This window comes from Marinobacter salicampi (genome assembly GCF_011074795.1).
Classification (GTDB): Bacteria; Pseudomonadota; Gammaproteobacteria; order Pseudomonadales; family Oleiphilaceae; genus Marinobacter; species Marinobacter salicampi.
In genome coordinates, this window is sequence record NZ_JAAMPF010000014.1 from 1 (window position 1) to 115343 (window position 115343).

Below are 115343 nucleotides of genomic sequence, written 5' to 3' on the forward strand. Positions count from 1 at the left end.
TGGATTCGAACCATCGACCAATTGGTTAAAAGCCAACTGCTCTACCAACTGAGCTAACGACCCAAACGAGGCGCACATAATACGGATTTTTCGCCGCCATTCAACCCTTTCGACGGATTATTTCCGTCCCAGGCGCCCGCCAGTTACTTAAGATAGCTCTGCGCCAGCTCTGCTGCTTTGGTGCCCGGGTATTCCGCGATCACGCTTCGCATCTGCTCCCGCGCTTTGTCTTTCTCGCCGAGGCGGTCCTGGGCTATGCCCAGCTTGTAGGCGGCATCAGACGCCTTGCGATGGTCCGGAAAGCGTGATTCAACGATTGAGAAGGCCTGTTTGGCCTGCTCAAGCTGGGGCTTGACCAGATAAACCTCACCAAGCCAGTAATAGGCGTTGACGGTCAGATCCCCTTCCGGATATTTAGCGATGAACTCGTACAGGCCGTCAATGGCTGCGTCGTAGTTCTTGTCCTCATGGATCAGCTTCTGGATCGCCTGGTAAGCCTGCTGCTCCTCCTGAGTCGGCACCCTGTAGGCCCTGGACTCCCGCTTCTGCTGCTGCCCTTGAGCATTGTCAGAACCGCGCCCTGCGGGCGAGGCAGAACCGGTATCGGCCGGCTGCTCGTCCAACTGCTTGCGGACATCCAGAACCCGCTGGTCGAGGTCGATGTAACGCTCACGGGACTGTTCCGACAGCCGGTCGAGCTTGTAACGCTGCTCCTCCAGCTCGCCCTGCAGCTTGCGAACCTCATGCTGCAGTCGTTCGATCATGTAGAACAGCTCGGCATTAGCCTGGTTGCCGCCGGCCTTACGCTGAGCTTCGGACTGATTGTTCTGGAAGGCCGGAGCCGACTGCTGCGCCAGCGCACTACCGCAGAACGATAGTGCGACTGCCGCCATGAGGAGTTTTCTCATGGTGATTCCTGTTGGTTGCGATAGCCGAGTGTTACTCGAAGATCATTTCAACTCGACGGTTCTGGGACCAAACGCTCTCTCCTGAGCCCATGACCGCTGGCTTTTCTTCGCCGTAGCTGACCGTTTCAATCTGGTCGCGGGACACCCCGTTGATTACCAGAAAACGCTGAACGGCATTGGCACGACGCTCGCCAAGGGCAAGGTTATATTCCTTGCTGCCGCGCTCGTCGGCGTGACCTTCAAGACGGACATCCTGGTTCGGATTGTTGGAGAGGTATTCGGCATGGGCTACCAGCACATCCCTGGACTCCGACTTGATCTCCGCGGTATCAAAATCGAAGTAGAACGTGGTGATTTTACGCATGGCTGCTTCTTCGCCCTGCTCCGCCTCCTCTCTGGCACGACGGCGCTCTTCCTCGGTCATCTGCTCGGATGAGATGCCGCTGCCGTCATCACCGCCATAAACTGTGCTGCCACCTTCCTGATCCACTGTCGAAGAATCTGAATCATAGGTGCCATCCTCGGGCATTTCACCCGTTGAACTACAACCTGCTACCAAGCCGAGCGCCAGAACCATGGCAAATGCTTTGCTCTGCATAGAAACCATCATTAATCTTTCCTTTTTATGTAAGTTGAGTATTCACGCTTGTATTCATATTAGCGAACGATCGGCGACCACGCCGGGTCGCGAACATCGCCGGTTGCTGCTGGCAAGGTGTAGTTGGCGCCTCCGTCAGCTGAGATCACCGTAAGCACACTCTGACCGCCTTGTTGAGTTGCGTAAATAAGCATTCTCCCGTTGGGGGCAACGCTGGGCGACTCGTCCAGTTTTGAGCGGGTAAGGATGGTTTCCTCGCCCGATTCAAGATCCATTTTTGCGATATGGAAATCGCTGCCACGCTGATGCACGTAGAAAATCGTGTCTCCATCATTGTCGTAACGGGGCCGCGCATTGTAACGACTGCCGAAGGTCAGTCTGCGGGCATCTGCTCCTTCAGATGTCTTTTGATAGATCTGGGGGCCACCGGAGCGGTCAGAGGTGAACACGAAGCCCTTGCCACTCGGATGCCAGCTGGGCTCGGTATCGATTCCCCAGTGATTGGTCAGTCTTTTCAGCTCCCGGCTAGCGATATCCATGCGGTAGATTTCGGCGTTGCCATCCTTGGACAGTGTAAGGAGCAGGGACCGGCCATCCGGGGACCAGTCTGGGGCCGAGTTAAGACCCGGGAACGAAGCCAGACGGGTGCGTTTGCCACTGCTGAGCTCATGGGTGTAGATCGCAGGCCGCCCCGTTTCAAATGACACATAAGCCAGGCTCTTGGCATCCGGCGACCAGGTGGGGGACATGATTGGCTCGTCGCTCTCCAGCCTCACCGTGGCCCGCTTGCCATCCACATCACTGACCTGAAGCTTGTACAGCCGTTTGTCGTTCTGCATTTCTAGGGTGACATAGGCAAGCCGGGTCGAAAACGCGCCCGGAACACCGGTAATGGCCTCGTAGACCTTGTCGCTGATGTAATGGCTCAACTGGCGCAACCCATTGGCAGATGCCGAGGCAGTCTCACCGAGAATTCGCTCCTCTCGATTGACATCGAACAGCTCATAGCGAACCTTGACCTGCTCACCTTCGCGGGATGCCTCCCCAACCAGAAGATAGCGCTGGCCCAGCATTCCCCAATCACGATAGAACACATCATCGCGGCGGGAAGGCAGACTCAGCATTCGCTCGGGAGACAGGGTTTTGAATTCACCGCTCATGGCCAGGTCGTCACGTACCACCTGGCTGATGTCGGTATTGCCGGGAATATCACCGGATTTGGCAAAGGGCACCACCGCGATTGGCACGGCAGAATCCGCCCCTTCAGTAATCCGGATCAGCAGCTCCGCCCTGGCGGGCACTGCAAGGGTCATGACCAGTGCAAACGGCACCAGACAGCGGACCAGCCAGAAGCGTGCTGCAAGAGAAGCTTTCGTGACGGCGATCGCCGTCTGTGCTTGGAACATCAGTCTCATCTGCCTGCTCGTTTTCATTTGTTCATGCGTTGCGGGTTAAACTCGGTCGTGAACTGTCGGAAGTAGCGCTCAAAGGTATCGCGACTTTCTGGCACCGGAAAGCGCCTGACACTTCTGACAGCGCTCAATGCGGAGTTGTCGAACGCCGTATTGCCACTGCTCTTGACCAGTGTGACAGAAACCAGTTCCCCCGTCGGCAGCAAGTTTATCTGCAACTGGGCAGACATCTCATCGGTGGCGGAAGGTGGCGGATACCAGGCCTGGGAAAGCCTTTCCTTGATGAGCCCCTGGTAGCGTTCACTCTCTGATGCCATCTCTGCCTGACGCGCCTGGGCCGCAGCCTGTTCAGCCCGCCGGCGTTCCTGCGCCTGCTGCTCTTCACGGGCGGATTGGGCCAGCGACTCCAATTGCTGTTCGCGCTTGCGCCGCTCTGCCTCGCGACGTTGCACTTCGGCCTCCTGACGCTCCTGCTCCAGCCTTGCGGCTTCTTCCTTACGTTTACGCTCCGCCTCGGCCTGCTGGCGCTCGGCCTCTTTGCGCCGCTCTTCTTCAGCCTTGCGCTCAACTTCCTGGCGCCGTTTTTCCTCTTCTGCCTTACGCTGGGCAAGAGCTTCGGCCTCTGCTTCAGCTTTACGCCGGGCGGCTTCCTCCGCCTTCTTGCGTGCGGCTTCCGCTTCTCGCTTGCGTGCCTGCTCCTGCTCTGCCTTCTTCTTTTCTGTCTCAGCCTGCTGTTTTTCTTCTGCCTCCCGCTTCTGCTGCTGCATGGCAGCCTGCCTTGCCTTCTCTTCTTCGGCCGCCTGACGTTCAGCCTCCTGCCGTTGACGTTCGGCTTCCTGCTGCTGTCTACGCTCTTCTTCAGGATCTGGTTCTGGCTCAGGATCCGGCTGGGGCTGGGCCGGCGCAGGTTCAGGCTCCGGTTGTGGCGCCTGCTGGGTAATCAGGGTGGCGGCGATGCTCCTGGGCGCAGGTTCGGGCTCCGGTGAGCTCCAGCTCCAGCCGCTGAGGGCCACAACCACTATGAGTCCATGTAAAAACAAGGACAAAGCCACAGGCGACTTCCAGGCAGGCTTGCCTGTACTGGTGTAATCCCGTTCGTGCTCAGTCACCGACCATCAGCCCCTACTCAACCTGGGTGTCCTCGGTAATCAGGCCTACCCTGGAGGCACCCGCACTCTGCAGAACCGCCATCAACCTGACCACCACACCGTAATCGACATACTCATCGCCACGCACAAGTACTTCGCCGTTCTCCCGTCCCGCGAGAATCTTACCCACCTGTTCTCGAATATCAGGCAAGGACATGGGGTCACTACCCTCTTCACCCACTTCCAGGAAGTAGGCCCCATTGGAATCCACAGATACAATAATCGACGCTACGTCCTTATCTGACTGTATCGGGTCAGAGGTGGTATCCGGCAAGTCCACCTTGACGCCCTGGGTCAGCATGGGCGCCGTCACCATGAAAATGACCAGCAACACCAGCATGACGTCTAGGTACGGCACCACGTTTATTTCCGACATCGGCTTGCGCCGGGTATGGGGCATCATTCCCATTCCTTTCATGCTCGCACTCTCCCACTTGCCCGAAAACGGTCAGCCATCAGGCCGACGTGGATTTATCGCCGTTGTGTACCCGGCGGTGCAGGATGCTGGAGAACTCTTCAGCAAAAGTCTCGTAGTTCTTCAGCAGGGTGTCTGACATGGTCGCAAACCGGTTATAGGCGATTACTGCGGGGATAGCCGCAAACAGACCCATGGCGGTGGCAATCAGAGCTTCCGAAATACCCGGGGCAACGGTCGCCAGGGTCGCTTGCTGGGCCTGGGCCAGGCCACGGAAGGAATTCATGATGCCCCAGACCGTACCAAACAGACCGATGTAAGGACTGGTGGAGCCAACTGTAGCCAGAAACGGCAGGTGAGTTTCAAGCCGTTCCTGTTCCCGGGAGAACGCCACCCGCATGGCCCGCTGCGCACCATCCATGACAGCTTCGGCATCGCGACTTTGCTGACGAAGCCGGGAAAATTCCTTGAAACCGGCCCGAAACACGGCCTCCATGCCTGAGAATGGCGTTGGGTTGGCATTCACATCCCGATACAGCTGGCCCAGGTCCATGCCGGACCAGAATCGCTCTTCAAAGGCCAGGCGTGCACTGCTGGCCTTGCGGAAAACCTGGTAGCGCTGGAAGATCAGCGCCCATGAAACCACAGAAGCCAGCGCCAGCAACAGCATGACAAACTGTACCAGCAAGCCTGCATCGGCGATAAGAGACCAAACTGAGAGTTCTGAATCCACCTTTCACTCCTGGCTTATTCTGATTGATTGGACGAATGGGTTTTTGGAGCCAGCGCGAGGATGGACTCCGGTAATTTACGCGGGCGCCCGGTGTCGAGCGCAACACAGGCAATCTTGACGGTCGCTTCGGTGATCAATGCGCCATCGGTAACCCGCATAACCTTCTGGTTAAATTCCATCCACACCTTACCGCAGCGGACCAGCACAGCGGTTACCCGGAGCTCGTCATCCAGACGGGCGGCAGCGGCATAGTGTATAGACAACCGCTGAACCACATAACTGATGTTCTCGGACAGCCCGGCCCGAAGCCCAACGCCACGGCTGCGTACCCACTCGGTGCGGGCGCGCTCCATATAGTGAAGGTACTTGGCGTGGAAGACGATACCACCGGCATCGGTGTCTTCGATATAGACACGGATCGGCAATTCAAACGAGGCGCCGGTCAGAGTGCTATTGGTCAAGGAGATCCTCCTGGGAACCGGACACTATCGAACCTGCAGGCTCAATACCGAAGTGCAGATAAGCGTGGGAAGTCACCATGCGCCCTCGTGGGGTGCGCAACATAAAGCCCTGCTGAATGAGAAAAGGCTCGATCACATCTTCAATGGTTCCGCGCTCTTCGCTGATGGCCGCGGCAAGACTTTCAACACCCACCGGGCCGCCGTCGAACTTTTCTATCATGGCGAGCAGCAGACGACGGTCCATGTGGTCAAAGCCCAGACTGTCCACTTTCAGCATATTCAGCGCCTGATCGGCAATGGTTTCGCTGATCACACCATCCGCCCGCACCTCGGCAAAGTCACGGACCCGGCGTAGCAGACGATTGGCAATCCGGGGCGTACCGCGGGACCGCCGGGCGATCTCATAAGCTCCCGCCTCGACTATGCTGACGCCGGACAATTTGGCTGAGCGCAGGATGATGTGCGTCAGATCCCTGGTGTTATAGAACTCCAGCCGCTGCACAATGCCGAACCGATCCCTTAACGGGGAGGTCAACAGGCCGGCCCGGGTGGTTGCTCCCACCAGAGTAAAGGGCGGCAAATCCAGCTTGATGGAGCGGGCTGCCGGCCCCTCGCCGATCATGATATCGAGCTGATAGTCTTCCATCGCCGGGTACAGAACTTCCTCGACTGCAGCGCTCAGTCGATGGATTTCGTCGATGAACAGTACATCCCCGGACTCGAGGTTGGTCAGCATCGCGGCCAGGTCGCCGGCTTTTTCCAACACCGGGCCAGAGGTGGTTTTGATCGCCACGCCCATTTCGTTGGCAATGATATTGGCAAGCGTGGTTTTACCCAGGCCAGGCGGCCCAAAAATGAGCACGTGGTCCAGTGCCTCCTGCCGGCCACGGGCGGCGGAGATGAAGATGTCCATCTGTTCGCGAACCGCCGGCTGCCCCACATACTCGTTCAGCAGCGTGGGCCGGATGGCCCGGTCCTGAACCTCTTCATAATGGCCCGTCTGGGCGGAAATCAGCCGATCGGATTCAATCATTCAAATGCTCGTTACAGGAGTACAACAGGGAGCCCAGCCGATTAACGCCGTGGCTCGGTGCCCCGAATTCGCCCGTCCATGAATCGTGAAACATTGTACAAGGCGCACATTGCCTGTCACGTTACGCTCCCGACAGATTAACCTCCAGCTTTTCTGTTCGCGGAACAGGCTCAAGTGGTCGGAATCATGTTTTTCAGGGCCAGCCTGATCAGTTCTTCCCGGGTCATGCCCTCCTGCGCTACCCGACTGACTGCGCGCGTGGCCTCCTGAGGCTTATAACCCAGGGCAATCAACGCAGCCTCGGCTTCATCCACCGGCTCGTGGGAAGACGTTGACTTGACCGGCTGGGCTTCACCAGAGCCCAAACCTGCCACGAACTGCCCCTCAAGTTGGCCAATGCGATCAGCCATTTCTATCAGCAGACGCTCTGCGGTCTTCTTGCCGACACCCGGCAGCTTCACCAGGGCGCTGGTATCACGACCCTCCACGCAGCGGATAAACTGTGCGGCGTCCAGCCCCGACAGGATCCCGACGGCAAGCTTTGGCCCCACCCCGTTGACCTTGATCAACAACCGAAACAGGTCACGATCCAGCCGCGCCGCAAACCCATAGAGACTCTGGGCATCCTCACGCACTGAAAAATGGGTGTGCAGGATCAGTTCCTGGCCCTGCTCAGGCAGATGAAAGAAGGTGGTGTAGGGAATATCGATCTCATAGCCGATACCGCCAACCTCCAGCAAGACATGGCCCGGCGACTTCTCGATGAGCAATCCACGAATACGGCCTATCAACTGATACTCCTCGTCCCCGGGACAATCCAGTGGTGGTTAAAGTAGTGGTGGTAAAAGTTATGATGGGGCACCCTTGCCTAGCCAGGCCGGATACGGCCTCCCCGTACCCGGCCCCCCGCTGCAATTCTGGTGATGCTCTGGTTCATGTGAGCATGGCATAGGGCAATGGCAAGAGCATCCGCGGCATCGGCCTGGGGCTTACGGGAGAGCGCCAGTATGGTCTGCACCATATGCTGGACCTGGGCTTTGTCCGCCCCGCCACTGCCTACAACCGCCTGCTTGACCTGACGGGCCGAGTATTCGTGAACCGCCAGCCCACTGTTTGCCGCACTCACGATCGCTGCGCCCCGAGCCTGACCAAGTTTCAGGGCCGAGTCAGGGTTTCGGGCCATAAAGACCTGCTCAATGGCAAAGTCATCCGGACGGTACTCACCAATCAGGGTCGCGAGACTGTGAAAAATCATCTGCAGACGTTCCGCCATGGGTTTGTCGCCTAGCCGGATACAGCCACTGTCCAGGTATTCGGTCAGCCTGCCTTCACACCGTATGATGCCATAACCGGTGATACGCGAACCGGGGTCAACGCCGAGTATGATCGCCACTGCTGCTCCTCATTGGGTGCTGAAGGCGTCCATGACCTCATCAGGGATATCTGCATTCGAGTAGACATTCTGGACATCGTCCAGATCTTCAAGCATATCCAGAAGCTTGAGCACGCTGAGCGCGACATCCCCCTCTACTGCCGCATAGGTCGCAGGCACCTGGGTCACCTCAGCACTGTCCGGCGGCAGGCCTGCTGCTATTAGCGAACCCCTGACATCAAGAAACTGCTCAGGCGTGGTAATAATCTCATAGGAACCATCGCTCTGCTCAGCAATGTCCTCTGCCCCTGCCTCCAGAGCGGCCTCCATCAACGCCTCCTCATCGACCTCAGGGCCGTAGGCGATGACGCCCTGCTTGGTGAAAAGGTAGGCCACGGACCCGTCAGTCCCGAGGTTGCCGCCCTGCTTGTTGAAAGCGTGGCGGACATCGGCCACCGTCCGGTTACGGTTGTCGGTCATCACTTCCGCAAAAATAGCGACGCCGCCGGGGCCATAGCCTTCGTAGGACAGTTCTTCGTAATTGGTGTCGTCAGACCCCCCGGTGCCGCGCTCGATGGCGCGCTCGATGGTATCTTTCTTCATATTGGCGGTCAGGGCCTTATCCATGACAGCCCGGAGCCGCGGGTTATCTGCCGGGTTGCCGCCGCCCTGGCGGGCGGCAACCGTGAGCTCCCGGATCATCTTGGTAAAGACCTTGCCCTTTTTCGCGTCCTGGGCAGCCTTGCGGTGCTTGATATTTGCCCATTTGCTATGACCCGCCATGGACCTCTCCGTCCCCTGTTTTGGTTATGAACCAGGCTTGGTCAAGTCGTCCTGCTCCGATACAGGTGCAGCAGACGCCGGAGCTGGCTTGCGCAAGCGAATGTGAAGCTCTCGCAGCTGTTTTTCATCCACTGTGCCCGGCGCCTGAGTCATCAGGCAGGTCGCACTCTGGGTTTTCGGGAAGGCGATCACGTCCCGGATAGACGACGCGCCTGTCATCAGCATGACCAGTCGATCGAGACCAAAGGCCAGGCCACCGTGGGGCGGACAACCGAATTTCAGGGCATCCAGCAGAAAGCCAAACTTGGCGCGCGCTTCGTCGGTGCCAATCCCAAGGATGCGGAAAACCGTCTGCTGCATGGACTCGTCGTGGATACGGATGGAGCCACCACCCAGTTCGGTACCATTGAGGACCATATCATAAGCCCGGGACAGCGCTGTTTCAGGGGACGCAGCGAGCTCCTCCGGCGTACAGGAGGGCGCCGTGAAAGGATGGTGAATAGCATGAAGCCCACCCTCGGAGGTTTCCTCGAACATCGGGAAGTCCACCACCCAAAGCGGCGCCCATTCCGCCGTCAGCATGTTGAGGTCATGGCCAACCTTGATGCGAAGCGCGCCCAGAGCCTCGTTTACAACGGTGGTCTTGTCGGCACCGAAGAAGACCAGATCACCGTCCTCCGCTGCGACCCGCTCAATGATCGCCAACGCAACCTCGTCACCGAGAAACTTGATGATGGGCGACTGCAAGCCTTCAACACCCTTGCTCAGGTCATTCACCTTGATGTAGGCGAGTCCCTTGGCACCATAAATACCCACAAACTTGGTGTAATCGTCGATCTGCTTACGGCTGAGCTCGCCACCCTTGGGGACCCTCAAGGCTGCAACCCGGCCTTTAGGGTCCTTGGCGGGCCCCGCAAATACCTTGAAATCCACCGCTGCGACCAGATCTGCCACATCAATCAATTCAAGGCAAATGCGCAGGTCCGGCTTGTCACTGCCGTAGCGCTGCATGGCTTCGGAATAAGGCATCTTGGGGAAGGCCGGCAGTGCCACTTTCAGCACGTCCTGGAAAAGCTCCCGAATCATGGATTCGGTGAGGTCCATCAGGGTGCCCTCATCCACAAACGAGGCTTCGATATCGATCTGGGTAAACTCCGGCTGACGATCAGCCCGAAGATCCTCATCCCGGAAACACTTGGCAATCTGGTAGTAGCGATCGATGCCGGACACCATCAGCAGCTGCTTGAACAGCTGGGGCGACTGGGGCAAGGCAAAGAAAGAGCCTTCCTGAGTCCGGCTTGGCACCAGATAATCCCGCGCCCCTTCAGGGGTAGCGCGGGTAAGAATCGGGGTTTCCACGTCCATGAACTCGTTGCGGTCCAGGAAGTTACGGATATAGCTGGTGACCCGGGAACGGAACCGCAGCCTGTTGAGCATCTCAGGGCGGCGCAGATCGATAAAGCGGTATTTGAGCCGGACGTCCTCGCCCACGTCAACATGCTCGTCGAGCGGGAACGGGGGCGTTGCGGCGGCGTTCAGAATGGTCATTGCGGTGCCCAGCACTTCCACCTGGCCGGTGGGCATGTTGGCATTCTCGGTGCCTGCCGGACGGCGGCGCACGCGACCGGTTATCTGGATCACGAACTCGCTGCGGACTTTTTCCGCCAGTCCAAAACTCTCCGGGGTGTCTGGATCAAACACCACCTGGGACATGCCGTCCCGATCGCGCAGATCGAGGAAGATGACCCCACCATGGTCCCGGCGACGATGCACCCAGCCACAGAGTGTGACGTCCTGGTCGATGTGAGATTCGTTGATACCACCGCAATAATGACTGCGCATACCCATCCCGTTGTTTCTGTTGGTAAAGTGTATTGTCAGCTTGGTGCTGATTCTGAAGGCTTCGATGAGCCGCCCTTGTCGACCAGGTTCTTTTTGGTGCCCGTCTTGAAATCGGTCTCATACCAGCCTGTTCCGGCCAGCCGGAAACCACTGGCGGAAATTCGCTTACGGTAAGAGGTAGCCTCACAGGATGGGCACGCAGTTAAAGGCGCGTCGCTCATTTTCTGCAGAACATCTTTCTCGAACCCACAGGCGTCACAAACGTATTCGTAGATCGGCATTTCTCATACCCCATAACATAACCAACACCAACTGCTTCCGGCGGAAGCCAGCCTTGCCTATATCATCGGATACCGCCGGAAGTGCCCCCTGCCACAGCAACGGGCAAGACATTCTGGACCCAGACGCTCAGGTTCTGGCGGACCCTTTAAAAAGCGCACCATTATAAACACAATCCAGCGTAAAATCAGGGTCTCTGGTATATTCGTGACGGGCCGCCCAGCGAAGGCTAGAATAAGCAGCCCCAAACAGTCACCGCCGCCGGAGAATCCATTGTCAGCCCGAGCCGAGCAGAAACTGAAAACCCGCCGCGCGCTGATGGATGCCGCCCTGGACCAGCTCAGCGCTGATCGCGGCTTCAGCAGCCTGAGCTTGCGGGAAGTAGCTCGTGGGGCGGGCATTGCGCCAACGTCCTTCTATCGCCATTTCGCCGAGCTTGATGAGCTCGGCCTTGCCCTGGTTGATGAAAGCGGCCTCGCCCTACGCCAGCTCATGCGGCAGGCGCGCAAGCGAATAAAACGCAACGGCAGCGCTATCAATACCTCTGTTGACACATTCATGGAATATCTGGGCAACAACGCCAACCTGTTTCGCCTTTTGCTGCGTGAGCGCACCGGGGTTTCCAAGACCTTTCGCACAGCGGTCCAGGCGGAGATAGATCACTTCGTGACTGAGCTGACAGAAGACCTGAAACGGTTTGCGGAGGAGCAGCACAAGCCGCTGTACGATGCCCGGCTGGTCGCAGAGGCAATGGTGACCCTGGTATTCAACCATGGCGCCGAAGCGTTGGACGCTACAGCCAAGGAGAAAGCCGTTCTAAAGACCAAGCTCAAGGTGGAGCTGCGGATGATACTCGTAGGGGCACAGACCCTGGCACGCTACGCCTCTATGCAGGACCGGACCCAAAAGCTCAGCTCAGATCCAGCACCTTCCTCAGCACAGGTTCCAGGGTGGCCCTGACCGCCTCAAGGGTGGTACCGGAATAAGGCACGGGCGCTTGCTTTCCCCAAACCGGTCCCGGCCAGGCCGGGTCCCCTTCAAAGCGGACAATATGATGGAGGTGGAGCTGCGGTACCAGGTTGCCCAGGGCCGCGACATTAAGCTTATCGCCGCCGAACACCTGCATCATGCCCTGGCCCAGGGCCGAGGATTCCCGAAGGAGTTGCCACTGATCTGCTTCTGACAACTCGTGAATCTCACGGATCTGCTCCCGTCGAGGCACCAGAATCACCCAGCGCCAAGTCGATTCGTTCATGAGGCGAACCTCACAGAGCACCGACTGACCCAGGCTGATGGTATCTTCGGCAAGCCGTTCGTGGAGTTGAAAGGGCATTACCGGACCTCAGAAGGCCTGGAATTGGTTGCGGCCACGGCCTATGGCGTAATACACCAGGCCATAACGCGCCAGCATCTCAGGCTCATACAGGTTACGACCGTCAAAAATGACAGGCTCGCTCAGGGCTGTCTTGATGGCTCCGAAGTCCGGCGACCGGAATTCTTTCCATTCCGTGCAGATCACCAGGGCATCGGCGCCTTTCAGGGCCTGCTCTTTGGTACCGCACAGATGAAGATTGTCTTCGTCCGGGTACAAACGCTGGGTTTCCGCCATCGCTTCGGGATCGAACGCCTGCACCTTGGCACCGGCTTTCCACAGGTTTTCCATCAGCACCCGCGCAGAAGCTTCCCGCATGTCGTCGGTATTGGGCTTGAAGGCCAGGCCCCACAAAGCGATGGTTTTGCCCTTGAGATTGCCGCCAAAGTAGTGGCTTACCTTATCGAACAGGACATATTTCTGTGCGGCATTCACTGCCTCTACCGCGTTAAGCAGCTTGGCTTCGTAGTCGCAATCTCGGGCCGTGCGTGACAGCGCGGTTACATCCTTGGGAAAACACGAACCGCCATAGCCACAACCGGGATAAATGAAGTGGTAGCCAATGCGTGGGTCCGAACCTATACCCCGCCGCACCGCTTCAATGTCGGCACCGAGCCGCTCGGCCAGATTTGCCACTTCATTCATAAAACTGATTTTGGTGGCGAGCATGGCATTGGCCGCGTACTTGGTAAGTTCCGCAGACCGGCGGTCCATGTAGATCATGCGATCGTGATTACGGTTGAACGGGTAGTAGACCTCCCGCAACACTTCCTGGGCCCGCTCGCTATCGCTTCCGATGATGATACGGTCAGGCTTCATGAAATCGTTGACCGCTGCCCCCTCCTTGAGGAATTCCGGGTTGGACACAACGTCGAATTCCAGTTCAAGGCCACGCTTGTCCAGCGAAGCTCTTGCCGCTGCCACGACCTTGTCACCGGTTCCAACAGGTACCGTGGATTTATCCACGATAACCGTATAGTCGGTCATGTATTCGCCAATCGACTTGGCGACAGCGGTCACATACTGAAGGTCTGCAGAGCCGTCCTCATCTGGCGGCGTGCCCACGGCGATAAACTGAAGCAGGCCGTGCTCGACAGCCGCTTTGGTGTCGGTGCTGAACTGCAGGCGACCGGCTTCCACATTATGACTGACGATCGACTCCAGACCGGGTTCATAAATGGGTATCTGGCCATTCTTCAGCTTGGCGATTTTCTGCTCGTCGACATCCATGCACATGACATCGTGCCCTACGTCTGCAAGGCAGGCGCCCGTTACCAGGCCCACATATCCCGTTCCAAAAATGGTTATTTTCATCCCTTGATTCCCAATCTCCGGTTATGACTATCATACGTAAATTCGTATCATTACCCGGGCACATGGCATCCATGACCCGCCATACAAGCTCAGAGCTGACTAATCAACCTGTCTGCCGCGCTTTTCCTGCCAGGCTTTTTCCCAGGCAAGGGCAGTGCCGACAATGGTGTCGAGATCGTCGTAATCCGGTTTCCAGCCGAGCACGTCCACCACCTTGCTGTTATCGGCCATTAGAGCTGCAGGATCCCCGGCCCTGCGACCGGTTTCCTGGACCGGAAAGTCAACACCGGAAAGCCGCTTGACCACTTCGATAACTTCACGAACGGTGAAACCGCGGCCATAACCGCAATTCAGAACCCGGGACTCACCGCCATTGGCCATATACTCAAGAGCCATGACATGGGCCTTTGCCAGATCCTCAACATGAATATAATCCCGGACACAGGTACCGTCGCGGGTGTCATAATCGGTGCCGAACACGCTCATGCCCTCCCGTGCACCGGTAGCACATTCGCACGCGACCTTGATCAGATGAGTCGCCTCGGGGGTAGCCTGCCCCAGCAAACCTTCGGGATTGGCTCCGGCAACGTTGAAGTAACGCAGGATGACATAGTTAAGGGATGAGGCGGCGGCAAGATCCATGATCATGCGCTCGCTCATCATCTTCGAGGCGCCGTAGGGGTTGATCGGTTCCAGAGGCAGCTCTTCTGTAAGAACTGTTTCAGGTGGCATGCCATAAACCGCTGCCGTCGACGAAAACACCATGTAAGGCACCTTATGCTTCTCAATGGCCGCCAGTAAATTCATGGTGTTGCGTGTGTTATTTCGATAGTACTTGAGGGGATTCTCGACCGACTCAGGAACGACAATGTTGGCTGCGAAGTGAATAACCGCGTCGAAGTTATGGGCCGCCAGGACTGAATCCAGAGCCGCTTCGTCGGCGAGATCACCAACCACCAGTTCGCCGCAGGTGACGGCCCAGCGATAACCGGTCGAGAGATTGTCGTAAACGATGATGTCGTGGCCTGCCGCTCCCAGCTGACGAACAACGTGACTTCCGATATAGCCGGCGCCGCCGGTAACAAGTACTTTCATGAAGACTCCTCATCTTTCCCTGATTGAACCCTGCGCCGCTGTCGTATCTGTTCCCGGCGCCGGGCAAAAAATTCCGAAAGCAGCTGGCTGCATGACGGCGCCAGTATGCCTTCGGTTACTGCAACCCGCCAATTCATGGCACCTTCTTCCAGAAGGCGTCGGGTAGACACGATGGCACCGGCTTTTGGTTCCGTTGCGCCAAAGACCAGTCGGGAAATCCGACTGTGCACCAGAGCACCGGCGCACATGGTGCAGGGCTCGAGTGTGACGTAAAGCGTTGCACCGGCCAAACGGTAGTTACCTTCGCGCCGAGCTGCGTCCCGCAACGCCCTGATCTCGGCATGGGCTGTCGGGTCGCAGTGGCTGATGGGGGCATTAAAGCCCGCGCCGATCTCGCGACCATCACGGACGACAATGGCACCCACCGGCACCTCGCCGCCCTGCCCGGCTGTCTCAGCCAGCGACAGGGCGCGGGCCATCCAGTACTCGTCGTCCATGACCTCCAGCCTCCCTATCGCTACCGGCTCTTACTCCCACTCAATAGTGGCGGGTGGCTTGGATGAGATGTCGTAGGTTACCCGCGACACACCGGAAATTTCGTTGATGATCCGGTTCGAGACAGTTTCGAGCAGGTCATAGGGTAGCCGTGCCCAGCGGGCGGTCATGAAATCAACGGTCTCCACGGCACGAACCGCAATAACGTACTCGTAGCGCCTGGCGTCGCCCACGACTCCGACCGATTTCACCGGCAGAAACACGGCAAAAGCCTGGCTGGTCTTGTGATACAGATCGGCCCTGTGCAACTCCTCCAGGAAGATGGCGTCAGCACGGCGCAGGATTTCGGCGTACTCCTTCCTGACCTCACCCAGAATCCGTACACCCAGGCCAGGGCCGGGAAACGGGTGCCGATAGACCATGTCATACGGCAGCCCAAGCTCCAGACCAATACGACGAACCTCGTCCTTGAACAGTTCCCTGAGAGGCTCTACCAGTTTCATTTTCATGGTTTCCGGCAGGCCGCCCACATTGTGATGGGACTTTATGACATGGGCCTTACCGGTTTTCGAAGCAGCAGACTCGATCACATCGGGGTAGATGGTGCCCTGGGCAAGCCAGTTCACGTCCCGGATCTTGGTTGCTTCCGCGTCGAACACTTCAATAAAGGTATTGCCGATGATCTTCCGCTTCTTTTCCGGATCGGAGACACCTTCAAGACGTGAGAGGAAGAGGTCTTCGGAATCGGACCGGATAACCTTCACACCCATGTTGCGGGCGAACATGTCCATGACCTGATCGCCTTCGTGCAGGCGCAGCAGGCCGTTATCAACGAATACACAGGTAAGCTGATCGCCGATGGCCTTGTGAAGGAGTGCCGCAGTAACCGATGAGTCGACACCTCCGGACAGACCCAGCAGCACTTTCTCGCCGCCCACCTGCTCCTGGATCTGACGCACCGCATCGTCGACAATCTTCGCTGGCGTCCAGAGGACCTCGCAGCCGCAGATATCCAGCACAAAGTGCTCCAGCATGCGCTGGCCCTGGAGGGTGTGAGTCACTTCCGGATGGAACTGGACACCGAACAGGTTCCGGCTCAGGTCCTGCATTGCCGCAATCGGAGCAGATTCGGTGGAGGCCAGCAGTTCAAAACCTTCCGGCAGGGCCACGACCTTGTCCCCGTGGCTCATCCAGACGTCAAGGATGGAGTCGCCCTGAGGGCTCAGATGATCCTTGATGTCCCTGAGCAGTGGTCCTTCACAACGTACCTTGACCTGGGCATAGCCGAACTCGCGCTTCTCGGAACTGGCCACCTTGCCGCCGAGCTCCTCAGCCATGGTCTGCATGCCGTAACAGATACCGAGCACGGGAATGCCGCGCTCAAAGAGCCCTTCAGGTGAGCGCGGACCGCCAAGCTGGGTCACCGACTCAGGCCCGCCCGCAAGCACGATCCCCTTAGGGTTGAAATCGTTCAGCTCCTGCTCGGTGATATCAAATGCCTTGATCTCACAGTAAACCCCGATCTCACGCACTCGCCGGGCTATGAGCTGGGTGTACTGGGAGCCGAAATCAAGAATCAGGATGCGGTGGTCATGGATGTTCTGAGCCATGTGTTCCTCAAAAGTTAAATGCTGAGCTGCATGACCGGGGTGGCCGACCATGCAGCGTGCAGAGCTGAAGGCGTTATCAGCCGACGCGGTAGTTGGGTGCTTCTTTGGTAATGGTCACATCGTGCACATGACTTTCACGCATGCCTGCGTTGGTTATGCGGGCAAACTGGGGCTTGGTCCGCATCTCTTGCATATCGGCGCTGCCGGTATAGCCCATGGAGGCCCGCAGCCCGCCCATCAACTGATGGACGATATTGCGCATGGGTCCCTTGCAGGCAACGCGGCCTTCAATACCCTCCGGAACCAGCTTGTCGACGCCCTTGCTGGCATCCTGGAAGTAACGGTCACTCGACCCCTGCCCCATGGCGCCCAGGGAACCCATGCCCCGGTAGGCCTTATAGCTACGCCCCTGAAACAGCTCAACTTCGCCCGGGGCTTCATCGGTACCAGCCAGCAGGCCACCTACCATAACGCAGTAGGCACCGGCGGCTATGGCTTTGGAAATATCGCCGGAGAAGCGCACACCACCGTCGGCAATCAGCGGTATACCCCGGGACTTGAGCGCCTCGGCAACGTTCGAGACCGCCGTTATCTGCGGCATACCAATACCAGCAACAATGCGCGTGGTACATATGGAGCCCGGGCCAATGCCGACCTTGACCGCATCGGCACCGGCCTCCGCCAGGGCGATGGCCGCCTCTGCGGTTGCTATGTTGCCGCCAATCACCTGCACGTCCGGGTAGCTGGACTTGACCCAGCTAACCCTGTCGATAACGCCGCGGGAGTGGCCATGGGCGGTATCGATCACGATAACGTCTACGCCGGCCTCAACCAGGGCGGCAACCCGTGCCTCGGTGTCGCCACCGGTGCCGACAGCGGCGCCGACACGAAGACGCCCTTGCTCGTCTTTACAGGCCAGGGGGTAATCCTTGGCTTTCTGGATGTCCTTGACGGTAATGAGGCCCTTGAGTTCGAAGTTGTCGTTGACTACCAGAACCTTTTCAATGCGGTGCCTGTGCAGCAGGTTCTTGACCTCTTCCAGATCAGCGCCCTCAGGTGCGGTTACCAGTTTGTCCTTGGGCGTCATGATGTCCGAAACCCGGGTATCGAGACGGCTTTCGAAGCGGATGTCCCGACCCGTAACGATTCCGACCAGATCGCGCCCGTCGACCACCGGAAGACCGGAGATATTGTTGGCGCTGGTGATGTCCAGCAGTTCACGCACGGTGTTATGGGGTGATACCGTAATGGGGTCCTTGACCACGCCGCTTTCGTACTTCTTGACCTTGCGGACGGCGGCGGCCTGTTGCTCAACACTCATGTTTTTGTGCATGATGCCAATACCGCCTTCCTGGGCCATGGCAATGGCGAGCTCGGCCTCGGTGACGGTGTCCATTGCCGCCGATACCAGCGGTATGTTCAGGGTAATGCCTTTGGTCAGCTGCGTCTTTAGACTGACTTGGTGGGGCAGGACTTCGGAGTATCCCGGGATAAGCAGGACATCATCAAACGTGAGGGCTTCTTCGGCAATTCGCAGCATTGGGACCCGCCTTGTGGACGTACTGAGTTGAGGAGCGCCCGAGCTTCGTTGGAATGCTGAATCCGGCACTGAAACGACAAAAAACACGGACGACTTCCTTAATCGATCTATTATAAAACCGCGGCCGGCCACAGTAAACCACAGGCGCGATGCACCTATGTTGCATCTTTTTGAATTTTCGCTATTTTTGGCTCACACTTTTTCGGAAACTCCTTATGAATCCGCTCAATATGCCCAACATTCCCACCCGCCCACGGGCATTGAGCGTCAGTGAACTGAATCATCAGGTACGGCATTTGCTTGAGGCCAGCTTCATGCAAGCCTGGGTCGAAGGCGAGCTTTCCAGCTTTTCGCGGCCCGGTTCGGGCCACTGGTACTTCACACTGAAAGACAGCAAGTGTCAGGTGCGCTGTGCCATGTTCAAGGGTTTCAATCAGCGTATCCGGCCTGTGCCGAAGGAGGGTGACCAGGTCCGGATCCGGGGCAAGGTCAGCCTTTACGAAAATCGCGGTGACTACCAGATTATCGCTGAGCATATCGAGCCCGCGGGTCTAGGTGCCCTGCAACAGGCATTTGAGGAACTGAAGCTCAAACTGCAGCACGAGGGATTGTTTGAACAGGCCAGGAAAAAGCCCATCCCGACTCTGCCGCGCCATATTGGTGTCATCACGTCCCCTACCGGCGCGGCGATTCACGACATCCTGTCGGTACTGGCCCGACGTTTTCCTGCCATTGGCGTCACCGTCTACCCTGCGGTGGTTCAGGGTCAGGCAGGCTCGGGAGAAATCATTTCCGCCATTCGGGCGGCCGAACGCCACGGCAAGGCCGACGTTCTGATTATCGGTCGGGGCGGCGGCTCCCTTGAAGATTTGTGGTGCTTCAACGATGAGCAGGTAGTCCGGGCCATCGCAGGCTGCGCGCTACCGACCGTGAGTGCCGTGGGCCACGAAGTGGATTTCACCATCGCGGATTTCGTAGCGGATACCCGGGCACCCACCCCCTCTGCCGCGGCTGAGACCCTGTCACCGGACCAGCTTGACTGGCTGCGGCTACTGGCTCAGCACGAAAAGCGTCTGATGGGCGGATTCCAGGCTGTATGGAGCCGCCTTGCGACCCGGCTTGAACACCTGAGCACCCGCTTGCGGGACCCCCGCCGGGAACTGCTGGAAAAGGCCCAGCGCCTTGATGAGCTCGACCTACGGTTGCAGGCGGTCATGGGCGGCCGGCTCACCCGGGAAGTAACCCGTGTGGAAAACGCCCGTAGTCGGCTCCTGGCCCAGACACCAGCCCGTCAACTGATCCGTAGCCAGAGTCAGCTGGAACAATTGTCTGCAAGACTTCACCAGAGCATCCAGCGCCTGCTGGTCCAGCGCCGTGAACGGCTTACCTACACCGGTCAGTCCCTTCATGTTGTCAGTCCGCTGGCAACCCTGGGGCGAGGCTATGCCATTGTAGGCGCAGACCAGGTTCCGGTTGTGCGGAGCGCATCGGAACTGAAACCGGGAGATGCAATAACGGCTCGCCTTGCCGAGGGAAGCATCGACGCCACCGTTACAGCCACCCACCGTGAAGCTGAGTAGCACGCCCCTAAACCTGCTTAGGCCCTAATCCCGAGCCCGGTACTTCCCCGATTACTTCCGGAATTTCGCTGACATACATCAAATCCAGCAGGGTTTATGCCTTAGCCTATGGTCTAGTAGCTCTGTGGCGCAGAGTCCCTAAAGTCAGGGGTACCCAACAACAATAAATAAACAGTCCCAGACCATGAGGTAGCCCGATGAGTTATCACACCGAGTTCCGCCGTTCCCTTGATCACCCTGAAACTTTCTGGCGAGAGCAGGCGGCGAACATCGCGTGGATGAAACCCCCCAATACCGTCTGGCAAGCCAAGCCAAATGGGCACGGGGAATGGTTTTCTGACGGTGAGATGAATACCTGCGACATTGCCCTGGACGCCAATGTCAGAGCCGGACGTGGCGATCAGAAAGCCCTGATCTACGACTCACCGGTCACCGGGCAGACCGGCTCCTTCACCTATTCTCAGCTTACCGACCTGGCCGCCCGGTTTGCAGGCGCACTGGCCAACCAGGGGATAGGCAAAGGCGACCGGGTCATCATCTATATGCCGATGATTCCTGAGGCTGTCATTGCGATGCTGGGCTGCGCACGGATCGGCGCTATCCACAGTGTGGTCTTCGGCGGCTTTGCCGCTCATGAGCTTGCAGTACGTATCGACGATGCCACGCCCAAGGCCATTATTACCGCGTCGTGCGGCATCGAAGTAAAGAAAGTCATCCCCTACAAACCTCTGGTGGACAGTGCCATTGAGCAGGCGAGCCACAAGCCAGAGACCTGCATTGTATTCCAGCGGCCGCAGGTAAGCGCCGAGCTGCAGCCGGGGCGGGATCTGGATTGGACGGAAGCCATGGCAGGCGCCCAGGCCGTGGACCCGGTGCCCGTCAAAGCCACGGATCCCCTTTATATCCTCTATACCTCCGGCACCACCGGTAAGCCCAAAGGAGTCGTCCGTGATAACGGCGGCCATGCGGTCGCCCTCCGGTACAGCATGACGCTGGTCTACGACGCCCGCCCTGGCGACGTCTTCTGGGCCGCATCGGATGTGGGCTGGGTGGTTGGACACAGCTATATTGTATACGCGCCATTATTTGCAGGCTGCACCACGGTTCTTTATGAAGGAAAGCCGGTTAAGACGCCGGACGCAGGCTCATTCTGGCGGGTTTGTCAGGACCATAAAGTCAACCTGCTGTTCACTGCCCCCACGGCATTCCGGGCTGTGCGAAAAGAAGACCCGGAGGCAGACGAGCTCAAACGCTACGACCTCAGCTCTCTTAGGCGCATTTTTCTGGCCGGCGAGCGGCTGGATCCGCCTACCTATGAGTGGCTCAGGGAGAAAACCGGCTTGCCTGTGATGGACCACTGGTGGCAGACCGAGACCGGCTGGGCCATCTGCTGCAACCCCGTCGGCATCGAAGCGATGCCGTCAAAGCCCGGCTCAGCAACCATGCCTTCACCCGGCTATGATGTCCGGATCGTGGACCCTGCCGGGAGACAGGTTCGCTACGGAGAACAGGGCGAGGTTGTGGTCAAGCTACCGTTGCCGCCAGGATGCCTGACAACTGTCTGGGGTGACGACGAGCGTTTTGTAGACACCTACCTTAAACCTGTACCGGGGTATTATTTCTCCGGAGATGGCGGCTACGTGGACGAGGACGGCTACGTCTTCATTATGGGACGAACCGACGACGTCATTAATGTTGCCGGCCATCGTCTGTCCACAGGAGAAATGGAAGAGGTCATCGCTGCCCATCCGGCGGTTGCCGAATGCTGTGTCGTCGGTGCCAGAGACGAACTGAAGGGCCAGATCCCGATCGGCCTGGTGCTGGTCAAGGACGGCGCCACGATCACGCCGGACGAACTGGAAGACGAGCTGGTGGACATGGTGCGCGAGCGCATTGGCGCCATTGCCTGCCTCCGCCAGGCGATCGTCGTCGATCGCCTGCCCAAAACTCGCTCCGGCAAGATATTACGGCGGGTCATCCGGCAGATTGCCGACCGGGAGTCCTATGCCGTTCCCTCGACAATTGATGACCCGGCTATTCTGGAGGAAATCAGCAGGCACTTCCCAAAATAGTGAATGCGTAAGAAAAAAGTGATAATAAACAGTAAGTTAAGGATCTAAAAAAACCGTTGACGGGTATCACATACGGTCTATACTAAAATTGCTGTGAAAATACAGTGCTATCGGTGAAAGCGTTACAACGTCCTGCTTTGTGCTCTTCGTTGCTCCTTCCTCAGTACGCGGATTTTCTCAGCAGAGGTTCCCTGGCCCGGCCAGAGAACCGATGGTCCCGTGAGGGCAAAAATTTCGGAAATACAGGAAAGATCAATGTCTGACACAAAAACCGGCCACGTGAAGTGGTTTAATGAATCCAAAGGTTTTGGTTTCATTGCCCAGGACGAGGGCACCGACGTGTTCGTTCATTATAGCGCCATTAACGCCAGTGGCTTCCGTACCCTGACCGAAGGTCAGCAGGTACAGTTCACCGTAACCCAGGGCCCAAAAGGCCCTCAGGCGGAGAACGTCACCCCGGTCTGAGGTGATGCTCCGGACCTCTGCCCCTCACGGGCATTGGACAGAGAAAAGCCGGCCCCCGGGCCGGCTTTTTATTGCCTGGACAGATGCCAGGCAAAGATTGATGGCCTGTTGGTCAGGCATCCACGGAGGGTGCCAGCTCTTCCGCATAGGCCCGGCTGCCATTCTGGATTACGCTGTGTCCAACCGCCGAGAGCAGGGCCTGGAGTGTGGCAGAGGTGGTGTCTTCCGCAAGCGCTGCGGCACTGCGCGGCTCGCCGTTCACCTGAAGCCTGATACAGGCCAGGGCGTTTGCATCGGTTCCTTCACCCAGGGCGAATTCGTCATAGGCTTCAACAGCAATGCGAATACCACGGGTTTGTTCAAGAGCCGCCGAAACGGCCTCTACTGCCCCCAGGCCACGACCTTCCAATTGCTCCAGCCGACCCTCTTCACCGTAACTGAGCTGGGCGTGTACCCCTGCCTCATCCCGATGAAGGTCGTAGGACTTCAGTTCCCAGGCGGGATTGACCTTGAGATAGCGCCTTTCGAAGAGGCGGTGAATGGTCAGTGAGTCGATTTCACCGCCGCCGGTCTCCGCTTCCCGCTGGACCACTTTGCTGAATTCGATCTGCAGCCAGCGTGGCAGGCTTATGTTGTAGTCGCGCTCAAGTATGTAAGCGACGCCACCTTTGCCGGACTGGCTGTTGATCCTTACGACCTCTTCATAACGACGCCCCAGGTCACGGGGATCTATCGGCAGGTAGGCGACCTGCCAGGGGTCGTCGTCCTGTTTGCGAAGAGCAAGGCATTTGCGGATGGCATCCTGATGGCTACCTGAAAACGCCGTGAAGACCAGCTCGCCGGCATAAGGATGACGGGGATGGGTCGCGATTTCAGTGCAGGCTTCCACCACATCGGAGATTTCGGCCATACCCGACAGGTCCAGCAGCGGGTCCACACCCTGGGAATACAGGTTCATGGCCATGGTGACCAGGTCCATGTTACCCGTACGCTCGCCATTGCCCATCAGTGTACCTTCCACCCGGTCGGCACCGGCCATCACTGCCAGCTCGGCCGCAGCAACCGCACAGCCCCGGTCGTTATGGGTATGCACGCTGATACTGATGTGCTCACGGTACTTGACCCGGTCGCAGATCCATTCAATCTGGTCAGCAAACACGTTCGGTGTTGCCATCTCAACGGTCGCCGGAAGATTGATAACGACCGGTTGGCCCTGGTCCGGGCGCCATACGTCATTGACGGCATCAATTACCTCAGCAGCGAAATCAAGCTCGGTCCCGGTAAAACTTTCAGGGCTATACTGGAATGTCCACTCGGTGTCCGGCCGCTCACTGGCGTGGGCTTTCACCACCTCGGCACCCTTTACCGCGATATCCCGGATACCGGCCCGGTCAAGCCCGAATACCTGCTCGCGCTGCACGGTGGAGGTGGAGTTGTAAACATGGACGATCGCTTTTTTCGCGCCTTCCAGTGCCTCATAGGTACGGGCAATCAGCTCCGGACGGGCCTGGGTAAGAACCTGGATCTTCACATCGTCCGGAATCCGGTGCTCTTCAATCAGCTTGCGACAGAAGTCAAAGTCCGGCTGGCTTGCTGCCGGGAAGCCGATTTCGATTTCCTTGAAACCCAGTTTGACCAGCAACTCAAAGAGCCTCTGCTTCTGGGCAACCGTCATGGGTTTGACCAGAGCCTGATTACCATCCCGGAGGTCGACGGCACACCATTGTGGCGTCCGCTCTATAACACGGTCAGGCCAACGCCTGTTGGTTTTGCGTACGGGCTCAAAGGCGATGTATTTGCGGTGGTCAAAGGCCATGATTTAATCCCTTACTGTTAAAGCTGGTGCTAGATGATGCCTACTATACTACGCCTGCAAAGCTAGATAATGATTGCGTTTTATGAACCTTTTTCTAAAATTGCTGGAATTTACTTCCAACAAACCGTACGGATGTGACATAAAATGCCAGCCAACAGCAAAACTCTGGTCACTCTTGATCGTATCGATCGCAGCATTCTCGATTTATTGCAACACAACGGTGCCCTGACCAACCAGGAACTGGCCGATAAGGTGGGCTTGTCGCCCTCGCCCTGCCTTCGCAGGGTAAGAGCGATGGAGGAGGCTGGCATCATTCTCGGCCGGGTCGTTCTGCTGGACCACAAGAAACTGGGGCTGGCGCTGACCGCAGTCATCCTGATCGGCATGGATCGGCATACACCTGAACGTTTCGCCGCTTTTGAGGCCCAGGTGGGGGAGTATCCGGAAATTCAGGAGTGTTACCTGATCACAGGCCAGGACGCTGACTACATGCTAAAGGTCGTGGTTCCGGACATGGACCACTACCACCATTTTCTGCTGAACCACATCACCCGGATACCCGGGGTCAGCGGCGTCCATTCAAGCTTTGTGCTCAGGAGGGTGATCGACAGTACCTCCCTGCCCCTGAGCTACCTCGGTCAATAAAAGCCCGGCGCCGCGCCGTCAGGATGCCTTTTCCCGGACTGATGGCAGGGCATAACTGCCGGTAACGTGGGCCACCATCTGTTCGTCCTCGCCTTCACCGGACAGCAGGCGGACTTCACAGAACGCCAGGCGCCTGCCCATCCTGAGCACGACTGCTTCTGCCACAAGGTCTGCGGGCGCAGGCTTGTGGAGAAAATTGATGGAGAGATTGCTTGTCACTGCCATGGCCCCCTTGTCCAGAGACGCAAGAATGGCTGCATACATGGCAGCGTCGGCGAGCGCCATCTGCAAAGGTCCGGAGAGAGTCCCCCCAGGCCTGATATTCCTGGCGTTGAAAGGCACCCGGGTCCTGGCAAAGCCGGGGCGCACACTCTCCACCTGAAATCCAATGTCGTCCGCCATCGGCAGACCCGAACTGATCAGAGCCTGGACTTCCACTGCACTCAAACTCATCGCTGTAACCTCTCGATCTGTACCTTATCCGGCTGGCTCCGTACAATAACGGCCGGACTCATACAAATAAACCCTGTTCAACCGCTACGGAACCCGAGATGCGAGCCAGCCGCTACCTGATTGCCACCCAGAAAGAGACGCCTTCTGACGCCGAGATCATAAGTCACCAGCTTATGCTTCGCGCCGGGCTGATTCGCAAGCTTGCGGCTGGGCTCTATACATGGCTGCCCATGGGCCTCAGGGTTCTGCGCAAGGTGGAACGTATCGTTCGTGAAGAAATGGACCGGAGCGGCGCGCAGGAACTGCTGATGCCTGCCGTGCAGCCGGCGGAACTCTGGCAGGAGTCTGGCCGGTGGGAACTTTACGGGGGCGAGCTGTTGCGCATGCAGGACCGGCATGGCCGGGATTTCTGTTTCGGCCCTACCCATGAAGAAGTGATCACTGACATGGTTCGTAACGAGCTCAAAAGCTACAAGGAGCTGCCGGCCAACTTCTACCAGATCCAGACCAAGTTCCGGGACGAACGCCGGCCCCGTTTCGGCGTTATGCGGTCCCGTGAGTTCATCATGAAGGATGCTTACTCCTTTCACCTGAACGCCGCTTCCCTGGACGAAACCTATCAGGCCATGCACCAGGCCTACTGTCGCATCTTTGATCGTGTTGGGCTGGATTACCGGCCGGTGCAGGCGGACTCCGGCGCTATCGGCGGCAGCGCCTCCCATGAATTCCACGTGCTGGCGTCATCGGGCGAGGATGCCATCGTGTTCAGCACCGACAGTGACTATGCAGCCAATATTGAAAAGGCCGAGGCCGTCGCTCCGGCCGGCGGGCGGTTGCCAGCCTCGGAAACCATGGCCCAGGTGGCCACCCCAGGCCAAACCACCATTGACGATATCGCCCGCTACCTGGACGTCGACCCTACCCGTACAGTAAAAACCCTGCTGGTCCATGGTGAAGCTACGGACCCGGAGGCGCGGCGCTCGGGCCTGGTGGCCCTGATACTCCGGGGCGACCATAGCCTCAACGAGATCAAGGCGGAAAATCTTGCCGGCGTTGCCGAACCCCTGACCATGGCCTCCGATGAAGAGATCGAGTCGGCGGTGGGCTGCAAGGCGGGCTCCATAGGCCCCGTCGACCTGCCCCTGCCGATCATCGTTGACCGCAGCGCGGCCCACCTGGCGGACTTTGTCTGCGGAGCCAACCTGGAAGGCTATCACCTGACCGGTGTGAACTGGGAGAGGGACCTGCCCCTGGGGCGGGTCGAAGATCTTCGCGATGTGGTCGAAGGCGACCCCAGCCCGGACGGCAAGGGTACCCTGGAAATCCGACGCGGTATCGAAGTGGGCCATATTTTCAAGCTTGGCAACAAGTACAGTCAGGCTCTAAACGCCACGGTGCTGGATGAAAATGGCAAAAGCGCCATGCTTGAAATGGGCTGCTATGGCATCGGTGTATCGCGCATTGTTGCGGCGGCCATTGAGCAGAATCATGACGACCGCGGCATTCTTTGGCCCGATGCCATAGCACCTTTCGAGGTGGCCATTGTGACCCTAAACGCGCACAAGTCACCCGAAGTGATGGCAGCAGGTGAGACGCTGTACGAAGACCTGCGCCAGGCCGGTTTTGATGTTCTTCTGGACGATCGCAACGAGCGTCCCGGCGTGAAATTCGCCGACATGGAACTGATGGGCATCCCCCATCGCCTGGTGGTGTCAGAGCGCGGGCTGGCCGCCGGCACCTTGGAATACAAAGGCAGACGGGACGCCGACAAACAGGATCTTGCAGTGGACAGTGTTCTGGCTCACCTGACCACCGCATCTGGCCGCAATCCAGTCTAGAGCTGAGCGCTGGTCAGCCCCTGCGCCCGGAGACTGCTCCGGGCGTTCAGGTCACGATCCGCGGCTCTATTTCCAGTGCTACCCCGTAAGTTCTCAATACGTCATTCTGGATCCGGCGGGCAAGCGCCAGGATATCCTCGCCGGAACCGCCAGAGTGGTTGATAAGCACCAGGGCCTGACGGTTATGCACCCCTACCCTGTCGTTCCGGTAGCCTTTCCAGCCGCACTGGTCGATCAGCCACGCTGCAGCAAGCTTTACCACGCCTTTACCCGGATAACCGACTATGCCGGGGTGCCTGCTGCTGAGCTCTTCCCAGAGCGTCATGGAGACTACCGGGTTTTTGAAAAAGCTGCCGGCATTGGGTAACTGCCCGGGATCCGGCAATTTACGCCGCCGAATGGCCATGACGCCCTCTGCCACCTCCAATGGTGTCAGTTCGCCGGGGTGGGGATGATCCGAGAAATACTCTGCAAGCTCACCGTAACCCAGTGACAGTGGCCGGGTCCGGGACAAGGCGAGGCGTACTTCCAGAATGATATAGCGGCCCAGCTGGTGCTTGAAAATACTGTCACGGTATGCGAACTGACAGTCATCTGACGACAGGATGACAACCTTGTCCTTGACACAGTCCAGTGCCGTTACCGAAACCAGAGTGTCCTTCAGCTCGACCCCGTAAGCGCCGATATTCTGCATGGGCGCGGCACCCGTGGTCCCGGGAATCAGGGCCAAATTCTCGATGCCCCGATAGCCGGCCCCGGCACCATACAGAACCGCGGAATGCCAGTTCTCGCCAGCGCCCAGTGCCAGTGTTGCACCGCTGGCAGAGACATCCTCCCATTGGCGCCCGGCGAATGCTGAGCGGATCACCAACCCATCGAAGTCCCGGGTGAATACCAGATTGCTGCCGCCACCCAGCAACAGTCTTTTCAGCTTGTGTTCCTGGGCCCAGGACAGGGCCGCCCTTAACTGGTCGACAGAGGCAACGTCGACAAAATATCGGGCCCGGGCCGCTATACCCAGGCTGTTCAAAGCAGTCAGGTCAACCTGTTCCTTAATGACCGGCTGGTGATTCAAAGGTGCCGCTCCCGGATATGCCGAAGCAGGCCCTGGCTGGCCTCGTCGATCAGGTCCAGTACTTTCTCGAACCCCTGATCCCCGCCGTAATATGGATCCGGAACTTCCTCCACATCGTTTTTGGCGGCATAACTCAAGAAGAGTTCCGGTTGTGTGCCGCCGGCAAGGTGCCATGCCTCTTTGACGAACAGGAGGTTCTGCGTGTCCATGGCGAGCACATAATCGAATGACTTCAGGTCGCCGACGTCGAACTCCCGCGCCCGCAGCCCACCAATAGTGATATTGCGCCTGGCGGCAGCCGACACTGCCCGTGGGTCAGGCGACGATCCGGAATGGAAGCCCGTGGTTCCACAGGAGTCCACCTGGATCTGGTCGCACAGACCCGCATCCGCTACCACTTTCTCAAAGACACCCTGAGCTGACGGTGAGCGGCAGATGTTGCCCAGGCACACAAACAGTACGTTGATTGGCTTGGTCAAGTTCAGACCCCCTCTTACCTGCTTGTCGAATTCGCTGACCTGGCAGCGCCGTTACTATAGCGGCGGTATGACGCCCCGGGACCGGGCTTCGATAATCTGGCGCACCCGGAGAAGATCTTCCTCGGTGTCAACGCCGCCCGGTGGCGCTTCGCAGGCAACTTCCACATGGATACGCTCCCCATTATGCAGAGCCCTAAGCTGCTCAAGGGACTCAGCCTTCTCCAGGGGCGCCGGCGGCCAGGTGACAAAATCCCGCAAGAGCCTGACCCTGTAGCCGTAGATTCCTATGTGCCGGTAATAAGGTATGGCATCGGGCAGCTTGGCGCTCAGACCAGCCTCTGAAACAGGCCTTTGGCCCCAGGCATCCCTGGCCCATGGAATGGGCGCCCGGCTAAAATAATGGGCGATGCCCCGCTGGTCGAAAACGACTTTGACCACGTTGGGGTTGAACAGCGCGGAAACCTCGCTAACCGGCTCACACAGAGTGGCTATGGCAACATCCGGATGGACATCGAGGTTAGCCGCTACCTGATTGATAAGCACAGCCGGTATCAGAGGCTCATCCCCCTGGACGTTAACCACCCTGGCGTCTGAATCCAGCTCCAGGGCTCGCGTGACCTCTTCGAGGCGGTCGGTACCACTGACATGACTGTCCGATGTCATGACAACCTCGGCACCGAAACCGGCACAGGCAAGCCGTATCCGTTCGTCATCAGTGGCGATGACAACCCTGTCGGCACGACTGTCACAGGCCCGCTCATACACATGCTGAATCATGGGTTTACCCGCTATGTCAGCCAGTGGCTTGCCAGGCAAACGGCTGGAGGCGTAGCGGGCGGGTATGACCACGGTAAAAGACATAAGAAAGGTCCTGCGAGACTCCGGGAAAAATCGACTCAGCGTTTATCCAGACGCTCGTCAGTAGTGAGGGTGCGGGCCTCTACCGCAAGCATAACGGGTATGCCTTCGCGTATAGGGAACGCCATGGCGTCGGCGCGACACACCAGTTCCTTTTGGTCCTGATTCAGTATCAGGTCGCCTTTACATACGGGGCATGCCAGTAAAGCCACCAGTTTCTTGTCCATGGTCGGGTCTCTTCCTTCCGATGATATGCATTTATGTTGAGAGTCTGAAGACCGCAGTCTGGCTCAGGTACGCGATTGTATCTCCGTGACGCGGGCCATAAATACCTCGCGAAAACGACCAGGAAGGCAGGCCGTCACGTCCAGAACCCAGCAGTGGTCATGGGCGATACCCTGGCACTTGACTGCATCCTTTGCCGTCATCACCAGTTGCTCACCAGGCTGAACCGCAAGATCTCCGGCACCAAACCGATGATGGTCCGGCAGCGCCAAGGGTCTGACCCGGGCGCCAAGGCCGCGGAGGGTCTGGAAAAAGCGCTCGGGATTACCAATACCCGCCACGGCGCGCACATGCCGGTCCAGCAGCCAGTCCACCGGCCGGGTCTCGCCGCTCTTTACGTGCCTTAAAACGGTCGGGCTCAACACCATGGTGTACTGCTCAGCGTGCTGTATCCCGGCTACCCATCGGCCATTGCCCACCACAAAGTCTACATCATCAAGACGCTCGGGTGGCTCCCGCAGCGGTCCGACCGGAATCGGTGCGCCATTGCCAAGACCGCGCTGGCCATCAAAAACGGCGATCTCGAGATCCCGCGCCAGTGCGTAGTGTTGGAGCCCGTCGTCACAGACGAGGATATCACCCAAGTCCTGGGCAAGAGCCCACCGGGCTGAGCGGGACCGCCTGGGATCAACAACCACGGGGCAGCTGCTCTGGCGTGCCAGCATCAGTGGCTCGTCACCACTCGTACTGACCGGTGTGTCAGGCTTTACCAGCAGAGGATAGGTGCTTGATCTACCGCCATAGCCGCGCGTAAGGATAACCGGGCGCCAGCCCTCTGACTTAAGTTCCGCGACGATCCAGGCGGTAAGAGGAGATTTTCCGGTACCACCGGCAGTGATATTGCCGACCACAATCACCGGTGCGGCGAGCGGGCTAAGCGCACCCCGAGCTGAAATAGCGGTGTCACGGCGGCGCCTGGCCACCCAACGATAGATCCAGGCCAGCGGCCAAAGTGGCCAAAGCGGTCGGGCCGAGCCATACCAAAGATGGTCAAGCCAGCCCGTCATGGGGTTTCACTGAACTGCATCTGATGGAGTTGGGCGTATGCGCCGCCGGCCTCAAGCAACTCGTGATGTGATCCGGACTCTACAATGCGCCCGGATTCCATGACAAGAATGAGGTCGGCATTTTCAATGGTGGAGAGTCGGTGGGCGATAACCAGCGTGGTCCGGCCTTCCATAACCGCATCCAGGGCATATTGAATGCTGCGCTCAGATTCCGTATCCAGCGCTGAGGTGGCTTCGTCCAGAATCAGGATAGGGGCATCCTTTAGCAGCGCCCGGGCAATGGCCAGCCGTTGTCTCTGACCACCGGAAAGCATCACGCCATTGTCACCAATCATGGTGTCGAGTCCATCCGGCATCCGGTCGATGAACTCCAGCGCATGGGCCTTGTCAGCAGCGCTGCGGATTTCCTCAAGACTGCAATGCCGCAGTGCCCCGTAGGCAATGTTGGCGGCGATGGTGTCATTGAACAGAACCACGTTCTGGGTCACCAGTGCGATCTGGGCCCTAAGGGCTTCAAGGCGGAATTCTTCCAGCGGGTGCCCGTCGATGAGAATGCTACCTCCGGTCAACTCATAGAAACGGGGCAGCAGGCTGACCAGAGTCGACTTGCCGCTCCCTGAGCGTCCCACCAGGGCGACACTCTGCCCCGCCGGGATGCTGAGATTGATATCCTTGAGGACATCGTCCAGCTCGTTGCGGTAGCGGAATGACACATTCTCGAACTCGATCTCACCCTTAACCCGCTCCGGTGAATAGGTCCCCTGGTCCTGCTCTGGCTCCTGGTCAATGGTGCCGAATACGTCATGGGCGGCAGCCACTCCTTTCTGGATGCGGGCATGGACAGAGGTAACCTGTCGGATCGGTTTGGCCATGGTGGTAGCAGCTGTAATAAAGGCTACCAGTTCGCCGGTACTCATGGAGCCGCGAATTTCGGGCGCCAGCATGGTCCAGACCAGCGCTGCAATTGCGATGGCAACCAATACCTGTATGACCGGCACACTGATGGCCTGGGCCGATGCCAGCTTGAGGCTCTGGCGCAGGTTCCGGTGGCTTACGTCGGCGAATCGCTTACGCTCATAGCCTTCACCCCCAAAGGTGCGGACAACCCGATACCCGGAAATACTCTCCGAAGCGACGTGGGTAATATCGCCCATTGAGCCCTGGATGCGTCGACTGATCTTGCGGAAGCGTTTGCTGGCATAGCTCACCACAAACCCGATCAAAGGCCCGACCGCCAGGAACACCAGCGTAAGCTTCCAGTTGGTGTAAATCATGAAACCGAGCAGACCAATGATGGTCAGGCCTTCCCGCAATGTGATGGTGACGGCATTGGTGGTTGCGTCCGCCACCTGCTCAACATTGAAGGTCAGTTTGGACACCAGGCGTCCGGACGCGTTCTCGTCAAAGAAGCGGGAAGGCAGGGTCAGCAGGCGATCGAACACCTGGGTCCGCAGAGCGTTTACGACCTGGCGCCCGACATAACTGATGAAATACTGACTCATGAATGTACCCACCCCGCGAAAGGCAAATACGCCAACAATAAGACTCGTCAGCATTACCCGGTTTTCGTGAGTGGGGTTTTCAAGGGCGGTAATGACCACTTCCATGGCCGCCGCCATGCCCGTGGACGCGGCGGCATAGATGACATTACCAACAATGGCCAGCGTAAAGGCGATCCAGAACGGTTTAACGTAGGCCAGCAGCCTCCGGTAGGTTGCCCAGTTGGAAGCCTCCGGAGCGGTGTCAACGGCTTCGGCTTCGGTTTCAGCCTTCATCGCCATCCCGTTCGGTGGTTATGCTGAGTTTCGAGAATCCGAGGCGACCCGCCACATCCATGGCCCTCACCACATACTGGTGAGGGGTGCTTGCATCTGCGGTGATGATGAACGGCAAGCTGGTGTCGTCGCCGGTCAGTTCGCTGACTGCCCGCTGCAGCGTCTCACGCTGGTTGTTGATGAGCGCCTTGTCGTTGACGTAGTACTGCCCCTCGGCGTTGACCACAACGTCGACCTGTCGGACCTCGGATTCAGCCGGGTTGCCGCTGGCCTCTGGCAGATCCACCTTGAGATGGCTCTCGCGAGTGAATGTGGTCGAGACCATGAAAAATATCAGCAACAGGAAGACCACATCGATCAGTGGTGTCAGGTCAACCCCGACTTCCTGGCTTCTCTGGCGCTTGAACTTCACGGCCGTCAGGCTCCTTCCACGTCGATTTCACGGTCGCCGTGAACAACTTCAACCAGCTTGATGGCTTCCTGCTCCATGCTCACCACCAGTTCCTCGACACGACGCAAAAAATACCGGTGGCAGATCAGCGCGGGAATGGCAACGCTCAGGCCGGCCGCGGTGGTCATCAGGGCTTCGGAGATACCGCCAGCCAGGTTTCCCGCATCGCCAACGCCAGCCAGCTGGATCTCGGCAAATACCTTGATCATGCCGATAACGGTACCCAGAAGGCCAAGCAGCGGTGTAATGGTCGCCACCGTGCCAAGAGGGTTCAGGAACCGCTCAAGCTCATGAATGACCTGACTGGCCTCATGTTCGATGCTTTCTTTCATGATCTCGCGACCATGCTTGGCATTCATCAGGCCACTGGCAAGTACCCGGCCGAGGGGAGAAGACGCTTGCAGCGCCTTGAGCTTGCGTCCGTTCAGCTCCTTTTTCTTAATCCATCGCCAGAGTTCATTGATCGTTGTCTGTGGCGCCACGCGAGACGCTCGGAGCGTCCAAAACCTTTCCAAAATGATGGCCAGGGCAAGAATGGAACAGGCTACTATCGGCACCATGATGATGCCACCCGCTTTCAAGAGCTCGAACACGCTTGGTCTCCTATTTATGACAAGCCGCGCTACTTTAGCATAGCCACCGGCTCAGGCCACACCTTCAATCAGTGCCTGGCGGGGGCCGGGCCATTATGTGTCCGGGTTCACTGTTTCTGCCGGGCGAATCCAGAAGGGCGCGTCCTGTCGCCACTGCCGAATCGCCGGCCCGGAGGCCCGAAAAACCCAATTGATCGCACCCGAATAGGCGGTGTTGAAGGCCCGGGCGCCCACATCCTGGAAGCGCGAGACCACCCTGGGATGGGGATGGCCGTAGCGATGACGATAGCCTGCAGTGTAAACCACAACATCGGGCCTCAGTTTATTTACCCAGGAACGTCCCGACGAAGTATTGCTGCCATGATGGGATGCCACCAGGATGCGATAGGCCACCGGGTGCAACGAGTGGGTAGCGAGCATACGGGCCTCGGCTCTGCGAGAAATATCGCCGGGCAGAATCACCTCAACCGCTTCACTGCCTGACCCGAAGCGGAGAATGGCAACACAGGAGGCGTCATTTCCTGAGGGTATAAACTCTGGTGACGTCGGCAGCTGCCAGAACTCCACAACGCCCGTGCCCAGGGTGATCTCCTGCCCGGCGTTACAGGCCCCAATTCGCGGAGCAGGCCCCTGCGCCCCACGTTGCTCAGCTGCAACGTCTGGTTCGAGCCGGTCGAGGATGCGCCCGGGCTCCCCCGAAATCACCTGCCCAACCGCCAGGGATTCAACTAGCAAGGCAAGGCCGCCCACATGGTCGGCATCGCCATGACTGAGTATCAGCGTGTCGATGCGCGTGATACCCAGGGACTTCAGGGTTGGCAGCAAAACACTCTCGACACCACTGTAGCCGGATGGCGCTTCAGGGCCGGTGTCATAGAGCAGAACCTGGTCCTTATGCCGTGCCAGTACTGACAGGCCCTGCCCCACGTCAAAGACCCAGAGCTCGGGGTCGGGCGCATAAGTATTCGTTGGCGCGTTCCCGTGCTTTGCCACCAGCACCGGCGCAAACCACAACACCAGCAGGCTACATGCCAATGCCCTGGCTTTGGGGATGGGCACCATGATCAGACACAGAACCAGTAAGGCTATCACAATGGCGACGGCAGGGTTGACGTTCAGTTCCGGCACCGGCCAGGCCGCTAGCAGGGCCAGCCACTTCCAAAGGAGACCCAGCACAGCATCGTAGGCGCTGCCAACCAGGGCCCCGCTGGCAGGCGCCAACCCCAGTAATACACCCCCCAGTATCAATACCGGCATGACCACGAAGGATAACCAGGGAATGGCCACCAGATTGGCAAGCCAGCCTACTGCCGCGGGGGCCTGATCCATGAAAGTCAGCATCGGCCAGAGCCCGGCAAAAATGGCACATTGCGCCAGAACCAGGGTAGTTGTCGCGGGTGGCTGGCGGAGTCGCCCTGAAAAGACCAGCAGCAGCACGGCTACGGCGCCAAAGGACAGCCAGAACCCCCTGTCCAAAGGTGAGAAAGGATCCAGCAGGAGCACCAGCCCGAGAGCCACCAGCCAGCCAGTACCGGAACCGACGCGCCCTGCCCTGAACCACAGCCAGCTGGCCAGCACGACCATGACCCATGCTCTGCGGGTCGGCACCGTAAATCCTGCAGCCAGGGCATAGGCAAGGCTCCCGAGGATCACCACCAGCAGCACAAGGGCCCGGCGCCGGGAGGGAGCCAGCCTGTGCTGGGGCAGCCAACGCAGAAGCAGCCCGACAAGTCCGCCCAGCCCCATGGCAACCAGTCCGATGTGCAGTCCTGAAATGGCCACCAGATGCACGGTGCCGGTGGCCTGGAATACCCGCCAGTGCTCGGGCCCCATGCTGCCCCTTTCACCGATCAGCAAGGCTTCAGCCAAGGCCCGATGCTCGATGTCCGCAAGCCTGACTGCCAGGCCCTGGGCCAGGTTCTTTCGCCAATGGTGAAAGCGGCAACCCGAACCGCAGGCCCCCTGTTCCCAGGCCGACACGGACTGCACCGTGCCGGTCGCGCCATAGTTATTGCGAAACAGCCAGGACTCGTAGCGGAAACCGGCTGGGTTCACCGACCCATGGGGCCGTTTGAGTCGCACCTCGACACGCATCAGCTGCGGTAGATCAAGTTGGGCATCTTTGCCGTACCAGGCAAGCTTCAAACGCTTCGGGAGTTGATGACCAACGGTATTGGCCGGGGCCGATTCCCAGTGCTGGACGCAAAGACTGAAACGGACACTACCGTAGGAACCCCGTGAGGGCACCTCACAGAGATGACCCAGCACCACCAGGTCCCTGCCCTCCAAGGGTGATGGCAAAACGCCCTGCAGACGCTCACCTGCGTGCCAGCCGACCCAGGCCAGCCCGACCAGAAGCCACGCCAGGGCCCATGCGAGGGTGGACCTTCGGCCGGAACCGGGTAACAAAAAACAAAGCAATGCCACGACTATAAGCAAGAGGAGACCTAATGGTGGTAGAAGGACTCCGCTGCAATACAGTAAGATGGCTCCGCAAGAAAAGGACGCAATCCCTGTGCGCACATGTACTCCCTGGACAATCCCTGTCCGCTCGCGGTTTTAAAAAGGACGTCGGTCACCTTTGTTCAAGTGCTTGGTATAAGTATGAGACCGGGGCCCCGGAGCCCTTAATTAACGTCCAGCTGATACATTCTTAACGGGCAGCATGTCGACATGCCGAAGAAGTTCATGAAACGCTACCTGCCTACGCCGGATAAAATACGGGGAATCCGTTCCCTGCATTTTCTCGGCGATATTCTTCATGAACCCAATCTCTGGCACATCAACCGTCATGGCGTATCCCGTGCCTTTATGGTCGGCATTTTCTGGTGCTTTATTCCCATGCCCTTCCAGATGGTGGCTGCAGCATTCTTTGCCCTGTGGCTCAATGCCAACCTGCCGTTATCGGTCGCCCTGGTGTGGATCAGTAACCCCCTAACCATGCCAGCCATTTTTTACTTCAACTACAAGCTGGGTGCCTGGCTGCTGGGGCGGCCCGTGCTGGCTTTTGAATTCCAGCTTTCCTGGGAATGGCTGAGCAGCAGGATCATGGATATAGGCATACCACTTTATTTCGGCTCCCTCGTCACCGCCACCTTTGCCGGCTGCATCAGTTACCTGTTGCTGCAACTCCTGTGGCGCCGCAAAGTCAGGTCCGACTGGGCCAGAAGAAATGAGCACAGGTTCGACTAGTCCAGAGGATGCTGAACTGCCAGCTGCCCGTGCTCAAGCCGCAGAACCCGACCCAGGCTTTTTGCCATGGCCATGTCATGGGTGACCACCACAAAAGCGATACCCAACTGATCCCTCAATGATTCGATAAGATGATGGACACTTTCACCCGTGCTGTCATCAAGATTACCCGTGGGCTCGTCCATCAGAACACACTCAGGCTCATTAACCAGTGCGCGGGCAATGGCGACACGCTGGCGCTCGCCCCCTGACAGCTCACCGGGCTTGTGGGCCAAACGCGGGCTCAGCCCGACTTCCGACAGCATGGCCTCGGCCCGACGTTTTGCCTCCCGGGTGGAGAGACCACCAAGCACACACGGCATCATGACGTTTTCCCGGGCTGTAAACTCGGGCAACAGATGGTGGAACTGATAGACAAAACCCAGGTACCGGTTACGGAAGCGGGCCCTCGCCGCTTCGCCCAGCCGGTGCATATCCTGGCCACAGATTGCAATCGAGCCGGACGTTGGCTTGTCGAGGCCCCCCAGAAGGTTCAGCAAGCTGGTTTTGCCCGCACCACTGGTGCCGACAATGGCAACGGTTTCACCGGCACTTACCTGAAGCGATATATCGGAGAAAATGGTCAGTTTGCCCGGGCCCTCATTGTAGCTGCGGGTGACCTTGGCACACTCGATAACTCTTGTGGGCTGATCTGAAGCGTGCTGGGTATTATTCATAGCGCAGGGCCTCCGCCGGATCGACGCGGGACGCGCGCCATGCCGGATAGATCGTTGCCAGCAGGCTCATCGCCAAGCCGGCACCGCTTATGATGTAGACATCCCGCCACTGGAGTTGGGACGGCAGGTAACTGATAAAATAGACATCGGCATTCAGGAACTGGTGCCCCAGCACAACCTCGAGCCAGCTGATGAACGCACTTATGTTATTCGCCCCGAGCACACCCAGAACAGTCCCGATCAGCGTGCCAACGATCCCGATCACGGCCCCCTGAACAATGAATATGCGCAGGATGCGGCCAGGTGTCGCGCCCATGGTCCGCAGGATCGCAATGTCCGCTTTCTTGTCAGTCACCACCATCACCAGGGTGGAGACAATGTTGAATGCCGCCACAGCCACGATGAACATCAGCAATAGGCCGATCATGGTTTTTTCCATGCGTATGGCCTGGAACAGATTGCCGTGGGTTCGGGTCCAGTCCGACACGAAGAAGCGCCCATCCATACTCTCGGCTACCTCACGGGCAACCGCAGGGGCCTTGAAAAGATCGTCGACCAGAATCCTGACGCCCTGGGCCTTGCCCCCGGTCCGCATCAGCTTGGAGGCATCGTCCATGTGCACCAGAGTATAGTTGCCATCCAGCTCCGCCCCGACGCTGAAAATCCCCTTGACGGTAAATCGCTTGAGCCTCGGCAATACGCCAGCGGGTGTCACGGTAGCCTCGGGCATCACCACGGTGACCCGATCGCCCACCTGAAGTCTCAGGCTCGAGGCCATCAGCTTGCCAACGATGATGCCGAATTCACCGGACCTCAGGTCATCCAGCTTGCCGTCAATCATATGATTCTCGATGATGGAGACGGTACGCTCTTCCTCGGGCAGAACGCCGTTCAGCATGATCCCGCGCACATTGCCGCTGCCTGTCACCATGCCCTGGCCCTGAACAAAAGGCGCAGCCGCAATAACAGAGGGGTGCTCGGTGGCTATGCTGTCAACCCGCTGCCAGTCCTCCAGCACATCATCACCCTGGATAACCGCATGGGGCACCATCCCGAGAATGCGCTGTTTGAGTTCCCGGTCGAAGCCGTTCATCACCGACAACACGATGATCAGCACGGCAACGCCGAGCATCAGACCGATCATTGAGGTAAGGGAGATAAAGGAAATAAAATGGTTGCGCCGTTTGGCCGCGGTATATCGCAAGCCGATGTACAGTGATAAAGGTTTGAACATGGGTTGGGACCTACCGCCTCCCGGATTTCATCGGATCTTCCCGGCCAAGGTACAAGCCCATGGGAAGCTGTTAAACTTGTATTCCAGAACTACTATCCTCGTGCCGGTGGCGTTTGACACCGGTTGTACCAATTCAGGGCCTTCAACTGAAGCGTCCGGAAAAGCCCTTGAGAGGCCCCAATGGGTGCAGATTTATCGACCGACCGCCGGGATTACTTTCGCATTCAGGACTGTATTGGCCTTGAATACATCAAGCTTCCCAACGATCAGGATGATGCCACCATACCGTTTGGAGAAGACCGCCTGGCTGGCCTCCGTGACGAGCTGAAAAGAATTGACCTGGATGTCCGCAATCAGCTGGCCAGCCTTGCCGACAAGGATCGCCTGCTTAGCAATCTGCTCAAGTCACTCAACCACAAGGTCGACGCGTTGGCGCGCATTATGGCCTTTGAGCAAAATCCGTTGCAACAGCAAGACTGGCAACGGGTGACCCTGAGCGAGGGCGGTGTCGCCTTTGACGTCTCCGCTGGCGCCCTCGCGGTCGGTGATCTGGTTGCCCTGAGAATGACATTGCCCCCTGAACTTTACCGGCCCGAGGCGGTTGCCCAAGTAGTCGACGTGGCTCCTGAAGATACAGGAACCACGAGGGTTCACACTGAGTTTACCCGCCTTTATGACAGCGACCGTCAACAGATAGCAAAGCACATCATGCGCTGGCAAATCCGGGCCCGACAACAAAATGAAACCGAGTAAAGCCACTTGAACGTGGAGCCGGGACGCTACTTTCTCTAAGATTGAATGCTGAAATTAAGCTTTATACACGTCTGCCCGGGTCACTGGCGCCTCTGTCGGTTTCCAGGACGGTTTATTGTGAAGATGTCAGGAGTTCTTCCAGATGAGATCATTGATCAGAATTAGCCTGAAAACAGCCTCGCTCATCGTATTGTTGGGGCCGGCCATGCCGGCGATCACACTGGCTGACCAGACAGTTATTCCGGTCATGAGCCAGGCTGGTGAGAGAGACAGTCGCCAATTGCCCAATCATGGTCAGAGCCAGGACACGGTCCGCCAGAGTTTCGGCGCGCCTGAGGCTAAAGAAGGACCGGTGGGGGAACCCCCGATCAGCCAGTGGATCTATCCCGACTTTGTCGTGTACTTTGAGGCCAACAAAGTCATTCATGCGGTTTTGAACCCGACCGATAAGGGCCCCGGGCTTGCCCTGGCTCCGAACACCTGATGGCCATTCTGGAAAGGTAACTGCAATTTGAGCACAACACGTCTTATGCCGGCTGAATGGGCGCCCCAGAGCGCCGTCATGCTGACCTGGCCGCACCGTGGCACTGACTGGAGTGAGGTCCTCGCTGAGGTGGAGCCGGTCTTCATGGCCATCGCCCAGGCCGTTTTGCGCTTTGAGCATGTGCTGATCAGCTGCGAGGATCCGCAACGCGTCCTGCAGCTGCAGACCACCCTTGACCAGTACTCTGCCGATCATTCCCTGCCCGGACGGGCACGGGTGGTAGCTGCGCCTGCCGATGACACCTGGGCTCGCGATCATGGCCCCCTTGCCGTTCTCAGCGACCAGGGTCAGGAGCTGCTGGATTTCCGCTTCAATGCCTGGGGCGGCAAGTTTCCCCATGAAAAAGATGATGTACTGAACCGGCTGCTTTCCGAGCAGGGCTGTTTCGGTGACACTCCTTTTGTGCCGGTAGAGTTCGTGCTTGAGGGAGGCTCGGTAGAGTCGGATGGCGCAGGCACCCTGCTTGTTACCAGCGAATGCTTGCTTACCCCTAGCCGGAACCCTAATTTCGACCGTGCCGGAATTGAACAATTGTTGTCCGAAACCCTGGGTGTGGACCGGGTACTATGGCTGAACCATGGTTACCTGGCCGGCGATGATACCGATAGCCATATTGATACCCTGGCCCGCTTCTGTGCCCGGGACCACATCTGCTATGTCCGCTGTGATGATCCTGAAGACGAGCATTACGGCGCTCTCTCTGCGATGGAGGATGAGCTGGGCCAGTTCCGCCGGGCTGATGGGTCGCCCTACCGGCTGACCCCGCTGCCCTGGCCCGAGCCAGTCTTTAACAGTGAAGGCGAACGGCTGCCGGCCACTTACGCCAATTTCCTGATCATCAACAATGCCGTACTGTTACCGGTTTACGATGTCCCTCAGGATGAGGCTGCGGTGGCTGCCCTGGCCAGAATCTTTCCGGAACGGGAAATCGTGCCCATACCCTGCCGGGCCTTGGTCGCCCAGCACGGCAGCCTTCACTGCGTCACCATGCAGCTTCCCGCAGGAGTCGTTCAGCTATGACCCAGGCCACGATGCCCCAGACGTCGAGAACCCCCGATCTCAGAATCGCTGCCATCCAGCAGGCATGCAGCAGCGACAAGCAGACCAGTCTTGCCACCACCGAGCGTCTGGTGCGTTTTGCGGCCTCTGACGGTGCCGAGCTGGTGGTTCTGCAGGAGCTGCACGCAACCCTGTACTTCTGCCAGACCGAAGACGTTGATATTTTTGAACTGGCAGAGCCTATCCCCGGCCCTACCAGTGACCGCCTGGGTGCCCTGGCTGCGGAACTCGGCATTGTGTTGGTGGGCTCTATTTTCGAGCGCCGCATGAATGGCGTCTACCACAATACCGCCGTGGTATTTGAGAGGGACGGAAGCATCGCAGGCACCTACCGCAAGATGCATATCCCCGACGACCCAGGCTTTTATGAAAAATTCTATTTTACCCCTGGCGATGCGGTACGAAATGATGGCCGGAGTGGCTTCACGCCTATCGATACGTCGGTCGGACGCCTGGGTGTTCTGGTGTGCTGGGACCAGTGGTATCCTGAAGCCGCACGATTAATGGCCCTGGCCGGCGCCGAGGTGCTGATCTATCCCACTGCCATTGGCTGGGATGTCACGGATGACCCGGCCGAGCGCGAACGGCAGCTCGAGGCCTGGGTGACCGTCCAGCGAGGTCATGCCGTCGCTAACAACCTCCCGGTAGTCGCCCCCAATCGCATCGGCACCGAACCCGATCCGACAGGTCAGGGTGATGGCATTCTTTTCTGGGGTAACAGCTTTATCTGCGGACCTCAGGGCGAGTTTCTTGCAAGAGCCGACGATCACAGTGAATCTGTTCTGAGCGCCACCCTGGACCGTGCCAGAAGCGAAGCCATACGGAGAATCTGGCCCCACTTCAGGGACCGCCGCATTGACGCGTTCGGAGATCTTGTCCGACGGGTGCGGGACTAGGCAGGACCTATCGCAGTATGAAAAAACTGACCGACGCGACCGTCGCGCAACTGAACGGCATACTTCTCGGTAAAGACCAGCAGGTGAGGCTTTCTCTGTGCAGCTTACTCGCACAGGGCCATCTTCTGATCGAAGACATACCGGGAATGGGCAAGACCACCCTTTGTCATGCCCTTGCCAGGACACTGGGTCTTAGCTACCAGAGAATCCAGTTTACCAATGACCTGCTGCCAGCGGATGTGTTGGGCTTCTCCCTGTATGACAAGCAGGCCGGCCAACTGATCTTTCACCAGGGGCCGATCTTCGCGCAGATCGTGCTTGCCGACGAGATCAACCGGGCCTCGCCCCGGACCCAGAGCGCGCTGCTCGAAGCTATGGAGGAGCGCCAGGTTTCCATTGAGGGCCAGACCCGGCCGCTGCCCCATCCATTTTTTGTCATTGCGACCCAGAACCCGCTGGAACAGGGCGGCACCTATCCCTTGCCCGAGTCCCAGCTTGACCGGTTCCTGATGCGCCTGCGTCTGGGCTACCCTGATCCAAAAGCAGAGCGAGCGCTGCTGGAGGGCGAAGACCGCCGACAGCTGACCGAGCAGATGCAGCCGACCCTGAGTCATGAGGAGCTGCTGGCGCTTCAGGATGGCGCCAGGCAGGTATCGACCAGTCCCGCACTGCTTGATTATGTCCAGAGGTTGCTGGAGCAAAGCCGACGCATGCCAGGGCTGGTCTATGGCCTGTCGCCCAGGGCCGGGCTGGGTCTTGTTCGTGCGGCACGGGCCTGGGCACTGATGGCGGGTCGGCAGCACGTACTACCCGATGACGTGCAGGCTGTCTTTCCCTCGGTGGCCGAACATCGCCTGGAACAGGGCGAGCCGGGCAAAAGCGCGGAAAGAATTCGCCAGTTGCTGGCATCCGTTCCGGTTATCCAGTAGCCCTGTTATTCAATAAATAGGGCTTTTTAATAGATACTATTAGCCCAAATGAATGGTAACCGTCAGCGGCCATGTTAGGCTTCGCTGCCACATCAGCGGACACGAAGATTACTGCGCCCTGGCGCATCCCGTATCGACCAGATCGTATACCCATCAAGCCCGTTCAGCCCGTTAAGCCCGTTAAGAGAGAACGACATGACCCAGACCAAGCATTCACCCCTCATCATCCTCGGCTCTGGCCCTGCCGGTTATACTGCAGCGGTTTATGCAGCGCGGGCGAATCTCAAACCGACACTGATCACCGGTATCGAAGTGGGCGGCCAGCTTACCACAACCACAGACGTGGATAACTGGCCCGGCGATGACAACGGCGTCCAGGGTCCTGAACTGATGCAGCGCATGCTCCGGCACGCGGAGCGGTTTGAGACCAGCATTGTCTACGACACCATCAATGAAGCTGACCTGAACGACCGGCCCTACCGATTGAAGGGCGACAGCGGCGAATATACCTGCGATGCCTTGATCATCGCCACGGGCGCCTCGGCCATGTACCTGGGACTGGAATCAGAGGAGAAATTCAAGGGCCAGGGTGTTTCCGCCTGCGCGACCTGCGATGGGTTCTTCTACAAAAAGCAGAAGGTTGCCGTCATCGGCGGTGGTAATACAGCAGTTGAGGAAGCACTTTATCTTTCTAACATAGCCGATGAGGTTACCCTGGTGCATCGCCGGGATACCCTGCGGGCAGAGAAGATTCTCCAGGACAAGCTGTTCGAAAAAGCAGAGCACGGCAATGTGAACCTGGTGTGGGACCATACCCTCGATGAAGTCCTCGGAGATGGCACCGGCGTCACCGGCATCCGTATCCGCAGCACCAAAGACGACACTACCCGGGATCTCCAACTAGCAGGGGTCTTCATCGCGATTGGACATCGGCCCAACACCGAGCTTTTCCAGGGCCAACTGGACATGGAGAACGGCTACCTGAAAATCCGTGCCGGCCTTGAAGGCATGGCAACGCAAACCAGTGTGCCGGGGGTATTCGCCGCTGGTGACGTGGCGGACCACGTCTACCGGCAGGCAGTCACATCCGCGGGTTTTGGTTGCATGGCGGCCCTGGATGCCGAGAAGTTTCTCGATCAGTATAGCTAAACCAGGCAGACTGGTCCCATGACCTCCTTGCCCTGGCTAGACCCGTACGAGCTCTGGTTCCCGCCGCCGGAGCAATCGCTTGACGAACCGGACGGGCTTCTGGCGCTAGGGGGAGACCTCTCCCCCGACCGGCTACTGCTGGCTTATCGAAGTGGCATATTCCCGTGGTTTACTGACGATCAGCCCATACTCTGGTGGTCTCCCGACCCCCGCTGCGTGCTGTTCCCGCAGGACATCCACATTTCCAGGAGCCTCAGGCGGACACTGAACAAATACCCCTTCACTGTGTCAGCGGACCAGGATTTTTCCGGGGTGATTAACCGTTGCGCTGACCTGCGATCGGAGGGCACCTGGATCACCCGGGACATGAAAGACGCCTACACCCGATTGCATGAACTGGGGTTTGCCCATTCTTTTGAAGCGCGTAATCGCGCTGGAGAACTGGTGGGGGGACTTTATGGTGTTGCGCTGGGTCGATGTTTCTTTGGCGAATCCATGTTTTCTGTGGAAACCGACGCCTCGAAGGTTCTGATGGTCTATCTTGCCAACCAGTTGGAGGCGTGGGGTTTCCATATGATGGATTGTCAGGTTGAAAGCCGGCACCTGCTGACAATGGGCGCCCGTACCATTCCCCGCGCTGAGTTTTTATCTATAATTGAAAAACAGGTGACCGAAAAACCCATCCAAGCGTCGTGGAATTTCCGCTGGCAGTGGCCTGGTGACAGATCTTGAGCGGAACTTCCCGGTTCCTGAGCCTGGATATATGCCCACCCTCCATAGCAATGCGAGGCATGGTCGATGAGTAGCCTTAAAACGCTCGTTTTCTTCGCAACTCCTGCCCATGAGTGCAGCTATCTGGACGACCGGGAGGCTACCACCATGTTTGTGGACCCCCGGGCCAACGTCGATAAAAAACTCTACAGTCAACTGACCGCACTCGGTTTTCGAAGAAGCGGATCACATTACTACCGGCCTCACTGTGAACAGTGCAATGCCTGTGTCCCGGTAAGGCTGGACGCCCGTGAATTTCGGCCTGACCGGTCCCAGAAGCGGGTAATCAAGCGCAACGCAGACCTGTCGTTTAACCTGGTGCCCGCCCGGTTTTCCGAGGGCTACTATGCCCTTTACGCCCGATATATTGAGGAACGTCACTTCGATGGTGACATGTACCCGCCCACGCGGGAACAGTTTGCGTCGTTTCTGGTAGACGGTGCCACAGAGAGCTATTTCCTAGAAATGCGAAAAGGAGAGCTGTTGGTAGGTCTGGCTGTTATAGACGCCCTGGACGATGGCTTATCCGCCATCTATACGATTTTCGAACCCGAAGAAAACAGCCGCAGCCTCGGCACCCTGGCGGTACTTTGGCAGATAGAAGAGGCCGTGCGACGGAACCTTCCCTATGTCTATCTGGGTTACTGGATAAAGGAATGCCGAAAGATGAGTTACAAGACCCGGTTTCGTCCTATTGAGGCCCTGCTGGATGGGCGCTGGCAGAGCCTGCCGGATGACGGGGCCGAGCCCGCATAAGCACATCCCACTGGTCATTGGCGCCTATCAGTTTTGCCAAACGGGCGTTATTCAGGCAGAATTGCGCATTTATTATAATGTATCCTTTTCACAGCCGCACAACACGATCACAAACGAGGTTTTTACTGAATGGCGAAATCAGATGCTATAGAAATGGAGGGTGTCATTCTTGATACTCTGCCAAACACCATGTTCCGGGTCGAGCTGAGCAATGGCCACGTGGTGACTGCACACATTTCTGGCAAGATGCGCAAAAACTACATCCGAATTCTGACCGGAGACAAGGTCAAAGTAGAGCTGACCCCCTACGATTTGTCAAAAGGTCGCATTGTCTACCGCGCCCGTTAAACGTCGGGTTCTACGGAACAAAAAAACCACGACCGAAGTCGTGGTTTTTTAATGGTTTCTATCCGAAGCTTAAGGCATCAGACCGCTTCTGCAGCTTCGCTCTCATATTCGAAAGTCAGCTCATCTCCTTCCAGCCCGATATAAACGTCACCACCCTTCTCAGCCAGGGAACCAAACAGGATCTGCTCGGCCAGGGGCCGCTTGATCTTGTCCTGGATCAGGCGAGCCATGGGGCGGGCACCCATGGTGACGTCATAACCCTTCTCTGCAAGCCATAGCTTCGCGGCTTCGTCCACATGCAGTGCAACATGCTTCTCATCAAGCTGCGCCTGCAACTCGGTGAGGAACTTGTCCACCACATAGGTGATGGTTTCTTTCTGCAAGTCGGCAAACTGGATGATGCCATCCAGACGGTTCCTGAATTCCGGCGTGAAGGTCTTGGTAATGACTTCCATACCGTCCGTGCTGTGGTCCTGCTTGCTGAACCCGATGGAACGACGGGCCATGTTTTCGGCACCGGCGTTTGTGGTCATGACCAGAATAACGTGGCGGAAATCGGCCTTACGGCCATTATTATCCGTCAGGGTGCCATGATCCATCACTTGCAACAGCAGGTTGAAGACCTCCGGGTGGGCCTTTTCGATCTCGTCGAGCAGCAACACACAGTGGGGATTCTTGTTGACGGATTCCGTCAACAGACCACCCTGATCGAAGCCCACGTAGCCTGGGGGTGCACCGATCAGTCGTGAAACCGTATGGCGCTCCATATACTCAGACATGTCAAACCTCAGCAGCTCGATGCCCAGAACCTTGGCCAGCTGACGGGTAACCTCGGTCTTGCCCACCCCGGTGGGGCCGGCAAACAGGAAGGCACCTTCTGGTTTCTCCGGCGCCTTCAAGCCGGCGCGGGCCAGTTTGATCGACGTGGACAGCGACTCAATGGCGCGATCCTGGCCGAATACAACCATCTTCAGGTCACGCTCCAGGTTGCGCAGAAGATCCTTGTCGCTGCTGGACACATTCTTCGGCGGAATCCGCGCGATGGTGGCAACCACATCCTCAATGGCCGAAACACCGACCACTTTTTTACGCTTGGCAGCCGGCATCAGCCGCTGCCGGGCGCCGGCTTCATCGATAACGTCAATGGCCTTGTCAGGCAGATGCCGGTCGGTGATGTACCGGGCCGCCAACTCAGCCGCTACCCTGAGCGCCTTGTCGGTGTACTTGAGATCGTGATGTTTCTCGAAGTGCGGCTTCAGCCCTTTGAGGATCTGATACGTATCCTCGACACTGGGCTCGTTCACGTCAATCTTCTGGAAACGACGGGCCAGGGCCGCATCCTTTTCAAAGATGCCCCGGAACTCAGAGAAAGTGGTGGAGCCGATACACCGGATCTCACCGGAACTCAACATGGGCTTGAGAAGGTTGGAGGCATCCATTACGCCGCCGGATGCGGAACCCGCGCCGATAATGGTGTGAATTTCGTCGATGAACAGGATGGCGTGCTTCTCTTTTTTAAGATCCGCCAGCAGCCCCTTCAGACGTTTTTCAAAGTCACCCCTGTATTTGGTCCCAGCCAGCAACGCCCCCAGGTCCAGTGAATACACCACCGCATCGGCGATAATCTCCGGAACCTGCTGGTCGACGATGCGTTTGGCCAGGCCCTCGGCGATAGCCGTCTTGCCTACACCGGCCTCACCGACGAGCAACGGATTGTTCTTGCGACGGCGTACGAGAATCTGCACGACCCGTTCAACTTCATGTTCGCGACCGATCAACGGGTCGATGCGACCCTGCCGGGCCTGCTCGTTCAGGTTGCTCGCGTAATTTTCCAGTGGTTTGGTGGCGCCATTTTCTTCACCGGCTTCCTCATGGGATGCCTGGTCCGGTCCTTCCTGGTCCTCGGCGCCCTGCACCCGGGAAATGCCATGAGAAACAAAGTTCACCACATCAATACGGGCAATGTTCTGCTTTTTCAGCACATAAACCGCCTGGCTTTCCTGCTCGCTGAAAATCGCAACCAGAACATTGGCGCCGGTGACTTCTTTCTTGCCCGACGACTGAACATGGAAAACAGCCCTCTGCAGCACGCGCTGAAAACCGAGTGTCGGCTGTGTCTCACGCTCACTGTCGCTGCTTGGGATCAGCGGGGTTGTGGAATCCACGAATTCAACAAGCTCTTCCTGCAACCGCTGCAGGTCGGCGCCACAGGCTTTCAATACGCCCAGAGCGGAGTCATTGTCCAGCAATGCCAGCAAAAGATGCTCCACGGTCATAAACTCATGACGTTTGTCGCGGGCATTTTTAAAGGCGGTGTTCAGGGTAATTTCAAGATCTTTGCTAAGCATGTGCCACCCCAAGGTTTATCAGTCCGCACGTTCAATCTCGCAAAGCAGCGGGTGATCACACTCCGAAGAGTATTGGTTCACCTGTGCCGCCTTCGTTTCCGCGATGTCGCGGGTATACACCCCACATACGGCTTTTCCCTGCGTATGGACGAGCAGCATTACCTGCGTCGCCTTCTCTTCATTCATTCCGAAAAAGGTCATCAGGACTTCGACCACGAAGTCCATCGGTGTGTAATCGTCATTCAGCAGCATGACTCTGAACCGCGCGGGACGCTTCAGGGCCGGCTTTGCAGGAGCAACCGAAAGATCATCCCGGCGCCCTGGCTCTTCACTGCCCCCATGATTTAATACTAGTAGAGAATCCTGGATAGTCCGCATCATTCTTGCCGAATTTCGGTGCCTGTTAATAAGATGGTTGCGGGCGTGCCCGATTTCAAGGACACCCGTTTGTTGACCTACATCATAACGATTCCAGGTCAGGCCAGACTAGCGTCAATAGAGGCTTGACTCCGGTTGAATATTGGTCAAAAGTAGTAACTGCAATGTGAAATTTTGTAAATTTGTGTGTTGTGATGGATTTTTGCTTCCATATGTGCATATGGAGCATAGCGCAGTCATCAGCCGGAAACGTTGAACTCTCAGATTCTGGAATGAGGGTCTACTATCTCCGGTCAAGACAGGTACCGATTTACGTCTTTCACCAATAATAAAACCAAAACTTAGGTAATGACTTGGACAAGGAGTTCAATATGCCAAACGGCAAGGTAAAGTGGTTCAACAATGCCAAGGGTTACGGCTTCATTATCGAAGAAGGATGCAGCGACGACCTGTTCGCACACTTTTCATCGATACAGATGGATGGCTACAAAACGTTAAAGGCGGGCCAGGCGGTCACCTTTGACAAGAAGCCCAGCGACAAGGGTGTTCACGCAGTCAACATCGCCCCGGCCGATCAGCCCGCTAAAAAGCAGGAGGCCCAGCCCTCTGAACAGCAGCGAGCCGAAGTAGCAGACTATACGCTCCACAAGCGTGCTGCAAACGGTTAACAATTCTTGCGCACGACCAGTCGCGTATGAACTGAAAGGTTGTGAGCTGCGGAGTCTATCCAGCAACGCTGGGAGGGCGCCGCAGCCACTAACTCTATCTGGTTTTGCAGTGCACCCGCCCGCCTATGTTCCCATCTTATTGATTACTGCGTCCCCGAACTCGGAGCACTTCAATAATTTGGCGTCCGGCATCAGACGTTCGAAATCGTAGGTTACAATTTTTGCTGCGATGGCACCCTCCATTCCACTGATCACCAGATCTGCCGCCTCGGTCCAGCCAATGTGGCGCAACATCATGTCTGCAGAAAGAATCAGTGATCCCGGATTGACCTTATCCTGGCCTGCGTACTTCGGCGCTGTCCCGTGGGTGGCCTCAAAGTTGGCAACGCATCCGCCCATGTTCGCCCCTGGCGCAATGCCGATGCCCCCTACTTCCGCTGCAAGGGCGTCGGAAATATAATCGCCATTCAGGTTCAGAGTGGCAACGACACTGTATTCGTCAGGCCGCATCAGAATCTGCTGGAGAAACGCATCGGCAATCACATCTTTAATGATTATGTCACGGCCCGTGCGCGGATTTTTCATGACCTGCCAGGGCCCGCCCTCAAAAGGCTCGGCACCATATCGCTCTATTGCCAGTTCATAGCCCCAGTTCTTGAACGCGCCTTCGGTGAATTTCATGATATTGCCCTTGTGGACCAGAGTGACCGAGGGTTTGTCGTTCTCGATGGCGTATTCGATGGCTTTGCGAACCAGGCGCTGGCTCCCCTCTTTCGAGACGGGCTTGATTCCGATACCGCAGACATCCGGGAAACGGATATTGGTGACACCCATTTCCTCCCTGAGGAACCGGATCAGCTTGCGAGACTCCTCTGAATCTGCCTGCCACTCTATGCCGGCATAGATGTCTTCGGAATTCTCCCGGAAAATCACCATATTGGTGAGCTCCGGGTGACTTACCGGGCTGGGAACGCCTTTGAAATAACGGACCGGTCGGATACAGGCATAAAGATCCAGGCGCTGCCGCAAGGATACATTCAGGGAGCGAAAACCTTCTCCAACCGGTGTTGTCAGGGGACCTTTTATACTGACGGGGAATTCACGCATGGCTTCCAGGGTCTCTTCCGGCAGCCAGACATCAGGTCCGTAAATGCGTGTAGCTTTTTCACCGCAATAAACTTCCATCCAGGAAATCGAACGCTTGGAACCGTAAGCCTTGAGCACGGCGGCATTTACCACCTTCTGCATGACAGGCGTAATGTCGGCGCCAATGCCATCACCCTCGATAAAAGGAATAATGGGATGGTTGGGTACATTCAGGGAGAGGTCTGCGTTAACAGTAATTCTGTCCCCATCGGTGGGCACCAGTATTTTATCGAATCCCATACCTGTCTCCGTCCTGGTTGACTGTCTGCGAATTCTCCAATGTCAGGGTTGATTACTATCGATTACTACGGGTCAGCCACACCCTGAGGATGCCGGTTCTGGCGTATTCGGGGGCAGCGGTTCGGACCGAACTGGCCTTCCAATGCCCCCTGGAAGTGATCTTCAGTATAGTGAAGGAGCGGTATTTTTTGTAGCATAACCGCCTGATTCTCCGACGTTGGACTTTGCTAATGGCCAGACTGCTTCTTTTCAACAAGCCGTTCAACGTGCTGTGCCAGTTTACCGACCCCAAGGGTCGGGCCACTCTTGCGGATTTCATTTCCGCGCCCGGAATCTATCCCGCCGGCAGGCTCGACTTTGACTCCGAGGGCCTGTTGCTGCTGACCGATGACGGTCAACTTCAGCAGACAATCGCGTCGCCAAAACACAAGATGCCCAAGACCTACTGGGTCCAGGTTGAAGGAGAGCTGACCGGAGCCGCCTTGCAGCTGCTCAGTGCCGGTATCGAGCTGAAGGACGGCCGAACACGACCGGCGATCGCCAAGGCCATGGCGGCGCCTGATGTTTGGCCTCGGCAGCCTCCGATCCGGGAGCGCAAGGCCATACCTACCAGCTGGCTCAGTCTCACCATCACCGAAGGCAGAAACAGACAGGTTCGCAGGATGACCGCTGCAGCCGGTTTTCCTACCCTGCGGCTCATCCGTTACAGTGTGGGCAACTGGACCCTTGACGAACTGGCACCGGGGACTACTCGGACCCTTGCCATTCATATGCCCAACAGAACCAGGGCTCCAACACGAGGAAAAAGACCATGACCTGGACCCCGCACGCGACCGTTGCCGTTGTAGTTGAAGATGACCAGGGTCGTTTTCTAATGGTGGAAGAAATCAGCGGCGGGAAGATCGTATTCAATCAACCTGCAGGTCACGTGGAAAAAGACGAGCCCATTCTTGCGGCAGCCCGTAGAGAAGCTCTGGAGGAAACCGGCTGGCAGGTCGAGCCGGAGTATTTTCTCGGGCTCTACACCTTCACAGCGCCTGCCAACGGCGTTACCTATTATCGGCTCTGTTTCGCGGCCCGGGCGCTGGCCAGACAGTCGAGCGAGCTTGATTCCGACATTATTCGGGCCCACTGGCTCAGTCTTGAGGAGGTCCGTGAACGCGGCCCCAGCCTCCGCAGCCCCCTGGTTCTGAAATGTATAGAGGACTACCTGGAGGGGCGGCGGTACCCGCTGGATGTGATCGTCGAGGCGTGACCGGCGCACGCAAAGACGCACGGTCCCGGAAGGTGCTAGAATGCCACCTTTGACGTCGCCGGTTTGGATTCGTCAGGTTGGCAGGCGTTAGGACTCAGACCATCTCACTCAGGCATCCGCGATTCGGTTTTAATGATGACTAAACCCCACTCCCAGACCCGCGTTATTGTCGGCATGTCCGGCGGCGTCGATTCGTCCGTGGCAGCCTGGCTGCTGAAGTCCCAGGGCTATGCCGTTGAGGGCCTGTTTATGAAAAACTGGGATGAGGACGACGGCACGGAATACTGCACGGCCATGACGGATCTGGCGGACGCCCAGGCTGTTGCCGACCAGATGGGCATTACCCTGCACACCGCAAGCTTCGCAGCAGAGTACTGGGACCGCGTATTCGAGCACTTTCTTGCTGAATACCAGGCCGGGCGAACCCCAAACCCCGATATTCTCTGCAACAAGGAGGTCAAATTCCGGGCTTTCCTGGACTACGCGGTGACCCTTGGCGCTGACTTCATAGCAACCGGTCACTATGCCCGGCAGCGGCTGTGTGATGACGGCTCCGGCCGGGCGGAATTACTGAAAGGCCTGGATGCCAACAAGGATCAGAGCTACTTCCTCCACGCCGTGTCCGGCGATCGTATCGCCCGCACCCTCTTCCCGGTGGGTGAAATCGAGAAACCCGTGGTACGCCAGATTGCTGCCGAGCAGGGCTTTGTCACCCATGACAAGAAAGATTCCACGGGCATCTGTTTTATCGGCGAGCGCAAGTTTACCGATTTCCTGAAACAATACCTGCCAGCTCAGCCCGGCCCAATCGAAACCCCTGACGGGCAGCAGATTGGCCGCCATCAGGGCCTCATGTATCACACCATCGGTCAACGCCAGGGCCTGGGTATCGGAGGACTTAGCAGCTTTGGTGATGAGCCCTGGTACGTGGCAGAGAAAGATCTGTCGAGAAACGTGCTGATCGCTGTCCAGGGAAAACAGCACCCCTTGCTGTTCTCCCGGGGCCTGGTGACCGGGCCGGTGGATTGGGTGGCAGGGAGCGCCCCTGCAGAGAGTTTCCGTTGCATGGCCAAGACCCGTTATCGCCAACCAGACCAGCCCTGCACAGTGACCCTGCGCGAAAGCGGCGTCAAAGTGGTGTTCGATGACGCTCAGCGCGCGGTGACGCCGGGACAGTCTCTGGTCCTGTATTCAGGGGACGTCTGCCTCGGCGGCGGGGTGATTGAGAAGACCTGGCGCGATGGCGAGCACGAGCCAGCCAGAGACGCCACTGGCGCGGGACCATCGCTCCACTCCCCTTCCGCTCACACAGGCAGTTTCTCTTGAGTAAATCATTGCACGACCAGACCCTCGCCCTGGCCGGGGTTTTCCAGGCCGCGGCCCTTGTCCAGCAAGTGGCTCACCAGGGCCAGTGCGCAGAAGGCTCGCTGGAGGCAAGCCTCCGCTCCCTGTTCGCCACCGCTCCGGAATCGACGCTGGATGTTTACGGGGAGCTCAAGGATCTTCGTGAAGGCCTCTCTGCCCTGGTTAGCGTACTCACTGAGCAGAGCCACCGGCAGGATGTTGATATATTGCGTTATGGGCTGAACCTGATTCAGCTGGAAGCTAGGCTCAACAAAAGAAGGGACATGCTCGAGGTGTTGTCAGACCGGATCGAGCAGGCCCGGCACACGGCCCGTCATTTCGGGTATACCCATCACAACCTGGTGGCGAACCTGGCGTCCATTTACACCGATACCATCAGTACCTTCAGATTACGGATTCAGGTTACCGGGGATCCGAAGCAGCTTCAGGTAGAGGACAATGCCGCCCGGGTACGGGCGCTATTGCTGGCGGGGATTCGCTCAGCTGTTCTCTGGCGCCAGACCGGCGGACGGCGCTGGCATCTGGTGTTTTACCGCAGCCGGATAATAGCCAAGGCCCGTGAACTGGCGGAACAGGCAAACCGCTCCGTTTACGACGGACCAACGGACTGAAACCGGCGCCCAGCTTGTGTATCATACCGACCCCACCCGTTTATGATTTGAGAGGTTTTCGATGGAACTCACTGCACTGACCGCCATTTCCCCGGTCGACGGTCGTTATGGCGATAAGGTCCGCGTATTTCGCGAGATATTCAGTGAATATGGGTTGATCAGGAACCGGGTGACGGTGGAAGTACGCTGGCTTCAGAAGCTCGCCAGCCACCCGGGTATTGCCGAAGTGCCGGCATTTTCCGACCAGGCTAACGGGGCTCTTGATAAGGTGGTATCGGAGTTCAGTCTGGCAGACGCCGAAAGCATCAAAACCATCGAGCGGACCACTAATCACGATGTCAAGGCGGTCGAGTACTTTCTCAAAGACCGCATAGCCGATGTGCCTGAGCTTCATGCTGTTACCGAGTTTGTTCACTTTGCCTGCACATCGGAAGACATCAACAACCTCTCCCACGCTCTGATGCTGCGCGAAGGCCTCGACCACGGCCTGCTGCCGGCGATGGAAAAGGTTGTTGAGCAATTGACACACTTGGCCCATACCCATGCCGATCAGCCCATGCTTTCCCGTACCCATGGCCAGACGGCGTCTCCAACCACCGTGGGCAAGGAAATGGCCAATGTGGTCCACCGTCTGCGCCGTCAGCTTCACCAAATCCGCCAGGTTGAGCTGCTGGGCAAGATCAACGGTGCTGTGGGTAACTACAATGCTCATATCTCGGCCTACAGCAACGTTGACTGGGCAGTTAACGCCAGGGAGTTTGTGGAAGGACTTGGCCTTAGCTGGAACCCTTACACCACTCAAATTGAGCCCCACGATTATATTGCGGAGCTTTACGACGCCATCGCCCGTTTCAATACCATCCTGATCGACCTGGATCGCGACATCTGGGGCTACATATCACTGGGATACTTCAAGCAGAAGACCGTAGAGGGTGAAGTCGGCTCGTCGACCATGCCCCACAAGGTTAACCCCATCGACTTCGAGAATTCAGAAGGCAACCTGGGCATCGCCAATGCCCTGTTCAGCCATCTGTCCGCCAAACTGCCAATCTCCCGGTGGCAGCGAGACTTGACGGATTCCACCGTGCTGCGAAACCTTGGGGTTGGCTTTGCCCACAGCCTGATCGCCTATGAAGCGACACTCAAGGGTCTGGGCAAGCTCGAATTGAACGCTGCCCGCCTGGATGCGGACCTGGACCAGGCCTGGGAAGTTCTCGCCGAGCCCATCCAGACTGTCATGCGTCGCTATAACATTGAAAAGCCCTATGAAAAACTGAAAGAACTTACCCGGGGCAAGGCCATGACGCCGGAGCTTATCCGCTCCTTCGTAAATTCTCTCGAGATTCCGGAATCAGCCAAGGCCGAGCTTATGAATCTCACTCCGGGCCGCTATATCGGTGATGCAGCGGACCAGGCCCGGGCGATCTAAGTCATGAGACTTCCTGGCGGTTTCCCGGCTGATGAATTCCTGGCGCACTACTGGCAGAAAAAGCCCCTTGTCATCCGTCAGGCCTTTCCGGGGTTCCAGAGCCCGGTCAGTGCCGACGAACTGGCGGGGCTCGCCTGCGAGGACACTGTCGAGTCACGCATCGTCATTGAAAACGATAATGGCAGCCCATGGCAGCTGAAGAATGGCCCCTTTCCAGCCGAACAGTTCGAGCAACTGCCAGAAACACACTGGACCCTGCTGGTACAGGGCCTGGACCATTGGGTGCCTGCCGCCGCCGATCTGCTTGAACATTTCCGGTTTATTCCCAACTGGCGGCTTGATGATGTTATGGCCAGCTATGCGCCCCCCGGAGGCAGCGTCGGCCCCCACTATGATCAGTATGATGTGTTCCTGCTGCAGGCCGAAGGGCACCGGCAGTGGTCATTTGGCGGCCAGTGCGATGAAGCGTCTGCCCGTGTTGAAGGCACGCCGCTGCGCATACTGAAAGGCTGGCAAGGGTCACAAACCGTGACCCTTGCTCCCGGGGACATGCTTTACCTGCCTCCGTCCATCGGCCACCACGGCGTTGCGCTGGATGACTGCATTACGTTATCCGTGGGCTTCAGAGCCCCAACGGTCGATGACGTACTGACCGGGTTCTCGGATTTCCTGTGCCTGCAACCGGGTGCCAATGCTCACCTGGGGGACCCGGATCTCAAACTCCCTGATAATCCCGGCGCCATTCCGCCAGACGCCATTGCCCGGCTGCAGGAAGTCATTACCAGTCGGCTCGGTGATACTCGCCAACTCACCCTATGGTTCGGTCAGTTTGCCACTGCGCCCAAGAACACTGATGTCATCGTGCCAGCCGATACCCAGGTCACACCCACTGGCCTGATGCAGCTTATGGGAGAAGGAGGCGATCTGCGCTGGAACGAGGGTTCGCGCTTCGCTTATCATGAGTTTGATGACAGTACAGCGCTGTTCGTGGATGGTGAGCAATTCATCCTGAGAGGAGATGCCCGCGCCCTGGCGCCGGTACTGTGCCGGTCCAATGTGTTGTCCGGTCCGGATATTGCCCGTCTGGCAGAGGACGCCGCGCTGGCGGAACTGCTCTGCAAGCTGGTCAATCTCGGTCATCTCTACTTTGAATGACCCGAGCCCCAGGCGCACCGGAACCGGACCACTGAAGGAATGAAACCCCATGAGCCTTCGATTTCGCAAGTACAGCTGGCAACTGGCACCCCAGGCTATCAAGGAGATCCGGGCCGCCGTTTTTATTGATGAGCAGCGGGTTCCGCCGGACCTTGAGTGGGATGACACTGATGAGATTGCGGATCATTTTCTGGCTCTGGACGCCAACAATACGCCGGTAGCGGTGGCACGGCTTTATCCGTCGGTCACCGATACCATCCGGATTGGCCGTATGGCGGTCCTGAAGCCATACCGGGGCCTGGGCTACGGCCAAGAGCTACTTCGGCATCTGATAGCTGAGGCTTCCGCTGACTTCGATGAGATATGCCTGTCTGCCCAGGTTGCGGCTATCCCCTTCTACCAGCGTGCGGGCTTCCATGTCTGCTCTGCCCCTTACGACGATGCTGGCATAGAGCATGTGGATATGCGGTGTCTTGGTCCCGGACTGCTGGTCAACCAGTGGGACAGCGACCGGACACGACCCCTCCTGTTAGGCGAGGATGATCAGGCCTGGCTGTTCGAGCACGAAGACAACTTGCGGATGCTGATCGATTCGCTTGCAGGCCAGGCCCAGCAGCGTTTATGGATTTATGACCGGCACCTCGATCACGAGCTATACGGCCAGATCAGGCTCAGGGAGATGATTTCTGCGCTGGCACGCCGGCATCGGCTCAGCGAAGTCCGCATCCTCATACACGACGACAAGCCCCTAGTAAAGAAGCGCCATCTGCTGGTGGAACTGATGCGGCGGCTGCCCAGCAAGATTGAGCTAAGACTGGTTCACAGCGATTATCCCGCCGAGGAACACCCGTTTATGCTGGCGGACCGGGAGGGCCTGATTTACCGACACCGATTCGACAAACCTGAAGGCCTGGCCAAATTTGCCGACCGGGGCCACGTCAAGCGCCTCAATGATGTCTTCCAGCGCATGTGGGATACCGCCCGCCCGTCCCGGGAACTACGGGATTTACCGCTCTGAACTGCTGAGAACCTGCGCCTCGGAAGCTTCGAACTGTGCCCCGAAAGGCGCAAACTCTGTGTCTACTTCCTCTGCTACTTCCACAATCAGGCGCCGCAGCCACTGATGATCCGAGTTGTGCTGCAAAAGCGGGCTCCAGGCCATCTTGAGTTCGAATGGCGGAATGTCAAAAGGTGGCACCTTAACCACCAGCCCGGGGTTGTCCTTCTGGAGCCAGGCTGCCCGGCTGGGCAGGGTGGCGATCAGGTCATGCTGCTCCGCCAACAGCATGGCGACCTGGTAATGCCTCGTGAAGACGGATATCTGACGCTTGCGGCCCATTCTGGACAGAGCTTCGTCAACCCACCCCAGCCGCTGCACATCTTTAGGATTTACCCCCACCCCTACCCCGAATCCTGTCTTGCTGACCCATATATGACTGGCGTCCAGGTAGGTATCCAGGGTGAAGGGCTGCCGCAATATGGGATTGCGTGCATTCATCAGGCAGGCGAAGTACTCGGTCCACAGAGTCTTCTGGTGGAACGACTGGGGTATCTTGTCGAAGCGGTTGATGGCCATATCAAGGCGGCCCTGCTCGACGTCCAGAAAACTCACATCGCTGGGCGTCAGCACATCCAGGGTGACGTGGGGCGCTTCCTGTCGAATACGCCTGAGTACACGGGGCATAAGGCAGGACTCTGCATAGTCACTGGCCATAATGCGGAACACCCGCTGACTCTCAAACGCTGAGAAAGGGGTCTTTTCCTGAACCGCCTGCTCAATACTCGAAAGAATACTGCGTACCAGTGGCTGTAATTCCGACGCCCGCTCGGTCGGCGTCATCCCCTCGCTGGTGCGGACCAGGAGCGGGTCGCCAAAGAGGTTCCTGAGCCGTCGCAGGCCGTTACTCATAGCAGGCTGGGTAATACCCAGGTGAGTGGCGGCCTTGGTTACGTTCTTTTCCCGCAAGAGAACGTCGAGATAGACCAGCAGATTGAGGTCAACCCGGGAAATATCCATTCGCTTCTACCTGATTGTCGACGGGCTCGCGATTGACCAATCGTTCTGGCGCGCACCCGATATTCATGTAATCAATGGAACTCACTTTAGCAATTTTCCGTGCTTATAAAAATGGCATTCAGTCGCTTGAATAAAGACGCTCAAATACGCTGTTTCTGTTGCAATCCTTAACACTCCAAACCGGATAAGATGCAGGTTTTCTGCTAATCTTTCGAGTAGTTGCCACAACAATTCCAGTCTCCGGGATGGGACACCAAGCCGAGGTAGCATCAGACCGAATGGATACCACAACGGTAGTCATCTTTTTCGCGGGCATTGTTTTTATCTCGATCGCGGCAATTGTCGTCAGTCAGATGCGTGAACGTGCGAAAATCGAAAGAGCCCGCCGCGTCACGGCTCTGCAGGACGCCTATAACCGGACCCATCGACTGTTAACCGATATTCCCGGACAGTACCTGACCCGGGAGCTGAAAATGCTGCTGGTCAATCGCATTGAAGAGATCTGCCGGGATCTGGGCGGCCTCAAGTCGGATCTTCCGGTAGCCCAGTGGCGGTCTGAGGCGCAGACTTTAAAACAGCAGGTCACCGAAAACACCGACGAGCGGGCGCCGACCAAGATCGATTCCCCTGAAAAGTCGGCTTATGTGAAGGAACTGTTGCAAAGCCTGTTCAAAATGATCGAGGCCCTGCATAAGAGCGGTCGCATTGACACGCCGACAGCCAAGAAGAACCTCAAGCATGTGCTTTTTCTGATCCACAAGACCCATGCCGACATGCATGTATTCCAGGCTCGCGACTACATCCGTCAAAATGAGCTTCGCAAGGCGATCCACGCCTATCATCTGGCCAGCACCGAAATGGGCAAATCGCCGGACAATCCCCTGGCGGCGAAAGCGGTCAAGAGTTTCCGCACCCGCATCAAGGAGCTCGAAGCTTCCCTGGCCAACGGTGGTACAACTGAACCGGCGGAAAAACAGCATCGTATCGACAAGGAATGGGACAGCTTCCTTCACGAAGATGAATGGAAAAAGAAAGCGGATTACGACGACTAACCTCGACCGTTCTGGCCACGAACGTCTTCGCACTGCCCACAAGGATGTAACAGGCCGTGAATTCACCTTTTCAGAAACGGCTTTCCTTCAGGCTTACCCGCAACACCGTGTTGCTGGCCATGGTCCTCGGTCTGCTTCTGAATATTATTCAGGTCAGCCTCGACTTTTTCCATGCCAGCGAGGCCATGGACCAAGACATCCAGGCACTGATGGAAATCAGCCACAGCCCTGCGTCGCAGATCGCCTACAATATTGATGCCCGACTGGCTGAAGAACTACTGACAGGGTTACTGAAACATCCCGCCATCGTGGACGCACGGATTGTCGACCCGGAAGATCGAACTCTTGCCGCCGCCAGTCGCTCCCATAACGAATCCAGGTATCGCTGGCTCAGTGACCTGCTGTTCGGATCGGAGCGTTTCTATTCCCAGGATCTGCGCGTGCCGCAACTGGTCGAGATCCCTTTGGGCGAGCTGGCTGTCAACATAGACACCTACCACTACGGCACCGACTTTCTCAATCGAGCCGCGTACACTATCGTTAGCGGCATCATCAAGAGTTTGGTGCTATCGGCCCTGCTGCTGTTCGCGTTCTATTTCGTTCTGACCAAGCCTATGCTCAGGGTGATTGAGGGCCTGCGCGAGGTATCCCCGAATGAGCCTGAAAAGGCTCGCCTGCCTGTGCCGGCGACTCATGATGAAGATGAGATCGGCCTGATGGTGAGGATCATTAACCAGCACCTGGATACCATTGATGCCAGTTTGGACAAACTGCGGGTAGCGGAAGGCGAGCTGAAGAACTACTCGGTCAAACTGGAGCGTGAAGTAGAGGACCGCACCCGTGAGATCTCAGACAAGAACCTCGCCCTGCAGCGGGGTAACCGTGCCCTCATCCGTGCCAAGGAGGACGCGGTTCGCCGCGCCCGCTCCCGGGCCAACTTCCTTGCCAGTATGAGCCATGAAATCCGGACACCGCTGAACGGCGTTCTGGGTATGCTGGGTCTGACTTTGGAGGGCGACCTCGACCCCGCTCAGCGAAACCGTCTGGAAATCGCCCTGAACGCCGGTCAGAGCCTTCTCGGCCTGCTTAACGACATCCTTGACATCTCGAAGGTCGAGGCCGGCAAGCTGAACCTTGAAGCCATTCCGTTCGACATGCGCAGCCTGGTGGAAGAGTGCACGACCCTGCATGCGCAGAAGGCCCGCCGTGAAAATATTGAGGTGGTTGCCGATATCGAGCCTACCCTGCCCGAGAAGTTTATTGGCGACCCCACCCGTGCCCGGCAGATCATTAATAACCTGATAGGCAATGCCATCAAGTTCACCGACCAGGGTGAAGTCCGCGTTAGCGTTCGCCAAGTGGGTTCGGACCTGCGACTGGACGTTACCGATACAGGCATTGGCATGTCGCCCCAGAGCCTTGGCAAGATCTTTTCACCTTTCGCCCAGGCCGACACCGATACTACCCGCCGTTATGGCGGCACCGGTCTCGGGCTTACACTTTGCCGGCAACTGGTAGAAAGGATGCACGGCCAGATTTCCGTAGAGTCGGAGGAGCACCGTGGTACCCGCTTCACTGTCACGCTGCCGTTGCCCAAAGCACAGCACGAGTCACAGAGCGGCGAGCGGCCATCCCCTTCCCTGGCTGCCCGTGGTGTCAGGCTTCTGGTTCCCCACAACCATCCTCACCGGCATTCCGTTGAACGTCAGCTCAAAGCCTGGGGCTTCTTTGTAGAAGAGGGTTATGACCTTCCCGCCGGCGAGGCCTCAGAAACGCCGCTGCTCATTATTGACCCCAATGATCCAGAGGCCCTGTCGGTTGCGCAGACCTGGCCTTCGGACCAGGTCATTGTATTCGACACCCATGTGTCCACAGACTTCAACCCCCTGTGGCAGCGACTGGCGCTGCCAGTGCGAAGGTACCAACTCTATCGCTGTCTGAACAAAGCGGCGGGCGCCAGCGAAGACCAGCTTCAACTGCAACCAGTGATGACGCCCGCAAGGCTCGGGCGTCCTGCCCAGCGTTTGCTGCTGGTGGAAGACAATCGGGTTAACCAGATTGTGGCCGGTGGTCTGCTGAGGAAGCTGGGGTACGAAGTAGATCTGGCGGAAAACGGAGAACGTGCGCTCAACGCGCTCAACAAGAACCACTATGCAGCGGTCCTGATGGACTGCCAGATGCCGGTTATGGATGGTTATGAGGCAACGCGCCGCATCCGCTCCAATCCTGCCTGGCAGCATCTGCCTGTTATTGCCGTAACTGCCAATGTGATGCAGGGGGACAAGGACGCCTGCCTGGCTGCGGGAATGAGCGATTATATTACCAAACCCTACGACCGCCAGGACCTGAAGAATGTTATCGAACGCTGGACCCTCAGGCGTCCTCAAGACGGCTGAGAAGAGCCCGGAGCTCATCCCGCAAGGCGGCAATTTTCTCAGGCTCGACACCGCTGTCGCAAAGAAGCCTAGCGGGTATCTGCCGGGCCTGGTTCTGAAGCGTTTGGCCTTTTTCGGTGAGTGTGACAATCACGGAACGCTCATCCTCGGTGCTGCGTCTGCGCTCAACCAGACCACCCTGCTCCAATCGCTTGAGCAAGGGCGTAAGCGTACCTGAATCCAGCCTCAGGCGTTCCCCGATATCCGTTACCCGAACCTGGCCGCCGTCGGCACCTTCCCAGAGTACGAGCATCACCAAGTACTGCGGATAGGTCAGTCCCAGTTCCGCCAGAAGTGGCCGATAGCGTGCCGTCACCGCACGATTGGCGGCGTAAAGGGCAAAACAGACCTGGTTGTCCAGGGCCAGGACATCTGAACTTTCCACGATCTAGAGCAGCTTCTCGATATCCGCACGGATGGACTCCGGCTTCGCCGTGGGCGGGTAGCGCCGAACTACCTGGCCATCACGATTGACCAGGAACTTGGTAAAGTTCCATTTGATTTTTTCCGAACCCATAAGGCCTTTGGCCTCGGCTTTCAGGAAACCGTAAAGGGGGTGGGTGTGGGGTCCGTTCACCTCGATTTTGGCAAACATGGGGAAGTCGACACCGTAGTTCAGACTGCAGAACTGACTGATTTTCTCGTTATCACCAGGGTCCTGATTCATAAACTGGTTACAGGGAAACCCAAGGACCTCAAAGCCTCTGTCTTTCAGACTGGAATACAGTGCCTGCAGACCTTCAAACTGGGGTGTAAACCCGCATTTGCTTGCCGTGTTGACGATCAGGAGAATCTTGCCCTGATAGTCGCCCAGACTCTGGTTCTCACCGTTGATGCTCGTGACGTCGATATCATAAAGCATGGCAGCAGACATGAACCTCTCCTTATTTGATTTTTACCAATTATATTGTGCACAACTTATTATCACAAATTTTCACGCCTGGCATCCTAAATTCCCGATTCCGTGCCATTTTTCATCACAATTCATCGCAATTGGGCTGTTGCCCCCGCCTGCCGCTCCGCTAGAATGGCGGTTTGGTCCCTTGATTCAGGAAGTCGCTGTTTATGCAGAACTACAAGAAGTCCGCCAAGCTGGATAATGTGTGTTATGAAATCCGCGGCGTGGTTCTGCGGGAGGCGAGAAGACTGGAGGAGGAAGGCCACCGCGTACTCAAGCTCAACATAGGCAACCCTGCAGCATTTGAACTGGACGTTCCAGAGGAAATCCAGCAGGACGTCATATACAACATGCCGTCGGCACAGGGTTACGTGGAATCCAAGGGGCTGTTCTCGGCGCGCAAGGCAGTCATGCATTACTGTCAGCAGCGCGGTATAGACAAGGTCGACATCGACGACATCTACCTCGGCAACGGCGTCAGTGAAATGATCGTCATGTCGATGCAGGCCCTCCTGAATACCGGCGACGAAGTCCTCATTCCCGCGCCCGACTACCCGCTATGGACGGCGGCGGTAACCCTGTCCAGCGGCAAGCCGGTGCACTACCGCTGTGATGAGCAGCAGGAGTGGTATCCGGACATCGATGACATGAAAAGCAAGATCACCTCCCGTACCCGGGCGGTCGTCCTGATCAATCCCAACAACCCGACAGGGGCGGTCTACCCGAAGGAGCTGCTGGAACAGGTCATTGAGCTGGCCCGGCAGCACAACCTGATCATTCTGTCCGACGAAATCTACGACAAGATTCTCTATGATGGCGTCGAACATGTCTCCACCGCTTCCCTTGCCGATGATGTACTGTTCTTTACCTTCAACGGGCTGTCGAAAAATTATCGGGCTGCCGGCTACCGGTCAGGCTGGATGATCATCAGTGGCGCCAAACACAAGGCCCGGGATCTTATTGAAGGCATCGACATGCTTGCCTCCATGCGGCTGTGCGCCAACGTACCAGCGCAACTGGCTATCCAGACCGCACTAGGGGGTTACCAGTCCATCAAGGATCTGGTAGCCCCCGGGGGGCGCCTGTACGAACAAAGGGAAACCGCCTGGTCGCTATTGAACGACATCCCGGGCGTTTCCTGTGTAAAGCCCAAGGGCGCCCTCTACCTCTTTCCGAAACTTGACCCCAAGCGGTTTCCCATCCATAACGATGAGCGGCTGGTGCTGGACCTTCTGGTGCAGGAGAAAATTCTCCTGGTTCAGGGGTCGGCCTTCAATATCGACGACAAACAACATCTTCGGGTCGTGTTCCTACCACGGGAAGACGTTCTGGAGGACGCGATAAAACGTCTGGCCCATTTTCTCTCCGCCTATCAGCAGTAGGGAGTCCACTGTGGCAGACATTCACATTGAAGAGTTCTATAAAGACGCGGCAGTGGCCCTGGTCCAACTTTATTCAGCCTTCCCCAGGCGCATAAATCTGTTTGTCGAGGACATCGCCGGCCCAGACGAGACTGATGAATTCGGTCTCCACAGCCGAAGGCATATGGCCTGTTTCGGCGCTCTTCTGTGGTTAGCGGAGGAGGGCCTCATTCGTTATATTGACACCATCCGACAAGATGCGATGGATCAGGCAGTACTGACCCAGGCAGCTTTCGTGCGCCTGAGTGCTCCGGCCAGCGATGCCGTTGTCAAGGCGGCGTCTCCCCAAGCGCTGGAGGCGGCCGCCCAGGCCCCACCAACCATCCGAGAGGAATTTTCCAGCCACATCTATCTGTTTCGCGAGGCTATTCGCAGCCGGAGCTCAGCGCGTATCAGCCAGGTGGTACGATCAACCTTCTTCAGTGAGTGATGTCAGCCCATCCTGTATCCCTGCCTCTGAATTAATTTGACGTAAGCCGCTTGAAGCCTCTGGCGGAAAACCCAATAAAGCCATTAAATGAAAGCGCCCAAGCCGGGCTGGTCTCAAGAAGGGTTTCGTCCATGCGTATTCTGTTGTTCCTGGCCACAAACATCGCGGTTATCCTGGTAGCGGGCATTACGTTGCAGCTGCTGGGGGTCGACAGCTATCTGGCCCAAAATGGCATTCAGTACCAGTCACTGCTGATCTTCGCCGCTGTCTTCGGCTTTGCCGGAGCGTTCGTTTCCCTGCTCATATCGAAGCCGATGGCAAAATGGAGCACCAAAGCCAAGGTAATCAAGCAGCCACGTACGGCCTCCGAGCAATGGCTTGTGGATACCGTCAGGGAACTTGCCAAGAAAGCCGGAGTCGGCATGCCGGAAGTGGCGGTATTTCCCGCCACACAGGCGAACGCGTTCGCTACGGGCTGGAACCGAAATGATTCGCTGGTTGCGGTAAGTGAGGGCATGCTGCAACGATTCGACAAGGAAGAGATTCGGGCCGTCCTGGGTCACGAGATTGGTCACGTGGCCAATGGTGATATGGTTACCCTTGCTCTCATACAGGGAGTCATTAACACCTTTGTCATTTTCGCCTCGCGAATTATTGGCTCCGTGGTGGACAGGGCCGTTTTCAAGAACGAGGGCGGCCACGGACCCGGCTTTTTTGTGGTCAGCATCGTAGCTCAGATTATTCTTGGCATACTTGCCAGCACAATTGTGGCCTGGTTCTCCCGCAAACGTGAATTTCGCGCCGACATTGCCGGTGCCGAGCTGGCCAGTCGGGGCGCAATGGTCAGCGCCCTGATGCGCCTGAAAAAAGAAACCGAGATTCCGAACCAGATGCCCGACAACCTGGAAGCCTTCGGCATCAACCGTGGCAGCCGTACCGGCCTGTCGGCCCTGTTCATGACTCACCCTCCCCTTGATCGCCGCATTGCCGCACTGGAAGCATCGTCCATCGCCTGAGAGAGCCTGAGACAACCTTCCGGGCGATCAAAGCGCCCGGAAGAGTCGAAGCAGGACCGCACGTGGCAGAGTGGGAAGAAAACCACAGACTTGGCGTCATATTTCAGACACAATTGTTCTGTAGCCTTGGGAAGCATCAAGGAATAGCAAATTTTTGACTTGAACAGCTTCGACTAAGAAAACGTTAGTAGAGAAAGATTGCAGAAAGCTGACAGAGAGAGTCACCCATGACGAAGGACCAGAACATGCTACAACAGACACAGAGTTCCGAGCCGTGGATGAATGGAGCAGCGGTGGTGTTATCAGACGGCCGCGAAGTGCCCATTACAGACACAATGGTTCAGCAATCCCTGGAGGCGCTCGCTTCCAATTCCAATGATGCGGCAAAGCCGGCCCGGCGCGCATCCTGACCCGCTCCGTTTAGGCAAGCCTGGTGCGTGACGACCCTGGCGCTCCAGCGGCCAGCTTAAGCCACCCCGCCTCTGGCGGGGTCAAATTCTAGAGCTTGAGTTTGAACCCCAACACTCTGAACTGATCCTGTAGGGAGCGACTGGTTCCCTTGAGCTGGATTTTGACACTGGAAAACTCTCGGCGCACCGGATAGTCACGCCTTAGCCGATCAAACGCCGCGCCCCGCTCCTCGGCTGGAAGTCGGAGCGTGCGGCGCAAACGCGCGTCATCGCGACGGGGATCATAGCAAGCTCGAATAGCGGTATCGGCGGCGTCACGGGCCTGGGCCGAACGGGTGAACGCAAGCTTGCTCAATGGCGGCTCCGGAAGAAACTGGCCACTCTGTTTTCGGGCTGGCAAACCGAGAAACCGGCTCAACGCCTGGTAGATTACTTCCGTGCCCTGGACCTTGCCTTCCAGGCTATAACCCGCGATGTGCGGGGTCGCCAGCCAGACACCCTGAGCAAGCCGGGGGTTGATTTCCGGCTCATGCTCCCAGACGTCCAGCACCACAGTTGGTGCATGGCTTGCCTGGAGCCTATCTAGCAGAGCATCGCAATCAATCACCTCGCCGCGGCTGGTATTGATCAATAGCTGATTTTCATTCATACCCGCCAGACGCTGACGATCAAGCATGTGGTAGGTAGGATGGCCACCGGTATGGGTCAAGGGCGTGTGAAGGGAAACCACATCGCAGCCAAGAGCCTGGTCAAGCGAGCCGAAGTCATCACTGTCTTCCTCGGACTCCCGGAACGGATCACACACCCGCACGGTAATGCCCAAACGGGAAAGCGTTCGCCACAGGGCACCGCCAACGTTGCCGGCACCGACGATCCCGACACTCAGGTCGGTCCAGTCTTTGATATCAAGACGTTCAGCATGAAGCGAAAGTACACTGAGCACGTATTCAACTACGCTGTTGGCGTTGCAGCCAGGGGCGCAGGCAAACCTGATACCCTGCTCTTGCAGCCAGCGCTGGTCCACATGATCCGTGCCGATGGTGGCCGTGCCCACGAACTTGACCCGACTGCCTCTCAGCAGGGCTTCGTCAACCTGGGTAACCGACCTGACCAGCAGGACGTCAGCGTCCCTGACCTCTGCGGCGGTAAGCTCCCGCCCGGACACCCGGCGTATCGCACCAATTTCGTCAAAAAACGAATCCAGCAGCGGGATATTCTCATCAGCCACGATAACCATAGGAAGCAACTCGCTGCTCAGTTTCTGCGCGGGCGCTGGCCACGCCCGGCTGGGGGTCTTCGGGTCGTGCGCCGGCGGGTAATCGGTGGCTTGGCCAGGGGTGTCATGAGTTCTTCCTCCGGCACCGACGAAGTGAGCTTCTGGCCGATATAGGACTCGATAGCCGGCAGCGAGAATGCGTCGTCCTCACTGGCGAAACTCACCGACACCCCCTCCTGGCCTGCCCGCCCGGTCCGTCCGATACGGTGGACATAATCTTCGGCACTGTCAGGCAGGTTATAGTTGAACACGTGGCTTACCCCATCCACATGAATACCGCGGCCGGCAACATCTGTAGCCACCAGCACCTGTATATCGCCCCGCTTGAACTGGTCCAGTGTCTTGATTCGCCTGTTCTGGGCGATCTCCCCCGACATCAGGGCGACCTTGATGCCCTGATTGCGGAGGTCTTCATCAAGGTCCCGGCACTGGTCACGGCGGTTGGCAAACACGAGGGCCTTGTCGACGTTCCTGCGCTGGAGATAATTCACCAATACCGTGAGTTTCTCGTCGCCCCCCACGAAATAGACCGTCTGTTTGACCCGTTCTGCGGTTTTCTGCTCCGGCTCAACTTCAACGAATTCAGCGCCCTGGGTCCACATGGATGCCAGGTTAAGCACATCCTGGTTGAACGTGGCACTGAACAGCAGGGTCTGCCGGTCTTCCTTGGGCGTGCACTTGCGGATAATGCGCTTGACGTCCGGAATGAAGCCCATGTCCAGCATGCGGTCGGCTTCGTCGAGAATCAGCAGATCCAACTGATCCAGGAATACATCCTGGGAGCCCAGAAAATCGATCAGGCGGCCGGGCGTTGCGACCAGGATATCAACCACCTCGTTCTGCAACTGGTCCCGTTGCTTGTCATAGTTCATGCCGCCCACAACCGTGACCACATTATGGCCGGTATAGCCGCACAGCTGTTCTGCGTCCTTGGCAATCTGCATCGCCAGTTCACGGGTGGGCGCAAGGGCAAGTACCCTTGGCTCTGAGGCAAACCGGTCCTCAGCGGGGATGGGATGCTCAAGCATGCGCTGTATGGCATTTATCAGGAAGGCGGCGGTTTTGCCGGTTCCGGTCTGGGCCTGACCAATAAGATCCTTTCCAGCAAGGGTGAAAGGCAGGGTTTCGCCCTGGATCGGCGTGCAGTACTCAAACCCGATATCAGCAATAGCACTCTCGAGCCGCGAGTCGAGTCCCAGATCAACAAACCTTATTTTACCCTGCACTACCGGCAGCTCCTCGGAGCGTTCGCCGTGTGTCTGGTCCGAATCAAGCGTTTGGTCCACTGCCCGGGCATCCCCTGACGATTCTGGCGCCGATGGTTGCTCATGGGATTTGGCTTGCATACGTGTACTCTCTGTCTCAGAATTTTCCGCGGACATTTCAGCATCTGATGCTGTGTCCGAACTGATATCAACATTCATAGTTTGGGCCGGGGTTAAGGTCATTGAAACGTTGTTCAGAAGACCATGCCTCTGCAACAAGCGCCTGCCTCTCATAAAAGGCTAAAAGTGTGCGGTAGAACCTGTCCGCCCTGTCGGGAAGCCCATTTTTGAGGTAAACCTGAGTCTGGGCCCACACTTTGTTCCGGAAATTCTCTTCATCACTGCCGCTACCGGTTAGATTGTCCACGCTGACATGAAAGCCCGAACCTGCGGCTACAGAAAAAAGCCACTCCAGTGCCTGCGGCTTTACTTCGACCTTTTCGAACGCCATCTGTTGCTCAGCATTGCGTCCATCAGGACAATACCAGTAGCCATAGTCATTGAGCTTTCGACGCTGGGCTCCGGCTATACACCAGTGGCTTATTTCGTGAAGGGCACTGGCGTAGTAGTCATGGGCGAACACGACCTGCGCCAGCCCGTCCGGTGTCCGGGCAGGGATATACTCAGGCTCTTCGCCGCCACTGACCAACAGGGTTCGGTCGGTTTCCCGAAACAGGTCATTAAACAGCATGATAAGATCGTTCGCGTGGTGTTTCATGCGACCGCTATTGTGCGACTTTAGCGCTTGCAATGCCAGCAGGAACTTTTCCGTGCCAGGGTTGTCGATGTGTTCACGCCAGAGCGGAAACCAGAGGCAATAAGAATACCTGACAGCGCCATCCCGGGCTTTGTGCCCAGGTTGTGAAACTCCCTTACAAGATGGAACCATGCCATTGATTAGCCAGCCTTATCCGGTATTTTCGGCGGCCTTTATCGCAACTGTCGTAGGCGTACTGTTACAGACTCTCACGGTTGTCGGGTTGTTGGCGCCAGGGGCGGTCTTTGCCCAGAGTTCTTTTTTTGGCAGCAATGACACTGAGTTTTTGCCCGTAGATGAAGCCCTCCCTTTCAGCTACACCACGACCGCATCCGGGGTCGAACTTTTCTGGAATGTGGCGCCGGACCACTACCTTTATAAAGGCAGGGTCAGCGTTGAAGCAAAGCATGCCGACGTTACCGTGGGCCAGCCGGCGTTCTCCAGCCCGGGCACAGCCACCGAGGACGAGTTCTTTGGTGAGGTCACGGTATTCTATGACCCGGTAACAGCGACAGTGCCCGTTGAGCTCCCGGCGGGAATGCAGGAGGCGGAACTGACCGTCACTTACCAGGGCTGCGCCAACGCCGGCCTTTGCTACCCGCCTCAAACCCGGGAAGTACTTTTCTACCCTGGCAATAATGATGGAGGTACCGGTTCATTAGCCAATGGCACCTCTGCTCCCTCCCTCTCCAGTGCAGGGGCTGGTGCAGACACAAGCTCGGCAACAGGGCTTGCGGGCTTTCTTTCCGAGCAGTCACTGTGGCTGGTCGCGCTGGTGTTCGTGGCCCTCGGTCTTGGCCTAACATTTACGCCCTGCGTGTTACCGATGATCCCGATCATCTCGTCCCTTGTGTCAAGCCGCAACACACGCAGTAGCGGCCATGCCCTACTCCTGGCCAGCAGCTATGTGCTGGGCATGGCCCTGACCTATGCCGCAGCCGGAGTGATCACAGGTCTTTTGGGTGCAAGTTTCAACCTTCAGGCCCATCTCCAGTCACCCTGGGTGCTGGGAACCTTCGCTGCCCTGTTCGTGGCATTCGCTCTGGCGATGTTCAATGTGTATGACCTCCAGATGCCAGCTTTCTTGCGAGACCGCATCAGTAACGCCAGCCAGACCCTGACTGGTGGCCGGCTGGTGAGTGTATTCCTGATTGGTGCGCTGTCAGCGCTGATCGTATCGCCCTGTGTCACGGCGCCCCTGGCCGGCAGTCTGTTGTATATTTCCACCACCCAGGACGCTCTCGTGGGGGGCGTTGCGCTGTTCGCCCTGGGCCTTGGCATGGGTATTCCGCTCATTGCGGTTGCCGTGGCGGGCCGAAGGGTATTGCCCACATCCGGAGCCTGGATGAACATTGTAAAGGCATTTTATGGCGTCATGCTGCTCGCGGTTGCGATCTGGCTGATTGAGCGTCTGGTTCCTCCCTGGGTGGCCATGACGTTATGGGCAACCCTGGTTGGCATCACTGGCGTGCAGCTGGGTGCTTTCGACTCTGCCCGGCCCGGCTGGCCCAGGACCTGGAAAGGGCTTGGTCTGATATTTTCTGCCTATGCCCTGGCCCTTCTGGTTGGCGCGCTAGCCGGGGCAACCGATCCCTTGCGCCCGCTCGACCCGTTGGTCCGGTCTACTGACCGGACCGGAGCGGCAGCTCAGACCCATGCCGAATTTCAGCGTTTTAAGGAGCCCGACGCGATCCGCAGGGCGCTGGCAGAGGCCCGATCTCAGGGCCAGCCGGTCATGCTGGATTTCTATGCCGACTGGTGTATCAGCTGCAAGGTCATGGAGCGGCAGGTGTTCAGCAAGCCGGATGTTATCGAAGCGCTTGAGCCCTTACGGCTTCTGCAGATTGATCTGACCGACAACACTCCGGCACAGCAGGCCTTCCTGGATGATCTGGGGCTTTTCGGCCCGCCGGCCATTCTGTTCTATGACGCGGCCGGCGCCGAAGACGGCGCCTTTCGGGTGCTTGGCGAGATGGACAGGGCCCAGTTTCTCGCCCACCTGACGGAAACCCGAGCGGCCTTGGGCTACTGACCCGCAAGCCCTCGGATACCTTCCTTGATCTACGCTAACCGCCGCGACGGATGTAGTATACGTACTCCGTTTCGGTGTGTTGCTGGGCAACCAGCTCATGGCCGAGGAAGTCGCAGAACCGCAGGATATCTCTGGTGGTGGAAGGATCCGTCGCCGATACCCGCAACACCCTGCCTTCAGGCACCTCAGTTATACGGTTGTGTAGCATCATGACCGGCTCCGGGCAGAAAAGCCCCCGGGCATCCAGTTCCAGGTCGTAAGGCTGACTCATAACTGACTCCTGTGGCGGCCTAAGCCGTTGGTCTGGCGCAATTATGGCAGACTCAGACGCCTGTCGAAACTTGCAGGGCCATGCTAAATTATCGGAAACAGAATAAGCCAGCCATCGTAAAGAGGTGATCCGTGATTCGAGTTTTAATTGAGCGCCACATTGCAGAAACACTTGAGAAAGCCTATGAGGAACGCTCCCGGAGTGTTCTCCGGCAGGCCATTGGCGCCTCAGGGTTTGTGTCAGGTGAAACCCTGGTGAATGCCGACGATCCAAATCACCGCCTGACCCTGTGTAACTGGCGTTCTGTAGCCGACTGGGAGCGCTGGTATCAATCGCCTGTGCGCAGACAATTGCTGAACGAACTGAAGCCCATGATGGACCAAGACGAGCGTATAACGGTCATGATGCAGAGCTGATCAGTCCAGGCGTTCCAGAAAACAGGTAATCTCCTCGCGGTCGTGATAGAGGTGCCGCGCCTTCAAGTGGTACCGGATCCCGGCGCTCTCAAGCGCCTGTTCAATCAGGGCTTTGCAGCTTAGCCACTCATCGTAGCGCTTCTTCATGGGCAGCTTGAGGTTGAAAATACTGTACCGGCACAGCCGGTCAGCGAACCAGCCTGCGATCAGGGTTGACGTCTTGGCGGGCTGGTCAATGATATCGCAGACCAGCCAGTCCACGGCCCGGCGGGGACGCCACCGGAAGCCATCGGCCTCCACATGCTCAACATGCCCGCTGGCCATCAACTCCGGATCCATGGGGCCGTTGTCGACGGCAATGACCAGCATCCCCTGGCGCACCAGTTGGGATGTCCAGCCTCCTGGAGCGGCACCAAGGTCAACCGCCCGCTTGCCCCCGCCCAGCACCTCCAGCCTGCGCTCAGGCGGCAGGAACACTTTCCACGCCTCCGCCAGCTTGAGAGCTGAACGGCTCGGCGCATCTGCCGGCAGTTTCAGTCTCGGTATACCGCCTTCAAAGGGCGAGCGGTTGTCCTTCCGGCTTACGCCCAGAACGGCCGTGCTGAAGTCCGGCAGCAGGATTTCGAGGCGGTTCTGATCTGCTGAAGAATCACCGGCTGACAGCAGACCGGTTTCCCGCAGGGCACGGGACAGGGGCGCGACCCACTTCCGACTGAAGTTGCCAAGGTCGTGGTCATTATTCGCTTCCGGTATACGGACTTCGACCCGGCTGCATGCCGGAAGCCGGGGTCCCGCCTGCTTCAGAACTGCAAGCACTGCTCCGACCCGATCCGATGGGGGCAGTTCCAGGTCGGCAAGCCATGCAAACCAGTCCCGTGCAAAGACCAGCTCGTCCAGTTGAAGCTTCGCCATCAGGTCGAAAGCGGAGTCGGGTCCAGACAGTACAAACCGTATGTAGCCGGCCGCGGGAGAGGCCTGGAAATAGCCATAGACCCCTTTTTGAGCCGCCCTGTCTGTAACCTCACGACCACATTCGGTTTCAAATCCCGAACGGCAAAACACGACCAGTTGGTTCATTATCTACCTTCGCTATATTTATAACTGTTTAACAGCCCCGAGTGAGCGCTTCGGCTACACTTGCGGGCTTCGCACCGAACGGACGCTTTTTCATGCGGTTGTATGCACGTTGCATCGCTCTAGTTCTCCTGTATTTTCTGGCGACCGGAACAAGTCATGGGGTTCTGTCCGAGTCAGCAGCTGACTACGTGCCCTGCATGCCAGGTGAAAGCAGTCGTTCGGGACCCAGCCTGCCTGTTAACGACCCCCAAGCCCGGGAACGGCTGATCAACTATATCTGCTTTGCAGTCGCGCCTGACGGTTCAGAGGCTGCTATTGCAGAAACACCATCTGAGCTGAATGACCAGGTGCTATGGCGGTCCACCTCGGGCAAGGAACTCGTGTTCGCCAACTCCCCGTCCACCTTCTGGTTCAGCCTTTCGGTCCATAACCCGTCCCGGCGAGCCGGACTATGGTACCTGGAACTCAGCTATGCTCCCGTTGACCACCTGGCAATCTGGATCAGTGGCGATAGCAGTCAGAGCCTGATAGAAACCGGCGACAGGACCGAATTTTCGACCCGCGCGGTAGATTACCGTCACTTCCTCGCCCCAGTCGCCCTGGAGGCCGGGGAAAGCAAGACCATTACTCTGCGTATCGAAAGCTCCGGGGCGATCAATGTACCGCTGTTTTTAAAGGAACCTGGCGAATTGATCAGCCAGAGCAACCACAACACGCTGACCAACGGCTTTTTCTATGGCTCCTTATTGATCTTTTCCGTATTCAATCTGCTGTTATTCCTCAGTTCCGGCCGCAGCTACTACTTCTACAACAGCTTTTATATGATTTCGACGGGGCTGTTCCTCTTTGCCATGGGAGGCTTTGCGTTCCAGTATCTTTGGCCTACCAGCCCCTGGCTCGCAAATGCGGCAATACCCATGTCAGAGGCACTGGCAGCCCTCTCAATGGTGCTTTTCGGCCGCTCCTTCCTTGAAATCGACACGAACCAGCGCCGAGTTTCGCTGATTTTGAAAGTATTCGCCATCAGCAGCGTGCTGTTGTTCGGGTTGGCTGTGGTGTTGCCCTATGCCGATGCCATTGTTCTCAACACGCTTTTCGGCCTGATCGTTATAACCAGCCTGCTGATGATCGGTATTGTGCGTTGGCGCCAGGGCTATTCTCCGGCCAAGTGGTATGTTCTGTCCTGGACTCTGGTGCTGGTCGGTACCGGCCTATACGCAATGGCTGCATTCGGACATCTGGGAGACTTCATGGCCCACGAAGTCCTGATGCAGGGCGCCTTTGCTGGCCAGGTCCTGCTGCTCAACTATGCCATGGTGCAGCGCTGGCGCATGCTCAACGACAGACTGCTTGCGGCGGAGCATGATGCCAAGCATGAGCTTGAACTGAAAGTCCACGAACGCACCTCCCAACTGCGGGACACCATGCGGGAACTGGAGCGGGCCAATCGTCAGCTGGCGGAAATCAGTACCCACGACAGCCTGACCGGCCTTCACAACCGACGCTACCTGGACACCACGCTTTCTGATATGTGCGCAGAATCCCGCCGCACCGGACAACCCCTGGCCATGATACTGCTTGATGCGGACCACTTTAAGGTCGTCAATGATACCTGGGGCCACGGTTTTGGCGACCAGTGCCTGCAAAAAATAGCCGAAGTTCTGACACGGCATGTGCGGCGCCCCAGGGACACAGCCACCCGTTTTGGCGGCGAGGAGTTTGCCCTGATTCTGCCGAATACGGACGTAACAGGGGCCGAACGGGTAGCCCAGCGCATCCTGGCGGATATGGCGAGCCTGCCCTTGGCCACACCTGATGGGCAGATTACTCGTATATCACTTAGTGCCGGTGTCGCTGTGCTTGAGGCGGGCGAAAACGAGAACTCGTTATTCGCCAGAGCCGATGATGCGCTCTACCAGGCCAAGGCACTGGGTCGCAACAGGGTCGAGGTGGCGGTTGAAGCAATTGAGCAAGATGATTGATCTACCTCAAATTGCGTTGTGAAAACTCCGCAGCAAGCCGGGCCGCGTCCCTGATCAGGTCCCGTTGAGCCAGCCCCTGTGATTTCAGAGGTTGGAAATCATGGTTACCACCCTCAATCCAGTTCAGTTCAACCTTTGGGCCCAGCGGGGGCTGCTGCCTGACTTCCGCCGGCTTTCCGAAGGGGTCTCTGGTGCCCTGCAGGATGCAGACCGGGATTCTGGCTGCAGCGAGGTGGCCGGTCCGCCAGCGGTCGGGTTTGGCAGGCGGGTGAAAAGGGTAACCAAAACAGATCGCTGCCGCGGCCAGCCGGTCGGCATCGGCTTCAGCCGCGAGCAGGCTTGCAACCCTTCCGCCCATGGATTTGCCTGCCACCAGCAACCGGCAGCCTGGGCCAACACGTTCGTTAGCCGCCAACACCTGATCCCGCAACTCTGCCAGTAATCGCTCCATTCTGGGCGGCGGCTGGCGGCGACCTGTTTCCCTGCGTCGCCTCATGTAGTCAAACTCGAATCGCCAGACGCTTAGCTCCTGGCTAACCAGAGCCCCGGAAAGCTCATTCATGAAACCTGAATCTGCCGGCGCGCCGGCCCCATGAGCCAGCAAAATCACAGTGTTAGCTGAGCCCTCTATCCAGTAATCCGAATCACCCAAGGGTAACCTCCGAAAGGCCGTTTATAAGCGTCAGTTGTAAGCAATTTCTTGGTCGGTCAAAAGCACGATAAGAGCGGCTTTCCCGGTCACTCATAGATGCTTGAAACACGGCCATGTCACTGATTTGAGCGGCATCCTGACTTGACCTGCGTCATTGCAAATGACCCATCATTTCTCCATACTTGCGGCCGCTTCCTCTCCAACTCAGAATCCATCGGTAAGGCATATGAGCACAGTAAATCCAAGTATTACGTACAACTACAAGGTGGTAAGACAATTTGCCATCATGACGGTCGTATGGGGTATCGTGGGAATGTCTCTGGGCGTTCTCATCGCAGCGCAGCTGGTCTGGCCCGCACTCAATTTCGACCTGCCCTTTACCCACTTTGGCAGACTCCGCCCCCTGCACACCAATGCCGTGATTTTCGGTTTTGGCGGCAGCGCCCTGTTTGCCACCTCCTATTATGTTGTCCAGCGTACCTGCCAGGCGCGTCTGTTCTCCGATGGCCTGGCTTCGCTGACCTTCTGGGGCTGGCAATTGGTGTTGGTAGCAGCGGTCATTACCCTGCCCCAGGGCTTTACTTCGACCAAGGAATACGCCGAGCTGGAGTGGCCGATTGATATCCTGATAACCCTGGTCTGGGTAACCTACGCTGTGGTGTTCTTTGGCACCATCATGAAGCGCAAGACGCCGCACATCTATGTAGCGAACTGGTTCTACGGCGCCTTCATTATTACCGTGGCGGTTCTCCATATCGGCAACAACCTTGCGATTCCGGTCGCAGCTTTCAAGTCCTATTCCGTATATAGCGGGGTGACCGACGCCATGATGCAGTGGTGGTACGGCCATAACGCCGTAGGCTTCTTCCTGACTGCCGGCTTCCTCGGCATGATGTACTACTTCGTGCCGAAACAGGCTGATCGCCCGGTTTACTCCTATCGGCTGTCCATCGTCCATTTCTGGGCTCTGATTGCCACCTACGTCTGGGCGGGCGGACACCACCTCCACTACAGCGCACTGCCGGACTGGGCCCAGACAGCAGGCATGGTCATGTCCCTGATCCTACTGGCGCCAAGCTGGGGCGGCATGATCAACGGGATGATGACGCTGTCCGGTGCTTGGCACAAGCTTCGTACCGATCCGATTCTCCGATTCCTGGTGGTATCCCTGTCGTTCTATGGCATGTCCACCTTCGAAGGACCGATGATGGCCATCAAGACCGTCAATGCCCTATCCCACAACACCGACTGGACCATCGGTCATGTCCACTCAGGAGCTCTCGGCTGGGTCGCCATGATCACTATCGGTGCCATTTATCACTTGATCCCCAAGCTGTGGGGCGTTCAGGCCATGTACAGCACAGCCATGATTAACCTGCACTTCTGGCTGGCCACTATCGGCACCGTGCTCTATATCGTTGCCATGTGGGTTAACGGCATCATGCAGGGCCTCATGTGGCGCGCTGTAAATGACGACGGCACCCTGACTTACAGCTTTGTCGAGTCCATGGAGGCTTCAGCGCCGGGGTACCTGGTTCGCATGATTGGCGGTCTGATCTTCCTTTCCGGCATGTTGGTGATGGCTTACAACGTCCGTATGACCATTCGTCAGAAAGAAGCGGTTGCGCTTGACGACGGCGCGGTCCAGGCGGCCTGACAGGGGAAAATGATATGAAACATGAAGTTATCGAAAAAAATATTGGCGTGATGATCGTACTGATCCTCCTGGTTATCAGTGGCGGTTTTCTGGCCGAAGTTGTTCCCCTGTTCTTTCAGAAATCCGTGAATGAACCAGTTTCTGGAATGGAGCCGCTTACAGCCCTGGAGTTTGAAGGCCGTGATATCTACATCCGGGAAGGCTGTCACGTCTGCCATACCCAGATGATACGGCCGTTCCGTGCCGAGACCGAGCGTTACGGTCATTACTCAGTGGCGGGGGAATCGGTTTACGAGCATCCCTTCCTCTGGGGCTCCAAGCGCACCGGTCCGGACCTGGCAAGGGTGGGCGGCCGCTATTCAGATGCCTGGCAACGGATGCATCTCTATGATCCGCGCAGTGTCGTGCCTGAGTCCATCATGCCAGCCTATCCCTGGCTGTTTGACGAAAAAGTCGATCACACACAGACCGCGACCAAGCTCAAGGCGTTCCAGCAATTGGGTGTACCCTACTCGGACGAACAGATTGAGAGCGCTGCCAACGAAGTCGAGGGCAAGTTTGAAATCGAGGCTCTGGTTGCCTACCTGCAACAGCTCGGCACAGTGCTCCCAACCAAGCGGTGATCGAGATGGATATTAACGATTTTCGGGGCATTCACACGCTTCTGGTCATGATCGTTTTTCTGGGTATTTGCTGGTGGGCCTACAGTTCCCACCGCAAGAAACCCAACGACGAGGCAGCCAACCTGCCCTTCGATGACGACGAGATTGATCAGCGCACCCGCGAACAGGACAAGACGGAGAAGAAGCAATGAGTACGTTTTGGAGCATCTGGATCAGTGTGCTCGTGCTCGGTACCATTTTCGGATGCTGGTGGCTATTGTCGGCCACCCGTAAGGGCCAGACCTCGGACAGTGAAACCGAGCGGACAACCGGCCACTCCTTCGATGGCATTGAGGAATACGACAACCCGCTGCCTAAGTGGTGGTACTACCTGTTTATCGGAACATGCGTATTCAGCCTGGGCTACCTGGCGCTGTATCCCGGCCTTGGCAATTTCCAGGGACTGCTGGGCTGGTCCCAGGAAGGCCAGTGGGAAGAAGAGGTTCAGTTGGCCGATGCCCGCTATGGTGAGCTTTACGCTCGCTACGGGGAGGTGCCGATCCCTGAGCTGGCCGAAGTGGAAGACGCCATGCAGATGGGCCAGCGCCTGTTTGCCAACAACTGCGCGGTCTGCCATGGTTCTGCTGCCCGGGGTGCCATCGGCTTCCCCAACCTCACCGACGACGCCTGGCTTTACGGAGGCGAGCCGGAAAACATTGTTGAGACCCTCACCAACGGGCGCCAGGGCAATATGCCGGCAAAAGGCTTCATGCCTGACATGACCTCGACTCAGGTAGACCAGGTCGTCAACTATGTCCTGAGCTTTAGTGGCCGGGAGCGGGACGAAGCCGCCGCCGAGGCAGGTGAAGCTGTGTTTGCCCAAGGTTGTGCCGGCTGTCACGGTGCTGATGCCACAGGTAACCAGTCCATGGGCGCCCCCAACCTGACTGACGACGCCTGGCTCTTCGGTAGCACCTATGAATGGATCGAGGAAACAGTGGTCAACGGCAGGCAGAACCGTATGCCAGCGCAATCCGACCGGCTGAGCGAGGACCAGATACATATCCTTGCCGCCTATGTGTACAGCCTGTCGAACTGACAGGGCCGGGGCCGGCTTGATAGGCCGGCCCCAGTCTCCTGAACCCTTGTCCAGCGTGGCCAGGCTCTAGGAGGCCAGTCTACCGGGAGGTTACAATGACCAGTCAAATACCGGTCAAACAGATAGACCCCGCCAATGATACCTCCAACAATAACAAATCCAGAACCGTTGACCTTTACGCAAGTCGTAAAAAAATATACGTAAAAGAGGTCAAGGGTATTTTTCAGCGTATACGTACCGTCAGCCTCTGGGCATTGATGGGCATGTATTTCCTGTTTTGCTGGGTTACCTTCGATGGTCAGCCGCTGATATATTTTGACTTGCCCGGACGGGAATTCCACCTGTTTGGCGGCACCTTCTATCCGAAAGATTTTATTCTGCTGTCGGGCATGCTCATTATTTCCGCGTTCGGCCTGTTTTTTATCACAACCCTGTTTGGCCGCGTATGGTGCGGTTACACCTGCCCTCAGACCGTCTGGACCTTCATCTTCATGTGGGTGGAGGAGCGCATAGAGGGCAGCCGCAACAAGCGGATGAAGCTGGATAAATCCCCGAACTCAGCCGAGAAAGTCGCCAAAAAGTCAGCAAAACATGCCGTCTGGCTATTGATCGCCTTCGCAACCGGGCTGACATTCGTCGGTTATTTCTACCCGGTTCGGGAACTTAGCGTTGACTTGTTTACCTTACAGGCCAACGGTTGGGCGTATTTCTGGGTGGGCTTCTTTACCGTGGCCACTTATATGAATGCAGGCTGGATGAGAGAGCAGGTATGCCTCTACATGTGCCCCTATGCCCGCTTTCAGTCGGTCATGCTGGACGAGGATACCCGGGTAGTGTCCTACGACCCGCATCGTGGCGAACCACGAGGGCACCGCAAGAAGTCGGTTACGCCGGAAGAAGCGGGTCTTGGGGATTGCATCGACTGCGGCATGTGCGTTCAGGTCTGCCCGACCGGCATTGATATCCGCGACGGCCTGCAGTACGAGTGCATTGGCTGTGCCCTGTGTATCGATGCCTGCGATGAAGTGATGGAAAAGATGGATTACCCGAAAGGGTTGATCCGCTACGCGACAGAGCATGAACTTGAGGGCAAGCCGTCAAAACTGTTGCGGCCCAGAACGTTCGGGTACGGCGTGGTGCTGCTGTTAATGATAGCAGCCATGGTATTTACGCTCCTGACACGGGTCCCGGCACAGCTTGATGTCCTGCGGGACAGGGGTGCCTTGTACCGAATGAATGGCCAGGGACTGATCGAAAACTCCTATACCGTCAAACTGGTAAACATGACCGAAGTGCCCCAGACATTTGAGCTTTCGGTATCGGGCCTGGAGACGCTCACAATCGTTGATAACAAGGAAATTGAGGTCGCCGCGGGCGCCAACCGCACGGTGCCGACAGTCGTTGAGGCCAGCCCCGCGGCTATCGACCAGAGTAATAACACCATTGAGTTCCGCGCCGCTTCAAAGTCGGACGAGACCCTGGTACTGGAAGTCGAAAGCCGCTTTGTAGGCCCTGAGCGCTGAGATCTTTAGCCGGATATTTCCGGGCCCGTGTGGCCCGGGCTGACATTCAAGAGACAAGTCTATGACCACAGAAAATACCGTCGCGCCCTGGTACCGCCAGCCCTGGTTCTGGTTCCTGCTTATCTTCCCCGGTGCATCGATCATCTGGTGCACGATTGCCATCACCGTGGCGATGAATAGCAATAATTCCATGGTGACGGATGATTACTCGAAAGAAGGGCGAGGCATCAATATGGAAATAGCCCGTGACCAGAAAGCCATTGACCTTAACCTGCAGGCCGGCCTTAGCTTTACTGATGCCGAGCTGCGGCTGGCCATTGAAGGCCCCGCTGACCAGCGTCAGGCCCCCTACCTGATTCTGAACCTGTACCATCCGACCCTGGATACCCGCGACCGTACCATCCAGTTGCAGCAGACCGGAATCGGTCAATACAGGGCCGAACTGCCCCGCAATCTTGATGGGCGCTGGTACCTGGATCTCCGGGGCCCTTCAAACGACTGGCGTCTCAAGGGCGAGGTCACCCTTCCAGCCACTTCCACGCTGAACCTGGAAGCGGCAGCAAACAAGGGGTGAGCACCAGCACCTGCTACCACTGCGGGGAGCCTGCCCTGGGCTCTCCGCCGATAACTCTTGGCGTTGGTGACGAGCAGCAGAACTTCTGTTGCTACGGCTGTAAGGCGGTATTCGAAACCATAGAGGCTGAAGGCCTGACCGGATTTTACCGGCACCGTACCGAGCAGGCGCTCACGCCCAGAGCACTGACGGAGTCTGAGCGGGAACAGATCAGGGAGCTGGACCATCCGCTGGTTCAGAAATCCTTTGTGGTGCCGGTGAAAGCGGGACTGGAAGCCCAGTTGCTAATCGAGGGGATCACCTGTGCGGCCTGCATCTGGCTGATCGAGAATCACCTGGGGCAACGTCCGGGTGTGATCGCCTTTTCCGTCAACCACAGCACCCAGCGGGCACGTCTTGTGTGGTCACCGGAACAGACCACCCTGAGCAACCTGTTGCTTGCTATCCACGAACTGGGTTATCGGGCCAGGCCCTTCCAGCCGGATGAGGCTGAGCGCGCGCTGCAGGCCGAGAAGCGTTCCGCGCTAATCAGGCTGTGTGTGGCGGGCATCGGTTCCATGCAGACGATGATGCTGGCGTTTCCCCTCTATTTTGAGCTGGTCAGCGACCTGTCAGGCGACTTCATTCAGCTATTCCGCTGGTTCAGCCTGCTGGTGGCAACACCGGTGGTGCTATACAGCGCCCGGCCTTTCTTCAGCAATGCCCTGAGGGATATCAGAACCCGCCACCTGACCATGGACGTGCCAGTCGCCGTCGCCATTGGTCTGGCTTACACTGCCAGCGCCTGGGTGACGGTATTTGGTGGTGAAGAAGTCTATTTTGAGTCGGTCTGCATGTTTACTTTCTTTCTCGCCCTGGGCCGTTACATTGAAATGCAGGCCCGCTACCGAGCCGGACTGACCGGTAATGCTCTGGGGTCGGTACAACCTGCGGTTGCCTCTGTGGTCCGGGCTGGTGGCGAAACCGAGGTGGTGCCGGTGCACGAGCTGGTGGAGGGCGACCTGATCCGGGTCAAGCCCGGCGAGACCCTGCCGGTGGACGGGGAGATTACGGCTGGCCGGTCGACCCTGAATGAGGCGGCCCTCACCGGCGAGTACCTGCCAGAAACGAGGCAACCGGGTGACCCCGCCCACGCCGGCAGCATCAATGGCGAAGGGCCCCTGACCGTACGTGTGCTGCGAACCGGCGCCAAAACAAGGCTGTCGGGCATCCTGCGAATCCTGGACAGGGTCCAGTCAGAAAAAGCCCCGGCCGCTAGAATGGCCGACCGCATTGCCAAGGTCTTTGTAAGCCGGGTCCTCATCATAGCGCCGATGGTATGGCTCGGGTGGTGGTACGTCGGCGCCGACAATGCTTTCGACATCACCCTTTCGGTGCTGGTGGTGACCTGCCCCTGCGCGCTATCACTGGCAACTCCGACCGCGATAACAAGCGCAACCATGCGGCTTCGCAAGCTCGGCTTCCTGCCCACCCGCGCTCATACCCTGGAGTCCCTTGGCACCGTTGATACGGTGGTATTCGACAAAACCGGTACCCTGACCGAAGGAGAACTGCGCCTGATACGCACCCAGACCTTCGCAGAGCTGGACGCAAACCAATGCCTGGCACTGGCCGCAGGGCTGGAACAGTATTCAGAACATCCCATCGCCCAGGTCTTCAAAAACCAGAAGCCGGCTGTTACCACTGACGTGACAAACCATATCGGCGATGGTCTTGCGGGCAAGACAGCTGGTAATCGCAATGTCTATATCGGGCATGCCGAGTTTGTGGCATGTCACACCAGTCATTCCTTGCCCTCCTGGCGCAGCGATGCAGGCCTTGAGATCTGGCTTGCGGACGACGAGGGCTGGCTCGCCTGCTTCGTGCTGGACGACTCGCCGCGTCAGGACGCGGTCCAGACCGTCGCTGCTCTGCAGGCCCAGGGCATTCGCACTGTGTTACTGAGCGGCGACCGCTCCGGCCATGTAGCCCGCATTGGTGCCCTGCTGAACATTGACGAAGCGATCGGGCAGGCTTCGCCAGAGCGCAAGCTGGAGGTTCTGGAATCCTTAAAGCAGCAGGGACGCACCATCATGATGGTGGGTGATGGGCTAAACGATCTGCCTTCAATGGCAGGAGCAACCGTGTCGGTGGCCATGGGCTCGGCGGCCGACCTTACCCGACTCAAGGCTGACGCTGTCCTGCTCAATGGCCAGCTTCGTCAGCTATTGGCAGCACTGGATATAAGCCGGCGGACCCGGGTCGTTATCCGGCAGAATATGGCCTGGGCCCTGGGCTACAATCTCTGCGCCCTGCCCCTGGCTGCTGCCGGGCTGGTTCCGCCCTGGCTTGCGGCCATCGGTATGTCAGCCAGTTCACTGCTGGTGGTGCTGAATGCTCTCCGGCTGGGGAAAGACCGCTCCACAGTGGCCGCTGCACCGGCGCAACCCGCGCTTGTTGGCGCCGGCCCCGCAGGCTGATAATTTGGTCGTGGTCCGACCCTGAAACACGAGGACAGGTTTTATGAAAATCGTTTTTATACTCGTCCCCATCACTCTGGTCCTGGTCGCGCTGGGTATTCTGCTGTTTTCCTGGGCCGTCCGGAATGGTCAGTACGACGACCTCGACGGCCCTGCTCACCGCATCCTGTACGACGATGACAAGGACATGATTCCTGACGATGCGCGCCAGGACAAGCCGGCACACGGCAAAATCCAGCCACCGGAGGGCCCCGCTGAGCAGAGTAGCGAAGCAGGCGCCCGGGAAAAGCCCGACCAGTAGTGGACGCGCCCCTTTACCTCAGTTATTCCAGCGCGTTTTTAATCGGCCTGTTGGGCAGTACCCACTGCCTCGGGATGTGTGGCGGCATCAGTGCGTCTCTTTCCATGGCGCTGCCTGTTGGGCCCGGTTTCAGGTGGCGCCAGACCCTGATGCTGCTGTGCTTCAATGGGGGGCGCATTGGAAGTTACGTGCTGCTGGCCACCCTGATTGCCCTGCTGAGCAACTCGGCAACGGAGCAATGGGCACTGCTTGGCCCGGCGCTGCGAACGGTGGCGGGGCTCTTGCTGATTGCCATGGGGCTGTCCATGGCCCAGTGGTGGCAGGGCATCCGGCGGGTAGAACGGGTGGGAGCACCAGTCTGGCGCCGGCTTTCACCTTTAACCCGGCACTTCATACCTGTGAAGCGTCCCGGCCAGGCACTGGCGCTGGGCTCTTTGTGGGGCTGGCTTCCCTGCGGCCTGGTCTACAGCACGCTGGGCTGGGCTGCGCTCCAGCCCTCAGTGCCAAGCGCCGCGCTGACCATGTTCTGTTTTGGCCTGGGCACACTTCCTTCGATGTTCGCTACCGGTTACGCCGCCACCTGGATCAAACGCCTGCGCCAGCACCGGTATTTCCGCCAGCTTGCCGGGGTTCTGCTGATCGCCTTTGGGCTGTGGACCTTGCCGTTTATGGCTCTGCTCCACCACTAGCGACCTGTTCGGTTAAAGATTGAGAACGTCCAGCTGTTCATAACCCGGTGTCTCCGTCTTTGCTGTCTTGGCGCCTGCGTCCCGGAGCCTGTTAGCGGTAAAATCGTACAGCTGCGGATCAGCCAGATGTGAAGGCGCGACGTTGCAGACCGAACGGAACATGGCTTCCAGTCGGCCCGGATGCTGTTTATCCCAGCCCTGTAGCATGTCCTTGACCATCTGGCGCTGAAGGTTTTCCTGGGAGCCGCACAGGTTGCACGGAATGATCGGGTAGCCCTGCAGCTCGGCGAAGCGTGCCAGATCTTTCTCCCGGCAGTAGGCCATAGGCCGGATCACAACATTGCGGCCGTCATCACTGTGGAGCTTGGGCGGCATGGTCTTGAGAGTGCCGCCGTGGAACATGTTGAGAAACAGTGTCTCAAGCAGGTCGTCCCGGTGGTGGCCGAGGGCGATCTTGGTGACACCGTGGGCCTCAGCGAAATTATAGAGAATGCCACGACGTAGACGGGAACACAGTCCGCAGGTGGTTTTCCCCTCGGGAATCTTATCCTTGACGATGCTGTAAGTGTCTTTCTCGATGACGTGGTACTCAACACCCAAGCCCGCCAGATACTCGGGCAGAACATGCTCTGGAAAACCTGGCTGTTTCTGGTCCAGGTTGACCGCGATGACCTGGAAAGAAACAGGGGCACTTTTCTGAAGCGCCAGCAGTATATCGAGCATGGCGTAGGAGTCCTTGCCACCGCTCAGACAGCACATGACCTTATCCCCTGCTTCAATCATGGCGAAATCAGCGATCGCCTGCCCGACTTCCCGCCGCAGTCGTTTATATAGCTTCCCGTGCTCAAGCTTTTGGTTGGGTCCGGGAAAGGGCTGAGTACCAGAGAAGGCCTTAGTGACCGTAAGCTCCGGCGAAACAATAGATTCAGACATAGGGCATCAGTACAGGTATAGGAGAATGGCGTGATGTGCACAGGGCACGACTGCGAGGATTATACTGGAGCACGCAGCCTGCCGTCACATACCACAGCCTGCAGAGGGCGATAAACGCAGGAATCGCCGGACACTTCCCTTAGCTTCGGGGGTGGCATACCATTGCAGCCATGACTTCTGCTCCCGTCCCACCTCGCTGCCGTGCCCCGGCTGACAGACGCGCCCCTTCAGACACCACCACAGACGCCACGACGGGACTGGACGTTGAGCTGCGAGCTGCTCTCGGGCAGCAGGTCCAGCACATGATGGTTGCGGTAGAGGCTACTCTACGGGCGCATCCGAAAGGGCTCTCGGAGTTGGCTCTTATTAAAACCCTTCAGTCTCCGCCCTGGCAGTTATTCGGTAAAGTTGATTTCAGCGATCCCGCCCGGCTTTACCCCGTGCACTTTCTGACTTTTCACGTCCTGTACCGCCTTAGGGAGGAATTGGTCGAAGCCGAGCAGCAACTCGAGATCTCGCCCTTGCTGATTCAGCTTCGACGGAATCCGGTTGTTGCCGGCCAGGGCCCGCCAGCCCACACCGACAAACTCCGGAGCTTTTATCTGGACCTCGAACAATACTCGCTGTCCGAGAGCAGTATCAGCCAGATGATGAAAGACTTCTGGTCAGGTGGCACTGATGTACGGCCTGACCGATCTGAAGCTTTTGCCGCCGCCGAAGTGATCGGGTTCGATTATCTCCCGGACAACCTTGACGAGGTAAAATACCGCTTTCGTCGTGCCGTCATGCGGGCGCACCCGGATCGTGGTGGGAACACGGAGGAGGTCCAGGTGCTTAACGAAGCATTCAGCACCCTGCGGCTTTATTTCAACTGACGTTACGTACCAAGTAGGACTGTTCATGGTTCAATTTCCGCAAGCCAACGAGGTCTCTTCAAAGGGGCTCAACCTGTCCCGTGCCTGGCAGACCACGAAAAGAACAATCGCAGCTTCGGTACTGCTGTTGCTCGTGAGCACCCCTGTGCATCCGGACCTGGTTATTTTGCAGTACCACCATGTCAGCTCATCCACACCCGCATCCACCAGCACCACCCCCGCCCTTTTCCGGGCCCAACTGGAAATGATCGAACGTCTCGGGCTTGAGGTCGTCCCGCTGGACAAAGGTACAGGAGACGCGCTGGAAGGCAGACTTGACGAGCGCCAGCAGGTGGCGATTACCTTTGACGATGCGTACAGCTCCGTGTGGGATACCGCCGCACCCATTCTGGAGGAGTTTGGTTATCCCTTCACCGTTTTCGTCAACACCGGCGCCATCGGTCGACGGGACTACATGACCTGGGAACAGCTGGGCACCTGGGCGGAAAAGCCTGAGGTTCTGATAGCAAACCACAGTGAAGACCACGGCCACCTGCCCCAGAAACCCGATGAATCCAACAGGCACTGGCGGCAACGCATAGAGGCCAGTCTGGACAAGGCCCAGGCCGAACTTGAGAAAAGGCTGGGTAAAGCGCCGCCGTTATTTGCGTACCCCTACGGCGAGTTCGATGACAAGCTCGAGGCTGCGATAGCCAAGCGGGGCTGGCTGGGTTTTGGCCAGCAGTCGGGTCCTGTTGGAGATACGTCGGTTGCAACGCGTGTGCCCCGATTCCCCGTGGCCACCTCGTTTGGCCAGCTCGACACTCTGGAGACCAAGCTGAGAAGTCGCGCCCTCCCTGTACCGGGCGACGACCTTCCAAGCGGTGTGCTCGAGGATAACCCGCCCAGACTGAGCCTGACGCTGCCGGATAATCTGGACTCCGGGCGCCTCAACTGTTTTGCTTCGGGCCAGGGCCGGATTCCGGTTGAGACTGGAGCTAAAGGCCGGGTGGACGTCCAGGCAGACAATGAGTTTTCATCCCGGCGCCTGCGCTACAACTGCACCTACCCGCTGAAAGACGGCGTCTATTACTGGCTCTCTCACCAATGGGTGGACCTAAGTAGACCGGAAGACTGATTCAGGGCTCGATTTCAGTGATACTGATCAGGCCATGCTGGCGATGCGTGAGCGCCTGTGGTCCGCGACGGGTTTCGAAAACGGTCTGGCCAGCCAGATCCTCGGCCCGGGTGAAAATCAGCAGCCATCGTTCGCCCCGCTGGGGAAACACTGGCACGAACGCCTCTGTATAGCCCTGCCTGGCCCAGCTTTCAGGCGTAAAGCTGGTCACCATGTCGGTAACCAGTCTTAACGGCGTCATATTACTGTCGAGAAAAGCAAGGGAAGGCACAAAGAGCCCATCGGTAGCATAGGAGCGCAGACGCATCACAAAGCTGTCGCTGCTGGACTCCGCCGGCAGCAGCACCAGGCGATAGCTGCTGCCCCCCGACGTAAAGTCGTATTGGCCACCTTCAGGCGCAAGATCGACCTGAAACTCCCGGCCGGAGGACCAGGGCACCACATCGGAAACCGGAAGGTTGTCACAACAACTGCGGCGCCACTTATCAAACAAGGTCTCGCCAGCGGGTGCGATACCCAGCACTGCAAACGCTTCCGGCTCATCAGGCTCAGCCCGGGCCCATTGCCCTTGTGCAGGAGACGGGGTTTTGGTCGCATCTTCGGGGCGCTGGTAGACGCTGGCGGGCGTCAGCGTGACGGGTTCCCGTATCAGACCCTTTTCCACATCCGATCGCATGTCGGGACGATAGTAGCTCGCTCTTATCTGGCCCTGGGCGTCCTGCCAGGTGTAATACGGCATCGGGTCCCCGGGCCTGACAAAGCCGGCGGCCTCCAAGGCGTTACCGTCCGGGAAGTTTTCCATATTGAATTCATCCCGCGGAGTCCCGTCGCCCGCGGAGGTTGCAGCTGATCCGGATGCTTCGGTAGTGGCGGGCTCTGGGGATTCCTTCGACGCCCTCGCCTCGCCCCGAGTTCCCGTGGAGTCGGCCGCTTTCGCTTCCTCCGATTGTTCAGATTTGTCCTCGGGGTTTTTATTCTGTTCCCGGGGCACACGGGTGGACTGGAGCTGGCCGGACGCATCCACCCAGGTGTAGTAGCCTTCCCTGTCAAGAAGGGGGGCTCCCTGCTGACAGCCTGTCAATATCACCAGCCCTGCCAGCAATGGAGGGCCGAAGTACCTGGTCGTCATTTTCATAATATCCGGCCATAAACCTTCTGCCGGCTGGCCTGTGCCCGATACGGAAGGTTCAGAACTTTTGTTCAGAACTTTGTTCGGAAGCTCAGACCGGCGGCGGCAAAGCGGAAAGACGTTTTAACGTCCAGTCCGGCATAGGGGTTGTAGATAATATTGGTGATATTGTCACAGTTCAGGTTGCAACTGCCATTGGCCGGTATCTCTTCAATAGACTGCATGTAGCTTAGATGCATGTCCACTCGAGTATCCTTGTCCCACTGATACCCCATCCCTACGCTGTAAAGACTGGCGTCGCCTATAGGCGCCATGATCTGTCTCTGATCATCCGGTATGACCGAGTCTCTTATCTCGACCCCAAACCTGAGATCAAGCCTTGATGAGGCATGGATCTCAAGCCCGAACCCGTAGTTCCATACATCTGTCATACCCAGGGGTAACTTGAGGGAGTCTGAGGTCGCATTGTCGGGGGATAGTATGCGTGCCGCATTCAGGAACTCCAGATTCCTGTCAAACTGCAGGTTCAGGGCGTCCCACTGGCTGTAGTCGGTCCAGCCTACATCGGCATTGATGGTTAGCAGACGGTGAACATCGATACTGACACCTGTCTGGAAGTGCTGGGGATACGTCAGATCCAGTGAGACATTACCTGACTCCCGCGGAGCACCTGAGGGCAGGCTCAGTATCGCTGAACCGATGGCGCCCAGAATGGAGCTGTTAACGCTCTGCCAGAAGCCCGACCAGTCGTCGGTGTACTCGATGTTGAAGCTTCCCTTCAGGTTCATATCGGCTTCGGAGGTGTAACTCGCACCCCAGTTGAACCAGTCCGTAGGCTCCCACATTACCCCTAACGCATAGGTTGGCGATAACGATTCCTGCACATCCAGGCTTAGCGCACCAATCTCGTCCCAAGGCCCGACGTTACCACCGCAAAGAGCAATCCAGGGAGCCAGCGGTTCATCCCCCGACTCACAATTAAACGCATCCTGAAGTACTTCCGCCACCCCCATCAGAAGGTTGGGCGCGCGCATGACCTGATCTGCCGCCACACCCATGTGGGACAGGTGAATCCCGGCACCGACAGACCACTCGTCGTTGATCTTGTAGCCCACGCTGGGAGACAGATAGGTCACCCGCTGCAAGGCGGTCGCCTTGGGCATGAAACGTCCAGGATCATCACTGTCTCGAACATAGCCGGCGACAAATGGCAGGTAAAAGGCATTGGCAAAGGTAAGCTTTGAACCAGGCTCATTCAGGCTGATGCCACCCGAGGGAGCAACAGCGGGTCCCGGAGGCAGTCTCTGGATACCCAGGCCGGGAACATATAGGGCAGCGGTGTTGGTGTGACTGTGGGTATTGGCCACCGGGTCCCGCTGTTCTCCGGTCAGCGGGTCGATTTCGAGGCCATCAATGCCAAATATTTCATAGCCTTCGGGCGCGTAGAAATCCGCGTCGATATCCAGGTAAACGGAAGTAATGTTGACCTCAAGCTGTCGGCCATCAAGCTTGGTCAGACCTGCCGGATTGTAATGGATGGCCATGACACCAGGCGGATCCGCCGTAACGGCGTTGCCTAAAGCCAGCGCTTTTGGGTGATTGACCAGATTCTGACCCAGCTGTGCCTGGGCGCTGCAGGTAACCACGGACGCGGCAATAGCTCCGAGCAGACGTTTTCTGTGTGCGGTTAATTCCATGACGTTCGTTCCTTCCCCAATAACGTCTCCAGTACCATCAGTCTTTCAGGCCAGAGATATTGATGGGCAGGGAAACACCCAGGGAGAAGTCCGGGGCATCCTCGGTAAGACCAATACCGACGCTGGTATTGATGATGGTGGTATCGCTGATCCTGGTACCGAGGGACATGCTGAGGAACCCGGTCATCTGGTCTTGGGCAACCGCCTGGTCACCATTTCGGAACGTGAGGACAGTCTCGTCGGTGTAACTGAGCTGAGCTGAGATACTTAGCGAAATATCGTAGGAAAGCGAGTAGGCAAACCCGAGGGAACCGGATAGGCCGAACCCAGGCTCAACCTCTTCAAGAAGGCGTCCGCCACGAACCTGTTCCAGATCATCCACGGGCATGTTGTAGGCAAGACTCAGGGAGCCGAATAGCACGACCGGGTCGAGCACCTTGGAGGCACTGGCGCCCCCGGTAATCGAGTAGTAGCCGCTGCCAGACGAAAGCTGCTCATTGACATCGATCTCATAGGGACTGGTGCCGGTCTTGGTACTTAAGGTGCCGAACAGGGTCGTGGAGATCTTGCCGGGCACATAGGCCAGGGGCTGCCATCGGGCTGTGAAGGAGACATCGCCGATGTCGTAGAGGCTGAGCTCATCCTGAGTGTCATACTTGACCACCAGGGGGATTCGGGTACCGACCGTCAGGTTATCCTTGAAACCATAGTCATAGGAGAACGAGTTGGTGAAATTATGGGTCGCTGACGGAACAACGTCGATGTTACGGATGGAGCCGTCCGTGATGGCAAGATCAAGCCTCTGGTCGCCGGTGTAGGAATAGTCAAAGGAATAGTTCAGCGAGTGCACCCCTTCCTGCTGGAGGGAGTAGTTTTTCTCGGCGGCCTGGAAAACTTCCTCAAGCTGACGGGAAGAGTCTTCGTCCTCTTCCTGCTGTGCCAGCGCATCACGGGCTTTGTCGACCGTGGATTCGTCCTGTGCCCACCCAATAGCCGGAAGGCCGGCCACGGAACAGAGGAGAAAACCTCGCATTAACCAACGATTCATCCCAGCTCCCTTTTTGTAATTGTCATGATAATGATCGCTCCGCCATGCCGGCATTCATGCACAGCATCATGTCTTCTGGCCCAACTCGGGCCCCATTAATTGCGGCGATAATGCAATTGCTTGCGCGTATTTTCCGCTTCGCCGTCCGGATTGTTTTTCTGACGTTCCAGGAGGTTCTGAATGCGTCTTTCCGTGGACTCATAGAACTCCGGTAACTGCTGGCGCATGAGCATTGTCAGCGTCTGGTCATCGACATACCGCAGGTCTTCCTCTTTCAGTTCCAGGGAGTCAAAGGGCTTGTCGCCGCCAGGGAAGACAATGAACAGGACGTTGTCGTCCCACTTTTCTGCAAACTGGGCAAGAGTGAACGAATAGTTGCCGACCGCCGGATCAGCGATGAACACACGACCGTCGCGTATGGCCCTGAGAACCACAAAATGCTTAAAGCCCGCGTGATTTATGGGCACGATGGCCGGATGGTCAAGTTCCATAAGATCATCAATGTTGGCGCGAAAGCCGCCTGCGGGGTAACCGAGGGCGGTCACCAGCCGTTTCATGTCGAGCATGGAGAAGGCCCTGCGCTCGACAATGCGCTCGCTCTCACCATAGTGCAGCAGCCCCTCCATCACCTGACGCTCGTTCAGGTCACGGCCCAGGTAGTACTTGAGAACTGTGGTCAGGGCGGCACTGCCGCAGCTGTAGTCGTAGGCCTGTCGAACGATATTGCGGAATTTCTGTTCGATGAGAGGTTCAACCCGACGATCCAGACGAAACTCAGTGGGGGTGTTGTCGATTTTCTGTTCGATAATAACGGTACCCCGAGGATGGGGCTCAACAACAGTCGCTTCCTGCACCATTGCGAAGGTCAACATCGATCCTGCCAGCACCAGCAACATGATTTGAGGACATCCTTTGTTATCGTCCGGTAAAGGTGAGCTACAAAAGCCCCGACTCAGCCTTTCAGATGCAGACTGTGCGCCTGCCAGCTTTCCTGAGCCAGGCACTGCCTGGGCCCAACGGCAATTCTGTTCTTGTAACAGCTCTCAGTAATGGCTCAGTTTCAGCATCAGCTCGATTTCGTTAACAGGCCTGTTTGATAATGTGGGTGTCTAGAAACCGAACACATCGCCGTTACATCTTGTTACGGTAAGATACCGGATAAGCAGAACCCTGAAAGATAACTGTGCCTCAAATCTGTTCCAGCAAAAGAGGCCCTAAGGGCCTGTTTTGAGAACTGGTTCAAGACAGGTCGGTGAAGGTTTGCGAGGAAAGAATGTGGACGAACCTACTGCGGTAAAGCTGGTTTCACGATCTGCGACTGGTGCTCTTTCGTGACCGGGCACGTTCCGCCGGGGCCATAGTTTTAGGTGGTGCCGGCGCAGATGCGGACAAAGCGGTTTTACTGGAGCCTGCCACCGCTTGGTGGATCGCTGCTGTTTCGCCGGGTGTCAGGTCTCGCCATTGGCCAGGCTTGAGGCTACCAAGGGTAACCATCATGATGCGTGTCCGCCTGAGACGAAGGACATCGTAGCCCAGATATTCGCACATACGCCGGATCTGCCGGTTCAGGCCCTGCGTGAGTACGATCCGGAACACAAAGCGAGCCTGAACCTGAACCTCACAGGGTTTGGTGACCGTGTCGAGGATGGGCACACCCTCTGCCATGCGCCGGACAAATTCGCTCGTGATCGGTTTATTGACGGTCACGAGGTACTCTTTGTCGTGGGCGTTTTCCGCTCTCAGTATCTTGTTGACGATATCGCCATCGCTGGTCAGAAAAATAAGCCCTTCGGAAGGCTTGTCGAGTCGACCCACCGGGAAAATACGCTCCGGGTGACCAATGGCGTCGATGATATTGCCCTTGACGTGTCGTTCGGTCGTGCAGGTAATGCCAACAGGCTTGTTGTAGGCGATGTAGACCCGGTCTGACTTGTTGCTGGCTGTCGCTTCAATCAGACGCCCGTCAACACGGACCTCATCGGCAGGGGTTACCCGGGTACCGAGCTCGGCCGGCTGCCCATTGACCGTCACCCGATTCTGCTCGATCAGCTTGTCAGCCTCCCGCCGGGAGCAGGTGCCTGAATCGCTGATCCACTTGTTGAGACGTTTATCGTTGACGGTCACCAGAACTGCTCACCTGTATGATTGGTCGAAGCTCCCATTTAACCACAACGAAAAAGTAAACTCATGGCTATGGCTGCCCTGTTCAGCCATAGCCGGCGGCGAATATCCAGCCGAGCACCAGTGGAATAACTGCGAGACTGCCCAGATTTCCTATCAGCACCAGGGACGCCACTTTATGGGGCTCCTGTTGATACTGTTCCGCCACAATATAGTTGAGCACCGCTGGTGGCAGGGCCGCAAACACCAGTAGTGCCGGTAGCTGCAACCCAGGCAGGTCCAGCATGTATACCAGGGGCCAGGCCAGGAGCAGACCACTGGCAGGACAGGCCACCGCCCCCAGCAGTCCGAGTTTCCAATCGCTGAAATCCACATCCAGCATGCGAACGCCCAGCGCAAACAGCATCAACGGAATACAGACACCGCCCAGCATGTTCAGGGCCTCAAGTAGCCACCCGGGCAACGGCACCCCGCCAAGGTTGACGGCTAGCCCTGCAATACTGGCAATCACGATGGGAAGCCGAAGCAGACGCCATAGCGGCGTGTTGGGGCTTAGCATGTAGAGCCCGACGGAAAAATGCAGCAGCATCTCCACGATAAATAGCACAACGGCAGCAGGCAACGCGGCTTCCCCAAAGGCCAGCACCAGCAAGGGGATACCCATGTTGCCACTGTTGTTGAACATCATGGGGGGAAGAAAAGTACGTATATCCAGCTTTAGAGCCCGTGCCACAGGCCAGAGCAGGAGTCCGGAGCCAAGCACTATGACGGCAGCGCCCAGAGCCAGGGGAGCGTATTCCTGAAGGGGCGCCTTCTGGTCGGCCAGCACCGCAAAGACGAGCATCGGCACGAACAGTTCCATGTTCAGGGTGTTGAGACCCTGGATATCAGGCGTGCGGAAACGTCCATAAAAAGCGCCGGCACCTGCAATCAGAAACACTGGCAGCAGGGTGGAGAGGATCTGTGTGAGCATGATGGCATTCCGGATACGCAGGAAGTCAGGCACTGCGCTTTGTTAGCTTGTTAATTATCCACAGCTTGGTGTCTGAACACCATCACGTCATTTGGACTTAAGTAGAATACACTGTCGGCTCTAGCAGGGAGTGGCCAGTCATCTCTTTCGGTTGTGCCAGGGCAAGCAGCGCCAGCAGTGTCGGTGCAATATCCTTGAGGCTGCCATCGACCAGAGCCCTGTGGGCCGCGCGGTCGCTCACGTATACCAGGGGCACCGTACCACGGGTATGAGCAGTATGGGCCTGCCCTGTCTCGGCGTCGAACATCTGCTCGACATTGCCATGGTCAGCGGTCACCAGACATTCCGCCCCGGTTTCCAGCACCGCATCTGCCACCTGCCCCAGGCAGTGGTCAAGGGCTTCCACAGCCCGGACCGCGGCGTTGAAGTTGCCGGTATGCCCCACCATGTCGCCGTTGGCATAATTGCAGACCACCAGATTAAACGTTTTGCTTCTGATCGCCGCCACCAGCTTCTCCGTCAGTTCAGGAGCGCTCATTTCAGGCTGCAGGTCGTAGGAGGCAACATCCGGCGAGGGCACGAGGATGCGCTCCTTGCCCTCGAAGGGTGCCTCCCTGCCCCCGTTAAAGAAGAACGTGACATGGGCGTATTTTTCGGTTTCAGCGATGCGAAGCTGTCGGTAACCGTTCGCCGACATAACCTCACCCAGACTGTTGGTCAAAGGCTGCGGTGGAAAGGCTACCGGGCAGTGGATATCGCCGGCATACTCCGTCAGCGTGACAAGGTTTTCCGGTGGCAGAATCACGGCACGCTCGAACCCGTCAAATTCCGGGTCTACAAGCGCACGGGTTAGCTGGCGTGCCCTGTCGGGACGGAAATTCATGAATACCACACCGTCGTTCTGCCCGAGTGCCCCCTGCCACGGGGTGTCTCCGATCACAGTCGCCTGGACAAACTCGTCATTTTCGCCGCGCTCGTAGGCAGCCCTGACCGCATCTGTGGCTGACGTGCTGTGAAAGCCAGCGCTACCTTCGGTCAGGAGCCTATAGGTCGCTTCGGTCCGGTTCCAGCGTTTGTCCCGGTCCATTGCGAAGTACCGGCCAACCACAGAGCCAAGACGGGCCTGGCCGCAGCCGGCAAGGCCACTCTCGAATTCGCTTATGGTTTCCAAGGCCTGCCTTGGCGGCGTGTCACGGCCATCAAGAAAGCCATGGATGACTACCTTATCCAGCCCTCTTTGCTGCGCCAGCCGGCACATGGCTTCAATATGAAGGACATGACTGTGGACGCCCCCGGGAGACAGCAACCCCAGTATGTGCAGCGTAGACTGGCGAGCGGCAACCGAGTCCACCAGGCGTGTAAGGGGTCCGTTGCGGTAAAAGCTGCCATCGGCAATGGCATTGTTGATCCTGGTAAAATTCTGGAACACCGTACGGCCTGCTCCGAGATTCATGTGGCCCACCTCGGAGTTGCCCATCTGGCCATCGGGCAAACCAACAGCGCCGCCGGAGGTGCTGATCCGGCTGTGAGGAAAGCGTGCTACCAGGCTGTCCCATACCGGCGTACTGGCCGCGGCAATGGCATTGTTTTCACTCTCTTCACGGTTTCCCCAGCCATCCAGGATGACCAATACCTTAGTGCTTCTGTCTGTCATGATTCAGCTGCCCTCGCCGCCACTGTGGGCGCTGACATTCTGCGCACCCAGGCAGACCCTGGAGCCCACCAGGCGCTGGCACACCTGGGCCAGATAGGGAAACGGCGGGCACACCGACACCCTCGCCCGGCGATTGGTGGCAATGTCAGGCAGACGCTCCGTCAGTAGGGTGTAGTTCGCCACATAGTTGCCATTCATTTTGCAGTTTCCAATGACCAGTGAAGGAATCATGTGTATGACTCCCGGTTGAAGGCCGGCCCATGCTGGCAATTGATGGCGGCAATGCCCGGGTAGCTTGTAGTCCCCGCCAGCTCTTCCTCAATCCGTAGCAGTCGATTGTATTTTGCCACCCGATCCGAACGGCACAGGGAGCCTGTCTTGATCTGACCGGCCCCGGTCGCCACGGCCAGGTCAGCGATGGTAGTGTCTTCGGTTTCGCCGGACCGGTGGGAAATGACAGCGGTATAGCCCGCCTGCTGGGCCATGCGGATGGCATCGAAGGTCTCGCTCAGGGCGCCTATCTGATTGAATTTAATTAGTATCGAATTGCCTACGCTGCGCTCGATACCTTCGGCCAGAATACGGGTGTTGGTGACGAAGAGATCGTCCCCGACCAGTTGCACCCGCTGTCCCAGGCGGCGGGTGAGCAGCTCCCAGCCAAGCCAGTCACTTTCATCCAGGCCATCTTCAATGGAAACGATAGGGTATTTCTCAACGAGACTGGCAAGGTAATCCACGAACTGACTTGAAGTATATTGCTGACCGGCGAGCTGATAGTAACCATCGCGGTAGAATTCCGAGGCTGCACAGTCCAGTGCCAGCGTGATGTCGGTCCCAAGCCGATAGCCTGCACCGTCGACCGCCTCGCGGATTACCTCCAGGGCCTGCTCACTAGAGGCCAGATTGGGCGCGAATCCTCCCTCGTCACCGACGGCCGTGGACAGGCCGCGCTGGGTGAGCACTTTTTTCAGGGCATGAAATATTTCAGCGCCGACCCGAAGGGCTTCACCGAAGCTCGAAGCGCCAACTGGCTGGATCATGAATTCCGGAATATCGATGTTATTGTCGGCATGTTCACCACCGTTAATGATGTTCATCATCGGCACTGGCATGACGTAGGTAGGTGTCCCTCCGAACAGCTCGGCAAAGTGAGCATACATCGGCATGTGTCGCGAACGTGCAGCGGCCGACGCGGTAGCCAGCGACACTGCGAGTAATGCATTGGCACCCAGTCTGGTCTTATTCTCTGTGCCGTCCAGCGCAATCATGACCTGGTCAATGGCGAGCTGATCGACCGGGTTCCTCCCGAGCAGAGCCGGGGCGATTTCCCGGTTAACTCCGGCCACCGCCTTTAGCACACCTTTGCCGAGGTAGCGTCTGACGTCACCGTCTCTGAGTTCCAGAGCCTCCCGGGAACCGGTGGAGGCACCCGAAGGGGCACAGCCAGCGCCTACAGTTCCGTCGCTGAGTTCAACATCGGCTTCGATGGTGGGGTTACCTCTGGAATCCAGGACTTCCCTGGCTGTTACGCGTCGTATGGCATTCATCTTGTTCTTTTAACCTCGATACGGGGATATTTTTGTTTTATCGAAAACCAACACTACTATAATATTCGTTATCGAATTTTAACAACCTTAAACGAACATACTTAATGAAAAATAAGCCTGTAACTGAAGAATAGTCAGCTATAACGAATATTCGAAAATCGGGTTTACAGTCGCTGTTCCAGGACCAGAAGTAGCTCCGACTCGGTCAGTACCAGGGGGTTGGTCCTCATACTGTTGCCTCCACTGGCGGCTACGATGGTCGGCAGGTCTGCCTGGGAAATGCCAAAGGTTGACAGACGGGGTACATGGCAGGCCTCGGTCCAGTGATGAAGTAGCTGTGCAAGAGCTTCGGGGGAACCAGTGTCGCCGCTACCCTCCGGAGTCAGAATACGCCAGACCTCACGATACTTTGCCAAAGCAGGGCTTACCGGTTCCCGGGCCTGCAGCAAGCGAATGTTTGCCTCGGTACAGGCGGCCAGCATGGTGCCGCACGCCATGCCGTGCGGAATTCCGAAAAACGCCCCGAGAGGCGAAGCAAAACCATGCACCGACCCAAGGCCGGCCTGGGTCAGGCAGATACCCGACAGCATTGCGGCATAGGCGAGTTGACTGAAATCCCTGACCGGATGGTCCGGGTCAGGCCTGAAACCGAGAGCGAAAGCCCTCAGGCCATCGGCCGCCAGAGCGTCCGTAAAGGCGCTTGCCCTGGGTGACGCGTACGCTTCCAGCAACTGGGTAACAGCGTCAAGGGCATTGCCGAGCATTACAGATGCTGGGCAACTTTCAAGTAGTGATGGATCGACCAGCGCCAGCCGGGGCAGCAGCCTGTCGTCCCGGAACGATTTCTTGAACCCCCCTGGTCCGGCCTGGGTAATGACCGCGTTCCGGGTCAGCTCGCTCCCGGTTCCAGCCGTGGTCGGGACCGCAACAAAAGGCACCGCCGGACCGGTATAATCTTCTGGCCGCCCTACGCCTTCAAGGAAATCAGATACCGGCCGCTGGCAGGTAAGCAGCCCGGCAATAGCCTTGCCCGCATCAAGTGCGCTGCCACCGCCGATCGCCAACACACAGTTGATGCCCTCACCGCCGTACTCCGCTACCACCTGATCGACCTGGTGCGGGCTGGGCTCCCCTTTAACAGAAACCTGGCGCCAGCGGACACCCGCTTCTTCCAGTTGTTCCACAAGGCTCAGCCAATAACCAGTGGCCCTGAACGACTGGCTGCCGGTAACAATCAGCAAGCTATTGCCCAATGCCGCTACGGCGGGGACGAGCTGGTCGAAGACCCCCTTGCCGAACACAATTCGAGGCAAGGCGGCCACGCCAAACGGGTTGAGCTGATTCGACATCAAGAACACCTCCGTGTCGGTAAAATAAGTAGTCAGGCAGTGATACGGCTTTGCCAGTGGCCCTGGGTCGGTCCCGCTATACCCGGAACTGTTTCAGCAAGGTCTCGAAACGCTCCATCAATACCTGCAGGCGTTTGCCGTCGGCCGCAAGCGCTTCGATCTGGCCAAAATTCTGCTGCGCGGCGGAACTGATATCGTTCACGTTCCTCGTTACCGAGGCGGCGACGGACTCCTGTTCGTACATTGCGCCGCCGATCTGATCCGCGGTATGCCGGATGTCGAGCATGGCTTCGCCGGCTTTGTCGATGTCTACAGACGCCTGTTCAATCAGGGCGCGGGACCCCTTGAGCTGGGAACGGCTCATGGCCATCTCGGCCACGGCTTTCTTAGAGCCTTCTTGCAGGCGGGAACTAAGAGCACGGATAGTGTCCGTGCTCTGGGTAGTACGGCGGGCAAGTTCGCGAACTTCGTCGGCGACCACGGCAAAACCGCGGCGGTGCCGGTAAACGCCAGTAAAAAGGGCCGGATCGACTTCACAGGAGACAGATGTTCTGTCGCTCTGCCGCGGGGGGATTGCATGGGCAGCCGGCCAAGGTTCTGGAGTACAAAAGTAAGGCACAATCTGCGGGCCACCTTTAAGTCCTTCGGTGGCCCGCGCCGCGCGCGGTCCTAGTTGGACTGCTCCCAGCTCTTCAACAGTTCCTTGTAGGCAACCGTCTGGCCCTGGGGCTTCTCGTTTTCGAGCTTGGGCTTTGGTGAACCGGGCTGATCCAGCCAGTAGCTGGCTTCACGGGGTTCATTGAGCTTGGGTCCGCAGATGTCCTGGACGTTGGCACGCTCCAGACGCATCATCACCTTGTCCTGAGCTTCCGCCAGGCCATCAAGCGCCTGCTGGGGCGTGCGCTCGCCGCTTGCAGCCTGGGCGATGTACTGCCACCACAGTTGTGCAAGTTTGGGGTAGTCTGGCACGTTGGTGCCAGTCGGCGTCCACTGGACCCGGGCGGGGCTCCGGTAGAATTCCACTAGGCCGCCCAGCTTGGGTGCGGCTTCGGTCATGGCCTCGGAGTTGATATCTGACTCACGAATAGGCGTAAGGCCAACCAGCGTCTTCTTCAGGGAAACGGTCTTTGCCACGGTGAACTGGGCGTAAAGCCAAGCCGCCAGACGACGCTCTTTCGGGGTCGACTTCATGAAGGTCCAGGCGCCAACGTCCTGATAACCCAGCTTCATGCCCTCTTCCCAGTAGGGCCCTCGTGGTGAGGGAGCCATGCGCCACTTCGGCGTACCGTCCTCGTTCACTACTGGCAGGCCTTCCTTGTTCATACTCGCAGTAAAGGCGGTGTACCAGAAGATCTGCTGGGCAATGGCGCCCTGGGCAGGAACAGGCCCGGCTTCGGAGAACGTCATGCCCTGAGCTTCCGGCGGAGCATACTTCTTGAGCCAGTCTACATATTTCTCGGTCGCATAGACGGCCGGGGGCGCATTTGTGGCGCCGCCGCGTGTCACGCTGGAGCCGACGGGATGACACTCCTCAACACGGATGCCCCATTCGTCCACAGGCAGGCCGTTCGGCAGGCCCTTATCACCACCACCTGCCATGGAGAACCAGGCATCGGTGAAACGCCAGCCCAGGGAGGGATCTTTCTTGCCATAGTCCATATGGCCATAGACACGCTTGCCATCAATTTCCTTCACGTGTACGGAAAAGAACTCGGCAATGTCTTCATAGGCAGACCAGTTGACAGGAACACCCAGCTCATAGCCATAGCGCTCTTTGAACTGCTCCTTGAGGTCTTCACGTTCGAACCAGTCAGCCCGGAACCAGTAGAGGTTGGCGAACTGCTGGGTGGGCAGTTGGTAAATCTTGCCATCAGGCGCAGTGGTGAAATCAAGGCCGATAAAATCGTCCAGATCGAGGGTCGGCAGGGTAACGTCCTTGCCATCGCCTTCCATCATGTCTGAGATGGGCACAACCTGGCCATACCGGTAATGGGTACCGATCAGGTCAGAATCGTTGATATAACCGTCAAATATGTTCCGGCCCGACTGCATCTGGGTCTGCAGCTTTTCGATCACATCGCCTTCCTGGATCAGGTTATGGGTAACCTCGATGCCGGTAATTTCAGCGAAGGCTTTGGCCAGCACGTTTGACTCGTACTCATGGGTGGCGATGGTTTCGGAAACCACATTGATCTCCATACCGCGAAACTGCTTTGCCGCCTCGGTGAACCACGCCATCTCCTTCAACTGCTCTTCCTTACTGAGTGTTGATGTGGCGAACTCTTCTGAGACCCATTTTTCGGCAGCGTCGGAGTATTGGTCCGCATAAGCTTGAAGGCTCATGCCAAGACCGGCAGCGCCTACCGCTGTGCTTAACAGCAGCGCTTTCGGATACTTATTGTTTTTAAACATATCCAACCTCATTTGTATTGTTAGAATCTGGGATGACGACCACGCTGCATTGAGCCTGGGTATTCCATCCGCCCCATTCGACTTCGGTCACCAGTCAAACGGCTGATCGAAAACAACGATTGCTCGATTTCGACCATAAAACAAACATTAGTTCGTATTCGAACCCAAATCAACACTAAAACTCTTTTATTTCTGCTTTTTTCCGTTCTAATACCACCTCTTCCTTGCTACCCCCACCGCAGCAGAACGGCGAGCCAGATGACTGATACGGCCAGGGCAATATAGAGGCTCAGTTCAGTCAGCCCCAGCCATGCCAAGTGGATATAGGCGCTGGTCAGCAACCCGATAAAGAGCCGGTCACCCCTGGTCGTGGCTATGGGCAGAAAGCCCTTTCGCTCCGAACAGGGAGAAACCACTTCGTAAACGGTCATCACGAGCAGGATTGCTGCTATTACGGCAAAGAAAATAGCGACCGGTAAGGTCCAGTTCATCCAGGCAAGCATGGTTCTCTCCTTATACCCGGCCGAGGGCGAAGCCCGTGGCTATGTGGTTACGTACGAACCAGACCACCAGCAGGCCAGGCAGAATGGTCAATACCCCGGCAGCAGCCAGGACGCCCCAATCTATGCCACTGGCCCCCATGGTCCGCGTCATAATGGCCCCAATGGGCTGGGCGTCCACCGATGTCAGCGTACGGGCCAGCAACAGCTCCACCCATGAGAACATGAAGGCAAAAAAGGCCGCGACCCCTATGCCCGAGCGAATCATCGGAATAAAGATCTTCACGAAGAACTTGGGAAAGCTGTACCCATCTATATAAGCCATCTCGTCATACTCTTTCGGAACGCCGGAGATAAAGCCCTCCAGTATCCATACCGCCAGCGGCACGTTGAACAGACAATGGGCCAGGGCAACGGCTACGTGAGTGTCGAACAGCCCGATGGAGGAATAGAGCTGGAAGAATGGCAGCAAAAACACCGCCGGCGGCGCCATCCGGTTACTCAGCAACCAGAAGAACAGGTGCTTGTCTCCCACAAACTTGTACCGACTGAAGGCGTAGGCAGCCGGTAGGGCGACCAGCAAGGTGATCACGACGTTGATGGAGACATAGATCATCGAGTTGATGTACCCGGAGTACCAGCTCGGGTCGGTAAAGATCGTAATATAGTTGTCCAGCGTGAAGGTCTGGGGCCAGAATGTCAGGGTGCCCAGGATTTCCTGGTTGGTCTTGAAGGACATGTTGAGCAGCCAGTAAATGGGCAGCATCAGCAACACGATGTAGAAGGTGATTCCAAAACCTTTGCGTTTGTTCATTTTCATCACAAAGCCCTCACTTCTGTCTGTCGAGGTGGGTGATTGCGGTGAAAAACAGCCATGACACCAACAATACGATCAGGAAGTAAATCAGCGAGAATGCAGCCGCACGCCCGATATCAAACTGGCCTATGGCCATGGTGGTCAAAGTCTGGCTGAGGAAGGTGGTTGAACTCCCCGGGCCACCTCCGGTGAGCACGAACGGCTCGGTATAGATCATGAAGCTGTCCATGAATCGCAGCAGCACAGCGATCACCAGCACACTTTTGAGCCGGGGCAGCTGAATGTACCGGAATATGGCCCAGTTTGACGCCCGGTCAATTTCGGCAGCCTGATAGAAGGCTTCCGGTATGGCCCGTAAACCGGAATAGCAAAGCAGTGCCACCAGAGGCGTCCAGTGCCAGACGTCCATCAGCAGAACCGTCAGCCACGCATCCACGGTGCTCGATGTATAGTTGTAATCCATCCCCAGCTGGTTGAGGCCCCAGCCGAACAAGCCGATATCGCCACGGCCGAAAATCTGCCAGATGGTGCCCACCACGTTCCACGGAATCAACAACGGAATAGCCAGCAGAATCAGGCACAGGGATGCCCGCTTACCGGTAGTGGGCATCATCAACGCAATGCCGATGCCAAGAGGAATCTGGATGGCCAGAACCGCACCAGAGAACAGGAACTGGCGACCCAGCGAATCCTGCAGCCGATCACTGCCAAGGACTTCTTCAAACCACTCGGTTCCCACGAAATAGGCACTGCCCGGCCCGAAGATGTCCTGCACCGAGTAGTTCACTACGGTCATCAGGGGAATCAGGGCGGAAAATGCCACCAGGATGAAAACGGGAAGCACCAGCCACCACGCTCTGTTGTCAGCTATCTTGTTCATTCCGCCTGCTCCTCTACCAGGTATTCGTCGATATACAGCTTCAGCCACTGCCGGGGAAAGGCCACGTGAAGCGTCGCAGCCTCGGTGTCCTGGTCCTCACTGACGCGGGCTTTGATCACCCGGTCCCCGAGCATCAGAGTGACTATCTTGTAGGTGCCCAGATCTTCCACATCCCGCACGGCACACTCATGGGTATCGTCGGAGGCATGGTCGGTGACCTGAATGAATTCCGGCCGGATGCCCAGTTTGAGATTGCTGGAACCCACCCGTTCTATGTGGTCACACAGAGTCTCGCTGAGCGGCACGAAGGTATCGTCGAAACGTACACCGCCGTCTTCCCGGCTCACCTCGACCAGGTTCATGCCGGGGCTGCCGATGAAGTAACCCACAAAGGTGTGGTTGGGAGACTCGAACAGCTCCCGGGGCGTACCGAACTGCACGATCTGGCCGCCATACATGACCGCGATCTTGTCAGCAAAGGTTGAGGCTTCGAGCTGATCGTGGGTGACGTAGACCATGGTGATATTGAACTGTTCATGGATCTGCTTGAGCTTACGCCTGAGCTTCCACTTGAGCTGGGGATCGATGACGGTCAGCGGCTCGTCGAACAGAATGGCGGATACATCATCCCGGACCAGTCCCCTGCCCATGGATACCTTCTGCTTCTCATCCGCAGTAAGACCTTTGGCTTTTTTGTGAAGCACCGGCTCAAGCTCCAGGATGGCCGCGATTTCCTCCACCTTGACCTTGATCTTGGCCTTGGGCTGACCGGCATTGCGCAAGGGAAACGCCAGGTTGTCATAGACGGTCATGGAATCGTAGATAACCGGGAACTGGAACACCTGGGCAATATTGCGGTCCTTGGGTGACAGCTCGTTAACTCGCACGTTGTCAAACAGTACATCCCCTTCCGAGGGCGCCAGCAGGCCCGAGATGATGTTCAGCATCGTGCTCTTGCCGCAGCCGGAAGGGCCCAGCAAGGCATAGGCACCGCCCTTGTGCCAGACGTGACTCATTTGCCGAATGGCGTAGTCTTCCGGTCCCGCGGGGTTCTTGCTGTAACTGTGGGCCAATGATTTTAATTGTATTTCGGCCATGACTACTTACTCCTTGGACGTATGTACCGGGGCCTGGACAAGCGCGCCGCCTGGCTCAAACACAAACAGTTTCCCGATCGGGAGGTAAACCTTGATAGGCGTATCAGGCTTGTATTCGTGCACCCCCATCAGCTGCAAAACCATCTGGAAATGATCGTTGCTAACATGCATGAAGGTTTCAGAACCACTGATCTCACCCAGGTCCACGGTCATGGGCAGTTCCAGGTCGTCTTCGTTCTGGGGCACAAGGCTGACGTGACTGGGACGGATGCCGAACTGGTAGGGACCGGCCGGCAACTGCCTGAGGTTGTTGGTCAGGGGATGATGAGCGTATTCATCAAAGGTGACTTCGGTGTCCGTGACCCGGCCATTCATCAGGTTGATTGGCGGTTCGCTGAATAACTCGGCTGCTGTCACATCTACTGGTTGCCGGTAGACCCGGGTGACCGGACCGGATTGAATGATCCGACCCTGGTGCAACAGGGTTGTTACACCACCCAGAGCCAGTGCCTCGTTGGCTTCAGTGGAGGCATACACTGCGATACAGTTACGCTCCTTGAACAGTTCCCGTAGCTCTGTCCGTAGCTCTTCCCTCAACTTGTAGTCAAGATTCACCAACGGCTCATCGAACAGCACCAGGGTGGCATCCTTGACCAGGGCACGCGCCATGGCCGTCCGTTGCTGCTGACCACCGGACAATTCCAGCGGGTAGCGACCAAGCAGCGGCTCGATCTGAAGCATGGCAGCAGTTTCCTTTACCCGCCGCTCAATCTCGGAATCGCGCATCTTGGCCAGCCGCAAGGGGGAAGCGATGTTCTCCCTGACTGTCAGATTGGGGTAATTGATGAATTGCTGGTAGATCATGGAAATATTGCGGCGCTGAACCGATTCACCGGTCACATCCCTTCCATCCACCAGCACACGCCCGGTATCCGGTTTGTCCAACCCGGCCATTACTCGCATCAGCGAGGTCTTGCCGGCGAGTGTACGGCCAAGCAATACATTGAAAGAGCCGGCTTCAAAAGTGATGTTCGCATCAGCGATAAAGGGAACGCCATCCACGACACGGGAGACGTTTTCCAGTGTTAACGACATACGTAGAGTCCTTGTTTTTATTCTGGACGTCGTGGTTGCAGACGGTGAAAAGCTCCAGCCTGACAGTCACGGAAAGTTCGCTTGCGAATGTTACAACGCAATGAACATACCAGTTTTCAACCAAACCTACGCATTACTCCCTATGTCTCTGTATGAAATTCAGTTTTTGGTCATCTCTGGATTGGCGATGCCGCGTTAATTGTTCGCAACCGAAATACAATGATCATTCTGAACATTGACTTTCACACAGTCTGAACACAATACTGAACAGTTCCTGACATACAGAACGCCATCGCCCGCCAACAACACTAAAAACGAAAATAGGATGAGCCGCGTGACCGGTCTAAACAAGAGCAGTGAGTTCGGAAGTGTAATTGCGGCCTCCTGGGACCGCTGCCGTAGGTTCGGTCTCAGCCACGAAAGCAGACCAGAGCATCCCCAGCTGAGCCGGCAGCAACGGGAACAACTTCGTCACAGTCACAGCCTTCTGTTGGAAACCACAGAACGGGAGGTCCTCCCCTACTATGAAAACATTCTTGCCAACAGTCGCTGCATGATTGTTCTGGCGGATGACAAAGGCGCCATTCTCAGCAACTGGGGCGACAGACGTTTCATTGAATCGCCGCGCAAGCCGCTGTTTCGGGAAGGTGCGAATTGGCAAGAGCAGGTCAGCGGAACCAACGCGATTGGAACAGCCATCGCATGCGGCCATGCGGTCCAGGTCCAGCGTAACGAGCACTACCTGAAAACCAACCGCTTCATGATCGGCTCGGCAGCCCCCATCCTTGATGAACAGCAGAACCTGGTGGCTGTGCTGAATGTGTCCAGCGACGCTTACCTGCCCCAGGCCCATACCCTGGGCATGGTCCGCCTGATGTCACAGTCGGTGGAGAATCGGCTGCTGATCCACAATTTCAGCACCTGTTTCATGCTGACCTTCAATACCAATGCCGATAACCTCGACAGCCAATGGTCGGGCCTGGTGGCCTTTGATGAGACGGGTCGGATAGTCGCCGCCAATCAGCGGGCGGTGTTGTTGCTGGGTATGTCTCTGGAGCAGCGGCTGCTCACCGAGGTATTTGAGCTTTCCCGACGGGATCTGGTGCCCTCGACCGACCTGGTCACGCTGCAGCTCCATACCGCCGGGCAAAGGACTTTCCACGGCCAGATACGGCGACCGGTTCGCCCGGCGACAACGGTTCCTGCCAGCGGCCGGGTCCAGCAGACAGCGCCTGACACCCTGACCTTTGAAGACATCGAATTCGGGGACCCACGACTGCAACGGAGCATCCAGCAGGCCAGACGGGTCATGGACAGGGACATCCCCATCCTCATCCGGGGCGAGACGGGGGTTGGCAAGGAGGTTTTTGTCAAAGCCCTCCACCAGGCCAGTGTCCGCAACAATGGCCCCATGGTGGCGGTAAACTGTGCCGCGATCCCGTCCGAACTGGTTGAATCCGAGTTGTTTGGTTATGAAAAAGGCGCCTTCACCGGAGCGAACACACGTGGCGCTGTCGGTATGATCCGCAAGGCCCACGGCGGTGTTCTGTTTCTTGATGAGATTGGGGAAATGCCCCTGAGCGCCCAGGCACGGCTTCTGAGGGTGCTGCAGGAGCGGGAGGTCACGCCCCTGGGTTCGACGGAGAACTTTCCGGTGGATATCCGGCTTATCTCAGCCACCAACCAGCACCTGCGGGCCCAGTTGCAGAACGGTCATTTCCGGGCTGATCTCTATTACCGCCTCAGCGGCCTCAGCATTGAGCTTCCGCCCTTGCGAGCACGGGCGGACAAGCGTGAACTGTTCAGGCAGGTGCATGCAAGGTACCGGGACAGCTCGCAATACCCGGAGCTGTCTGAGGCCCTGCTTGAGCTCTTCGAGCAACATCCCTGGCCTGGTAACATTCGCCAGTTGATCAACGTGTTGCAGGTAGCCCTTGCCATGGCAGACTCAGGTCCCCTGGAGACCTGGCATCTGCCGGATGAATTCGTTGACGATGTTCAGGCTGCTGCCCGACCCTCGCCGGCGGGAGGCACGAACAGGGCAGACATTCAGGTCAAGGTTGAGCATTCAAGCCCTCTGCTTGCCGTGTTTAACCATTACCAGGGCAACGTTTCAAAGATTGCCCGCCACCTTGGCTGCAGTCGGAATACAGTCTACAAGCGTCTCAGAGAGCTGGGTATACGCCAGTAGACGATGGGCTCTCCTATCGCATTGGATCCTGCATCAGGTACTCTGGAGTCTGGTAACTGCCTCAACCCATCCCTCATAAAAACCGTCACGCCGCTCCTTGCTCATGGTTGGGGTGAACCGGCGGTCGCAGAGCCACATATCCTCGAGGCTTTGCAGGGAAGCGAACATGCCAGCCTTGAGCCCGGCCAGATAAGCGACGCCAAGCGCTGTGGTTTCAATAGTCTCGGGCCGGTCAACGGTCGCGCCGAGTATGTCAGCCAGAAACTGTAGTACCCAGTTATTGGTCACCATACCGCCGTCCACACGCAAGGCGATCGGCCGCAACCCATCCTTCTCCATTGCCTTTTGCAGGTCCTTGGTCTGGTAACACACGGACTGCAGCCCTGCGGTCACGATTTCCTTGATACCGGTATCGCGGGTCAGACCGAAAATTGCTCCCCTTGCCTTGGGGTCCCAATAGGGCGCGCCCAGGCCGGTAAATGCGGGCAGCAGGTAGACCCCGTGATCGAGCGAGGTCTGCTCGGCAAGGGGCTCACACTCATCAGCCATTTTGATGAGTTTGAGGCCATCCCGGAGCCACTGGATGGTCGCCCCGGCGACAAAGATACTGCCTTCCAGGGCATAGGTGGTGACGCCGTTGAGCCGATAGGCAACGGTCGTCAACAGACGATGCTCGGACTTCAGGGCTTCCCTGCCGGTATTGAGCATCAGGAAACAACCGGTGCCATAGGTGCTTTTGGCCATGCCCTCATGGAAGCAGGTCTGGCCGAACATTGCCGCCTGCTGGTCTCCGGCGACGCCGTAGACCGGCACCTCAGATCCCAACAGTTCTGCCCGGATATTGCCGAAATCGTCGGATGAGTCCCTGACCTCGGGCAGCAGGGCGGCGGGAATATCAAACAGGGCAAGCAGCTGTTCATCCCATTGCTGGGTATGGATATTGAACAGCAATGTGCGTGAGGCATTGGTCGCGTCTGTAAGATGAGATTTGCCGCCGGTCATCCGCCATAAAAGAAACGTATCGACGGTGCCAAAGGCCAGTTCGCCCTTCTGGGCGCGCTCACGGGTGCCGGGGACATTGTCCAGTATCCAGCGGATCTTGGTGGCCGAGAAATAGGGGTCTACCAGGAGCCCGGTTTTACTGTTGATCATTTCTTCCTGGCCATCATCCTTGACGGATTGACAATAGTCGGAAGTACGCCGGTCCTGCCAGACAATAGCGTTGTAGACAGGTTCGCCAGTTTTGCGATCCCAAAGGATGGTAGTTTCGCGCTGGTTAGTGATACCGGCCGCGACAATATCACTGGCGCAGAGATTGCCTTTTTCAAGGACCTTGCGACAGCTGTCCACCACCGAGGTCCAGATAGCTTCGGGGTCGTGCTCTACCCATCCGCTGGCCGGGTAGTGCTGGATAAACTCCTGCTGGCTGACCGCGTGAATCGCGCCGGTATCAGTGAAAACGATGGCCCGGGAGCTGGTTGTGCCCTGGTCGATGGCCAATAGATATCGAGTCATTGGTTCACTCCTGACTGTTGCTGTTCTTATTTTTTCGTATTTTTACTATTTTTATCGTTTAAGCCAAGAACTAATTTCGGTTTGAGTAATTTTTGCGATTTAAAACACCGCCGCACGTCTTGTCCTTGACTTCAAAACCGTTAAATTATCTCATGACTCTCGCAATAGACTGTTTTTTGCGGATAATCCGTTTGTTAAGACCGTTTTCAACGGCCTTCCAGGCTGTGATCACAGGAGTACAGGCATGGCACAAAGACACCGTCAGGATCTGATCATGGAGCTTATCCAGAAGAACGGGTTTGTGACCACGGAGCAGCTTGTGGATCACTTCCAGGTTACGCCCCAGACCATCCGCCGCGACCTTAACCAGCTGGCCAAACAAAGCCGCGTCCGGCGTCACCATGGCGGAGCAGGGATCGATTCAAGCACCGTAAATACCTCCTACCAGACTCGCAAGATTCTCGAACTGGAAGCCAAGGAAAAGATTGCTGAAACCCTGGTCAAGATCATTCCGGACAACGCGTCACTGTTCATCAATATTGGCACGACCACCGAAACCATCGCCCGCGCACTCCTCAACCATAACAACCTTCGCGTCGTGACGAATAATCTGCACGTGGCTTCCATTCTGGCGGCCCGGGAAGACTTCAATATCATTATAGCCGGTGGCGAAGTCCGCAATCGGGATGGCGGTATCGTCGGCGAGGCCACCCGGGACTTTATTAACCAGTTCAAGATGGACTTTGGCATTATCGGCATCAGCGGTATCCACAGTGACGGCTCCCTACTCGATTTCGATTATCGTGAAGTCCGCGTTGCACAAACGATCATTGCCAACTCGCAGAAAGTCCTGCTGGCGGCTGACCATTCCAAGTTCGGCCGCAACGCCATGGTCCGGCTTGGCGACATAACCCAGGCTCACCACTTCTTTACCGACCAGCAACCCCCGGCAGAAATCCGGCAGATGCTGAGGGAAAACGAAGTCGACCTCCACGTTGTCTGAGACCGAATCCTAGCCTTCGGAAGCCCAGACTCCGCAATACGTTCCCTCCGGGCCTGAAGGCCTCGCCCTGCCTCGGTATGAGCCGGCCGATGGGCACCACTCTTGCTCCCGTCGTTGTTTTCGAACAGACCCACCTTTGAGGCAGAGGCCCGGTCCAGACAGAATGTCTACTCTATCGTAATTTATTCACAAATGTTCGTTTTTGACCATCTTTTTTCCTTTACGAATTAAAAACTTTTTCGCATAATGAACAAAGCTGCATGGCTCGAACAATTGAACAACTGCGCATGAGCCATGGTGAATCGCGCCCTTTCTGTCTGGAGACGGCAAGCATGACCGCTGATAATAATATTTATGACCTCATTGTGGTGGGTGGAGGGGTCAACGGAACCGGTATTGCTATGGATGCAGCCGGTCGCGGGTTGAAAACCATTCTTTGCGAAATGAATGATCTTGCATCCGCCACCTCCTCGAACAGCAGCAAGCTGATACACGGAGGGCTTCGTTATCTTGAACATTATGAATTCAAACTTGTTCGCCAGGCCCTAGCAGAGCGTGAGTCGCTTCTTCGTAACGCTCCCCATATCATGTGGCCGATGCGGTTTCGGCTACCCCACCAATCCCACCTGAGGCCGGCCTGGATGATCCGGACCGGTCTGTTTCTTTATGACCATCTTGCCAAGCGCGAACTACTGAAAGGCTCCAAGAGCATCAGGTTTGCCCCGGACGGGCCGATGGTCAGCGACATCACCAAGGGTTTCGAATACTCCGACGGCTGGGTTGACGATGCGCGCCTTGTGGTCCTGACTGCCAAGGCTGCCGAAGAGAAGGGTGCCCAAATCAAGACCCGCACTAAATGCGTCAAGGCGGAACGGACGGACAAATTGTGGCATGTAACGCTCGCTGACACCCAGACCGGGGAGAAGAAAACCTACCAGTGCCGCGCTCTGATCAATGCCAGCGGCCCCTGGGTCAGCAGGCTGTTCAGTGACACCATGACCATCACGGCCCCGAAACAGATCAGGATGGTGAAGGGCAGCCACATTGTGGTGCCTAAAATTCACGACGAGCCAGAAGCCTATATTCTCCAGAATGCCGACAATCGCATCATCTTCGTGATTCCCTATGAAGACGATTTTTCCCTCATCGGAACCACAGATGTGGACTATGAAGGGGATCCGAAAAAAGCGGTTATATCACCGGAAGAGACCGAGTATCTGGTAGGCATCGTTAATGACCATTTCAAACACAAGCTGACACCCGATGACGTGGTCTGGTCCTACTCAGGGGTCCGGCCCCTTATGGACGACGAGTTCGGAGATGCCCAGAAAGCCTCTAGAGATTACACCTTTGAAGTCGACGGAGGGAAAAAGGAGGCGCCCCTGATCTCGGTCTTTGGTGGCAAGATCACGACCTACCGCAAACTTGCAGAGGCCGCGACGGATCGTATCTGTGATTTCTTTCCGAACGCCGGCCCTGGGTGGACCAAGCACGCCGCCCTGCCCGGCGGGGATTTCACAGACCAGCCCACCCTTCTGGCTGAGTTCAAGGTTGAGTATCCCTGGCTGCCTGAGAGTCTTGCCCGACGTTATGTAAGGACCTACGGCACCCGGACCCGGACTCTGCTGAAGGATTGCCAATCAATGAAGGACATGGGACACCATTTCGGCGCTAACCTCTACGCCAGCGAAGTCAGTTACCTGATGAAGCACGAGTGGGCACAGGAGGCCGAAGACGTGGTCTGGCGCCGTACCAAGCTCGGCCTGAGGTTGAAAGACGACGATCTCGCCGGTCTGCAGAACTATATGGATAAAATACGCGCAGCAGCATGACACTCATGGCCACAGCCTTGCCTCTGCCCTCCAGCAGTACCTGAGTCCCCTTCAGGTTTTCACGGCCGCCGACGCGGTCTTTTTTATGTGTGCCGGCAAAGAAAAAAGGACGCTTCGGGTTAACTCAGCGTCCTTTCTATAAGGTTGGGCATCGTGACCGGATTCCCTTCCTTGCGACTGGAACCTAGAAGTCCAGCTGCATCCCCAGGCCAACCAGATCGTAATCGGGTTCGCTTGAGTCAGATTCAAACTGCGACAGTTCGCCCATCAGCGTCAGATTTGGCGTCAGTTGATACCTTGCGAACAGCATCGTCAGCTCGTTGGTATTGGCGGCGACTGGACCGCCGATTCCGGCAATGGCGTCACGGGAGTCCTGGTCGCCTTCACCATAGCTTACGCCCAGGGTTGTTTTTCCAAAGGTAAATGTTGGCTCCACGTACCACTGGGTGGCGTCCACATCAGCATCGTTCAGGGCATCGCCGTACAGGCCATCGGCACCAATACCGGTGGTATCCGTATAGTTGGCCGTGAAACCGAACGCACCCAAGCCTAGGTGGAAGCCAACATCATAGCCCTGAAGATCATATTCAAAACCATTGGAGATCACTTCCAGCTCCTGCTGCAGGAAACCGGTCCAGATCTTGAACATACCGCCATCAAGGTCCATGGCATAGGTAACCTGGCCTTCAAACCGTGGCAGGATCGTTTCAATGTTCGTATTGTCCTCGGGCTCTTCCGGATTAATGATGGCGACTTTCGCAGACAAACCGCCCATGTCCGGGGTGGTATAAACAACATGGGGGTTAAAGTTGGCGTAAACATACCCAGCACCGATGCGGCCGCCGGTGGCGTTACCAAAGTCTGCGCCGGAGAAAACCCGGCCAATGCCTTTGGCACTGCCCACATCGCCTATGGCATTGCTGTTGAAAACCCCGAACCCTTTACCAACCGCCAGATGACCAAAGCCACCAGCAACACCGATCTCTGCAACCCGACTTTCGAACGCGGCATTGTCGTTCTGGGAGAGACTTGGAGATCCCAGGTGCGAGTTAATCTGCAGAGTCCCGGTAACAGTGAGTCCATTCACTTCGGGGGCGAGAAAACCAAAGGTCACATTAGCCGGGTTGAAGCTTGAGGTGATCCGGGTGCCATCCTCGCCATCATCCTTGCCGCTGATATGAGATACGAACACCGGGATCGAGCCGTTCATGGTCGCTTTGTAACCGTCGTCGCTGTCATAGAGAGTCACAGCAGTTACAGGCGCTGATGCAATACCTGCCGATAAGGCCACGCCGATTGCCAACGCCGAAAGCCGAGGAGTACGTAAGGGCGGCTTTTCACTGTTTGAAGGTTTATTGTTTTCGATCATGATAACTTCCTATTTTTGTTTGCGCGGTTTGCAACGTAGCAGGTCATCTTCGCTCTAATGTCATAATTCCCTCATTAAATCAGGGGCTTAAAAATAAGAGGTACATGAGGCCACGCTTTTATCCTGAGCCGGGGAGCCCATGTTCAGCTCGCCTTTTCTGTCAGGACCCCTTAAATCTAACCGCATAATCGAAAAATAGAAAGTTAACGAACATTGTTTTTGGTGTTTTAACGAACATTTTTACAAAAAAGAATATACCAACATGAAGTTAAGCCTCTTACAATAATATTTATTGTTATATTTCATATATTTCCGTTTATTAAGTGATGGACTAAGTCATTTTCTATCTAGAAAATATAAATTTGAACAAAACGCACTAGCGAAACTTCCTGCGCCAGAATCTTAGGATAAAAAGTGACAAAGCGCGCCTAGTTATCAGTCACATAGTCTGATGACTTTCCTCACTGCCCTGGTTTTAGCCGGTTTCTCGTCTTATATCGGATGGCCGACTTTAGCTCTGGTCGAAGGGACGCCAGCGTTGACGAACATTTTTTTGTTCTTGTTAGATGTTCTTTACCGAACATATCACAGACAACAAAAACAACAGGATTGCGGCCATGATCGGATTCCGAGCGCCAAAGGTCGTTACGACACCTTCGTCAACGATTCGGACCTCATTGGAACCCATTCCCGTAGCGGCTGGGTTCTACCTCTCAGCGACTTCATGGCCGGCGACGGCGCCGAGGTTACCCTGCCGACTCTTGATCGCGCCGAAACAGCAGTTTCGCGACCGTTATGGCTATGAGCTCGGCGTGCCGATCAACTGGTCCGCTTATGAAACGCCCCGCCCGGAGCTGAAAGGGGAAAGTTGGTGGCTGGCCCAGCCTGGAGCCCCCAAGCCAGTACTGGCCAATGAGAAGCCCCAGGGTGCTACCATTGCCTATGATGATCTGGTTCGGTCCTGGCAAAACTGAGGCCGGGGAGGGACTGGCATCCAGTCAGGACAAAGGGCAAACTGCCGGACATCGGGTCCTACGTCAGCTAACCCTGGCCCGGGTCCTGCCCTGTTCACCTGTCACCGAGCGATGACATGCTAAAAAATGAATCCAGCACTGCCAGGGACCGAGCCCTGGA

At 57.3% G+C, this 115343-nt stretch carries 112 protein-coding genes and 1 pseudogene (1 of these 113 running past the window's edge); 49 read left to right on the forward strand and 64 right to left on the reverse strand.

Features of this window, described 5'->3' with window-relative positions; translation table 11 throughout:
* Positions 1-143 precede the first annotated feature (143 nt).
* From ybgF to G7W63_RS06985, 13 genes are all read right to left on the reverse strand, one after another.
* Positions 144-908 (reverse strand): tol-pal system protein YbgF, encoded by a 765-nt coding sequence (ybgF, locus tag G7W63_RS06925; RefSeq protein ID WP_166255238.1) that lies wholly within the window; start codon positions 906-908, stop codon positions 144-146.
* 31 nt (positions 909-939) lie between these two features.
* Positions 940-1518 carry a peptidoglycan-associated lipoprotein Pal gene (gene pal, locus G7W63_RS06930; protein WP_166255241.1) on the reverse strand — a complete coding sequence of 193 codons (579 nt, stop codon included), beginning with the start codon at positions 1516-1518 and terminating at the stop codon, positions 940-942.
* A gap of 47 nt (positions 1519-1565) precedes the next feature.
* Positions 1566-2819, reverse strand: coding sequence for a Tol-Pal system beta propeller repeat protein TolB (tolB, locus tag G7W63_RS06935; RefSeq protein WP_242634353.1), 1254 nt, complete (start codon positions 2817-2819; stop codon positions 1566-1568).
* A gap of 116 nt (positions 2820-2935) precedes the next feature.
* Positions 2936-4027 carry a cell envelope integrity protein TolA gene (tolA, locus tag G7W63_RS06940; protein WP_242634343.1) on the reverse strand — a complete coding sequence of 364 codons (1092 nt, stop codon included), beginning with the start codon at positions 4025-4027 and terminating at the stop codon, positions 2936-2938.
* A gap of 13 nt (positions 4028-4040) precedes the next feature.
* Positions 4041-4484 carry a protein TolR gene (gene tolR, locus G7W63_RS06945; RefSeq protein WP_166255244.1) on the reverse strand — a complete coding sequence of 148 codons (444 nt, stop codon included), beginning with the start codon at positions 4482-4484 and terminating at the stop codon, positions 4041-4043.
* A gap of 37 nt (positions 4485-4521) precedes the next feature.
* A complete protein-coding gene (gene tolQ / locus G7W63_RS06950) occupies positions 4522-5214 on the reverse strand; it encodes a protein TolQ (protein ID WP_166255247.1) in 693 nt (230 codons plus the stop codon).
* Between the two features lie 14 nt (positions 5215-5228).
* On the reverse strand, positions 5229-5675 hold the full coding sequence (gene ybgC, locus G7W63_RS06955) for a tol-pal system-associated acyl-CoA thioesterase (RefSeq protein ID WP_242634344.1): 447 nt from the start codon (positions 5673-5675) through the stop codon (positions 5229-5231).
* Entirely contained in the window at positions 5665-6708 is a 1044-nt protein-coding gene (ruvB, locus tag G7W63_RS06960) for a Holliday junction branch migration DNA helicase RuvB (protein WP_166255250.1), read from the reverse strand. Before ruvB ends, ybgC begins: the two co-directional genes overlap by 11 nt.
* A 170-nt stretch (positions 6709-6878) precedes the next feature.
* Positions 6879-7499: a Holliday junction branch migration protein RuvA gene (gene ruvA / locus G7W63_RS06965; protein ID WP_166255253.1), complete on the reverse strand. Its 621-nt coding sequence runs from the start codon at positions 7497-7499 to the stop codon at positions 6879-6881.
* 77 nt (positions 7500-7576) lie between these two features.
* Positions 7577-8101, reverse strand: coding sequence for a crossover junction endodeoxyribonuclease RuvC (gene ruvC, locus G7W63_RS06970; RefSeq protein WP_166255256.1), 525 nt, complete (start codon positions 8099-8101; stop codon positions 7577-7579).
* A 9-nt stretch (positions 8102-8110) separates the two neighbouring features.
* On the reverse strand, positions 8111-8863 hold the full coding sequence (locus G7W63_RS06975; protein WP_166255259.1) for a YebC/PmpR family DNA-binding transcriptional regulator: 753 nt from the start codon (positions 8861-8863) through the stop codon (positions 8111-8113).
* Positions 8864-8887: 24 nt separating this feature from the next.
* The gene (gene aspS, locus G7W63_RS06980; protein WP_166255262.1) at positions 8888-10705 is read right to left on the reverse strand and encodes an aspartate--tRNA ligase; all 1818 of its coding nucleotides are present in this window, start codon (positions 10703-10705) and stop codon (positions 8888-8890) included.
* A gap of 35 nt (positions 10706-10740) precedes the next feature.
* Positions 10741-10986, reverse strand: coding sequence for an FmdB family zinc ribbon protein (locus G7W63_RS06985; protein ID WP_166255265.1), 246 nt, complete (start codon positions 10984-10986; stop codon positions 10741-10743).
* A gap of 271 nt (positions 10987-11257) precedes the next feature.
* On the opposite strand from G7W63_RS06985, the gene fabR reads away from it, so the two are divergent.
* On the forward strand, positions 11258-11944 hold the full coding sequence (gene fabR, locus G7W63_RS06990) for an HTH-type transcriptional repressor FabR (RefSeq protein ID WP_166255268.1): 687 nt from the start codon (positions 11258-11260) through the stop codon (positions 11942-11944).
* Here the strand turns inward: fabR and G7W63_RS06995 are convergent.
* The 6 genes from G7W63_RS06995 to guaB all read right to left on the reverse strand — a co-directional run bounded on the left by G7W63_RS06995 (position 11895) and on the right by guaB (position 18410).
* On the reverse strand, positions 11895-12317 hold the full coding sequence (locus G7W63_RS06995) for an HIT domain-containing protein (protein ID WP_166255271.1): 423 nt from the start codon (positions 12315-12317) through the stop codon (positions 11895-11897). The genes fabR and G7W63_RS06995 overlap by 50 nt on opposite strands.
* Positions 12318-12326: 9 nt before the next feature.
* On the reverse strand, positions 12327-13670 hold the full coding sequence (locus tag G7W63_RS07000) for a UDP-glucose dehydrogenase family protein (protein ID WP_166255274.1): 1344 nt from the start codon (positions 13668-13670) through the stop codon (positions 12327-12329).
* Positions 13671-13769: 99 nt separating this feature from the next.
* Positions 13770-14765 (reverse strand): UDP-glucose 4-epimerase GalE, encoded by a 996-nt coding sequence (gene galE / locus G7W63_RS07005; RefSeq protein ID WP_166255277.1) that lies wholly within the window; start codon positions 14763-14765, stop codon positions 13770-13772.
* A complete protein-coding gene (tadA, locus tag G7W63_RS07010; protein WP_166255280.1) occupies positions 14762-15262 on the reverse strand; it encodes a tRNA adenosine(34) deaminase TadA in 501 nt (166 codons plus the stop codon). The genes galE and tadA overlap by 4 nt, the downstream gene beginning before the upstream one ends.
* A gap of 30 nt (positions 15263-15292) precedes the next feature.
* Complete coding sequence (gene guaA / locus G7W63_RS07015) at positions 15293-16870, reverse strand: glutamine-hydrolyzing GMP synthase (protein ID WP_166255282.1); 1578 nt, start codon at positions 16868-16870, stop codon at positions 15293-15295.
* 76 nt (positions 16871-16946) lie between these two features.
* The gene (gene guaB, locus G7W63_RS07020; RefSeq protein ID WP_166255285.1) at positions 16947-18410 is read right to left on the reverse strand and encodes an IMP dehydrogenase; all 1464 of its coding nucleotides are present in this window, start codon (positions 18408-18410) and stop codon (positions 16947-16949) included.
* Between the two features lie 215 nt (positions 18411-18625).
* On the opposite strand from guaB, the gene xseA reads away from it, so the two are divergent.
* From xseA to G7W63_RS07035, 3 genes are all read left to right on the forward strand, one after another.
* Positions 18626-19990 carry an exodeoxyribonuclease VII large subunit gene (xseA, locus tag G7W63_RS07025; protein WP_166255288.1) on the forward strand — a complete coding sequence of 455 codons (1365 nt, stop codon included), beginning with the start codon at positions 18626-18628 and terminating at the stop codon, positions 19988-19990.
* A 197-nt stretch (positions 19991-20187) separates the two neighbouring features.
* Positions 20188-22062 (forward strand): propionyl-CoA synthetase, encoded by a 1875-nt coding sequence (locus G7W63_RS07030; protein WP_166255291.1) that lies wholly within the window; start codon positions 20188-20190, stop codon positions 22060-22062.
* Positions 22063-22317: 255 nt separating this feature from the next.
* Positions 22318-22527: a cold-shock protein gene (locus tag G7W63_RS07035; protein WP_166255294.1), complete on the forward strand. Its 210-nt coding sequence runs from the start codon at positions 22318-22320 to the stop codon at positions 22525-22527.
* A 112-nt stretch (positions 22528-22639) separates the two neighbouring features.
* Here G7W63_RS07035 and leuA read toward each other — a convergent pair whose 3' ends face one another.
* The gene (leuA, locus tag G7W63_RS07040; RefSeq protein WP_166255297.1) at positions 22640-24343 is read right to left on the reverse strand and encodes a 2-isopropylmalate synthase; all 1704 of its coding nucleotides are present in this window, start codon (positions 24341-24343) and stop codon (positions 22640-22642) included.
* A 144-nt stretch (positions 24344-24487) separates the two neighbouring features.
* On the opposite strand from leuA, the gene G7W63_RS07045 reads away from it, so the two are divergent.
* Positions 24488-24988, forward strand: a complete 501-nt coding sequence (locus G7W63_RS07045) for an Lrp/AsnC family transcriptional regulator (protein WP_166255300.1) — start codon at positions 24488-24490, stop codon at positions 24986-24988.
* Positions 24989-25006: 18 nt separating this feature from the next.
* Here G7W63_RS07045 and G7W63_RS07050 read toward each other — a convergent pair whose 3' ends face one another.
* Positions 25007-25435, reverse strand: a complete 429-nt coding sequence (locus tag G7W63_RS07050; protein WP_423202280.1) for a PaaI family thioesterase — start codon at positions 25433-25435, stop codon at positions 25007-25009.
* A 104-nt stretch (positions 25436-25539) separates the two neighbouring features.
* Here G7W63_RS07050 and G7W63_RS07055 point away from each other — a divergent pair, with 104 nt between their 5' ends.
* On the forward strand, positions 25540-27279 hold the full coding sequence (locus G7W63_RS07055) for a proline--tRNA ligase (RefSeq protein ID WP_166255306.1): 1740 nt from the start codon (positions 25540-25542) through the stop codon (positions 27277-27279).
* A gap of 46 nt (positions 27280-27325) precedes the next feature.
* Here G7W63_RS07055 and murB read toward each other — a convergent pair whose 3' ends face one another.
* The 9 genes from murB to G7W63_RS07100 all read right to left on the reverse strand — a co-directional run bounded on the left by murB (position 27326) and on the right by G7W63_RS07100 (position 36325).
* A complete protein-coding gene (gene murB / locus G7W63_RS07060; protein ID WP_166255309.1) occupies positions 27326-28354 on the reverse strand; it encodes a UDP-N-acetylmuramate dehydrogenase in 1029 nt (342 codons plus the stop codon).
* On the reverse strand, positions 28351-28833 hold the full coding sequence (locus tag G7W63_RS07065; RefSeq protein ID WP_166255312.1) for a low molecular weight protein-tyrosine-phosphatase: 483 nt from the start codon (positions 28831-28833) through the stop codon (positions 28351-28353). Before G7W63_RS07065 ends, murB begins: the two co-directional genes overlap by 4 nt.
* Before the next feature lie 54 nt (positions 28834-28887).
* Positions 28888-29694 (reverse strand): 3-deoxy-manno-octulosonate cytidylyltransferase, encoded by an 807-nt coding sequence (gene kdsB, locus G7W63_RS07070; RefSeq protein ID WP_166255315.1) that lies wholly within the window; start codon positions 29692-29694, stop codon positions 28888-28890.
* Positions 29695-29729: 35 nt separating this feature from the next.
* Positions 29730-29918 carry a Trm112 family protein gene (locus G7W63_RS07075; protein ID WP_166255318.1) on the reverse strand — a complete coding sequence of 63 codons (189 nt, stop codon included), beginning with the start codon at positions 29916-29918 and terminating at the stop codon, positions 29730-29732.
* 63 nt (positions 29919-29981) lie between these two features.
* Positions 29982-30983, reverse strand: coding sequence for a tetraacyldisaccharide 4'-kinase (gene lpxK / locus G7W63_RS07080; protein WP_166255321.1), 1002 nt, complete (start codon positions 30981-30983; stop codon positions 29982-29984).
* Entirely contained in the window at positions 30980-32758 is a 1779-nt protein-coding gene (msbA, locus tag G7W63_RS07085; RefSeq protein ID WP_166255324.1) for a lipid A export permease/ATP-binding protein MsbA, read from the reverse strand. Before msbA ends, lpxK begins: the two co-directional genes overlap by 4 nt.
* Positions 32748-33170 (reverse strand): ExbD/TolR family protein, encoded by a 423-nt coding sequence (locus G7W63_RS07090; protein ID WP_166255327.1) that lies wholly within the window; start codon positions 33168-33170, stop codon positions 32748-32750. Before G7W63_RS07090 ends, msbA begins: the two co-directional genes overlap by 11 nt.
* A 5-nt stretch (positions 33171-33175) precedes the next feature.
* Entirely contained in the window at positions 33176-33802 is a 627-nt protein-coding gene (locus tag G7W63_RS07095) for a MotA/TolQ/ExbB proton channel family protein (RefSeq protein WP_166255330.1), read from the reverse strand.
* Between the two features lie 93 nt (positions 33803-33895).
* Positions 33896-36325, reverse strand: coding sequence for a DNA internalization-related competence protein ComEC/Rec2 (locus G7W63_RS07100; RefSeq protein ID WP_278185419.1), 2430 nt, complete (start codon positions 36323-36325; stop codon positions 33896-33898).
* 150 nt (positions 36326-36475) lie between these two features.
* Here G7W63_RS07100 and G7W63_RS07105 point away from each other — a divergent pair, with 150 nt between their 5' ends.
* Positions 36476-36994, forward strand: a complete 519-nt coding sequence (locus G7W63_RS07105; protein ID WP_166255336.1) for a DUF2062 domain-containing protein — start codon at positions 36476-36478, stop codon at positions 36992-36994.
* Here the strand turns inward: G7W63_RS07105 and G7W63_RS07110 are convergent.
* A complete protein-coding gene (locus tag G7W63_RS07110; protein ID WP_166255339.1) occupies positions 36991-37710 on the reverse strand; it encodes an ABC transporter ATP-binding protein in 720 nt (239 codons plus the stop codon). The genes G7W63_RS07105 and G7W63_RS07110 overlap by 4 nt on opposite strands.
* Positions 37703-38944 carry a lipoprotein-releasing ABC transporter permease subunit gene (locus G7W63_RS07115; protein WP_166255342.1) on the reverse strand — a complete coding sequence of 414 codons (1242 nt, stop codon included), beginning with the start codon at positions 38942-38944 and terminating at the stop codon, positions 37703-37705. Before G7W63_RS07115 ends, G7W63_RS07110 begins: the two co-directional genes overlap by 8 nt.
* A gap of 180 nt (positions 38945-39124) precedes the next feature.
* Between G7W63_RS07115 and G7W63_RS07120 the strand changes: the two genes are divergently transcribed.
* The 9 genes from G7W63_RS07120 (at position 39125) to infA (ending at position 46149) form a co-directional block, all read left to right on the forward strand.
* Positions 39125-39697 carry a PilZ domain-containing protein gene (locus tag G7W63_RS07120; RefSeq protein ID WP_166255345.1) on the forward strand — a complete coding sequence of 191 codons (573 nt, stop codon included), beginning with the start codon at positions 39125-39127 and terminating at the stop codon, positions 39695-39697.
* Between the two features lie 142 nt (positions 39698-39839).
* The gene (locus tag G7W63_RS07125) at positions 39840-40181 is read left to right on the forward strand and encodes a hypothetical protein (RefSeq protein WP_166255348.1); all 342 of its coding nucleotides are present in this window, start codon (positions 39840-39842) and stop codon (positions 40179-40181) included.
* A gap of 45 nt (positions 40182-40226) precedes the next feature.
* Positions 40227-41261, forward strand: a complete 1035-nt coding sequence (locus G7W63_RS07130; RefSeq protein ID WP_166255724.1) for an agmatine deiminase family protein — start codon at positions 40227-40229, stop codon at positions 41259-41261.
* Complete coding sequence (locus G7W63_RS07135) at positions 41258-42196, forward strand: carbon-nitrogen hydrolase (RefSeq protein ID WP_242634345.1); 939 nt, start codon at positions 41258-41260, stop codon at positions 42194-42196. The genes G7W63_RS07130 and G7W63_RS07135 overlap by 4 nt, the downstream gene beginning before the upstream one ends.
* Positions 42197-42213: 17 nt before the next feature.
* A complete protein-coding gene (locus G7W63_RS07140; protein WP_166255351.1) occupies positions 42214-43125 on the forward strand; it encodes an AAA family ATPase in 912 nt (303 codons plus the stop codon).
* Positions 43126-43320: 195 nt separating this feature from the next.
* Positions 43321-44274 carry a thioredoxin-disulfide reductase gene (gene trxB, locus G7W63_RS07145; RefSeq protein WP_166255354.1) on the forward strand — a complete coding sequence of 318 codons (954 nt, stop codon included), beginning with the start codon at positions 43321-43323 and terminating at the stop codon, positions 44272-44274.
* 18 nt (positions 44275-44292) lie between these two features.
* Positions 44293-45006 (forward strand): leucyl/phenylalanyl-tRNA--protein transferase, encoded by a 714-nt coding sequence (aat, locus tag G7W63_RS07150; RefSeq protein ID WP_166255357.1) that lies wholly within the window; start codon positions 44293-44295, stop codon positions 45004-45006.
* 66 nt (positions 45007-45072) lie between these two features.
* Positions 45073-45801 carry an arginyltransferase gene (locus G7W63_RS07155; protein ID WP_166255360.1) on the forward strand — a complete coding sequence of 243 codons (729 nt, stop codon included), beginning with the start codon at positions 45073-45075 and terminating at the stop codon, positions 45799-45801.
* Between the two features lie 129 nt (positions 45802-45930).
* Positions 45931-46149: a translation initiation factor IF-1 gene (infA, locus tag G7W63_RS07160; protein ID WP_166255363.1), complete on the forward strand. Its 219-nt coding sequence runs from the start codon at positions 45931-45933 to the stop codon at positions 46147-46149.
* Positions 46150-46226: 77 nt separating this feature from the next.
* Here the strand turns inward: infA and clpA are convergent, their stop codons facing one another.
* Positions 46227-48497, reverse strand: coding sequence for an ATP-dependent Clp protease ATP-binding subunit ClpA (clpA, locus tag G7W63_RS07165; RefSeq protein ID WP_166255366.1), 2271 nt, complete (start codon positions 48495-48497; stop codon positions 46227-46229).
* Between the two features lie 18 nt (positions 48498-48515).
* Positions 48516-48875, reverse strand: a complete 360-nt coding sequence (gene clpS / locus G7W63_RS07170) for an ATP-dependent Clp protease adapter ClpS (protein WP_166255730.1) — start codon at positions 48873-48875, stop codon at positions 48516-48518.
* Between the two features lie 371 nt (positions 48876-49246).
* Between clpS and cspD the strand changes: the two genes are divergently transcribed.
* Entirely contained in the window at positions 49247-49543 is a 297-nt protein-coding gene (cspD, locus tag G7W63_RS20115; RefSeq protein ID WP_166255369.1) for a cold shock domain-containing protein CspD, read from the forward strand.
* Between the two features lie 123 nt (positions 49544-49666).
* On the opposite strand, the gene icd is transcribed toward cspD, so the two are convergent.
* The gene (gene icd / locus G7W63_RS07180; protein ID WP_166255372.1) at positions 49667-50929 is read right to left on the reverse strand and encodes an NADP-dependent isocitrate dehydrogenase; all 1263 of its coding nucleotides are present in this window, start codon (positions 50927-50929) and stop codon (positions 49667-49669) included.
* Positions 50930-51159: 230 nt separating this feature from the next.
* Between icd and G7W63_RS07185 the strand changes: the two genes are divergently transcribed.
* The 7 genes from G7W63_RS07185 to G7W63_RS07215 all read left to right on the forward strand — a co-directional run bounded on the left by G7W63_RS07185 (position 51160) and on the right by G7W63_RS07215 (position 57762).
* Entirely contained in the window at positions 51160-51744 is a 585-nt protein-coding gene (locus G7W63_RS07185; RefSeq protein ID WP_166255375.1) for a pseudouridine synthase, read from the forward strand.
* Positions 51741-52184: an NUDIX hydrolase gene (locus G7W63_RS07190; protein ID WP_166255378.1), complete on the forward strand. Its 444-nt coding sequence runs from the start codon at positions 51741-51743 to the stop codon at positions 52182-52184. The genes G7W63_RS07185 and G7W63_RS07190 overlap by 4 nt, the downstream gene beginning before the upstream one ends.
* A 135-nt stretch (positions 52185-52319) precedes the next feature.
* Positions 52320-53510, forward strand: a complete 1191-nt coding sequence (gene mnmA / locus G7W63_RS07195) for a tRNA 2-thiouridine(34) synthase MnmA (RefSeq protein WP_166255381.1) — start codon at positions 52320-52322, stop codon at positions 53508-53510.
* A complete protein-coding gene (hflD, locus tag G7W63_RS07200; protein ID WP_166255384.1) occupies positions 53507-54160 on the forward strand; it encodes a high frequency lysogenization protein HflD in 654 nt (217 codons plus the stop codon). The genes mnmA and hflD overlap by 4 nt, the downstream gene beginning before the upstream one ends.
* 61 nt (positions 54161-54221) lie before the next feature.
* The gene (gene purB / locus G7W63_RS07205; RefSeq protein WP_166255387.1) at positions 54222-55589 is read left to right on the forward strand and encodes an adenylosuccinate lyase; all 1368 of its coding nucleotides are present in this window, start codon (positions 54222-54224) and stop codon (positions 55587-55589) included.
* Between the two features lie 3 nt (positions 55590-55592).
* Complete coding sequence (locus tag G7W63_RS07210) at positions 55593-56744, forward strand: cupin domain-containing protein (protein ID WP_166255390.1); 1152 nt, start codon at positions 55593-55595, stop codon at positions 56742-56744.
* A 49-nt stretch (positions 56745-56793) separates the two neighbouring features.
* Positions 56794-57762 carry a GNAT family N-acetyltransferase gene (locus tag G7W63_RS07215; protein ID WP_166255393.1) on the forward strand — a complete coding sequence of 323 codons (969 nt, stop codon included), beginning with the start codon at positions 56794-56796 and terminating at the stop codon, positions 57760-57762.
* On the opposite strand, the gene G7W63_RS07220 is transcribed toward G7W63_RS07215, so the two are convergent.
* Positions 57751-58761: a LysR family transcriptional regulator gene (locus tag G7W63_RS07220; protein ID WP_166255396.1), complete on the reverse strand. Its 1011-nt coding sequence runs from the start codon at positions 58759-58761 to the stop codon at positions 57751-57753. The genes G7W63_RS07215 and G7W63_RS07220 overlap by 12 nt on opposite strands.
* 278 nt (positions 58762-59039) lie before the next feature.
* Here G7W63_RS07220 and G7W63_RS07225 point away from each other — a divergent pair, with 278 nt between their 5' ends.
* Both G7W63_RS07225 and G7W63_RS07230 read left to right on the forward strand, forming a co-directional pair.
* Complete coding sequence (locus G7W63_RS07225) at positions 59040-59813, forward strand: hypothetical protein (RefSeq protein ID WP_166255399.1); 774 nt, start codon at positions 59040-59042, stop codon at positions 59811-59813.
* A 56-nt stretch (positions 59814-59869) separates the two neighbouring features.
* Positions 59870-62209, forward strand: a complete 2340-nt coding sequence (locus G7W63_RS07230; RefSeq protein WP_166255402.1) for a hybrid sensor histidine kinase/response regulator — start codon at positions 59870-59872, stop codon at positions 62207-62209.
* Here the strand turns inward: G7W63_RS07230 and G7W63_RS07235 are convergent.
* Both G7W63_RS07235 and G7W63_RS07240 read right to left on the reverse strand, forming a co-directional pair.
* Positions 62187-62636, reverse strand: a complete 450-nt coding sequence (locus tag G7W63_RS07235) for a MarR family winged helix-turn-helix transcriptional regulator (protein ID WP_166255732.1) — start codon at positions 62634-62636, stop codon at positions 62187-62189. The genes G7W63_RS07230 and G7W63_RS07235 overlap by 23 nt on opposite strands.
* Positions 62637-63122 (reverse strand): glutathione peroxidase, encoded by a 486-nt coding sequence (locus G7W63_RS07240; protein WP_166255405.1) that lies wholly within the window; start codon positions 63120-63122, stop codon positions 62637-62639. It lies immediately after the preceding gene.
* 191 nt (positions 63123-63313) lie between these two features.
* Here G7W63_RS07240 and G7W63_RS07245 point away from each other — a divergent pair, with 191 nt between their 5' ends.
* From G7W63_RS07245 to G7W63_RS07260, 4 genes are all read left to right on the forward strand, one after another.
* Positions 63314-64528 carry a pyridoxal phosphate-dependent aminotransferase gene (locus G7W63_RS07245; protein WP_166255408.1) on the forward strand — a complete coding sequence of 405 codons (1215 nt, stop codon included), beginning with the start codon at positions 63314-63316 and terminating at the stop codon, positions 64526-64528.
* A gap of 10 nt (positions 64529-64538) precedes the next feature.
* Positions 64539-64997 carry a hypothetical protein gene (locus G7W63_RS07250; protein ID WP_166255411.1) on the forward strand — a complete coding sequence of 153 codons (459 nt, stop codon included), beginning with the start codon at positions 64539-64541 and terminating at the stop codon, positions 64995-64997.
* A gap of 131 nt (positions 64998-65128) precedes the next feature.
* The gene (gene htpX, locus G7W63_RS07255) at positions 65129-66013 is read left to right on the forward strand and encodes a protease HtpX (RefSeq protein WP_166255414.1); all 885 of its coding nucleotides are present in this window, start codon (positions 65129-65131) and stop codon (positions 66011-66013) included.
* Positions 66014-66258: 245 nt separating this feature from the next.
* Positions 66259-66423: a PA1571 family protein gene (locus tag G7W63_RS07260; protein WP_166255417.1), complete on the forward strand. Its 165-nt coding sequence runs from the start codon at positions 66259-66261 to the stop codon at positions 66421-66423.
* A gap of 88 nt (positions 66424-66511) precedes the next feature.
* On the opposite strand, the gene pdxB is transcribed toward G7W63_RS07260, so the two are convergent.
* From pdxB to G7W63_RS07275, 3 genes are read right to left on the reverse strand one after another with little or no spacing between them, the layout of a single operon-like run.
* Positions 66512-67660, reverse strand: coding sequence for a 4-phosphoerythronate dehydrogenase PdxB (gene pdxB / locus G7W63_RS07265; protein ID WP_166255420.1), 1149 nt, complete (start codon positions 67658-67660; stop codon positions 66512-66514).
* Between the two features lie 17 nt (positions 67661-67677).
* A complete protein-coding gene (locus tag G7W63_RS07270; RefSeq protein WP_423202279.1) occupies positions 67678-69081 on the reverse strand; it encodes a DEAD/DEAH box helicase in 1404 nt (467 codons plus the stop codon).
* 31 nt (positions 69082-69112) lie between these two features.
* Entirely contained in the window at positions 69113-69682 is a 570-nt protein-coding gene (locus G7W63_RS07275; protein WP_166255426.1) for an elongation factor P hydroxylase, read from the reverse strand.
* A 169-nt stretch (positions 69683-69851) separates the two neighbouring features.
* Here G7W63_RS07275 and dsbD point away from each other — a divergent pair, with 169 nt between their 5' ends.
* Positions 69852-71753 carry a protein-disulfide reductase DsbD gene (dsbD, locus tag G7W63_RS07280; protein ID WP_166255429.1) on the forward strand — a complete coding sequence of 634 codons (1902 nt, stop codon included), beginning with the start codon at positions 69852-69854 and terminating at the stop codon, positions 71751-71753.
* A 34-nt stretch (positions 71754-71787) separates the two neighbouring features.
* Here the strand turns inward: dsbD and tusA are convergent, their stop codons facing one another.
* Complete coding sequence (tusA, locus tag G7W63_RS07285) at positions 71788-72024, reverse strand: sulfurtransferase TusA (RefSeq protein ID WP_166255432.1); 237 nt, start codon at positions 72022-72024, stop codon at positions 71788-71790.
* 131 nt (positions 72025-72155) lie between these two features.
* Here tusA and G7W63_RS07290 point away from each other — a divergent pair, with 131 nt between their 5' ends.
* Positions 72156-72440: an antibiotic biosynthesis monooxygenase family protein gene (locus tag G7W63_RS07290; RefSeq protein WP_166255435.1), complete on the forward strand. Its 285-nt coding sequence runs from the start codon at positions 72156-72158 to the stop codon at positions 72438-72440.
* On the opposite strand, the gene rlmM is transcribed toward G7W63_RS07290, so the two are convergent.
* Entirely contained in the window at positions 72441-73517 is a 1077-nt protein-coding gene (gene rlmM / locus G7W63_RS07295; protein WP_166255438.1) for a 23S rRNA (cytidine(2498)-2'-O)-methyltransferase RlmM, read from the reverse strand.
* A gap of 92 nt (positions 73518-73609) precedes the next feature.
* Between rlmM and G7W63_RS07300 the strand changes: the two genes are divergently transcribed.
* Entirely contained in the window at positions 73610-75499 is a 1890-nt protein-coding gene (locus tag G7W63_RS07300; protein ID WP_166255441.1) for a sensor domain-containing diguanylate cyclase, read from the forward strand.
* Between the two features lies 1 nt (position 75500).
* On the opposite strand, the gene G7W63_RS07305 is transcribed toward G7W63_RS07300, so the two are convergent.
* Entirely contained in the window at positions 75501-76151 is a 651-nt protein-coding gene (locus G7W63_RS07305; RefSeq protein WP_242634346.1) for an alpha/beta family hydrolase, read from the reverse strand.
* 226 nt (positions 76152-76377) lie between these two features.
* On the opposite strand from G7W63_RS07305, the gene ccoN reads away from it, so the two are divergent.
* The 9 genes from ccoN to G7W63_RS07350 all read left to right on the forward strand — a co-directional run bounded on the left by ccoN (position 76378) and on the right by G7W63_RS07350 (position 85055).
* The gene (ccoN, locus tag G7W63_RS07310) at positions 76378-77808 is read left to right on the forward strand and encodes a cytochrome-c oxidase, cbb3-type subunit I (RefSeq protein WP_166255444.1); all 1431 of its coding nucleotides are present in this window, start codon (positions 76378-76380) and stop codon (positions 77806-77808) included.
* A 14-nt stretch (positions 77809-77822) separates the two neighbouring features.
* On the forward strand, positions 77823-78431 hold the full coding sequence (ccoO, locus tag G7W63_RS07315; RefSeq protein ID WP_166255447.1) for a cytochrome-c oxidase, cbb3-type subunit II: 609 nt from the start codon (positions 77823-77825) through the stop codon (positions 78429-78431).
* Positions 78432-78436: 5 nt separating this feature from the next.
* The gene (locus G7W63_RS07320; RefSeq protein ID WP_166255450.1) at positions 78437-78622 is read left to right on the forward strand and encodes a cbb3-type cytochrome oxidase subunit 3; all 186 of its coding nucleotides are present in this window, start codon (positions 78437-78439) and stop codon (positions 78620-78622) included.
* Positions 78619-79509 carry a cytochrome-c oxidase, cbb3-type subunit III gene (gene ccoP, locus G7W63_RS07325; protein WP_166255453.1) on the forward strand — a complete coding sequence of 297 codons (891 nt, stop codon included), beginning with the start codon at positions 78619-78621 and terminating at the stop codon, positions 79507-79509. Before G7W63_RS07320 ends, ccoP begins: the two co-directional genes overlap by 4 nt.
* A 95-nt stretch (positions 79510-79604) precedes the next feature.
* Positions 79605-81032 carry a cytochrome c oxidase accessory protein CcoG gene (ccoG, locus tag G7W63_RS07330; protein ID WP_166255456.1) on the forward strand — a complete coding sequence of 476 codons (1428 nt, stop codon included), beginning with the start codon at positions 79605-79607 and terminating at the stop codon, positions 81030-81032.
* 61 nt (positions 81033-81093) lie between these two features.
* Positions 81094-81606 (forward strand): FixH family protein, encoded by a 513-nt coding sequence (locus tag G7W63_RS07335; RefSeq protein WP_166255459.1) that lies wholly within the window; start codon positions 81094-81096, stop codon positions 81604-81606.
* Positions 81603-84065, forward strand: coding sequence for a heavy metal translocating P-type ATPase (locus G7W63_RS07340; protein ID WP_166255462.1), 2463 nt, complete (start codon positions 81603-81605; stop codon positions 84063-84065). The genes G7W63_RS07335 and G7W63_RS07340 overlap by 4 nt, the downstream gene beginning before the upstream one ends.
* 43 nt (positions 84066-84108) lie before the next feature.
* A complete protein-coding gene (gene ccoS / locus G7W63_RS07345) occupies positions 84109-84366 on the forward strand; it encodes a cbb3-type cytochrome oxidase assembly protein CcoS (protein ID WP_166255465.1) in 258 nt (85 codons plus the stop codon).
* Entirely contained in the window at positions 84366-85055 is a 690-nt protein-coding gene (locus G7W63_RS07350; protein ID WP_166255468.1) for a sulfite exporter TauE/SafE family protein, read from the forward strand. Before ccoS ends, G7W63_RS07350 begins: the two co-directional genes overlap by 1 nt.
* Before the next feature lie 12 nt (positions 85056-85067).
* On the opposite strand, the gene ttcA is transcribed toward G7W63_RS07350, so the two are convergent.
* Entirely contained in the window at positions 85068-85988 is a 921-nt protein-coding gene (gene ttcA, locus G7W63_RS07355; protein ID WP_166255471.1) for a tRNA 2-thiocytidine(32) synthetase TtcA, read from the reverse strand.
* 170 nt (positions 85989-86158) lie between these two features.
* On the opposite strand from ttcA, the gene G7W63_RS07360 reads away from it, so the two are divergent.
* Positions 86159-86863 (forward strand): DNA-J related domain-containing protein, encoded by a 705-nt coding sequence (locus G7W63_RS07360; protein ID WP_166255474.1) that lies wholly within the window; start codon positions 86159-86161, stop codon positions 86861-86863.
* Positions 86864-86888: 25 nt separating this feature from the next.
* Positions 86889-87980 (forward strand): polysaccharide deacetylase family protein, encoded by a 1092-nt coding sequence (locus tag G7W63_RS07365; RefSeq protein WP_166255477.1) that lies wholly within the window; start codon positions 86889-86891, stop codon positions 87978-87980.
* Between the two features lies 1 nt (position 87981).
* On the opposite strand, the gene G7W63_RS07370 is transcribed toward G7W63_RS07365, so the two are convergent.
* From G7W63_RS07370 to G7W63_RS07450, 17 genes are all read right to left on the reverse strand, one after another.
* Positions 87982-89109 carry a MalM family protein gene (locus tag G7W63_RS07370; RefSeq protein WP_166255480.1) on the reverse strand — a complete coding sequence of 376 codons (1128 nt, stop codon included), beginning with the start codon at positions 89107-89109 and terminating at the stop codon, positions 87982-87984.
* Positions 89110-89180: 71 nt separating this feature from the next.
* Positions 89181-90806, reverse strand: coding sequence for an OmpP1/FadL family transporter (locus G7W63_RS07375; protein WP_166255483.1), 1626 nt, complete (start codon positions 90804-90806; stop codon positions 89181-89183).
* 37 nt (positions 90807-90843) lie between these two features.
* Positions 90844-91854, reverse strand: coding sequence for a transporter (locus G7W63_RS07380; RefSeq protein WP_166255486.1), 1011 nt, complete (start codon positions 91852-91854; stop codon positions 90844-90846).
* A 95-nt stretch (positions 91855-91949) separates the two neighbouring features.
* A complete protein-coding gene (locus tag G7W63_RS07385; RefSeq protein ID WP_166255489.1) occupies positions 91950-92750 on the reverse strand; it encodes a C39 family peptidase in 801 nt (266 codons plus the stop codon).
* Positions 92751-93159: 409 nt separating this feature from the next.
* Entirely contained in the window at positions 93160-93978 is an 819-nt protein-coding gene (rluF, locus tag G7W63_RS07390; RefSeq protein ID WP_242634347.1) for a 23S rRNA pseudouridine(2604) synthase RluF, read from the reverse strand.
* An 82-nt stretch (positions 93979-94060) separates the two neighbouring features.
* Entirely contained in the window at positions 94061-94948 is an 888-nt protein-coding gene (locus tag G7W63_RS07395; protein WP_166255492.1) for an AEC family transporter, read from the reverse strand.
* 97 nt (positions 94949-95045) lie between these two features.
* The gene (gene gpmI, locus G7W63_RS07400) at positions 95046-96602 is read right to left on the reverse strand and encodes a 2,3-bisphosphoglycerate-independent phosphoglycerate mutase (RefSeq protein ID WP_166255495.1); all 1557 of its coding nucleotides are present in this window, start codon (positions 96600-96602) and stop codon (positions 95046-95048) included.
* Positions 96603-96605: 3 nt separating this feature from the next.
* Positions 96606-96833, reverse strand: a complete 228-nt coding sequence (locus G7W63_RS07405; RefSeq protein WP_166255498.1) for a triose-phosphate isomerase — start codon at positions 96831-96833, stop codon at positions 96606-96608.
* A complete protein-coding gene (gene eno, locus G7W63_RS07410; protein ID WP_166255501.1) occupies positions 96830-98149 on the reverse strand; it encodes a phosphopyruvate hydratase in 1320 nt (439 codons plus the stop codon). Before eno ends, G7W63_RS07405 begins: the two co-directional genes overlap by 4 nt.
* A 164-nt stretch (positions 98150-98313) precedes the next feature.
* Positions 98314-99498, reverse strand: a complete 1185-nt coding sequence (locus G7W63_RS07415) for an iron-containing alcohol dehydrogenase (RefSeq protein ID WP_166255504.1) — start codon at positions 99496-99498, stop codon at positions 98314-98316.
* Positions 99499-99574: 76 nt separating this feature from the next.
* Positions 99575-99979, reverse strand: coding sequence for a methyl-accepting chemotaxis protein (locus tag G7W63_RS19810; RefSeq protein WP_207308918.1), 405 nt, complete (start codon positions 99977-99979; stop codon positions 99575-99577).
* A 188-nt stretch (positions 99980-100167) separates the two neighbouring features.
* Positions 100168-101910 (reverse strand): ABC transporter substrate-binding protein, encoded by a 1743-nt coding sequence (locus G7W63_RS07425; RefSeq protein ID WP_166255507.1) that lies wholly within the window; start codon positions 101908-101910, stop codon positions 100168-100170.
* Between the two features lie 227 nt (positions 101911-102137).
* Entirely contained in the window at positions 102138-102413 is a 276-nt protein-coding gene (locus G7W63_RS07430; protein ID WP_166255510.1) for a DUF2160 domain-containing protein, read from the reverse strand.
* 10 nt (positions 102414-102423) lie between these two features.
* Positions 102424-103224: a carbohydrate ABC transporter permease gene (locus tag G7W63_RS07435; protein WP_242634356.1), complete on the reverse strand. Its 801-nt coding sequence runs from the start codon at positions 103222-103224 to the stop codon at positions 102424-102426.
* Between the two features lie 16 nt (positions 103225-103240).
* Positions 103241-104107, reverse strand: a complete 867-nt coding sequence (locus tag G7W63_RS07440) for a carbohydrate ABC transporter permease (RefSeq protein WP_166255515.1) — start codon at positions 104105-104107, stop codon at positions 103241-103243.
* Positions 104104-105204 (reverse strand): ABC transporter ATP-binding protein, encoded by a 1101-nt coding sequence (locus G7W63_RS07445; RefSeq protein ID WP_166255518.1) that lies wholly within the window; start codon positions 105202-105204, stop codon positions 104104-104106. The genes G7W63_RS07440 and G7W63_RS07445 overlap by 4 nt, the downstream gene beginning before the upstream one ends.
* Positions 105205-105210: 6 nt before the next feature.
* Positions 105211-106299, reverse strand: a complete 1089-nt coding sequence (locus G7W63_RS07450; RefSeq protein WP_166255521.1) for an ABC transporter ATP-binding protein — start codon at positions 106297-106299, stop codon at positions 105211-105213.
* A 325-nt stretch (positions 106300-106624) separates the two neighbouring features.
* On the opposite strand from G7W63_RS07450, the gene G7W63_RS07455 reads away from it, so the two are divergent.
* Positions 106625-108490: a sigma-54-dependent Fis family transcriptional regulator gene (locus tag G7W63_RS07455; RefSeq protein ID WP_166255524.1), complete on the forward strand. Its 1866-nt coding sequence runs from the start codon at positions 106625-106627 to the stop codon at positions 108488-108490.
* 33 nt (positions 108491-108523) lie between these two features.
* Here the strand turns inward: G7W63_RS07455 and glpK are convergent, their stop codons facing one another.
* The gene (gene glpK / locus G7W63_RS07460; RefSeq protein WP_166255527.1) at positions 108524-110005 is read right to left on the reverse strand and encodes a glycerol kinase GlpK; all 1482 of its coding nucleotides are present in this window, start codon (positions 110003-110005) and stop codon (positions 108524-108526) included.
* Between the two features lie 244 nt (positions 110006-110249).
* Here glpK and G7W63_RS07465 point away from each other — a divergent pair, with 244 nt between their 5' ends.
* The gene (locus G7W63_RS07465; RefSeq protein ID WP_166255530.1) at positions 110250-111008 is read left to right on the forward strand and encodes a DeoR/GlpR family transcriptional regulator; all 759 of its coding nucleotides are present in this window, start codon (positions 110250-110252) and stop codon (positions 111006-111008) included.
* A gap of 332 nt (positions 111009-111340) precedes the next feature.
* Positions 111341-112840 (forward strand): glycerol-3-phosphate dehydrogenase, encoded by a 1500-nt coding sequence (glpD, locus tag G7W63_RS07470; protein WP_166255533.1) that lies wholly within the window; start codon positions 111341-111343, stop codon positions 112838-112840.
* 184 nt (positions 112841-113024) lie between these two features.
* Here the strand turns inward: glpD and G7W63_RS07475 are convergent, their stop codons facing one another.
* Entirely contained in the window at positions 113025-114209 is a 1185-nt protein-coding gene (locus G7W63_RS07475) for a porin (protein WP_166255536.1), read from the reverse strand.
* Positions 114210-114840: 631 nt separating this feature from the next.
* On the opposite strand from G7W63_RS07475, the pseudogene G7W63_RS07480 reads away from it, so the two are divergent.
* Together G7W63_RS07480 and G7W63_RS07485 are read left to right on the forward strand one after the other, a co-directional pair.
* Positions 114841-115048, forward strand: a pseudogene (locus G7W63_RS07480) (carbohydrate ABC transporter substrate-binding protein); the annotation flags it as partial.
* A 251-nt stretch (positions 115049-115299) separates the two neighbouring features.
* On the forward strand, positions 115300-115343 hold the beginning of the coding sequence (locus G7W63_RS07485; protein WP_166255539.1) for a nitroreductase family protein. Its footprint extends 730 nt past the window's final position; the window shows 44 of its 774 coding nt (coding positions 1-44); the start codon lies at positions 115300-115302; the stop codon falls past the right edge of the window.

Bases quoted from the DNA above. Each gene is read 5' to 3' on its own strand.
- G7W63_RS07215 (WP_166255393.1), top strand. From the start codon at position 56,794: ATGAGCCTTCGATTTCGCAAGTACAGCTGGCAACTGGCACCCCAGGCT.
- G7W63_RS07360 (WP_166255474.1), top strand. From the start codon at position 86,159: ATGACTTCTGCTCCCGTCCCACCTCGCTGCCGTGCCCCGGCTGACAGA.
- G7W63_RS07000 (WP_166255274.1), bottom strand. From the start codon at position 13,670: ATGAAAATAACCATTTTTGGAACGGGATATGTGGGCCTGGTAACGGGC.
- purB (WP_166255387.1), top strand. From the start codon at position 54,222: ATGGAACTCACTGCACTGACCGCCATTTCCCCGGTCGACGGTCGTTAT.
- G7W63_RS07435 (WP_242634356.1), bottom strand. From the start codon at position 103,224: ATGAACAAACGCAAAGGTTTTGGAATCACCTTCTACATCGTGTTGCTG.
- G7W63_RS07275 (WP_166255426.1), bottom strand. From the start codon at position 69,682: ATGAAACACCACGCGAACGATCTTATCATGCTGTTTAATGACCTGTTT.
- G7W63_RS07365 (WP_166255477.1), top strand. From the start codon at position 86,889: ATGGTTCAATTTCCGCAAGCCAACGAGGTCTCTTCAAAGGGGCTCAAC.
- msbA (WP_166255324.1), bottom strand. From the start codon at position 32,758: ATGAAGGCTGAAACCGAAGCCGAAGCCGTTGACACCGCTCCGGAGGCT.
- G7W63_RS07055 (WP_166255306.1), top strand. From the start codon at position 25,540: ATGCGAGCCAGCCGCTACCTGATTGCCACCCAGAAAGAGACGCCTTCT.
- pal (WP_166255241.1), bottom strand. From the start codon at position 1,518: ATGATGGTTTCTATGCAGAGCAAAGCATTTGCCATGGTTCTGGCGCTC.
- G7W63_RS07190 (WP_166255378.1), top strand. From the start codon at position 51,741: ATGACCTGGACCCCGCACGCGACCGTTGCCGTTGTAGTTGAAGATGAC.
- G7W63_RS07185 (WP_166255375.1), top strand. From the start codon at position 51,160: ATGGCCAGACTGCTTCTTTTCAACAAGCCGTTCAACGTGCTGTGCCAG.
- G7W63_RS07455 (WP_166255524.1), top strand. From the start codon at position 106,625: ATGAGCCGCGTGACCGGTCTAAACAAGAGCAGTGAGTTCGGAAGTGTA.
- ruvB (WP_166255250.1), bottom strand. From the start codon at position 6,708: ATGATTGAATCCGATCGGCTGATTTCCGCCCAGACGGGCCATTATGAA.
- G7W63_RS07440 (WP_166255515.1), bottom strand. From the start codon at position 104,107: ATGAACAAGATAGCTGACAACAGAGCGTGGTGGCTGGTGCTTCCCGTT.
- tolB (WP_242634353.1), bottom strand. From the start codon at position 2,819: ATGACCCTTGCAGTGCCCGCCAGGGCGGAGCTGCTGATCCGGATTACT.
- glpK (WP_166255527.1), bottom strand. From the start codon at position 110,005: ATGACTCGATATCTATTGGCCATCGACCAGGGCACAACCAGCTCCCGG.
- G7W63_RS07140 (WP_166255351.1), top strand. From the start codon at position 42,214: ATGAAAAAACTGACCGACGCGACCGTCGCGCAACTGAACGGCATACTT.
- ybgF (WP_166255238.1), bottom strand. From the start codon at position 908: ATGAGAAAACTCCTCATGGCGGCAGTCGCACTATCGTTCTGCGGTAGT.
- G7W63_RS07415 (WP_166255504.1), bottom strand. From the start codon at position 99,498: ATGTCGAATCAGCTCAACCCGTTTGGCGTGGCCGCCTTGCCTCGAATT.
- G7W63_RS07405 (WP_166255498.1), bottom strand. From the start codon at position 96,833: ATGATTCCTTCACTGGTCATTGGAAACTGCAAAATGAATGGCAACTAT.
- lpxK (WP_166255321.1), bottom strand. From the start codon at position 30,983: ATGACGGGCTGGCTTGACCATCTTTGGTATGGCTCGGCCCGACCGCTT.
- G7W63_RS07115 (WP_166255342.1), bottom strand. From the start codon at position 38,944: ATGTTCAAACCTTTATCACTGTACATCGGCTTGCGATATACCGCGGCC.
- ttcA (WP_166255471.1), bottom strand. From the start codon at position 85,988: ATGTCTGAATCTATTGTTTCGCCGGAGCTTACGGTCACTAAGGCCTTC.
- G7W63_RS07225 (WP_166255399.1), top strand. From the start codon at position 59,040: ATGGATACCACAACGGTAGTCATCTTTTTCGCGGGCATTGTTTTTATC.
- xseA (WP_166255288.1), top strand. From the start codon at position 18,626: ATGAATCCGCTCAATATGCCCAACATTCCCACCCGCCCACGGGCATTG.
- G7W63_RS07105 (WP_166255336.1), top strand. From the start codon at position 36,476: ATGCCGAAGAAGTTCATGAAACGCTACCTGCCTACGCCGGATAAAATA.
- G7W63_RS07245 (WP_166255408.1), top strand. From the start codon at position 63,314: ATGCAGAACTACAAGAAGTCCGCCAAGCTGGATAATGTGTGTTATGAA.
- tusA (WP_166255432.1), bottom strand. From the start codon at position 72,024: ATGAGTCAGCCTTACGACCTGGAACTGGATGCCCGGGGGCTTTTCTGC.
- G7W63_RS07465 (WP_166255530.1), top strand. From the start codon at position 110,250: ATGGCACAAAGACACCGTCAGGATCTGATCATGGAGCTTATCCAGAAG.
- eno (WP_166255501.1), bottom strand. From the start codon at position 98,149: ATGAATGCCATACGACGCGTAACAGCCAGGGAAGTCCTGGATTCCAGA.
- G7W63_RS07035 (WP_166255294.1), top strand. From the start codon at position 22,318: ATGTCTGACACAAAAACCGGCCACGTGAAGTGGTTTAATGAATCCAAA.
- G7W63_RS07300 (WP_166255441.1), top strand. From the start codon at position 73,610: ATGCGGTTGTATGCACGTTGCATCGCTCTAGTTCTCCTGTATTTTCTG.
- G7W63_RS07475 (WP_166255536.1), bottom strand. From the start codon at position 114,209: ATGATCGAAAACAATAAACCTTCAAACAGTGAAAAGCCGCCCTTACGT.
- G7W63_RS07445 (WP_166255518.1), bottom strand. From the start codon at position 105,204: ATGGCCGAAATACAATTAAAATCATTGGCCCACAGTTACAGCAAGAAC.
- aspS (WP_166255262.1), bottom strand. From the start codon at position 10,705: ATGCGCAGTCATTATTGCGGTGGTATCAACGAATCTCACATCGACCAG.
- ccoN (WP_166255444.1), top strand. From the start codon at position 76,378: ATGAGCACAGTAAATCCAAGTATTACGTACAACTACAAGGTGGTAAGA.
- ccoP (WP_166255453.1), top strand. From the start codon at position 78,619: ATGAGTACGTTTTGGAGCATCTGGATCAGTGTGCTCGTGCTCGGTACC.
- G7W63_RS07110 (WP_166255339.1), bottom strand. From the start codon at position 37,710: ATGAATAATACCCAGCACGCTTCAGATCAGCCCACAAGAGTTATCGAG.
- guaA (WP_166255282.1), bottom strand. From the start codon at position 16,870: ATGGCTCAGAACATCCATGACCACCGCATCCTGATTCTTGATTTCGGC.
- G7W63_RS07030 (WP_166255291.1), top strand. From the start codon at position 20,188: ATGAGTTATCACACCGAGTTCCGCCGTTCCCTTGATCACCCTGAAACT.
- rlmM (WP_166255438.1), bottom strand. From the start codon at position 73,517: ATGAACCAACTGGTCGTGTTTTGCCGTTCGGGATTTGAAACCGAATGT.
- G7W63_RS06975 (WP_166255259.1), bottom strand. From the start codon at position 8,863: ATGGCGGGTCATAGCAAATGGGCAAATATCAAGCACCGCAAGGCTGCC.
- dsbD (WP_166255429.1), top strand. From the start codon at position 69,852: ATGCCATTGATTAGCCAGCCTTATCCGGTATTTTCGGCGGCCTTTATC.
- G7W63_RS07260 (WP_166255417.1), top strand. From the start codon at position 66,259: ATGCTACAACAGACACAGAGTTCCGAGCCGTGGATGAATGGAGCAGCG.
- ccoG (WP_166255456.1), top strand. From the start codon at position 79,605: ATGACCAGTCAAATACCGGTCAAACAGATAGACCCCGCCAATGATACC.
- G7W63_RS06985 (WP_166255265.1), bottom strand. From the start codon at position 10,986: ATGCCGATCTACGAATACGTTTGTGACGCCTGTGGGTTCGAGAAAGAT.
- ccoS (WP_166255465.1), top strand. From the start codon at position 84,109: ATGAAAATCGTTTTTATACTCGTCCCCATCACTCTGGTCCTGGTCGCG.
- pdxB (WP_166255420.1), bottom strand. From the start codon at position 67,660: ATGGTTATCGTGGCTGATGAGAATATCCCGCTGCTGGATTCGTTTTTT.
- G7W63_RS07450 (WP_166255521.1), bottom strand. From the start codon at position 106,299: ATGTCGTTAACACTGGAAAACGTCTCCCGTGTCGTGGATGGCGTTCCC.
- clpS (WP_166255730.1), bottom strand. From the start codon at position 48,875: ATGCGGACTATCCAGGATTCTCTACTAGTATTAAATCATGGGGGCAGT.
- clpA (WP_166255366.1), bottom strand. From the start codon at position 48,497: ATGCTTAGCAAAGATCTTGAAATTACCCTGAACACCGCCTTTAAAAAT.
- G7W63_RS07335 (WP_166255459.1), top strand. From the start codon at position 81,094: ATGACCACAGAAAATACCGTCGCGCCCTGGTACCGCCAGCCCTGGTTC.
- G7W63_RS07430 (WP_166255510.1), bottom strand. From the start codon at position 102,413: ATGCTTGCCTGGATGAACTGGACCTTACCGGTCGCTATTTTCTTTGCC.
- kdsB (WP_166255315.1), bottom strand. From the start codon at position 29,694: ATGTCTTTTACCGTGGTCATACCCGCCCGCTACGCCTCCAGCCGTTTG.
- htpX (WP_166255414.1), top strand. From the start codon at position 65,129: ATGCGTATTCTGTTGTTCCTGGCCACAAACATCGCGGTTATCCTGGTA.
- leuA (WP_166255297.1), bottom strand. From the start codon at position 24,343: ATGGCCTTTGACCACCGCAAATACATCGCCTTTGAGCCCGTACGCAAA.
- infA (WP_166255363.1), top strand. From the start codon at position 45,931: ATGGCGAAATCAGATGCTATAGAAATGGAGGGTGTCATTCTTGATACT.
- tolR (WP_166255244.1), bottom strand. From the start codon at position 4,484: ATGAAAGGAATGGGAATGATGCCCCATACCCGGCGCAAGCCGATGTCG.
- icd (WP_166255372.1), bottom strand. From the start codon at position 50,929: ATGGGATTCGATAAAATACTGGTGCCCACCGATGGGGACAGAATTACT.
- aat (WP_166255357.1), top strand. From the start codon at position 44,293: ATGACCTCCTTGCCCTGGCTAGACCCGTACGAGCTCTGGTTCCCGCCG.
- gpmI (WP_166255495.1), bottom strand. From the start codon at position 96,602: ATGACAGACAGAAGCACTAAGGTATTGGTCATCCTGGATGGCTGGGGA.
- ccoO (WP_166255447.1), top strand. From the start codon at position 77,823: ATGAAACATGAAGTTATCGAAAAAAATATTGGCGTGATGATCGTACTG.
- G7W63_RS07380 (WP_166255486.1), bottom strand. From the start codon at position 91,854: ATGAATCGTTGGTTAATGCGAGGTTTTCTCCTCTGTTCCGTGGCCGGC.
- G7W63_RS07210 (WP_166255390.1), top strand. From the start codon at position 55,593: ATGAGACTTCCTGGCGGTTTCCCGGCTGATGAATTCCTGGCGCACTAC.
- G7W63_RS07075 (WP_166255318.1), bottom strand. From the start codon at position 29,918: ATGGACAAGAAACTGGTGGCTTTACTGGCATGCCCCGTATGTAAAGGC.
- G7W63_RS07125 (WP_166255348.1), top strand. From the start codon at position 39,840: ATGAGATCATTGATCAGAATTAGCCTGAAAACAGCCTCGCTCATCGTA.
- trxB (WP_166255354.1), top strand. From the start codon at position 43,321: ATGACCCAGACCAAGCATTCACCCCTCATCATCCTCGGCTCTGGCCCT.
- mnmA (WP_166255381.1), top strand. From the start codon at position 52,320: ATGACTAAACCCCACTCCCAGACCCGCGTTATTGTCGGCATGTCCGGC.
- cspD (WP_166255369.1), top strand. From the start codon at position 49,247: ATGCCAAACGGCAAGGTAAAGTGGTTCAACAATGCCAAGGGTTACGGC.
- guaB (WP_166255285.1), bottom strand. From the start codon at position 18,410: ATGCTGCGAATTGCCGAAGAAGCCCTCACGTTTGATGATGTCCTGCTT.
- G7W63_RS07370 (WP_166255480.1), bottom strand. From the start codon at position 89,109: ATGACGACCAGGTACTTCGGCCCTCCATTGCTGGCAGGGCTGGTGATA.
- galE (WP_166255277.1), bottom strand. From the start codon at position 14,765: ATGAAAGTACTTGTTACCGGCGGCGCCGGCTATATCGGAAGTCACGTT.
- G7W63_RS07155 (WP_166255360.1), top strand. From the start codon at position 45,073: ATGAGTAGCCTTAAAACGCTCGTTTTCTTCGCAACTCCTGCCCATGAG.
- G7W63_RS07395 (WP_166255492.1), bottom strand. From the start codon at position 94,948: ATGCTCACACAGATCCTCTCCACCCTGCTGCCAGTGTTTCTGATTGCA.
- G7W63_RS07270 (WP_423202279.1), bottom strand. From the start codon at position 69,081: ATGTCCGCGGAAAATTCTGAGACAGAGAGTACACGTATGCAAGCCAAA.
- tadA (WP_166255280.1), bottom strand. From the start codon at position 15,262: ATGGACGACGAGTACTGGATGGCCCGCGCCCTGTCGCTGGCTGAGACA.
- G7W63_RS07385 (WP_166255489.1), bottom strand. From the start codon at position 92,750: ATGTTGCTGGTGCTGGCAGGATCGATGTTGACCTTCGCAATGGTGCAG.
- G7W63_RS06995 (WP_166255271.1), bottom strand. From the start codon at position 12,317: ATGCCCTTTCAACTCCACGAACGGCTTGCCGAAGATACCATCAGCCTG.
- G7W63_RS07130 (WP_166255724.1), top strand. From the start codon at position 40,227: ATGCCGGCTGAATGGGCGCCCCAGAGCGCCGTCATGCTGACCTGGCCG.
- G7W63_RS07045 (WP_166255300.1), top strand. From the start codon at position 24,488: ATGCCAGCCAACAGCAAAACTCTGGTCACTCTTGATCGTATCGATCGC.
- G7W63_RS07240 (WP_166255405.1), bottom strand. From the start codon at position 63,122: ATGTCTGCTGCCATGCTTTATGATATCGACGTCACGAGCATCAACGGT.
- G7W63_RS07220 (WP_166255396.1), bottom strand. From the start codon at position 58,761: ATGGATATTTCCCGGGTTGACCTCAATCTGCTGGTCTATCTCGACGTT.
- G7W63_RS07135 (WP_242634345.1), top strand. From the start codon at position 41,258: ATGACCCAGGCCACGATGCCCCAGACGTCGAGAACCCCCGATCTCAGA.
- G7W63_RS07120 (WP_166255345.1), top strand. From the start codon at position 39,125: ATGGGTGCAGATTTATCGACCGACCGCCGGGATTACTTTCGCATTCAG.
- G7W63_RS07425 (WP_166255507.1), bottom strand. From the start codon at position 101,910: ATGTTTAAAAACAATAAGTATCCGAAAGCGCTGCTGTTAAGCACAGCG.
- glpD (WP_166255533.1), top strand. From the start codon at position 111,341: ATGACCGCTGATAATAATATTTATGACCTCATTGTGGTGGGTGGAGGG.
- G7W63_RS07320 (WP_166255450.1), top strand. From the start codon at position 78,437: ATGGATATTAACGATTTTCGGGGCATTCACACGCTTCTGGTCATGATC.
- G7W63_RS07375 (WP_166255483.1), bottom strand. From the start codon at position 90,806: ATGGAATTAACCGCACACAGAAAACGTCTGCTCGGAGCTATTGCCGCG.